At 62.3% G+C, this 111280-nt stretch carries 108 protein-coding genes and 2 pseudogenes (1 of these 110 cut by a window edge); 57 read left to right on the top strand and 53 right to left on the bottom strand.

Annotated features, from left to right (window positions below; genetic code table 11):
• Positions 1 to 248 carry the end of a response regulator gene (locus ACEW8Q_RS18605; RefSeq protein WP_373505551.1) on the top strand. It extends 547 nt beyond the left edge of the window, so only the last 248 of its 795 coding nucleotides appear in the window; its start codon lies off the left edge, out of view; it ends in the stop codon at positions 246 to 248.
• 53 nt (positions 249 to 301) lie between these two features.
• Positions 302 to 1315: a diacylglycerol kinase family protein gene (locus ACEW8Q_RS18600; protein WP_373505550.1), complete on the top strand. Its 1014-nt coding sequence runs from the start codon at positions 302 to 304 to the stop codon at positions 1313 to 1315.
• A 266-nt stretch (positions 1316 to 1581) separates the two neighbouring features.
• On the opposite strand, the gene ACEW8Q_RS18595 is transcribed toward ACEW8Q_RS18600, so the two are convergent.
• Positions 1582 to 2166, bottom strand: a complete 585-nt coding sequence (locus tag ACEW8Q_RS18595) for a hypothetical protein (protein WP_373505549.1) — start codon at positions 2164 to 2166, stop codon at positions 1582 to 1584.
• Between ACEW8Q_RS18595 and otnI the strand changes: the two genes are divergently transcribed.
• Both otnI and ACEW8Q_RS18585 read left to right on the top strand, forming a co-directional pair.
• Positions 2129 to 2899, top strand: a complete 771-nt coding sequence (gene otnI, locus ACEW8Q_RS18590) for a 2-oxo-tetronate isomerase (protein WP_373505548.1) — start codon at positions 2129 to 2131, stop codon at positions 2897 to 2899. The genes ACEW8Q_RS18595 and otnI overlap by 38 nt on opposite strands.
• Before the next feature lie 51 nt (positions 2900 to 2950).
• A complete protein-coding gene (locus tag ACEW8Q_RS18585; RefSeq protein ID WP_373505547.1) occupies positions 2951 to 3733 on the top strand; it encodes an Fpg/Nei family DNA glycosylase in 783 nt (260 codons plus the stop codon).
• Here ACEW8Q_RS18585 and ACEW8Q_RS18580 read toward each other — a convergent pair.
• Together ACEW8Q_RS18580 and folE are read right to left on the bottom strand one after the other, a co-directional pair.
• Positions 3730 to 4158, bottom strand: a complete 429-nt coding sequence (locus ACEW8Q_RS18580; RefSeq protein ID WP_373505546.1) for a BLUF domain-containing protein — start codon at positions 4156 to 4158, stop codon at positions 3730 to 3732. The two genes, ACEW8Q_RS18585 and ACEW8Q_RS18580, sit on opposite strands and share 4 nt — an antisense overlap.
• 7 nt (positions 4159 to 4165) lie before the next feature.
• Positions 4166 to 4879: a GTP cyclohydrolase I gene (gene folE, locus ACEW8Q_RS18575; RefSeq protein ID WP_373505545.1), complete on the bottom strand. Its 714-nt coding sequence runs from the start codon at positions 4877 to 4879 to the stop codon at positions 4166 to 4168.
• Between the two features lie 248 nt (positions 4880 to 5127).
• Here folE and ACEW8Q_RS18570 point away from each other — a divergent pair, with 248 nt between their 5' ends.
• The 6 genes from ACEW8Q_RS18570 (at position 5128) to ACEW8Q_RS18545 (ending at position 11279) form a co-directional block, all read left to right on the top strand.
• Positions 5128 to 5946 carry an SDR family NAD(P)-dependent oxidoreductase gene (locus tag ACEW8Q_RS18570; protein ID WP_373505544.1) on the top strand — a complete coding sequence of 273 codons (819 nt, stop codon included), beginning with the start codon at positions 5128 to 5130 and terminating at the stop codon, positions 5944 to 5946.
• A 38-nt stretch (positions 5947 to 5984) separates the two neighbouring features.
• Positions 5985 to 7328, top strand: a complete 1344-nt coding sequence (locus tag ACEW8Q_RS18565; RefSeq protein WP_373505543.1) for an ABC transporter substrate-binding protein — start codon at positions 5985 to 5987, stop codon at positions 7326 to 7328.
• A 69-nt stretch (positions 7329 to 7397) separates the two neighbouring features.
• Positions 7398 to 8270: a carbohydrate ABC transporter permease gene (locus tag ACEW8Q_RS18560; RefSeq protein WP_373505542.1), complete on the top strand. Its 873-nt coding sequence runs from the start codon at positions 7398 to 7400 to the stop codon at positions 8268 to 8270.
• Positions 8267 to 9097, top strand: coding sequence for a carbohydrate ABC transporter permease (locus tag ACEW8Q_RS18555; protein ID WP_373505541.1), 831 nt, complete (start codon positions 8267 to 8269; stop codon positions 9095 to 9097). The genes ACEW8Q_RS18560 and ACEW8Q_RS18555 overlap by 4 nt, the downstream gene beginning before the upstream one ends.
• Positions 9094 to 10095: a hypothetical protein gene (locus tag ACEW8Q_RS18550; RefSeq protein ID WP_373505540.1), complete on the top strand. Its 1002-nt coding sequence runs from the start codon at positions 9094 to 9096 to the stop codon at positions 10093 to 10095. The genes ACEW8Q_RS18555 and ACEW8Q_RS18550 overlap by 4 nt, the downstream gene beginning before the upstream one ends.
• Before the next feature lie 8 nt (positions 10096 to 10103).
• Complete coding sequence (locus ACEW8Q_RS18545) at positions 10104 to 11279, top strand: mandelate racemase/muconate lactonizing enzyme family protein (RefSeq protein ID WP_373505539.1); 1176 nt, start codon at positions 10104 to 10106, stop codon at positions 11277 to 11279.
• Between the two features lie 18 nt (positions 11280 to 11297).
• On the opposite strand, the gene ACEW8Q_RS18540 is transcribed toward ACEW8Q_RS18545, so the two are convergent.
• From ACEW8Q_RS18540 to ACEW8Q_RS18525, 4 genes are all read right to left on the bottom strand, one after another.
• Complete coding sequence (locus ACEW8Q_RS18540) at positions 11298 to 12353, bottom strand: lipocalin-like domain-containing protein (RefSeq protein WP_373505538.1); 1056 nt, start codon at positions 12351 to 12353, stop codon at positions 11298 to 11300.
• A complete protein-coding gene (locus ACEW8Q_RS18535) occupies positions 12343 to 14754 on the bottom strand; it encodes an ABC transporter permease (protein WP_373505537.1) in 2412 nt (803 codons plus the stop codon). The genes ACEW8Q_RS18540 and ACEW8Q_RS18535 overlap by 11 nt, the downstream gene beginning before the upstream one ends.
• On the bottom strand, positions 14754 to 15410 hold the full coding sequence (locus ACEW8Q_RS18530; RefSeq protein WP_373505536.1) for an ABC transporter ATP-binding protein: 657 nt from the start codon (positions 15408 to 15410) through the stop codon (positions 14754 to 14756). The genes ACEW8Q_RS18535 and ACEW8Q_RS18530 overlap by 1 nt, the downstream gene beginning before the upstream one ends.
• A 72-nt stretch (positions 15411 to 15482) precedes the next feature.
• Positions 15483 to 16250 (bottom strand): glutamine amidotransferase, encoded by a 768-nt coding sequence (locus tag ACEW8Q_RS18525; protein ID WP_373505535.1) that lies wholly within the window; start codon positions 16248 to 16250, stop codon positions 15483 to 15485.
• 145 nt (positions 16251 to 16395) lie between these two features.
• Between ACEW8Q_RS18525 and ACEW8Q_RS18520 the strand changes: the two genes are divergently transcribed.
• Together ACEW8Q_RS18520 and ACEW8Q_RS18515 are read left to right on the top strand one after the other, a co-directional pair.
• Positions 16396 to 16920: a 2,4'-dihydroxyacetophenone dioxygenase family protein gene (locus tag ACEW8Q_RS18520; RefSeq protein WP_373505534.1), complete on the top strand. Its 525-nt coding sequence runs from the start codon at positions 16396 to 16398 to the stop codon at positions 16918 to 16920.
• 12 nt (positions 16921 to 16932) lie between these two features.
• Positions 16933 to 17668: pseudogene (locus tag ACEW8Q_RS18515) on the top strand (SDR family NAD(P)-dependent oxidoreductase).
• Between the two features lie 2 nt (positions 17669 to 17670).
• Here ACEW8Q_RS18515 and ACEW8Q_RS18510 read toward each other — a convergent pair.
• From ACEW8Q_RS18510 to ACEW8Q_RS18495, 4 genes are all read right to left on the bottom strand, one after another.
• Positions 17671 to 18759, bottom strand: coding sequence for an ABC transporter ATP-binding protein (locus ACEW8Q_RS18510; RefSeq protein WP_373505533.1), 1089 nt, complete (start codon positions 18757 to 18759; stop codon positions 17671 to 17673).
• A gap of 74 nt (positions 18760 to 18833) precedes the next feature.
• Positions 18834 to 19976 (bottom strand): extracellular solute-binding protein, encoded by a 1143-nt coding sequence (locus tag ACEW8Q_RS18505; protein WP_373505532.1) that lies wholly within the window; start codon positions 19974 to 19976, stop codon positions 18834 to 18836.
• Between the two features lie 22 nt (positions 19977 to 19998).
• Complete coding sequence (locus tag ACEW8Q_RS18500; protein ID WP_373505531.1) at positions 19999 to 20808, bottom strand: ABC transporter permease; 810 nt, start codon at positions 20806 to 20808, stop codon at positions 19999 to 20001.
• A gap of 13 nt (positions 20809 to 20821) precedes the next feature.
• The gene (locus ACEW8Q_RS18495; RefSeq protein WP_373505530.1) at positions 20822 to 21703 is read right to left on the bottom strand and encodes an ABC transporter permease; all 882 of its coding nucleotides are present in this window, start codon (positions 21701 to 21703) and stop codon (positions 20822 to 20824) included.
• A gap of 189 nt (positions 21704 to 21892) precedes the next feature.
• Between ACEW8Q_RS18495 and dapF the strand changes: the two genes are divergently transcribed.
• Positions 21893 to 22768: a diaminopimelate epimerase gene (dapF, locus tag ACEW8Q_RS18490; RefSeq protein WP_373505529.1), complete on the top strand. Its 876-nt coding sequence runs from the start codon at positions 21893 to 21895 to the stop codon at positions 22766 to 22768.
• A gap of 16 nt (positions 22769 to 22784) precedes the next feature.
• Here dapF and ACEW8Q_RS18485 read toward each other — a convergent pair whose 3' ends face one another.
• The 3 genes from ACEW8Q_RS18485 to ACEW8Q_RS18475 all read right to left on the bottom strand — a co-directional run bounded on the left by ACEW8Q_RS18485 (position 22785) and on the right by ACEW8Q_RS18475 (position 25620).
• Positions 22785 to 23741, bottom strand: a complete 957-nt coding sequence (locus tag ACEW8Q_RS18485) for a sugar-binding transcriptional regulator (protein WP_373505528.1) — start codon at positions 23739 to 23741, stop codon at positions 22785 to 22787.
• Between the two features lie 47 nt (positions 23742 to 23788).
• Complete coding sequence (locus tag ACEW8Q_RS18480) at positions 23789 to 24502, bottom strand: HAD family hydrolase (RefSeq protein ID WP_373505527.1); 714 nt, start codon at positions 24500 to 24502, stop codon at positions 23789 to 23791.
• A 254-nt stretch (positions 24503 to 24756) separates the two neighbouring features.
• Positions 24757 to 25620: an endonuclease/exonuclease/phosphatase family protein gene (locus ACEW8Q_RS18475; RefSeq protein WP_373505526.1), complete on the bottom strand. Its 864-nt coding sequence runs from the start codon at positions 25618 to 25620 to the stop codon at positions 24757 to 24759.
• Positions 25621 to 25749: 129 nt separating this feature from the next.
• On the opposite strand from ACEW8Q_RS18475, the gene ACEW8Q_RS18470 reads away from it, so the two are divergent.
• Positions 25750 to 27315, top strand: a complete 1566-nt coding sequence (locus tag ACEW8Q_RS18470; protein WP_373505525.1) for a phospholipase D family protein — start codon at positions 25750 to 25752, stop codon at positions 27313 to 27315.
• 89 nt (positions 27316 to 27404) lie between these two features.
• On the opposite strand, the gene ACEW8Q_RS18465 is transcribed toward ACEW8Q_RS18470, so the two are convergent.
• Positions 27405 to 27875 carry a MarR family winged helix-turn-helix transcriptional regulator gene (locus ACEW8Q_RS18465; RefSeq protein ID WP_373505524.1) on the bottom strand — a complete coding sequence of 157 codons (471 nt, stop codon included), beginning with the start codon at positions 27873 to 27875 and terminating at the stop codon, positions 27405 to 27407.
• Between the two features lie 26 nt (positions 27876 to 27901).
• On the bottom strand, positions 27902 to 28675 hold the full coding sequence (locus ACEW8Q_RS18460) for a ferredoxin--NADP reductase (protein ID WP_373505523.1): 774 nt from the start codon (positions 28673 to 28675) through the stop codon (positions 27902 to 27904).
• A 136-nt stretch (positions 28676 to 28811) separates the two neighbouring features.
• On the opposite strand from ACEW8Q_RS18460, the gene ACEW8Q_RS18455 reads away from it, so the two are divergent.
• Positions 28812 to 30233, top strand: a complete 1422-nt coding sequence (locus ACEW8Q_RS18455; RefSeq protein WP_373505522.1) for a 6-hydroxynicotinate reductase — start codon at positions 28812 to 28814, stop codon at positions 30231 to 30233.
• A 5-nt stretch (positions 30234 to 30238) separates the two neighbouring features.
• Here ACEW8Q_RS18455 and ACEW8Q_RS18450 read toward each other — a convergent pair whose 3' ends face one another.
• The 6 genes from ACEW8Q_RS18450 to ACEW8Q_RS18425 form a co-directional block, all read right to left on the bottom strand.
• Positions 30239 to 30817, bottom strand: coding sequence for a glucose-6-phosphate isomerase family protein (locus ACEW8Q_RS18450; RefSeq protein ID WP_373505521.1), 579 nt, complete (start codon positions 30815 to 30817; stop codon positions 30239 to 30241).
• Positions 30818 to 30820: 3 nt separating this feature from the next.
• Positions 30821 to 31774, bottom strand: a complete 954-nt coding sequence (locus ACEW8Q_RS18445) for a shikimate dehydrogenase (RefSeq protein WP_373505520.1) — start codon at positions 31772 to 31774, stop codon at positions 30821 to 30823.
• 235 nt (positions 31775 to 32009) lie between these two features.
• Positions 32010 to 33272: an ABC transporter substrate-binding protein gene (locus ACEW8Q_RS18440; protein ID WP_373505519.1), complete on the bottom strand. Its 1263-nt coding sequence runs from the start codon at positions 33270 to 33272 to the stop codon at positions 32010 to 32012.
• Positions 33273 to 33326: 54 nt separating this feature from the next.
• The gene (locus tag ACEW8Q_RS18435; RefSeq protein ID WP_373505518.1) at positions 33327 to 34409 is read right to left on the bottom strand and encodes an aldo/keto reductase; all 1083 of its coding nucleotides are present in this window, start codon (positions 34407 to 34409) and stop codon (positions 33327 to 33329) included.
• A 2-nt stretch (positions 34410 to 34411) separates the two neighbouring features.
• Positions 34412 to 34759, bottom strand: a complete 348-nt coding sequence (locus ACEW8Q_RS18430) for a TIGR04076 family protein (protein ID WP_373505517.1) — start codon at positions 34757 to 34759, stop codon at positions 34412 to 34414.
• Entirely contained in the window at positions 34752 to 35501 is a 750-nt protein-coding gene (locus ACEW8Q_RS18425; RefSeq protein ID WP_373505516.1) for a GntR family transcriptional regulator, read from the bottom strand. The genes ACEW8Q_RS18430 and ACEW8Q_RS18425 overlap by 8 nt, the downstream gene beginning before the upstream one ends.
• Positions 35502 to 35593: 92 nt before the next feature.
• Here ACEW8Q_RS18425 and ACEW8Q_RS18420 point away from each other — a divergent pair, with 92 nt between their 5' ends.
• The 8 genes from ACEW8Q_RS18420 (at position 35594) to ACEW8Q_RS18385 (ending at position 43233) form a co-directional block, all read left to right on the top strand.
• The gene (locus ACEW8Q_RS18420; protein WP_373505515.1) at positions 35594 to 36397 is read left to right on the top strand and encodes an ABC transporter ATP-binding protein; all 804 of its coding nucleotides are present in this window, start codon (positions 35594 to 35596) and stop codon (positions 36395 to 36397) included.
• Positions 36397 to 37149, top strand: a complete 753-nt coding sequence (locus tag ACEW8Q_RS18415; RefSeq protein ID WP_373505559.1) for an ABC transporter ATP-binding protein — start codon at positions 36397 to 36399, stop codon at positions 37147 to 37149. Before ACEW8Q_RS18420 ends, ACEW8Q_RS18415 begins: the two co-directional genes overlap by 1 nt.
• A complete protein-coding gene (locus ACEW8Q_RS18410; RefSeq protein WP_373505514.1) occupies positions 37146 to 38057 on the top strand; it encodes a branched-chain amino acid ABC transporter permease in 912 nt (303 codons plus the stop codon). Before ACEW8Q_RS18415 ends, ACEW8Q_RS18410 begins: the two co-directional genes overlap by 4 nt.
• Positions 38054 to 39028 carry a branched-chain amino acid ABC transporter permease gene (locus tag ACEW8Q_RS18405; RefSeq protein WP_373505513.1) on the top strand — a complete coding sequence of 325 codons (975 nt, stop codon included), beginning with the start codon at positions 38054 to 38056 and terminating at the stop codon, positions 39026 to 39028. Before ACEW8Q_RS18410 ends, ACEW8Q_RS18405 begins: the two co-directional genes overlap by 4 nt.
• Before the next feature lie 7 nt (positions 39029 to 39035).
• The gene (locus tag ACEW8Q_RS18400; RefSeq protein WP_373505512.1) at positions 39036 to 40508 is read left to right on the top strand and encodes an aldo/keto reductase; all 1473 of its coding nucleotides are present in this window, start codon (positions 39036 to 39038) and stop codon (positions 40506 to 40508) included.
• A gap of 53 nt (positions 40509 to 40561) precedes the next feature.
• Positions 40562 to 41455, top strand: a complete 894-nt coding sequence (locus ACEW8Q_RS18395) for an SMP-30/gluconolactonase/LRE family protein (protein ID WP_373505511.1) — start codon at positions 40562 to 40564, stop codon at positions 41453 to 41455.
• A complete protein-coding gene (locus ACEW8Q_RS18390; RefSeq protein ID WP_373505510.1) occupies positions 41452 to 41841 on the top strand; it encodes a carboxymuconolactone decarboxylase family protein in 390 nt (129 codons plus the stop codon). The genes ACEW8Q_RS18395 and ACEW8Q_RS18390 overlap by 4 nt, the downstream gene beginning before the upstream one ends.
• 138 nt (positions 41842 to 41979) lie before the next feature.
• A complete protein-coding gene (locus ACEW8Q_RS18385) occupies positions 41980 to 43233 on the top strand; it encodes an aminotransferase class V-fold PLP-dependent enzyme (protein WP_373505509.1) in 1254 nt (417 codons plus the stop codon).
• Positions 43234 to 43238: 5 nt separating this feature from the next.
• Here the strand turns inward: ACEW8Q_RS18385 and ACEW8Q_RS18380 are convergent, their stop codons facing one another.
• A complete protein-coding gene (locus ACEW8Q_RS18380) occupies positions 43239 to 44273 on the bottom strand; it encodes a zinc-dependent alcohol dehydrogenase (RefSeq protein WP_373505508.1) in 1035 nt (344 codons plus the stop codon).
• An 84-nt stretch (positions 44274 to 44357) separates the two neighbouring features.
• Here ACEW8Q_RS18380 and ACEW8Q_RS18375 point away from each other — a divergent pair, with 84 nt between their 5' ends.
• The 5 genes from ACEW8Q_RS18375 (at position 44358) to ACEW8Q_RS18355 (ending at position 49245) form a co-directional block, all read left to right on the top strand.
• Positions 44358 to 45224: a LuxR C-terminal-related transcriptional regulator gene (locus ACEW8Q_RS18375; RefSeq protein WP_373505507.1), complete on the top strand. Its 867-nt coding sequence runs from the start codon at positions 44358 to 44360 to the stop codon at positions 45222 to 45224.
• Entirely contained in the window at positions 45221 to 46402 is a 1182-nt protein-coding gene (locus ACEW8Q_RS18370; protein ID WP_373505506.1) for a PotD/PotF family extracellular solute-binding protein, read from the top strand. Before ACEW8Q_RS18375 ends, ACEW8Q_RS18370 begins: the two co-directional genes overlap by 4 nt.
• Before the next feature lie 61 nt (positions 46403 to 46463).
• On the top strand, positions 46464 to 47567 hold the full coding sequence (locus tag ACEW8Q_RS18365) for an ABC transporter ATP-binding protein (protein WP_373505505.1): 1104 nt from the start codon (positions 46464 to 46466) through the stop codon (positions 47565 to 47567).
• On the top strand, positions 47567 to 48439 hold the full coding sequence (locus tag ACEW8Q_RS18360; RefSeq protein WP_373505504.1) for an ABC transporter permease: 873 nt from the start codon (positions 47567 to 47569) through the stop codon (positions 48437 to 48439). Before ACEW8Q_RS18365 ends, ACEW8Q_RS18360 begins: the two co-directional genes overlap by 1 nt.
• Positions 48436 to 49245 (top strand): ABC transporter permease, encoded by an 810-nt coding sequence (locus ACEW8Q_RS18355; RefSeq protein WP_373505503.1) that lies wholly within the window; start codon positions 48436 to 48438, stop codon positions 49243 to 49245. Before ACEW8Q_RS18360 ends, ACEW8Q_RS18355 begins: the two co-directional genes overlap by 4 nt.
• Here the strand turns inward: ACEW8Q_RS18355 and ACEW8Q_RS18350 are convergent.
• Genes ACEW8Q_RS18350 through ACEW8Q_RS18340 form a run of 3 tightly spaced genes read right to left on the bottom strand, consistent with a single transcriptional unit; the run spans position 49242 to position 51574 of the window.
• Entirely contained in the window at positions 49242 to 49967 is a 726-nt protein-coding gene (locus tag ACEW8Q_RS18350; RefSeq protein WP_373505502.1) for an SDR family NAD(P)-dependent oxidoreductase, read from the bottom strand. The genes ACEW8Q_RS18355 and ACEW8Q_RS18350 overlap by 4 nt on opposite strands.
• Positions 49960 to 51342 carry a long-chain fatty acid--CoA ligase gene (locus ACEW8Q_RS18345; RefSeq protein ID WP_373505501.1) on the bottom strand — a complete coding sequence of 461 codons (1383 nt, stop codon included), beginning with the start codon at positions 51340 to 51342 and terminating at the stop codon, positions 49960 to 49962. The genes ACEW8Q_RS18350 and ACEW8Q_RS18345 overlap by 8 nt, the downstream gene beginning before the upstream one ends.
• Positions 51323 to 51574, bottom strand: a complete 252-nt coding sequence (locus ACEW8Q_RS18340; RefSeq protein WP_373505500.1) for an acyl carrier protein — start codon at positions 51572 to 51574, stop codon at positions 51323 to 51325. The genes ACEW8Q_RS18345 and ACEW8Q_RS18340 overlap by 20 nt, the downstream gene beginning before the upstream one ends.
• Positions 51575 to 51657: 83 nt before the next feature.
• Here ACEW8Q_RS18340 and ACEW8Q_RS18335 point away from each other — a divergent pair, with 83 nt between their 5' ends.
• Both ACEW8Q_RS18335 and ACEW8Q_RS18330 read left to right on the top strand, forming a co-directional pair.
• Positions 51658 to 52533 (top strand): acyl-CoA acyltransferase, encoded by an 876-nt coding sequence (locus ACEW8Q_RS18335; protein ID WP_373505499.1) that lies wholly within the window; start codon positions 51658 to 51660, stop codon positions 52531 to 52533.
• Position 52534: 1 nt separating this feature from the next.
• The gene (locus ACEW8Q_RS18330) at positions 52535 to 54214 is read left to right on the top strand and encodes a thiamine pyrophosphate-binding protein (protein WP_373505498.1); all 1680 of its coding nucleotides are present in this window, start codon (positions 52535 to 52537) and stop codon (positions 54212 to 54214) included.
• 8 nt (positions 54215 to 54222) lie between these two features.
• Here ACEW8Q_RS18330 and ACEW8Q_RS18325 read toward each other — a convergent pair whose 3' ends face one another.
• Both ACEW8Q_RS18325 and ACEW8Q_RS18320 read right to left on the bottom strand, forming a co-directional pair.
• Positions 54223 to 55101 (bottom strand): branched-chain amino acid aminotransferase, encoded by an 879-nt coding sequence (locus ACEW8Q_RS18325; protein WP_373505497.1) that lies wholly within the window; start codon positions 55099 to 55101, stop codon positions 54223 to 54225.
• 11 nt (positions 55102 to 55112) lie between these two features.
• Positions 55113 to 55577: a cupin domain-containing protein gene (locus tag ACEW8Q_RS18320; RefSeq protein WP_373505496.1), complete on the bottom strand. Its 465-nt coding sequence runs from the start codon at positions 55575 to 55577 to the stop codon at positions 55113 to 55115.
• 106 nt (positions 55578 to 55683) lie between these two features.
• Between ACEW8Q_RS18320 and ACEW8Q_RS18315 the strand changes: the two genes are divergently transcribed.
• Positions 55684 to 56607 carry an alpha/beta hydrolase gene (locus tag ACEW8Q_RS18315; protein WP_373505495.1) on the top strand — a complete coding sequence of 308 codons (924 nt, stop codon included), beginning with the start codon at positions 55684 to 55686 and terminating at the stop codon, positions 56605 to 56607.
• A gap of 6 nt (positions 56608 to 56613) precedes the next feature.
• Here the strand turns inward: ACEW8Q_RS18315 and ACEW8Q_RS18310 are convergent, their stop codons facing one another.
• Positions 56614 to 58407, bottom strand: a complete 1794-nt coding sequence (locus ACEW8Q_RS18310) for a long-chain-acyl-CoA synthetase (RefSeq protein WP_373505494.1) — start codon at positions 58405 to 58407, stop codon at positions 56614 to 56616.
• A gap of 216 nt (positions 58408 to 58623) precedes the next feature.
• Here ACEW8Q_RS18310 and ACEW8Q_RS18305 point away from each other — a divergent pair, with 216 nt between their 5' ends.
• Both ACEW8Q_RS18305 and ACEW8Q_RS18300 read left to right on the top strand, forming a co-directional pair.
• On the top strand, positions 58624 to 59928 hold the full coding sequence (locus ACEW8Q_RS18305; RefSeq protein ID WP_373505493.1) for an O-acetylhomoserine aminocarboxypropyltransferase/cysteine synthase family protein: 1305 nt from the start codon (positions 58624 to 58626) through the stop codon (positions 59926 to 59928).
• A gap of 18 nt (positions 59929 to 59946) precedes the next feature.
• Complete coding sequence (locus ACEW8Q_RS18300) at positions 59947 to 60939, top strand: homoserine O-succinyltransferase (RefSeq protein WP_373505492.1); 993 nt, start codon at positions 59947 to 59949, stop codon at positions 60937 to 60939.
• Positions 60940 to 61010: 71 nt separating this feature from the next.
• Here the strand turns inward: ACEW8Q_RS18300 and ACEW8Q_RS18295 are convergent, their stop codons facing one another.
• A complete protein-coding gene (locus tag ACEW8Q_RS18295; RefSeq protein ID WP_373505491.1) occupies positions 61011 to 61325 on the bottom strand; it encodes an acyl carrier protein in 315 nt (104 codons plus the stop codon).
• A 219-nt stretch (positions 61326 to 61544) separates the two neighbouring features.
• On the opposite strand from ACEW8Q_RS18295, the gene ACEW8Q_RS18290 reads away from it, so the two are divergent.
• Genes ACEW8Q_RS18290 through ACEW8Q_RS18280 form a run of 3 tightly spaced genes read left to right on the top strand, consistent with a single transcriptional unit; the run spans position 61545 to position 65111 of the window.
• Positions 61545 to 62753 (top strand): acyl-CoA dehydrogenase family protein, encoded by a 1209-nt coding sequence (locus ACEW8Q_RS18290; RefSeq protein WP_373505558.1) that lies wholly within the window; start codon positions 61545 to 61547, stop codon positions 62751 to 62753.
• 32 nt (positions 62754 to 62785) lie between these two features.
• Entirely contained in the window at positions 62786 to 63715 is a 930-nt protein-coding gene (locus tag ACEW8Q_RS18285) for an amino acid--[acyl-carrier-protein] ligase (RefSeq protein ID WP_373505557.1), read from the top strand.
• Positions 63716 to 63773: 58 nt separating this feature from the next.
• A complete protein-coding gene (locus ACEW8Q_RS18280) occupies positions 63774 to 65111 on the top strand; it encodes a lipopolysaccharide biosynthesis protein (protein WP_373505490.1) in 1338 nt (445 codons plus the stop codon).
• Here ACEW8Q_RS18280 and ACEW8Q_RS18275 read toward each other — a convergent pair.
• The gene (locus tag ACEW8Q_RS18275; protein WP_373505489.1) at positions 65097 to 66323 is read right to left on the bottom strand and encodes an MFS transporter; all 1227 of its coding nucleotides are present in this window, start codon (positions 66321 to 66323) and stop codon (positions 65097 to 65099) included. The genes ACEW8Q_RS18280 and ACEW8Q_RS18275 overlap by 15 nt on opposite strands.
• A gap of 625 nt (positions 66324 to 66948) precedes the next feature.
• Here ACEW8Q_RS18275 and ACEW8Q_RS18270 point away from each other — a divergent pair.
• Genes ACEW8Q_RS18270 through ACEW8Q_RS18255 form a run of 4 tightly spaced genes read left to right on the top strand, consistent with a single transcriptional unit; the run spans position 66949 to position 70332 of the window.
• Complete coding sequence (locus ACEW8Q_RS18270) at positions 66949 to 68244, top strand: DUF3300 domain-containing protein (RefSeq protein WP_373505556.1); 1296 nt, start codon at positions 66949 to 66951, stop codon at positions 68242 to 68244.
• A 34-nt stretch (positions 68245 to 68278) separates the two neighbouring features.
• Complete coding sequence (locus ACEW8Q_RS18265) at positions 68279 to 69220, top strand: DUF2950 family protein (RefSeq protein WP_373505555.1); 942 nt, start codon at positions 68279 to 68281, stop codon at positions 69218 to 69220.
• Complete coding sequence (locus ACEW8Q_RS18260; RefSeq protein WP_373505488.1) at positions 69207 to 69839, top strand: L,D-transpeptidase; 633 nt, start codon at positions 69207 to 69209, stop codon at positions 69837 to 69839. Before ACEW8Q_RS18265 ends, ACEW8Q_RS18260 begins: the two co-directional genes overlap by 14 nt.
• Before the next feature lie 58 nt (positions 69840 to 69897).
• Positions 69898 to 70332 (top strand): hypothetical protein, encoded by a 435-nt coding sequence (locus ACEW8Q_RS18255; RefSeq protein WP_373505487.1) that lies wholly within the window; start codon positions 69898 to 69900, stop codon positions 70330 to 70332.
• Positions 70333 to 70381: 49 nt separating this feature from the next.
• Here the strand turns inward: ACEW8Q_RS18255 and ACEW8Q_RS18250 are convergent, their stop codons facing one another.
• The 8 genes and pseudogenes from ACEW8Q_RS18250 to ACEW8Q_RS18215 form a co-directional block, all read right to left on the bottom strand.
• Positions 70382 to 71551, bottom strand: a complete 1170-nt coding sequence (locus tag ACEW8Q_RS18250; protein ID WP_373505486.1) for a patatin-like phospholipase family protein — start codon at positions 71549 to 71551, stop codon at positions 70382 to 70384.
• Positions 71552 to 71598: 47 nt separating this feature from the next.
• A pseudogene (locus tag ACEW8Q_RS18245) lies at positions 71599 to 72360 on the bottom strand (transporter).
• A gap of 79 nt (positions 72361 to 72439) precedes the next feature.
• The gene (locus ACEW8Q_RS18240; RefSeq protein ID WP_373505485.1) at positions 72440 to 73210 is read right to left on the bottom strand and encodes a hypothetical protein; all 771 of its coding nucleotides are present in this window, start codon (positions 73208 to 73210) and stop codon (positions 72440 to 72442) included.
• Between the two features lie 106 nt (positions 73211 to 73316).
• Positions 73317 to 73646: a hypothetical protein gene (locus tag ACEW8Q_RS18235; RefSeq protein WP_373505484.1), complete on the bottom strand. Its 330-nt coding sequence runs from the start codon at positions 73644 to 73646 to the stop codon at positions 73317 to 73319.
• Positions 73643 to 74392, bottom strand: a complete 750-nt coding sequence (locus ACEW8Q_RS18230; protein ID WP_373505483.1) for a DUF2092 domain-containing protein — start codon at positions 74390 to 74392, stop codon at positions 73643 to 73645. The genes ACEW8Q_RS18235 and ACEW8Q_RS18230 overlap by 4 nt, the downstream gene beginning before the upstream one ends.
• 293 nt (positions 74393 to 74685) lie before the next feature.
• Positions 74686 to 76176 carry a tripartite tricarboxylate transporter permease gene (locus ACEW8Q_RS18225; RefSeq protein ID WP_373505482.1) on the bottom strand — a complete coding sequence of 497 codons (1491 nt, stop codon included), beginning with the start codon at positions 76174 to 76176 and terminating at the stop codon, positions 74686 to 74688.
• A complete protein-coding gene (locus ACEW8Q_RS18220; RefSeq protein WP_373505481.1) occupies positions 76177 to 76656 on the bottom strand; it encodes a tripartite tricarboxylate transporter TctB family protein in 480 nt (159 codons plus the stop codon).
• A 9-nt stretch (positions 76657 to 76665) separates the two neighbouring features.
• Positions 76666 to 77634 carry a Bug family tripartite tricarboxylate transporter substrate binding protein gene (locus ACEW8Q_RS18215; protein ID WP_373505480.1) on the bottom strand — a complete coding sequence of 323 codons (969 nt, stop codon included), beginning with the start codon at positions 77632 to 77634 and terminating at the stop codon, positions 76666 to 76668.
• Positions 77635 to 77760: 126 nt separating this feature from the next.
• Between ACEW8Q_RS18215 and ACEW8Q_RS18210 the strand changes: the two genes are divergently transcribed.
• Genes ACEW8Q_RS18210 through ACEW8Q_RS18195 form a run of 4 tightly spaced genes read left to right on the top strand, consistent with a single transcriptional unit; the run spans position 77761 to position 80887 of the window.
• Positions 77761 to 78435, top strand: coding sequence for a response regulator transcription factor (locus ACEW8Q_RS18210; RefSeq protein WP_373505479.1), 675 nt, complete (start codon positions 77761 to 77763; stop codon positions 78433 to 78435).
• The gene (locus ACEW8Q_RS18205) at positions 78432 to 79250 is read left to right on the top strand and encodes a sensor histidine kinase N-terminal domain-containing protein (protein ID WP_373505478.1); all 819 of its coding nucleotides are present in this window, start codon (positions 78432 to 78434) and stop codon (positions 79248 to 79250) included. The genes ACEW8Q_RS18210 and ACEW8Q_RS18205 overlap by 4 nt, the downstream gene beginning before the upstream one ends.
• 24 nt (positions 79251 to 79274) lie before the next feature.
• Positions 79275 to 79817, top strand: a complete 543-nt coding sequence (locus tag ACEW8Q_RS18200; protein ID WP_373505477.1) for a sensor histidine kinase — start codon at positions 79275 to 79277, stop codon at positions 79815 to 79817.
• Positions 79814 to 80887 carry an ABC transporter substrate-binding protein gene (locus ACEW8Q_RS18195; protein WP_373505476.1) on the top strand — a complete coding sequence of 358 codons (1074 nt, stop codon included), beginning with the start codon at positions 79814 to 79816 and terminating at the stop codon, positions 80885 to 80887. The genes ACEW8Q_RS18200 and ACEW8Q_RS18195 overlap by 4 nt, the downstream gene beginning before the upstream one ends.
• 15 nt (positions 80888 to 80902) lie before the next feature.
• Here the strand turns inward: ACEW8Q_RS18195 and ACEW8Q_RS18190 are convergent, their stop codons facing one another.
• The 13 genes from ACEW8Q_RS18190 to ACEW8Q_RS18130 form a co-directional block, all read right to left on the bottom strand.
• Positions 80903 to 81733 carry a phosphoenolpyruvate hydrolase family protein gene (locus ACEW8Q_RS18190; RefSeq protein WP_373505475.1) on the bottom strand — a complete coding sequence of 277 codons (831 nt, stop codon included), beginning with the start codon at positions 81731 to 81733 and terminating at the stop codon, positions 80903 to 80905.
• Between the two features lie 67 nt (positions 81734 to 81800).
• Positions 81801 to 82535 carry a hypothetical protein gene (locus tag ACEW8Q_RS18185; RefSeq protein ID WP_373505474.1) on the bottom strand — a complete coding sequence of 245 codons (735 nt, stop codon included), beginning with the start codon at positions 82533 to 82535 and terminating at the stop codon, positions 81801 to 81803.
• Between the two features lie 116 nt (positions 82536 to 82651).
• On the bottom strand, positions 82652 to 83803 hold the full coding sequence (locus ACEW8Q_RS18180; RefSeq protein ID WP_373505473.1) for a class I SAM-dependent RNA methyltransferase: 1152 nt from the start codon (positions 83801 to 83803) through the stop codon (positions 82652 to 82654).
• 60 nt (positions 83804 to 83863) lie between these two features.
• Entirely contained in the window at positions 83864 to 85333 is a 1470-nt protein-coding gene (locus ACEW8Q_RS18175) for a mannitol dehydrogenase family protein (RefSeq protein ID WP_373505472.1), read from the bottom strand.
• 107 nt (positions 85334 to 85440) lie between these two features.
• Entirely contained in the window at positions 85441 to 87045 is a 1605-nt protein-coding gene (locus ACEW8Q_RS18170) for a GMC family oxidoreductase (protein WP_373505471.1), read from the bottom strand.
• Positions 87042 to 88046 (bottom strand): ABC transporter ATP-binding protein, encoded by a 1005-nt coding sequence (locus tag ACEW8Q_RS18165; RefSeq protein ID WP_373505470.1) that lies wholly within the window; start codon positions 88044 to 88046, stop codon positions 87042 to 87044. Before ACEW8Q_RS18165 ends, ACEW8Q_RS18170 begins: the two co-directional genes overlap by 4 nt.
• A gap of 1 nt (position 88047) precedes the next feature.
• A complete protein-coding gene (locus ACEW8Q_RS18160) occupies positions 88048 to 88878 on the bottom strand; it encodes a carbohydrate ABC transporter permease (RefSeq protein ID WP_373505469.1) in 831 nt (276 codons plus the stop codon).
• 4 nt (positions 88879 to 88882) lie between these two features.
• Positions 88883 to 89791: a carbohydrate ABC transporter permease gene (locus tag ACEW8Q_RS18155; RefSeq protein WP_373505468.1), complete on the bottom strand. Its 909-nt coding sequence runs from the start codon at positions 89789 to 89791 to the stop codon at positions 88883 to 88885.
• Between the two features lie 96 nt (positions 89792 to 89887).
• Entirely contained in the window at positions 89888 to 91189 is a 1302-nt protein-coding gene (locus ACEW8Q_RS18150; protein ID WP_373505467.1) for a sugar ABC transporter substrate-binding protein, read from the bottom strand.
• Between the two features lie 301 nt (positions 91190 to 91490).
• Complete coding sequence (locus tag ACEW8Q_RS18145; protein WP_373505466.1) at positions 91491 to 93821, bottom strand: Tex family protein; 2331 nt, start codon at positions 93819 to 93821, stop codon at positions 91491 to 91493.
• A 193-nt stretch (positions 93822 to 94014) separates the two neighbouring features.
• Positions 94015 to 94944: a calcium-binding protein gene (locus ACEW8Q_RS18140; RefSeq protein ID WP_373505465.1), complete on the bottom strand. Its 930-nt coding sequence runs from the start codon at positions 94942 to 94944 to the stop codon at positions 94015 to 94017.
• Positions 94945 to 94957: 13 nt separating this feature from the next.
• On the bottom strand, positions 94958 to 96220 hold the full coding sequence (locus ACEW8Q_RS18135; protein WP_373505464.1) for a calcium-binding protein: 1263 nt from the start codon (positions 96218 to 96220) through the stop codon (positions 94958 to 94960).
• A 229-nt stretch (positions 96221 to 96449) separates the two neighbouring features.
• A complete protein-coding gene (locus ACEW8Q_RS18130; protein WP_373505463.1) occupies positions 96450 to 97367 on the bottom strand; it encodes a LysR substrate-binding domain-containing protein in 918 nt (305 codons plus the stop codon).
• A 184-nt stretch (positions 97368 to 97551) separates the two neighbouring features.
• On the opposite strand from ACEW8Q_RS18130, the gene katG reads away from it, so the two are divergent.
• A complete protein-coding gene (katG, locus tag ACEW8Q_RS18125) occupies positions 97552 to 99762 on the top strand; it encodes a catalase/peroxidase HPI (protein WP_373505462.1) in 2211 nt (736 codons plus the stop codon).
• A 104-nt stretch (positions 99763 to 99866) separates the two neighbouring features.
• Here the strand turns inward: katG and ACEW8Q_RS18120 are convergent, their stop codons facing one another.
• Positions 99867 to 100190 (bottom strand): hypothetical protein, encoded by a 324-nt coding sequence (locus tag ACEW8Q_RS18120; protein WP_373505461.1) that lies wholly within the window; start codon positions 100188 to 100190, stop codon positions 99867 to 99869.
• Between the two features lie 328 nt (positions 100191 to 100518).
• On the opposite strand from ACEW8Q_RS18120, the gene ACEW8Q_RS18115 reads away from it, so the two are divergent.
• From ACEW8Q_RS18115 to ACEW8Q_RS18060, 12 genes are all read left to right on the top strand, one after another.
• On the top strand, positions 100519 to 101523 hold the full coding sequence (locus ACEW8Q_RS18115; RefSeq protein ID WP_373505460.1) for a sugar ABC transporter substrate-binding protein: 1005 nt from the start codon (positions 100519 to 100521) through the stop codon (positions 101521 to 101523).
• Between the two features lie 79 nt (positions 101524 to 101602).
• Positions 101603 to 102628 (top strand): ABC transporter permease, encoded by a 1026-nt coding sequence (locus ACEW8Q_RS18110; protein WP_373505459.1) that lies wholly within the window; start codon positions 101603 to 101605, stop codon positions 102626 to 102628.
• Positions 102625 to 104193 carry a sugar ABC transporter ATP-binding protein gene (locus tag ACEW8Q_RS18105; protein ID WP_373505458.1) on the top strand — a complete coding sequence of 523 codons (1569 nt, stop codon included), beginning with the start codon at positions 102625 to 102627 and terminating at the stop codon, positions 104191 to 104193. Before ACEW8Q_RS18110 ends, ACEW8Q_RS18105 begins: the two co-directional genes overlap by 4 nt.
• Positions 104190 to 105170, top strand: coding sequence for an ABC transporter permease (locus ACEW8Q_RS18100; RefSeq protein ID WP_373505457.1), 981 nt, complete (start codon positions 104190 to 104192; stop codon positions 105168 to 105170). The genes ACEW8Q_RS18105 and ACEW8Q_RS18100 overlap by 4 nt, the downstream gene beginning before the upstream one ends.
• A gap of 45 nt (positions 105171 to 105215) precedes the next feature.
• Positions 105216 to 105983 carry an SDR family NAD(P)-dependent oxidoreductase gene (locus ACEW8Q_RS18095; RefSeq protein WP_373505456.1) on the top strand — a complete coding sequence of 256 codons (768 nt, stop codon included), beginning with the start codon at positions 105216 to 105218 and terminating at the stop codon, positions 105981 to 105983.
• Positions 105984 to 106001: 18 nt separating this feature from the next.
• Complete coding sequence (locus ACEW8Q_RS18090; RefSeq protein WP_373505455.1) at positions 106002 to 107045, top strand: Gfo/Idh/MocA family protein; 1044 nt, start codon at positions 106002 to 106004, stop codon at positions 107043 to 107045.
• A 39-nt stretch (positions 107046 to 107084) separates the two neighbouring features.
• Positions 107085 to 107780 (top strand): RraA family protein, encoded by a 696-nt coding sequence (locus ACEW8Q_RS18085; protein WP_373505454.1) that lies wholly within the window; start codon positions 107085 to 107087, stop codon positions 107778 to 107780.
• Positions 107781 to 107804: 24 nt separating this feature from the next.
• On the top strand, positions 107805 to 108830 hold the full coding sequence (locus tag ACEW8Q_RS18080; protein ID WP_373505453.1) for an NAD(P)-dependent oxidoreductase: 1026 nt from the start codon (positions 107805 to 107807) through the stop codon (positions 108828 to 108830).
• Positions 108831 to 108924: 94 nt separating this feature from the next.
• Entirely contained in the window at positions 108925 to 109650 is a 726-nt protein-coding gene (locus tag ACEW8Q_RS18075) for a GntR family transcriptional regulator (protein WP_373505452.1), read from the top strand.
• Entirely contained in the window at positions 109650 to 110105 is a 456-nt protein-coding gene (locus ACEW8Q_RS18070; RefSeq protein ID WP_373505451.1) for an ADP-ribosylglycohydrolase family protein, read from the top strand. The genes ACEW8Q_RS18075 and ACEW8Q_RS18070 overlap by 1 nt, the downstream gene beginning before the upstream one ends.
• Positions 110068 to 110670: an ADP-ribosylglycohydrolase family protein gene (locus ACEW8Q_RS18065; protein ID WP_373505450.1), complete on the top strand. Its 603-nt coding sequence runs from the start codon at positions 110068 to 110070 to the stop codon at positions 110668 to 110670. The genes ACEW8Q_RS18070 and ACEW8Q_RS18065 overlap by 38 nt, the downstream gene beginning before the upstream one ends.
• Positions 110667 to 111280 (top strand): PfkB family carbohydrate kinase (locus ACEW8Q_RS18060; protein WP_373505449.1); only part of this gene is annotated, 614 nt, incomplete at its 3' end. The genes ACEW8Q_RS18065 and ACEW8Q_RS18060, both read left to right, overlap by 4 nt.

Raw genomic sequence — 111280 nt, 5'->3', positions numbered from 1 at the left:
AGCCGCCGCAGCTGGTCCTTTCCGACATCCAGTTGGCCGATGGAAGCTCCGGAATCGATGCCGTCAACGAGATCCTCCGCAGCTTCGATGTGCCTGTGATCTTCATCACCGCATTCCCCGAGAGGCTGCTGACCGGCGAACGCCCCGAGCCTGCTTTCCTCATCACCAAGCCATTTTCTCCCGACATGGTGAGGGCTCTGATCGCTCAGGCCCTGTTCTTCGATCTCCGCTCCAAGAAGGCCGCCTGACATCGCCTTTTGACTGCGAAGACCCGGTGGTTCCCGGCGGTCAGAGATGTTGAATGCCGGAAGCTTCATTGCGACATGATGAGGCGAGTTTCACCTTGGAACAGCAGATGGAGAAGGACGTGGACAGGATCGCGGCTGCCGGCGGCGAGGCGGCCATACTGATCAACAGCAAGTCCGGCACCGTCCGCAGCATGGGTGCGGAGGCAGCGGCCAGACTGGTCGAGAGCGAGATCGCAGACTGGCCGGGCGCCTGCGAGGTTCGCCTGATCGAAGGCTCGGAATTGGCCGATGCCGTCGCCGCGATCGTTGCGGGCGGCAAGGTCAGCCGGATCATCGTCGGCGGCGGCGACGGAACCGTGGCGAGCGTTGCCGGGCAACTTGCCGGAACCGGCATCGCGCTCGGCATTCTGCCCATGGGCACGATGAACCTGATGGCAAGGGCCCTGGGGATCGCCCCTGAACTCTCCGTAGCGCTCAGTCAGCTGAAAGATGCCAGCGCCCAGAACATCGACGCGGCGCGCGCTGGCGACAGACTGTTCCTGCATCATGTTTCATTCGGCATTCAACCGCGCATGGTGAGAATCCGCGAGAGATTGGGTTACAGTTCGCGATACACCAAGATGCTTTCCAGTGCCCGGGCCATGATCTCGGTGCTGTTCAAGAGCCAGTCACTCCGCTTCAAGATGAACCTCGATGGCCGGAGCCATGATCTCAAGGCACCAGCACTCATCGTCAGCAACAATATCTATGAGGACTCGGTCTGGCTGAAGCAGACACGCCTCGATGAAGGCCTTCTCGGCCTTTATGCCGTCAAGCCGATGTCGAAATTGGCGCTGCTGCGGCTGGCTCTCGACCTGCTCCGCGGGCGTTGGCGCGGCAATCTCAACATCGAGGAAAGCAAGGGGCGCCTCCTGATCATCGAGAAGCGCCGGAGACTTGGCGGCAAGAGCCGCGGCATTCTCGCCACCATCGATGGTGAACTTGTACTCTTTCAATCTCCCCTGGAGATCAGCATCCAACCGCACGTCCTGAAGGTCCTGGTGCCGGCGCAACACATTGAACCATAGAATCCGGAACTTCGTTGCCGGCCAAACGTTGTTGCAGGTCATTTCGCAAGATCGGAGACGTTTCTCATGGCAGACAATACCGACTCACGCTCTCGTACCAACGTACCGCGCACATTGTCATCAACTGCAGGATGGATTCTGGCCGCTGTTGCCGCCATCATCGCAATCGGTGGACTGTGGTACTACAATTCACGCCCAGGGGCTCCCTTGCCCACGGCAACCAACAACGTTGTGGTTGAGCCGCCTGCGGTGACCGCACCTGCAGATCAAGCACCTCCCCCCACCCCGTCTCCCCCGGCAACAACACCAGAACCAGCTCCTGCGACGGGTTCTGCTCCGGCGACAGGGTCTGCACCAGCTACAGGAACCGCGCCCTCAACCGGATCGGACTCGACAGCACCAGCCAACGGATCGAGCGGCGCTGCGCCCGCGAATCCGTAAGCTGGCAACTCAGCCCAGGCGCGGCGGAAGTTGCGCCTGGTGGTATGGGCGGCGTTGCATGCGGCTGCCTGAAACATCTGGGCGACCATACAATCGGTATAGCGCGAAAAGAGATTGTCTATCGCGCGCGACGCCACCCTTGCCGCATCGAGAGCCAAGACCGGCAAGGTCAGAATGCCGCCCCCCGCGACCTCACGCTCCACCGGCATCGCTTCCACCGCACCGCTTTCCTCAGTCAGCACAAGAAAGGACTTGAGAGTGCGCCGGGACGGGAAACAGATTATCTGCACCAGCTGGCCGGCGTTTAAGCCATTTCCTCTTTCACCCGGCTGGCGGTAGTCTGAGAGGCGAAACCGCCAACGAGGACCTACGATGCCGAAATTTGCCGCCAACCTGTCGATGATGTTCAACGATTGGGAATTCCTTGACCGGTTCGCGGCTGCGGCCGATGCCGGCTTCACGGCGGTAGAGTTCCTGTTTCCCTATGCCTATCCTGCAGACGCCATCGCCGCGCGCCTTGAGCGCCACGGCCTGGTTCAGGCTCTTTTCAACCTGCCTCCGGGAAACTGGGATGGAGGCGAGCGCGGGCTGGCAGCGCTTCCCAGCCGCAAGGATGATTTCAGCGCCTCGCTCGCGACAGCACTGCCCTATGCGGCGGCGACCGGCGTCAAGCGGCTGCACATGATGAGCGGACACGCAAGCCGGAGCGACGCTGCTGCCGTCTCTTCATACAAGGAGGCCATCCGGCTTGCCTGCGATGCCGCCGCGCCGCTGGGAATCGACATCCTGATCGAACCCATCAACGGGCGCGACATGGCGGGCTATTTCCTCAACGATTTCGGCTTCGCAGCCAATCTCATTGCCGAACTCGGCCTGCCGAACCTGAAACTGCAATATGACATCTATCATCGCCAGATCCTGCATGGCGACGTGATGAAGAGTCTCGAGGCGCTGATGCCGATCATCGGCCATGTGCAGACGGCCTCGGTGCCGAAGCGCAACGAACCCGGCACCGGGGAGCTCGACGATGCCCGCATCTTCCGGCATCTCGATGCGCTCGGTTATGAAGGCTATGTGGGATGCGAATACAGGCCTGCCGGCAAGACGCTCGATGGTCTGACATGGATGAAGGGCACAGCCTAGAGATCCGGCTCCGGGCCGCCTGCGTTGACGGCAGGCAAGAGGATTGCCGCAATGCCGGAAGGACATACCATTCACCGCGCCGCACTCGACCAGCGCCCGATGCTGGCCGATCAGAGGCTCAAGATCCTTTCACCGCAAGGGCGCTTCGCCGAAGGCGCCGCACGGATCGACGGCCAGACATGTACCGGCATCGAAGCGTTCGGAAAGCATCTGGTCTATCGTTTCGAGGGAGGTGACGCACTGCATGTCCACCTTGGGCTCTTTGGCATGTTCCGCGCGGCGAAGCTTCCCGCGCGCGCGCCCAAGGGGGCCGTCCGCGTGCGCATGATCAGCAGGACGCATGTGGTGGACATCAATGGGCCAAACACCTGCGAAGTGCTCGACGGCGCCGGGCTCGCCGCCCTCACCGGCCGGATCGGCCCCGACGTGTTGCGCAAGGATGCCGACCCGGACAAGGCCTGGACGCGGATCAGCCGCAGCCGCAGTTCTATCGGCCTGCTGCTCATGGACCAATCGGTAATCGCAGGGATCGGCAATATCTACCGCAGCGAAATCCTGTGGCGGCAAGGCATCGATCCGGAACTGCCGGGCAACCGCATTCCCCCCGAAGCATTTGATCGGATCTGGACCGATGCCGTTCACCTGCTGGGCATCGGCGTCAATGCCAATACGATCATCACTGTGGATGGCGTCAAGAAATCGAAAAGCCGCTACGGCGAGCGGGTCAATATCTTCGCCAAGGAGATCTGCCCGGCTTGTGCGTCAGCCATCAAGGCCTTCGAAATCGGCGGGCGCCGCGCCTTCGCCTGCGGCCGTTGTCAGACGTCAGCCTAGCCGACGCGGGTCGAGATCGCGGCGTTCTCCACCAGCTCGTCCAGAAGCGCCATGGTGGCATGGCCCGAGGCGACGAAAGGATTGAGCACGGCGCGCTCGTGATACTTCAGCAGCAGGCCGGGGTTGATCCGGTAGAGATCGACATGGCCCATGGTCCAGTTGCAGAACTTGCGTTCGCGGATTTCCTCGAAAACGAGAAGGCGGACATTGGCATGGCGGTCGTCGCGGACGATCGAATTGTAAAGCTCGCACACCTCGTCGCGACCGCCTTCGAGCACCTGAATGAACACGTCGGCGCTGTAGCAGAGAATGCCGGTAATGCCGTTGGCCGGATTGCGGGAGCGCGACTTCTCGAGGATGTCCTCGATCATCGCGGGCGAGAGTGCCGTTGCGGCACGGCTTGCATAGACACAGCGGACGAGCATTTCGACTTCAATCCTTGAGATTCACAAGCGAGAGGAATTCGCGCCTGAGCGATGCATTCTTGAGGAAGGATCCGCGCATGACGCTGTTGATCATCTTGGTGGCGGTGTCCTTCACGCCGCGCCAGTGCATGCAGAAGTGATCGGCCTCCATCACCACGGCAAGACCGTCTGGCGCCACCTTGTTCATCAGAAGATCCGCCACCTGGGTGATCGCCTCCTCCTGAATCTGCGGGCGCGACATGATCCACTCCGCAAGCCGGGAATACTTGGACAGTCCGATGAGATTGGAGTGCTCGTTCGGCAACAGGCCGATCCACAGGCGGCCCATGATGGGGCAGAAATGATGGCTGCAAGCACTCCTCACCGTGATCGGCCCGACGATCATCAGTTCGTTGAGGTACTCGGCGTTGGGAAACTCGGTGACCGGAGGCTGGGCGACATAGCGGCCGCGGAATACCTCGTTGAGGTACATCTTCGCAACGCGGCGGGCCGTGTCCTGGGTGTTATGGTCGTGCTCGATGTCGATGACGAGGCTTTCCAGCACGCCCTTCATCTTGCTCGCGACCTCTTCGAGAAGCGCTTCCATCTCGCCCGGCTCGAGGTAGGCAGCGATGTTGTCATTCGCATGAAAGCGCTTGTTCGCCTTTTCAATGCGCGCGCGGATGCGGGCCGACACAGGAAGGGCATCGCCGTCTTGCGTGGTTGCAGGTGTCTTGTCCATGGCCGTCCGTTCCGTCTGTCGAGTGGTCGTGATTAGCAGCAACGCGAGGTGCCGGCAATCAACTGGCACTGCGCCCTGTTACGCAAGTACACATGATACGGACCAGATGCAGCGGAGGCCCCGACCATCAAGTTCGATCGCGCCGTCATGCCGATATGCTTCCAGGCAGCAGCACACTCCTGTTCCTGGATGGTCTGGCACGCTTGACGCTGATTTGAACGAACCTATAGTGGTATCTGTTATATCAGTTGAGCATTGGTTGCATCGATCTCGACACGGGGGCGGAAGCGATGGGTATACTGGACGGCAAAGTCTGCCTCGTGACCGGTGCGGGCCAGGGTCTTGGCCGAGCCATCGCGCTTGAAATGTCAAAGGAGGGTGCCACCACCGTTCTCCTCGAACGCAATCCTGAAACGCTTCATGCCGTTGCCGCCGAAATTGCCGAGGAGGGTGGAAAAGTCTCGTCATTTGCGCTCGATGTCACGGACTATGAAGCATATGCCAACGCGGTCCGCGACATCATGGTCCGCCATGGGCGAATTGACGTTCTCGTCAACAATGCCGCGATCAACCCTGCAACGCGCAGCATCCTCGATGATACGCTGGAAGACTGGCGGCGCACCATCGGCATCAATCTCGAAGCTGTCTACATGGGGTCGAAACTCGTCGCGCCTCACATGGTGAAGCAGCGGAGCGGGCGAATCATCCACATCGCTTCGATCCAGGGTTTTGCATCGAGCGGCCTGTGCGGGTCTTACAACGCGGCCAAGGGCGCCATCATCGCCTACACAAAGTCGATGGCGGTGGAATTGGCGCCTCACAACATCCTCGTCAATTCCGTGGCACCGGGCTTCATGGTCACGCCGATGTCATTCGTGAACGGCGTCGACGAGACGACAACGCCGGAATTCGTCAAGTGGTACATCGACAAGCGCAAGATCCCGCTTGGACGCAGCGGCATGCCGGAGGACGTTTCGGGCAGCGTGGTGTTCCTCGCCTCGGACTATTGCCGTTACATGACCGGGCAATTGCTGGTTGTCGACGGCGGATTGATGAGCACGTTCTAACAAGAAAATACGGAAACAACAGGAAGGCAGACTGAACCATGAGCAACAAGACAATATCACGGCTCTCGCGCCGCGACTTCGTTCTCACCTCCGCCATGCTGGCGGGCGGAACGGCGCTTGGCGGTTTCGGAGGGAGCGCCCGCGCGCAGGCCAAGGAACTCGACATGTGGTGGTGGGGCGAGCAGGAATTGCCTGGCCTGCAGAAGTATCTCGATGCCTCGATCGCGGGTTACAAGGACGCGACGGTGAAGCCGATGCTGCAGGACACGGCTGTCGTGATCTCGCAGTTCCAGACTGCTGCCGCTGCCGGCAATGCGCCCGACGTCCAGTATCTCTGGAATGGCATCTATCACATGGAGAGCGTGTGGCTGGGCTATCTCAAGGGCCTCAAAGGCCTCATCAAGCCTGACATTCTCGCGGCGTCGAACCCCACGCAGCTCAGCCATTTCGGCGGCGACATCTATCGCACCGGCTGGTATCCGCTTCCGATGTTCTGGTGCTACAACAAGACCCTGTTCGAGAAGGCAGGGCTTGACCCCGAAGCACCTCCCAAGACATGGGACGAATTGCTGGCAGCCTGCGAAAAGCTCAAGACCGCCGGCATCGAGCCCCTGGGCGGCGGCATCCAGGATGGCTATTGGAGCGAATGGTACATCAGCCACTCGCTTCCCCAGCAGCTCGACACGCTGGGTGAAGCTGTCGAACTGTTCATCGGCGACAAGGACTTCAAGGACCCGAAATATCACCAGCATTGGGTGAAGCTCGAAGAACTGAAGACGCGCGGCTTCCTCAACAAGGACATGTCGTCGCTCGAACTCTATCCCGGCATCGATCTGGTCGTTGCGGGCAAGGTGGCGATCGGCCAGACTATCGGCACAAGGCTTCCTGCCGACAGCAAGGCGACAGGCGGCAAGATCGGCTACATGACCATGCCGGTGTTTGGCACCGGCAAGCTCGCGGGTGCTCCGATCGTGGACGTGCAGGGCCTCGGCATTTCGAGCAATGCCGAAGACCCGGCGGCGGCGGCGGCCTTCCTTGAATACCTGCAGTCTCCGGACCGGCTGAAGGCCTTCTGGGATGCGACCGGCTGGCTTCCCTCCAACACGACCTTCGATGCCAGCGTCATTCAAGACGCCTCGGTGCGGGGCCTGTGGGAGAACTGGGGCTTGAAGCCTAACATCTCGAACGTCACCAACCTCATGCCCGGCCAGTTCTATGAGCGCGCAGCCATTCCCACGGGACAGCAGATCGTGGCGGGATCGATGACAGGCGAGCAGGCGGGGGAACTTGCGGCCAACACTGCGAAGGAGTGGCGCGAATTCAACCCCGACATGGTCGAGAACTATCGCAAGTGGGTGACGGACCTGTCGTCGCCGACATGATGATCCGGGCCGGAGCGGGGAACAGCCCCTGCTCCGGCCCTTCTTCAATCTGATTGCGCCCGGAGGCACATGACGCCGACATCACGGCTGATGCCCTATCTTTATGTTGCGCCGCTGGTGGCCCTTCTGGCCTTCGTCTTCGGCTATCCCCTCGTCCGCATCTTCGAATTCAGCTTCAAGATGGTGCGCGGTATCGACGGGCCGTGGATCGGCTTGCGCAACTACAGGCTCATTCTCTCACAGTCCGTGTTCTGGGAATCGGTCCTGCACAACCTGCAGCTCCTGCTCGCGATCCCCGTGATGGTGGCGATCTCGCTCATCGTCTCGGTGCTGCTCTACGAGCGTGTGGCGGGCTGGAAGATCTACCGCATCATCGTTTTCGTGCCCTTCGTGCTGGCCATTCCCATCATCGCGGTGGTGATGAAGCGCATGTTCCAGTTTTCTGGCCCCGTGAACGAGGTCCTGCGCTGGCTCAGCCTCGACTTCCTGGCGCTCGACTGGATCGGATCGTCGGACGTGGCGCTCTGGACTGTGATGATCCTCATCATCTGGCGCGAGTCTGCGCTGGGGATCATCCTGTTTCTAGCAAGGCTGCTCAGCCTCGACGAAGCGATCATCGAATCCGCGCGGCTCGAAGGCGCCAACTGGTGGCAGCGGCTGTGGCACATCATCCTGCCGCAGATGCGGGGCGTCATCGAATTCTATGTGGTGGTCAGCATCATCACCATGCTCGCCTCGGTCTTTGCCTATGTCTATGTCATGGGCGGCGGACGCGGCGGGCCGGGCACATCCACCGAAGTGGTGGAGCTCTATATCTTCAACGCGTTGATCCGTGCCAGCCTGCCGGGCATCGCGTCCGCTGCATCGGTCATGCTGTTCCTCGTCACCGGCGTTCTCATCTTCCTGCTGTTCAAGGTGCGCCAGCGCTCGGAGGATGCATGAGCACGATCCTCTACCGGCCCGGAGACGTGTGGCGCCATGCCGTGCTACTTTTCTCCGCCTTCCTTGCTCTCGTCCCGACGCTTTACATGATCGTCACGGCACTGAAATCGGACGAGGAATACGCCATAGACAAGCTGGGCCTGCCCGACACGGTGGTTCTGGAGAATTTCCGCTCGGTGCTGGTCGACAGCCCGTTCCTCGGCTGGATGGTGAACAGCGGCATTCTGGTGGCGGGTGCGGTGTTGCTATCTACAACCGTCTCGGTACTGGCGGCCTATGCGATCGCCTGCATGGAGTTCAAGGGGCGCGATACCCTGCTCGCGGTCACCACCTCGCTCATGGCGGTGCCGCCGGTCGTGATGATCGTGCCACTCTTCGTGCTTTACACGAAGCTGGGTTTCGTCAGCACCTATCATGGCGCCATCATCATCTATGCGGGATTGATCACGCCCTTCTCGGTCTATCTCCTCACCACGTTTTTCCGAAACGTGCCGCGCGAACTGTTCGAGGCGGCGCGGATGGATGGTGCCGGCCCCTTCATGATCCTGCTTCAGGTGGTGCTTCCGCTTTCGGTCCCTGCCCTACTCACGCTCGTGGTCGTCAATTCGCTCTTTGTTTGGAACGACCTGCTCATCGCCATCATCTTCCTGCAGAGCGATGCAAAGCGGACACTCATGGCGGGCATCAGCGTATTCCAGGGCCGCTACAACAATCAGGTGCCGCTCACCATGGCGGGCATGGTCATCGCCAGCGCGCCGATGTTCCTTCTCTATGTCCTGTTCCAGAAGCACTTCATTCGCGGGCTGATGTCGGGCGCGGTCAAGTGAGTCTCGTTTCCCTCACCAGTTCCGATCTCGAAGTGACGGTGAATCCGGAAGTGGGCGGCACCATCATTCAGGTGAGGCATCGCGGGCTGGGGCTATCCGTGCTCGGCACGGTGCCGTGGAACACGATCGATGCGCCCATCGCCAGCCTCGCCGCGTGCGACGAGCCCAAATGGTTGACGCGTTACACCGGCGGCTGGCCCTTGCTGTTTCCCAATGGCGGCGATGCCTGCACGGTCGATGGCGTGTTCCATGGCTTTCATGGCGAGGCCTCCATTTCGCCCTGGGAGGTGGAGCAGGACGGGGAGAGGCTTCGGCTGTCGCGGCGGTTCAAGACGGTTGCAGCGCGCATGGTTCGCGAGATCAGCTTGTCCGGGCAAACGCTCATCATGCGCGAGCGCCTGACCTATGATGGTGACGGACCCGTTGATGTGATGTGGGGGCATCACCCCACGTTCGGCAGCGATCTGCTATCAGGCGAATTCGAGATCACAACGGGCGCGCGGCGCGCCACGGTTGAAGCGACATATGATCCGCCCGCCAATCCCTTGCGTGCTGGCGCGCAAGGTTCATGGCCGGAACTGCCGGGCAAGTCGGGAACTGTCGATATGAGCAAACCCTCTTCGCCTTGGGCTTCGCTTACTTATCTCGATCGCTTCGACCGCTATTGGGCGGCTATCCGCCGTCTCGACAATGCGGTCGCCGCCATTCTCAGCTGGGACGGTGACCGCTTTCCCTTTGCGTGGCTGTGGTACGAGCTGGAAGCCAACATTGATGAACCATGGAAGGGCCGCACGCGGCTCATCGGCATCGAACCCAACACCACGCCGTCGGGCCTTGGCCTGGCGGATGCATTGCGGCGCGGTTTGCCCGTGCTGCGGCTCTCACCTTACACGGAGTATGAATCCGAACTCCGCCTTCACGTCTTCAAGCCCCAAGGTCCGATCTTGCAATTGCCGGCAGGCCTTGGCATCAGCAACAGCACAATTCCTCAGCAGTGAGTTCAGCCATGAGCATCGAAGCCGTCGACTTCTTCTATCTCTCCATGCCGCAGGTCGAGGACATCGGCGATGGCAGCCAGGATGCGCTGGTCGTGCGCGTGGTCGCAGATGGCGTCGAAGGCTGGGGCGAATGCGAGGCTTCGCCGCTGGTGTCCGTCGCCGCTTATATCACACCCATGTCGCATGGCGCCTGCAAGCCACTGCGGGACGTGGTGCTGGGCAAGAGGCTTGAGGATGCGACCGACATTGCGGCTCTCGCTGCCGCCGTCGAGATGGAATGCATGGACCTGTTGCAGGCTGCGCACACGTTCTCTGGCATCGAGATGGCCTTGTGGGATGTGCTGGGCAAGAAGCGCAACGCACCCGTCTATGAATTGCTCGGCTACACGGCGGCCTATCCGAAACTCCCCTATGCCTCCCAGCTCTTTGGCGACACGCCGACGGAGACTCTCGCCGGATGCCGCAAGGCGCGCGAGCGCGGCTTCCGTGCGGTGAAATGCGGCTGGGGGCCGTTCGGCCGCGGTTCGCTCAATGACGACCGCGAGCATTTGCAGGCGGCACGCGAGGGGATCGGCGCGGACGGCACGTTGCTGGTCGACGCCGGGCAGATCTTCCGCGAGGATGTCGAGGCGGCGGCACGGCGCATTCCGCTGCTCGAAGAGGTCAACACTGTGTGGTTCGAGGAGCCGTTCCTCGGCGGCGCCTATGGCGCCTATGCAGCGCTCAGTGCGCGCAGCGGGAACGTGAAGCTGGCGGGCGGCGAGGCCTCACACAACTTTCACATGGCCCAGCAGTTGATCGACTACGGCAAGGTTGGCTATGTGCAGATCGATTGCGGCCGCATCGGCGGCATCGGTCCCGCAAAGCGCGCGGCGGATTATGCGGTGGAGCGTGGCGTCACCTATGTGAACCACACGTTCACGTCGCACCTCGCGCTCTGCGCATCGCTCCAGCCCTTTGCGGGCCTCAAGGATCATGTGATCTGCGAGTTCCCCTTCGCGCCCAAATCGGTGGCGTGGGACATGAGCGAAACACACCTCATGCCCGATGCCAATGGCGAAGTGAAAATCCCAGCGGCACCTGGCCTCGGCGTCACCATGAGCGCCGCCGGGATGCGGAAGTATCTCGTGGAGATGGAGATCAGCGTGAAGGGCAAGACGCTCTACCGCACGCCGAAGCTTTAACAGGGACGACAGACGGCGCTACTCGTAGCCGGTCATCTCGACATAGCCACGCCCGGCATGAGTGCCCTCGATGCGGACGGGTCCTTCCCAATAGGACACTTGCGTGTCCATCCATGAATTGGGGTTGAGGGCCCGCGTGGACACGTCGAGCTTCTTGTCCGGCAGTTTCACCTGCCAGCGCACCGGCAAGCTGCGGCCGGCCACCTCCGCGAATTCGAGCGGCGTCACCTGCAGCGCTCCCGGCGCTTGTGGCTCGGCGCGGCCATCGGCGTTGATCCAGGTGGCGGAGGTGAAGCCGCCTGCACTGTCTCTCAGCCGGAAGCCCATCAGTTTTTCCCCGCTGTCGAAGTGGAAGGAAAACCAGTCCCAGCCGGTCTGGTCGGCGCCCAGGGGCTGTGAAGACCATTCATGGTCGAACCATGCCTTGCCGGTTACTGCGACGTCGCCTTCGAGCAGTTTCAAGGTGCCAGCGACCTCGTAGAAAGGCTGCGAATAATAATAGCTGGCTTGCCCCTCAGCAGACTTGACCGAATAGCCCCGGTCTCCCTGAAGAACGAGCGGGCCCATGGCGTCAAGCTTCAGGGTGAAGCTGAAATCCTGACCCGAAGCACCAAGGTCAATCGAAGACAAGGAGTCCGCACTCGCTACGGCGCGTGAGGTCATGTGCCAGTCGTCGATCGTCGCTGCGAAGGGCTGCTCAACGACGCCCGCCTGCCCGATGCCGCCACGCGACAGCCGCTCTGCGGAGCGGTGCTTTTCTGCCGAGGTCAGCGCGGCATGTCCCATCCAGAGCTGCGGGCTCTGCCAGCCTTGTCCCTCGCTGGGTGCGAGTGCCGATCGGAACAGCGTCCATTGCACGCCATAATCCGTACCATCTGCGGCTTCGAGATTGGCGGTCAGGTACCACCACTCGATGCGGAAGTCAGGGTGCGCGCCATGATCACGCGGGAAGACAAGTTCCGTTCCGGCCTGGGGCACTGAAAATCCCTCGGCATCCTCGCCCATTCCGGCGAAGCCCTGCGCAAGCGCTGGCGTCGAGAGTGCGAGAAACAGCAGAAGCGCCTCAGCTTTCATTGGCAAAGACCTTAAGCAATTGCGCCGGAGGAATGCGCGCCAGCCGCAGCGCCGGGACAGCCGCGGCAACGCCCGCCGCCAGAAGCGCGAAGATCGCGAGCCTCACCCAGTCGAGTGGAAACAGGTGAAGCGGCAAGCGCCATCCGAAGGCCTCGACATTCACCACTGCCAGCAGCATCCAGGACAAGCCGATACCGACGGGAATGGCGACAATCATGGTGAGAGCCGCCAGTGCAATGCTCCTGAGAAGCTCCAGACCTGCAAGGTGCCGGCGTGTGAGGCCCATGGCCCAGACCGGAGCGAGTTGCGGCAATCGCATGCCGGACAATGTGAGAAGGCTGGCGAAGATGGCCAGCGCCGCCACGCCGAGAGTGAGCACATTCAGCGCTGCAGTCACCGCAAAGGTTCGGTCAAAGATCCGCAGCGAGAATGACTTGACAGACGCCTGGTCGATGACGTTCTCGAGTGGAAGCGCGAAAGCAGTACGAAGGTCATCGGCAAGTCTGGCAGCTTTCGCAGGATCGATGCGAACCGCATAACGCAGCCGGTTCGCATCGGGGAAGTTTTTCACCAGCAGATCATTCGAGACAATGACCTGCCCCTTGGGGTTTCCATAGTCGGAGAAAATTCCGGCAACCGGCAGCGACAGACCATTGGACAGAGCTACGGGGTCTCCAAGGCCAAGTCCCGACCGCCGCGCGAGTTGCTCGTTGAGCAACACCGCCTCACTCGCGGCGATCCTGTCCCAAACGTCAGGCACTTGCGCCAACATGGGCCAGTTATCGCGATAGGTAGCGTGGTCGACGATGCCAAAGACCTGAACCGGTTGTCCTTCGACGCGTGTTTCGGCATTCCAGATTGGCAACACCGCATCGCTTCTCGGCACGAGCCAGTCCCGCATGGCTTGCGCCTCATCCTGGTTTCTGGCCGTGACATAGAGTTCGGATGCGAGCCGCTGATCGAGCCAGCCTGTGAAGGTCAGCCGGAAGCTTGAAACCATCGTGCCCACGCCTGCATTGGCCGAGAGTGCCAACAGGAGCGCCATCAAAGCAAGCGACAGGCCCGGAAGCTGCTGTCGCGTGTCAGCCCAGAACCACTGGGCCAGCACGCTCCGCGCAGTCCGGGAGCCAAGTTTCAACAAACTTGACAGCAGTGGCGGAAGGAGAAGCGCTGAACCGAGCAGAAGGGCCGCCAGCGCAGCAAAGCCAGCAACGAGCCCCGAGCCAACTTGCGTCAGGGCGCCGGTCACAACCATGAGCGCAATGCCACTCAACGCCTGAAGCCGCATGGCCCTTTCGGATGCCAGTCCCCAGGCGCGGGGGCGCGCGGGCGCCAGCAGTGGCATGTTCCACAACCGCCACAATCCGCCTGCCGCCGAAACCATCGTACCCGCCACGGCAATTGCAATACCGGCAAGCCAGACCGATGGCCTGATGGTCAGCGTTCCTGGCACTTCCGCGCCATAGAGTCCGCGAAGGCTCGCGGCGACATCGGGCAGCAATGCCCATGCCACGCCATAGCCAAGTGCAACGCCTGCGAGGCCGGAGAACAGGGCAAAAGCCATGAGTTCGGCCGCCAGAAGAATGACGAGACTGCGAAGCGGCAGCCCCAGTGCCCTCAGTGTACGGAACACCGCGCGGCGCTGCTCGAAGGCGAGGCCGATGGCCGAATGCACGATGAAGATGCCGACAGCGAAGGCGAGAAAGCCGAAGGCGGTGAGATTGAGATGGAAACTGTCGGTCAGCCGCGACAGATCGCTTTCAACGGCGGGCTGGCGGCGAATGAGGCCGGGGGCTGTCTCCTCCAACGGCTTTGCCGAAGCGGGCTGCGTAGGCCAGAGCAAAAGGCGCGACACTTGCCCCTCGACCTCGAGCAAGGACTGCGCGATGCCGATGTCGGTCATCGCGGTTCCCGGCGGCAGAGTGTCCACCACGGCCACCGGCGGCAGGGCGGCGCCTTCCAGCCTCTGCGCGGTTTCCGGCGAGGTGACGAGAATGCCGGGCGGCGTGATGAAATTCTTCAGGCCAATGCCGGCGCCCATCACATCCACCTGACGGGCCTGCGGCGGAAGCGTCAGGGGATCGATGCCGATGATGCGGATGCGCTCGCCTCCAATGCGCTTCTCGCCCTCGATGATGGGAGAAACGAGCCAGCCGGCGCGGCGGAGATCGACATAGATCTGCTGGCTGAAACGGCTGCCATCGGACTGCACCAGACTTTCGAGACGGTCCTGCCCCACCACGGCAGCGGCGCGGGCATAGCTTGCGCGGGCTTCCCCATTGATCGCCTGCACGGCGGACCACAGGGCGGTGGCAAGCGCCAGCCCCAGAAGCAGCATGATGAGCTGGAGCGGCTTTCGCCGCCAATGAGATAGGAGGACGATGAAACTTTCGCGTATCATCAGGCTAACTTGCCGCCGGTCAGATGGAATCGCCTGCCGAAGCGCGCCGCGAGCCGGGCCGAGTGCGTGACCATCAGGAGAGCCGCACCCGTCTCCGCCTGAAGGCCCAGCATCAAGTCAAGGACCGCGTCGCCCGTCGCCTCGTCGAGATTGCCGGTCGGTTCGTCGGCCAGGATTATCTTCGGCCGCGCCGCCAATGTCCGGCCGATTGCCACCCGTTGCTGCTGCCCGCCTGAAAGCTGCTCAGGGTAGCGCTTGAGAAGTTGGGAGAGCCCAAGCCGTTCGGCCAGCATGGCTGCCCACCTTTCATCATGGCGCCCGGCGAGCCGCGCCTGAAAGGCCAGGTTCGCCGCCACGTCGAGCGACGGAATCAGATTGAACTGCTGGAACACCAGACCGACCGTGCCGCGGCGGAGTTCAGCCAGTTGCTGATCGTCCATCCCGGCGATGTCACGGCCGTCAAGGTGAACCGTGCCACTGTCCGCCGTATCGAGCCCGCCCACGATGTGGAGAAGCGTGCTCTTGCCGCTGCCGGATTCGCCCGTGAGCGCGGCATTCTCGCCGGCATCCAGCGACAGGCTGACGCCGCGCAGAACCTGGATCGGCCCTTCGCTCGTGGTGTAGGACTTGCTGACGTCTTTAAGGGCAAGAAGCATTCCGGCAGCCGCGTTCCAATCCATATCGCCTGGCAGATATACGCAGGACTTCAGCCGTTGTATCGGCTGCGCTCAGCGTCCTGCCGTCATCCAGCCCAGCATCTGGAGCCACAGGCGGCGATAACCGTTCCATGCGCAGAACTCGGGCGAGAGCCAATGCGGGCCGATGTCGGAGGTCCATGCGACGGTGCGCCCATTGCCATAGGTACCAGCCACCAGCAGAGGGTGGCCGCCCTGATCGGCAGGAAGTGTCGCTATGATGTCAGCGTCCGGCTTGGGCTTCACTTCATTGACGCCCAGCACAAAGGGCCAGGGTCCCTCGATCCCCGACACGATGGGGTGCTGGGGCAGCTTCACCTCGGCAATTGCACCCTCCGGCATCTCCACGCGGTCGTCATAGGGAAGGCATTCGACGGGGAGCACCTCTTCCACGGCCGTCGCGCGCCAACGCGCCCGTCCATCGATGCCCTGGAAGCTCAGGTAGCCGCCGATCATGGCGAGGCTGCCGCCCTGCCCCACCCATTCGCGCATCAGCTTCAGGCGGTTGGGAAAGGTCTTCGACCGCAGCCAGACATCAGGGTGAAGTAGGATCGAGTTGGCGCCGATGTCGGAGAGCAGAACCGCGTCATAGGCGGAAAGCGCCTCCTTCGCGGCGGGAAACTTCTCGGGTGCCTCATGGCCCGTCATGTAGGTGAGGTCGAAGGGGCTGTCCTTCAGCGCGGCCACCAGAGGCTCGGCGCCGAGATGGAATGTCACGCTGTTGAAATGGTCGAAGCCCTTGTAGTGGGTGGCGGATGAAATCCAGCTTTCACCGACTAGCAGCACTTTCTTTTTTGACATGGTCCGTCACCTTGTTTCGTTCGCGCGGCGGAATCTAGCAGTCCACGGCCCGTAGGCCAGAGGAAAGTCGGAAGCGGCCCTGTGTCACTGGCATCCCGCGTGCCGTGAAGCTATCGTGCCTTCTGATATATGATGGAGACAGACGATGCCCGCGGCCCCCGACGACCACGCGAGAATGCCCTTCCAGCTTCCCTTTCCGAAAGATGCGCTGAGCGAGATCGTTGTACCGGATGCCGTTCCGCAGGATGACAGGCTCTGGGTGCCGCAAGCCGAAAATGTCTGGTTCCGTCCGCTCTGCCTCAACCGCAGCCAGGGCTACTGGATGAACCTCCTCAAGGTGCGGAAGGCCGGCGTGCTGTCCCGTCATCGGCATCCGCAGTCGGTTCATGGGCTCGTCCTCAAGGGGCGCTGGCACTATCTCGAGCATGACTGGGTTGCGACCGAAGGCAGCTATGTGTTCGAGCCGCCAGGTGAAACCCACACGCTCGTGGTGCCGGAGGATGTCGAGGAGATGATCACTTTCTTCCAGGTGAACGGCATCATGTACTATGTCGACCCTTGGGGAAAAAATCTCGGCTTCGAGGACGTGTTCACCAAGATAGACATGTGCCGCGCGCATTTCGAGAAGGTCGGTCTTGGAGCCGATTTCGTCGACCAATTCATCCGCTGACGGAGCATCTTGATGGGTTTCTGGCCGAAGGAGTGTTTTGCGGGGCGGCAAGTCCTTGTCACCGGCGGAACCTCCGGCATAGGTGCCGCCATCGCCAGGGCCTTTCTCCTGGAGGGTGCATCGGTGCTTGTGACGGGCGCAACGGAGGCAGAGGTCACGCAAGCCCGCGATGCCCTGCCCGGTCAAATGGCGAAAGTGCTCGACGTCCGCGATGGCGCGGCCGTGACGTCGCTCGTCGGCTCCTTCGCATCACTCCATCATGTGGTGAACTGTGCCGGCGTCATCCGGCGGGGCATGGAGCATGATCCGGACGCATTCGCCGATGTCATCGACATCAACCTGACGGGAACCATGCGCGTGTGCGCGGCGGCGCGCCCCCCTGCTGAAGGAGCATGGAGGCACCATCGTCAACACGGCCTCGATGCTGAGCTTCTTTGGCGGCGGGCTTGTGCCCGGCTACTCGGCCTCCAAGGGCGGCGTCGCACAGCTCACCAAGTCTCTCGCCATTGCCTATGCGGAGGACGGAATTCGCGTGAATGCCATTGCGCCCGGATGGATCGCCACGCCGCTGACCAAGGCATTGCGGGAGAATGAGGAGCGGAGTGCGGCCATCCTGTCGCGCACGCCGCTGAAACGCTGGGGCACGCCGGAAGACCTCGCGGGCGGCGTGCTCTACCTGTCGTCCCCCATCGCCAGTTTCGTCACCGGCACGGTGCTCGCCATCGATGGCGGATACCTGGTTACCTGAATTCAGTGCAAGCGCCGGCCAGTCTCGTCAAGGAGCAGCACGTCGGCGGGCATGATCGACACGGACACGGCCTCGCCTTCGCGCCAGACGCGGTCATCGATGGTCGAGATCGCCTGCAGCCTCACACCACCGGCATCGAGGAAATAGGCCGCCGTACCACCGAGATAGGACGCCGAGACGATCTTGCCGGGGATGGCGTTGCTTCCTGTGCCGGCGGCACCAATAGTAACCTTCTGTGCACGGACGACTGCCGTAACACCCTTGTCCGCTTTCGCGGTTTCAGGGGCAGCGGCCTTCAACTGCGCGCCGTTGTCCAGCCGCAGCGTGGCCTGACCGTCTTCGATGGCGGTGATGCGCCCCGGCAACAGGTTCGACTGGCCGAGGAAACTTGCGACGAAACGCGACTCGGGGCGGCGGTATACTTCTTCGGGCGAGCCCATCTGCTCGATTTCGCCCTTGTTCATGACCACGATGCGGTCGGACATGGCGAGCGCTTCTTCCTGATCGTGCGTGACGAAGATGGTAGTGATGCCGACTTCACGCTGGATGATCTTGAGTTCGGTCCGCATCTCCTCGCGCAAGTTCGCGTCAAGCGCGGAGAGCGGTTCATCGAGGAGAAGCACATCGGGCTCGATCACGATGGCGCGGGCGAGCGCGATGCGCTGCTGCTGGCCGCCCGACATTTCAGAAGGGAGCTTCTTCTCCACGCCCGGCAACCGCACCATGTCGAGCGCGCGCTTCACCTTCTGCGCGATCTGGGATTTCTCGACATTGCGGTATTTCAGTCCAAAGGCGATGTTGTCAAAGACCGATTTGTGCGGAAACAGGGCATAGTTCTGGAAGACCAGCCCGATATTGCGCTTGTGAATGGGAATGTTGTCGATGCGCCGTCCAGCGACGTCGATCTCGCCGCCGGTCGGCTGCACAAGGCCTGCGATCGATCGGAGGATCGTCGTCTTGCCGCAGCCTGAAGGCCCGAGAAGCGTGACGAACTCACCTTTCCGGATCGAGAGGCTCACGTCCTTCACCGCGATGAAACTGCCATAGGCGAGCGTCACGTTGCGAAGGTCGACGGCGGAAGCTGCGGTCATATTCTGGCTCTTCTTGTGAAGGAACTCCCCGTCCGGGTGACGGACGGGGAGCAATTGATGCGAGGCTTCCGGGATCAGCCGCCCTTGGAGATGCGGTCGAACTGCTTCGTCCACTCGTCGAGGCTGGCAGACCAGTAATCCGGATTGGCGAATGTCAGCGACTTCATTTCGCCTGTCGGATCGAACGCCGGCATCTTCATGATCTTCTCGGTGAGCTTCACCTTCTTCGGATCGAGCGACGGCGGATAGTTCTGGCCCTCGGCGACTGCGATGGCCGTCTCGGGCGCCAGCATGAAGTTCACCAGCTCCTCGCATTCCTGCATGGGAGAGCCCTTGAGGATCAGCATGTCCTCCATCCAGGCGTAGGAGCCCGGCGGATCCATGTAGGCGATGGGATGGCCTTGCGCCTGCAGCGCCGCGATGCGGCCAGACCAGGCATCGGTCACGACGATTTCTTCCTTGGCGAGGAGGTCCATCAGTTCGGCGCCTGACGACCAGTATTTCTTCACCAGGTCGCGGTTCTCGCGAACCTTGGCCCAGACGGCTTCGATGTCCTTGATGTCGTTCGGGTTCTGGCCCGTGGCCAAGGCCGCATACCAGACGCGGGTCATCATGTCGCCATAGCCGCCGATCTTGCCCTGGTACTTGGGGTCGAACAGCAGCTTGGCGCCCTTTTCCTTGGCTTCCGCCTCGGAGATGACCTTGGTGTTGTAGGCGATGCCGGTCGTGCCGTAGTCGTAGGGAACGCACGACAGCTTCGGCGTCATCTTGCGGAAAGGCTCGATCATCGCCGGCATGACGTATTGCATGTTGGGGATGTTGGCTTCGTTGATTTCGCTGGTGAAGCCACCATCGACGTAGCGCTTGTAATATTCGACGCCCGAGGAATGGATGATCTGGAAGTCACCAGGATTGGCGGTCTTTACCTTGGTGAGGATTTCGCTCTCATCGCCGAAGGTGCCCTGGACGACCTTGATGCTGGTCTTGGCCGTGTAGGGCTGGAAGGCATACTTGTCGATTGCCTCCTGAACGACGCCGCCCCAGCCATCGAAGCGGACTTCGGAGACGGCGGCGAGAGCCTGCGGCGCCCAGCGCATGCCGATGCCTGCGGTGGCGGCTGCTGCGGCCGTGAGGCCGAGGAAGCTGCGGCGGTCGAGCCCGCCGTTCATGTAGCGCTCTGTGAGGCGCTCCAAGCGTTTGGTTGTCGTGATTTTCATTTCGGTTTCTCCCTGTAGTGGTTCAACGCCCGCTGCGTGCGAGATAGCGGGCAAGCCCGCCACCGAGCACCGGCAGCCCCACGGTTACGACGATCATCAAGGTGCCCAGGGCGTTGATCTCCGGGCTGATGGAGATTTTCAACATCGACAGGATCTGGGTCGGCATGGTCTCGACGCCCGATGGGCGCCAGAACATGCTGGCCGTGATGTTGTCGAAGGAAATGGTGAAGACCAGCAGCAAGCTGGCGACGATGGCCGGCATCAGCAGCGGCAGCGTGATCTCGCGGAAGGTCTGGAAGCGGTTGGCGCCAAGCGACATCGCCGCCTCTTCATAGACCCGCTTGATGCCGATGAGGCGGGCCTGCACGACGAGGACGACATAGGGCAGCGCCAGCATGATGTGGCCGAGCACCAGAAGCCAAAGGGTGCGGGGCTGGTGCGCCCAGCGCATGAGCAGAAGAAGGCCAACACCCAGCACGGTTTCAGGGACAAGGGCAGGCGCCACGAGGATGGTGTTGACCCATTCCTTGCCGGGAAAGTCGTAGCGCACCAAAGCGAGCGCCGCCATGATGCCCAGCACCGAGCAGACGACGGCCGTGATGAGGGCCACCCACACCGAGGTCTGGAAGGCGCTCAGCACCGCCTGGTTTTCCATGAGCTTGTGATACCAGCGGAAGCTGAAGCCCGTCATCGGGAATCCGCCGAACTGCGAGTCATTGAAGGACAGCACGACGACGACCATGATCGGCGCGAACATGAAGATATAGACCAGCACGGTGAGCGCCTGAATGGCGCGCCAGCCAAGGCCCCGGTTCTCGGTTGCCGGATTCATGCGCCTTCCCCGTTCATGCACCAAGTCCCTTGAAGATGCGCGACAGGCCCATGTAGCGGCTGTAGATGGCGGCGACCGCCCCCAGCATGACCAGCAGCACGAGCGAGAGCGTCGCGCCCATCGGCCAGTTGAGCTGCCCCATGATCGTGTCGAAGATGATGTTGCCGAACAGCGCGTCACGCGTGGAACCCAGAATCTCGGGCGTCACGTAGCTGCCCGCCGCGAGCACGAAGCAGAGCAGAAGTCCCGCCATGAGGCCCGGAAGCGACAAGGGCAGAACGACCTCATAGAATGCTTGCCACGCCGTACAGCCGAGCGTGCGGGCCGCCGAGATGAGATTGCGGTCGATGCCCTCGATCGACACATAGACATTGAGGATCATGTAGGGCAGCAGGAAGTGGATCATGCCCATGATCACCGCGCCCTCGGTATAGAGCATGCGCAGGGGCTCGCTGATGAGGCCCGTCTTCAGCAGCAGCACGTTGACGACACCCTGCTCGCCCAGAATGTGAATCCACGAGAATGTCCGGATGGTGAAGCTGATCCAGAACGGTACGATGAGCAGCAGGAGCAGCAGCCATTTGTGCTTCGTGTGCGACATGGCGATGAAATAGGCGGGCGGATAACCCATTGCGGCGCAGAGGATGGCCGTGATCGCCGCAACGCGCACCGTTTTCCACAGGAACATATGGTAGAAACTGTCCGTGAAAAACTCACGCCAGTTGGCGCTGGTGTAGACTTCCTTCTCCACCCCCGCCGTGACGAACTCGTAGAACGAGAAGACCGTCATGATCGCGATAGGCAGGATCATCAGCACAAAGAGCGTGATGAGCGTAGGTCCCAGCAACAGCCAGGGCCTTCTGCGGTCGGCGGCTGTCAGGGTGGAATCACTCATGGGCAAGCACACCGGCTAGCCGGACAAGTCCTTGAATGGCTGGAACTCTTACGAAACACGCGCAGCTCACACTCATTTCTGTCCATGCTCTTTGGTTTCGCCGGACGTGTCAACCTTCCCCGGCGCAATCCAGCACGTACAGTTTGGCGAGGCATTGACATCGCTGTCCGCCGGTTCTCACCTGTGAGAATGCCGCTTACCGACTTTCTTTCGCTTCCACCGCCCGGAGCCACATCTTTCAAGCGCCCCTTCATCAAGATGCAGGGCTTGCGCAATCACTTCGTGTTCATCGACCAGCGCAATTCATCGCAACCGATCACTCCGGCTGAAGTCGTGAGGATCTGCGACGTGCATGAGGGCGTGGGTGCTGAACAGGTCATCACCATCGAGGCGCCATCCGAAGCGGCCAGGGCTCAGGGAGCTTATGCGTTCATGGGGATATTCAACATTGATGGAACGGAAGCGGAGGCCTGCGGCAATGCCACGCGCTGCATGGCGTACCTGCTGTTCGATGAATCCGGCCGCGATCACCTGCTGATCGATTCGCGCGGCGGATTGCTCAGTTGCGAAAAGGCAGGACCGATGGAGGTCAGCGTGACGCTGGGGCCGATCAGCATGGACTGGCGGACCATTCCCCTGTCACGCGCGGAGGACACGGCGCACCTGCCCCTGCAGAGCGGCGCATTGCGTGACGGGCTGGCACTTCACATCGGAAACCCCCATGCGGTGTTCTTCGTGACCGACCATGGCGCGATCGACATTCCGGCCCTTGCCCCTGCCATCGCGCGAGACCCACTGTTTGCAGAGAGCGCCAATGTGGGCGTGGCGCAGGTGATCGACACGCATACTCTGAAGCTTGCCGTGTGGGAGCGGCCGGGCATGCTGACGGAGGCTTGCGGCACGGGCGCCTGCGTTGCGGCCTATGCCGGCAGGCTCAGGGGTTACCTGAAAGGCGATACCATCACGGTGAATCTTCCCGCCGGACCGCTGAACATCCGATTGCTGGAGGACGGGCGCGCCATCATGACGGGGCCAGTTGAATTCTGCTGCGCAGGCTACGTCTAGCCCAAGTCTCCACGTTTTAGATGTCGAGCAGAAACTCCGCCATCACTTCGTTGGTGATGAGCCCGTTGATGAGCTTGCCTCGCATGGCGCCCCTAACAGCGCGGAAACGAGGACGCGCCATGGCAATTCCGATCACCTTGCGGACCGCAGGCTGCTCGACCGGCACGCTCAGCACGCGATCATTGGTGAGGCCTTCGATCAGGCGGCCCTCGGCATCGAAGGCCCAGCCGGTGATCTCCCCCACCGCTCCCGCCCTCACCAGCGAGCGGATTTCATCCTGTCGCACGAAGCCGTCGCGCAGCAGCGCTGCGTTCTCGTCCACCGTGCCGATGCCGACGAATGTCACATCGGCCTGCTTCGCAAGTTCAAGCACGTTGCGGAGCGTCTTCTGGTCGAGCAGCAGGTTCTTTTCATGAACGGTTGTCGCGATCACCGGAAGCGGCATCGGATAATGCGGCGCCTTCACCCGATCACCGATGCGGCTCACCACGTCGAAGAGCGAGGCGGACCCGTCGGGCGCGATGTTGCCGACCAAGGAGACCATCTTGTGCTGCGGGCAATCCATGGGGCTCACCTGTTCCGCCATGGCGCGCAGCATGCGGCCCGTACCCATGGCGCAGATCACCGGGTGTTGCGACACGAGATAGCGCTCGAGTTCGGCTGCTGCCGCCTCCGCCACGCCCACCGTCTCGGAGGCGGAGGCCGGGTCGGCGGGCACCACCTCGCACATCAGCAATCCATATGTGTCCCGCAGCCGGTTGGAGAGTTCGATGCAACGGCCGATCGGATGATCGAGCCTCACCTTGATCAGCCTCTCGCTGACCGCGAGCGACACCAGGCGCTGGGCGGTCTGCCTCGACACGCCTAGCTTGCGGGCAATCTCGTCCTGGGTGTTTCCCGCAATATAGTAGAGCCAGCCTGCGCGCGCTGCGTCGTCCAGCCTGTCGCTATCTGTTTCCGATTTCCGTGCCATGAGACCTGCGCCCTTCGAATGTTCACACCTAAGGCGACTGCCTGCCTTCAGCAAAGACCAATTTCGGTGAATGCGCCTCGGAGATCATCCATATCAGCGATGACGCGATCAGGCACAACGCCATCGGGAAGGCTGTAGCCCGACTTCACGTGAGCACCGCCTGCGAAATGCCACGCCGGCATGGCCGCCGCTTTCGCCGCCCTGATTCCCATTTCGCTGTCTTCGATGACGATGCAGCGCGCCGCATCCTCGCCCATTTGGCGCGCGGCGTGATACAGCAAGTCAGGCGCAGGTTTTCCGTTGGGCACTTCCGATGCCGTGAAGCAGCGCCCTTCGAAGTAGGGCTGCAATCCCGTCACGGCCAGCGACACCGCGAGGCGCTGGGGGCTGGAACTCGTGGCGAGACAGAACGGCGCCGTCATGGAACGAAGCACAGCCTCGACACCTTGCATGGGCCTCAGATCGGTTTCCAGTTTCGCCAGGAGACGCTTGCGGTATCGCATCTCGAAATCCTCCGGCAGCGGTCTGCCGAAACGCTGCGCGGCGCGAAGCGATGCGGACGCGAAGCTGCGGCCCAGGAAGTCGCTTCGGAAAATCTCCGGCGTGATTTGAAAACCGGCCTCTTCCATCATGCCCGTCAGAACGCCGGCACTCAGCATCTCGCTGTCGACGAGCACGCCGTCGCAGTCGAAGATCACAAGGCCCACGGGCCTTGATGCCGCGGTGAGACCAGCATTCTGGCCGATATGGGATTCGATCATGGCTATGCTTCAATCTTGAGCCATTGATTAAGCAAGCGGCATGCGGATTTGTCCAGTGGCCTTGCTGTGGCCCTTCTCCAGCCCAGCGCCGGAACCAAGGCGGCGCGGATACGTTCGAAACAGGCGAGCGCCATGTGTCAACCAGACGCGATGGTATGGAGAATGCAGCGGTTTTTCTGGTTTCCCGCTGCAGCCGACGAATTGGCAGACGAGCTTCTGTCCCATCCGTGGCGCACGCCTTGCCTGCGCACGTGTCAGCCCAGGGCGGTGTGCCCCGGTTGCTGAATCTCCTGTTGCATTACATTGCCCGCCGTAACGCCGATGACGGCCTTGACGGGCAAATGGTCCGACGCGACGCGTGAGCGGTGCGTCTCGACGGCGGACATTTCGTAGACCGTCACATGCTTGTTGGTGAGCACCCGGTCGAGGGGCCACAGGGGAAAGCGCGACGGGAAGCTCGCAATCGCCATGTCCACGTCGGTGAGATGCGGATCGAAAAGGCGAAGCGACGAACGCTCGCCCATCCGCCATTCATTTGTATCGCCCAGCAGGATGATGGCACGGTCATCGACGGGATGGGCGGCGGCAAGGATCGCTTCAGCCTGCCGTGCGCGCGAGGCATGCAGCAGCCCCAGATGGGCGCCTATGATGCGCAAGGGAACGCCGCGCACGTCGAAATCGACGAGCACCGCACCGCGAGGCTCAAACCCGGGGAGAGTCATCTTGTTGACGCCTGTCACGGCACCATCGCGATAGAGAATCACGTTGCCGTGCCAGCCGTGGCTGAGCTTGCGCGAGCCTTCGTCGAGAACCGAGCGGTAGCCGCCCTTGCTGTAGAGTTCCTTGAGGTCGAGAAGCCCCTTGCGGCTGCCGAAGCGCTGGTCGGCTTCCTGCAGGGCCACGATATCCGCGTCGAGTTCCAGCACGACATCGAGGATCCGGCCCGGATCGAAGACGCCATCGGTGCCGACACATTTGTGAACATTGTAGGACGCAACGGAAATGGTCAGGGACGGCTCGTGGCCATCATGCGTGGGCCGCTTCTGGCCGATGGGAGGCGCATTGCGGATTGCCTTGCGGGTGAGGTTCCGCCGCAAGGCGGGAACGATATGTTTCATTGTGCATTTATCCCCGTCCGCCCGGACATTGCTCCAGCCGGATGACACATGCTTTTGGAATGCACAAGGTGCATAGTCCGGGGCACAGGTTCAAGAGTGTATTTTGCCGCCAATGCTCCAGGCTCCGTAATGTTCACCTCGCCGTATTATTGGGCACTGATCGCAGCCCTTGCCGCAATCGCTTTACCGGTGGTGGCCTTCGCCATCTACATCTTTGGCAGCGTAGCACAGAGAAAGCGTGGAGAGGAATCGCAAGCTCTCACCCCCAAATCGGATGAAACGGCTCTCGACCGTTCGTTCTCCGGCCTTGTCGAACGTTACCCCGGCCAAAGTGGCCTGAAGCTTATGCCGGGCAACCTGCAGGCCTTTAAGGCGCGCATGGAGACGGCACGCCGGGCGGGCCGCAGCCTCGACATCCAGTACTACTATTGGAAGAACGACCTCACGGGGCGACTCCTGCTCAATGAAATCATCGCCGCAGCCGAGCGGGGCGTAAGGGTGCGGCTGCTGCTCGACGACATCAATTCGTTCGGCTTCGATTCGACCTATCTGGCGCTCGACAGCCATCCCAACATCGAGGTCCGCCTCTTCAATCCCAGCCGCAGCCGCGACGATTCGTTCCGGCGGGGGCTGGAACTGATCGTGAAATATTTCACCGCCACCCGGCGAATGCACAACAAATGCTGGATTGCCGATGGCCGCGTGTTGATCGCCGGCGGGCGCAATATCGGGGACGCCTACTTCGATGCCTCCGAGGACGCCAATTTCCAGGACATCGATGTTCTTGCCATCGGCGACTGCGTCGCGGAGGGAGCACGGGTCTTCGACCGCTACTGGAACAGCGAGCCTGCGCTTCCAATTCGATTACTGCACAAGTTCAGGCGGGCCAGGCTCACCCGCATGGTCAGCAAGCTCGCCGCGTTCTGCGCCACGGACCGGGCCCTAACCCTGCTCGAACTAGCAGAAGGACATACGGCACAAGCCTCGAACCTTGATGCTGTCGATGGTTTCCACTGGTCGGCCGACGTCAAGCTGGTGGCCGATCCGCCCGAGAAGGCTTCGGGCGAGGCCCAGCCGGAGTGGCTGGGTGAGCGGATCAACGCGTTGTTTTCCTCGGCCCAGCGAAGCCTGAGGATCATCTCGCCCTATTTCATCCCCGGCGAGGCAGGCGCGAAGACGCTGATCGCCGCAGCGGAACGTGGCACTGACCTTCGCGTGCTCACCAATTCGCTTGCGGCAACCGACGTGATTGCCGTCCACGGCGCCTACGCGCGATACCGGCGCATGCTGCTCGGCCACGGCATCTCCATTCACGAACTGAAGCCGGAGCCGGGGCGGCGCCGGGCCTCGCTGTTCGGCTCACGCACGGCGAGCCTTCACACCAAGGCTTTCCTAGCCGATGACGAGACCTGCTTCGTCGGCTCGTTCAACCTCGATCCGCGGTCGCGTTCGATCAACACGGAAATGGGGCTGCTGTTCAAATGCCCAAGGCTTGCCCGCCAGCTGAATGCAATCTTCGATGCCCAGACGGCGTCCGAGTTCAGCTTTCATGTCGCTGTGCGGGACGGCAATCTGGTATGGACCAACACTCACAACGGCGTCGCGGGCAGTTTCCGGTCGGAGCCCTTCGCACCGCTTCGGCGCAGGTTTCCCGCTTGGCTGATTGCGTGGCTGCCGATCGAATCGCAACTGTAGACGACTTGCGCAATAACGGGGCTGGCGTTACGTCAGGGGTGGCTGCTTTCCTGCCTCATGCCGTGGCAGATCGGGCATTCCAACGCGCTTCAGGAGATGCGGCGCAGCAGGCCGACCAGAATGCCCTGCTCGGATAGGGTGAGCGGTTTCAGGGTTTCCTCGGTGATCGCCGCCGCGGCAGAAAGGCCGGCGCGCAGGGCATCGCATCCCGCCGGGGTGAGTTCGACGAGCGTGCGGCGGCCATCGGTCTTATCTGGCCGGGTCGAGACGAAACCGCGGCGGATCAGGCGGTCCACGACGCCCTTGATGGTCGCGGCGTCCATGGCGGTTTCCCGGCCCAGGAGATTCTGGGACACGCACTTGAGTTCGGCGAGCTTGACGAGAGCGGCCCATTGCGTGGGCGTCAGGTCCTCGTCCATGCGCCCGGCGAAGATTCCGGCATGGCGCTGGCCGGCGCGGCGCAGGTAGAAGCCGATCTGGTCTTCGAGGCGATACGAACCAAGGTCAGCCTGCGGAAGCGTTTCAGCGACTGACTTCGGTATGGGCGCCGGTTCGCTCATGCTGACTATCCTTTCCGGCAGCGGCCTCAGCGCTCGACGAAGGCCTTCTCGATCACGTAGCTGCCAGGCTCGTTGCTGTTGCCTTCTTTGAGGGACATTCCCTTGAGCAATGTGGTGATGTCGGACAGGAAGGCCGGGCTGCCGCAGATCATCACGCGATCCTGCGTTGCATCGATGGGCGCCAGACCAAGGTCAGACGCCATCTGGCCGGTGCCGAACAGGTGGGTGATGCGGCCGCGATGGCGGAAATCTTCGCGGGTCACGGTCGGGTAGTAGAGCAGCTTGGCGCGGATCTCTTCACCCAGAAGTTCATCGTTCGGAAGCTTGTTCTCGATCTCGTCGGCATAGGCGAGTTCAGCCGCGGTGCGGCAACCGTGCACGAGAACGATCTTGTCGAACCGCTCGTAGACGGCCGGGTCCTTCGCCAGGCTCATGAAGGGGGCAAGGCCCGTTCCGGTGCCAAGCATGTAGAGGTTGCGGCCGGGGAGAAGGTTGTCGACCAGCAGGGTGCCGGTCGGCTTCTTGCCAACGAGGATCTTGTCGCCCACTTTGAGGTGCTGGAGCTTGGAAGTCAGCGGCCCGTCCGCAACCTTGATCGAGAGGAATTCGAGTTCATCGGCATAGTTCGGGCTGACGAGGCTGTAGGCCCGCAGCAGCGGCTTGCCGTTGACGGCGAGGCCGATCATGGTGAACTGACCGTTTTCATAGCGGAATGACGGAGACCGCGTGGTCGTGAAGCTGAAAAGACGGTCGGTCCAGTGACGGACGCTCAGCACTTCTTCTTCGAACAACGCACTCATGACAGCTCCGGCAGGGTCACAGGTTTTGTTTGTGTACGTTCAAAAAATATGGAATAGCTCGGGTATTGTCAACGCCAGATGACGCAAGTGCTACCGGGAGCCGCAGGGGACGCCCTCCTCCCACTGGAGCCGCTCCATGGACGACCAACCCTCGAAGATCCGCTGCGATGCCTGTCCCGTTCTGTGTTTCATCCGCGAGGGCATGCTGGGCGCCTGCGACCGCTACGCCAACCACGGCGGCGTGCTGACGCGAGTCGACCCCCATGTGCTGCTGGACCGCACTCTTTCAGCAGGTGGTGAAGTGGTCCCGTTCCTGCCCATGTCTCGTGATTGGGACGGGCGCGTGGTGCGCGAGCCCCAGACCTTCGTGACCGCGATTGGCGCCGGAACGACCTACCCCGACTATAAGCCCGCGCCCTTCATCGTCGCCTCTGAGATTGATGGCGTCGACATGGTGACGGTCGTGACCGAGGGCATCTTCAGCTATTGCGGGTTGAAGGTGAAGATCGATACCGACCGGCACCTCGGCCATGAATGCGCGCCCGTGCGGGTGGACGGCGAGCAGATTGGCCATGTGACCACCGCCGAATATGGCTCTCAGATGCTGTCGCTCGGCGGGGTGCGGCACCTCACCGGCGGATCGAAAAAGGAGGGCCGCGTCACCTGCGAGAGCCTGCTGGCGCTTTCCAACTGCAAGCCTGTGGAGGTGACCGTCGATGGCGGCGCCACCATCGTGATCGAGGCCGGCAAGGCTCCCATCATCAACGGCCATGCGGAAGAGCGGATGCGGGTGGGCTGCGGTTCGGCCACCATCGGCATGTTCGCCCAACAATGGATGGGACTTGTCGATGAAGTCGTCGTGGTGGACGATCACATCACCGGGGTTCTCTCCGAGCATCAGGCGGGAAAATTCCTCGGCGTGAGGGACACCGGCATCAAGATGAAGGGTCATCGCTCGACGCCGGGCCGCTACTTCAAGGTGGCCCAGCCTGGCACCGGCTGGGGCGGCACCGATCTCAGCGATCCGCTCACCATCCTGAAGCCGTTCGACCCGAAAGAGGCCTGGCCCGGCCTGCGGATGCTGATGGTGTCCACCACGGGCGAACACTTCGCCTATTATGAGCTCGATGATGGGCTGGTGCCTGTCGAAAAGGACCTTCCTCCGGATCTCCAGCTCTCGGTCGAACGCATCCGGGAGAATTGCGAGCCGGCCTTGTCGACCGTGCTGTTCATGGCGGGTGCTGGCGGCTCGCTGCGGGCGGGTGTGACTGAAAATCCGGTCCGCCTCACGCGCTCGGTGAAGGATGCCGTCACGCGCGTCACCGCTGGCGGAGCGCCCTGCTATGTGTGGCCGGGCGGCGGCATAACCTACATGGTGGACGTGACCACGCTGCCCGAGAACGCCTTCGGCTCGGTACCGACCCCGGCCCTCGTCGCTCCCATCGAGTTCACCATGCCGAAGGCTGATTACGAGGCGCTTGGCGGCCACATGGACCAGGTGCGGTCACTCGATGACGTGTTGCGCAGCGGGGCAAAGAAGCGGGTCGCCGTCAACTGATCCCGTCACGACATCCAGCGCGGATTGTCGACGACTTCGGGCTTGCCATCACGCTCGACGACAATCTTGCGGAACCCCTTCGTCTCGATGGTGCCATAGTCATGCCCCGCATGGGCGGGGAAGGCAAAGAAGGTGACCAGTTGCTCCGTCGAAGAGACGTTGATCGACCGGTGCGCGTAGCGCGGAGGCACGTATACGGCGAAGCCGGGCTTCAGTTCGCGCACCTCGACATCGCCCTCGGGGTTTTCCATCATCAGCATGCCGTGGCCGCGCAGGCAGAAGTACACTTCGGTCGTGTCGATCACCGTGTGGAAGTGGCCCTTGGTCATGTGATACTCGGAACCGACCTTGCCGGGATAGACGATGCTGGTGCCATAGGCGACTTCCTTCTCGCTGTGCGGCACGCCCATGTCGAAATACTCGTAGACCAGCCGGTCATCCCGCGCCAGGTCGCGCTCGAAGGCGGATTGGTCCGCATACATGCCCTTCATGGCGGAGAGTGTACGGCGGATCGCCGGCCGCGATTGCGACAGCCCGTCGATGAGGCTGAAATCGGTGACGATGGACTTGAGGGGCGTGTTCATGGGTCAACTCCTTGAGGCGTCGCGGGCGATCTGGCTCAGCCGGTCGAAACCGGGGCCATGGGCAGGAATGTCGATATCGAAGACTTCGGCGATGACACGCGTCCAGCCATGGATGAAATAGACCCAGCCGTCCTCGACCGTCATCGACCGGGCGACACTCTGGGCCTTGGCCTGTTTCAGGAAAACGAGGTCGCCGCGATAGTTGAATTCCCAGGCGATGGACCGCTCCGGGAACCGGACATCATCCGACAGTGGCGAACCGGGGCCGTCCTTGCCGAGCCCGGTGGCATTGACGATCATCGACCCGGGCGGGAGGGACGCAACGGCGCGGTCCGCCTCCGCCGTGCATGCTGGCAGCACATAGTCAGCGGGAATGGCAAAGCCCAGCCTGGCATGGATGCCGCGCATCTCCTCCAGGCGATGCGCCGCGCGGTCGGTGATGACGATGCGCCTTGGCGCATCCAGTCCCGCCTTCGCCCGATTGTGGAGATAGAGGGTCAGCGCCAGAGAGGAGCCCCCGGCGCCGAGCACAAGCAGCTCTGCCACCGTCCCGCGCCAGTAACCATCCGCGACGATGGCCTCGAGCGCATGGCCCACGGTGATCGGGTCCTTGGCGTGGCCGCGCAAGGCGGTCCCGCGCTTCGAGATGCTGCTGATCTCGCCCAGCGTTTCCGCATGGGGGTCGAGCCAGTCGAAGAGGTCCCGGCTTGCCTTCAGCAGGTTCATCTTGTGCGTGGTGACGAGCGCGCCCTTCGAGTTCGGGTCCGCCTTGATGAAGGTTACGGCATCGCGGTAGCGGCGAGGTTCGTCGCCGGGCACGAAGTCGATCCCCCTGATGACGGCGTCGATGCCGAGCTCCCTTGCCCAGGCGGGGAACACCTTCATGATGGAAGATTGCCCTGTCGTCACGCCGATGAAATACATCGTCGGGACCGGGGCTGGTGGATAGGCCGTCATGCGTCATCCGTCCAAGCATTCGGGAGGGCTTGTTCATATCGTCACCCTCGGGCTTCCGCCAGTGTTCCGGCAGGCAGAAAGTGGTGGAAGGGGCATGCGGCTCACGCGAAGCCTACCTCCCGGCAGCGTCATCACACAGGCCAGGATCCAGTGCGACTGAGAGTAAGTGAAACAGAAGCCCACCATCATTTCGGATGGAGGGCTTCACAGTTTCGTTTGAAACGGCTCGGCGCCGTTACTTGAGCGATGCCTTGACCTTGCTTACGTCGTCCGCGCTCATTTCGCCCATGGTCGTCACTTCACCGTCCTTGATCCTCCACAGGCGGAAGGGACCGGTGATGTCGCCATATTGGTCAAAAGCAATAGGGCCGATCACGCCTTCATACTTGATGGGCTTGCCATCCTTGATGAGGGCCAGCGCCTTGGCAAACTCTTCCTTGCCGGCGTGGATCGGCTCTCCAGCCGGATCGGTAACCATGGGGATCGCCGCCTTGATCGCCGCCGCATCGCCCTTGCCTGCTTTTGCAGTGGCGAGGGCCACGATGGCGCCAGCGTCATAAGAGCGGTCCGCAGCGGGTGCATCCGGCTTGATGCCGCCTGAGAAGGCCTCGTAGTTTGCATAGAAGTACTTGGTGGAGGCCGTCTCAGACGTGCCTGACGAGGTGCCGTAGGCCTCGTTCAGGTATTGCGCGCCGACGCTCTTGATGAAGTCGGCCGAGTTCATGCCGTCATTCAGCAGGAACTTCTGCGGGCCACCGCCGGAAATCCATGCGCGGGCCACCGTGGCGCCGTCAACGGGATAGCTCACAAGATAAAGCGCTTCCGGATCACCCTGCATGGCGGCGCTGGCTTCCGTAGCGTAGCTCGACTGCTTCTCGTTGTAGGGCGTGACCGAGGTGATGGTGCCGCCGAGCTTTTCAAAAGCGTCCTTGAACTCACGAACCATGTTCACGCCGAAATCGTTGTTCACGTGAACGATGGCGATCTTCTTCAGGCCGCTGTCGAGCGCGTATTTCGCGGCCGCTGTGCCTTGCAGCGCGTCCGACGTGATGGTGCGGAAGAACACGCCGTTGGTCTTGCCTTCGCGGCCGAGTGCCGTGAGCGTGGGCGAAGACGATGCTGGCGAGACCTGCACGACGCCCGCGGGCGCGGTGACGGAGGTCAGCATCGGGATCGACATCGGCGAGATGATGCCGCCGATGATGACGGGAACCTTCTTGATGTTGACGAGCTGCGTTGCCTGATCGACGGCGACATTTCCCTGCGTCTGGCTGTCGCGCGTGTCGGTGATGAGCTTGCAGCCGCCGACGCCGCCCGCATCGTTGAAATCGCGGAACGCCATCTCGACGGACTTGGCGCCTGCCTGGCCATATTCACCGGCGGGGCCTGTCAATTCGAGCACCACGCCAATGGTGATATCGCAATCAGCCGCGAGCGCCGGGCCTGTGTAGGCCGCAAGAACGCCGAGGACAGAGGCGGTAAATAGCAGTTTCTTCATGTTGACTTCCTTCCTGTTCACACCGGCTCTTGCCGGACCACTTTGCTTTGACGTCTAGTTGTGCCGCGCCGTCTCCAGCGGCGCCTTGCCTTTTCCCTCATCGTTGAGATTGTATTTCATGATGGAGCCGTGCCGCCCGGTGGTGTCGCGTTCGAGCGTGTAGACATCGCCTTCAAGTTGGTGCGAGCGGGCGAGCACCGCGTCGATCATCGCCATGTCATCAGCGCCAAGCGGAAGCGAGGCGATCCGCAGGTTCGATGCCAGATGAGAGCGGTTTCGCGCGCCAACGATGACGGCAGACACTCCGGGCCGCGCCAGAATGGCGGCGCTGGCCACGGTCGCAATATCCGTCTCATGTTTTCTGGCGATTGCCGAGAGTGCGGCGAGCATTTCCTGGAACAGATCCCAGCCGCCAAACTCATCGATCACGAGCTTGTATTTTACCAGCGAACGATTTTCGAACGGCGGAATGGGCTCGGGCACGCCAAGCCATCTCTCTCCAAGGAAGCCGCCCGCAACCGTGCCGTAGCAGAAGATCGCCACGTTCCTGTCCCTGGCGGCGGCCAGCAGCGTCTTTTCCGGACGCCGGTCGAGCAGCGAGTATTGCACCTGCATCGAGGACATGGGCACGCCGCTCCCGATGATCGCCAGCATGTGGGCGGTGTCGAAATTGGTGCCGCCGATGCGCTCGATCTTGCCTGCTTTCTGCAGGTCCCGGAGCCAGCCCGCGGTTTCCAGCCAGCGCGGAACATCATAGTTCCACCAGTGGAACTGAACGAGGTCGAGCCGTTCCATGCGCAGGCGCTGGAGCGAACGGTCGATGACGCCTTCGACATAGGTCTTGTCGATGCGCGGCAGCATATGGAGGTCCGGCACGAACTTGGTGTGGACTCGGATGCGCGAAAGCGCCTCCGCACCGCGCTCGTTCCGGTAACGCGCGCGGAAGGCTCCGATGAGATCCTCGACTCCGGTATAGATGTCGGCACAATCGAATGTGGTGATCCCTGCGTCGGCGAAGGCGATCATGTCGCTCACCGGATCATCGCTCACCGTGGCGCTGTGGCTGCCGGACAGCTGCCAGCCGCCGCGGATGACGCGGGAGATTTCATAGCCGGGCTGAAGTTCGATCCTTTGCACGGTCAATCCTTGGCTAGCGGTACAGCGGTGGTCTGGGCATGGCTGAAGCGGCGGAGTCCGGTGCGCGTGATGCGAAGCCTGGTCGAGCAATTGGGATCGGGACAGGCCACCTCTGCATCCGTCGTCATCCAGTCGTTCCTGTGCGTGGGGCGCTGCTTGGCCGGCAGCAGCGGCAGCACCGCGGCGAGCGAATAAATCGAGAACCCCTGGCCGGGCGGAAAATGAATCATCTCGCCTCGCATTTCGAAATAGTCGCCGGGCCTGGCACCGCAATAGATGGCGCCGCCCTCGGGCGCCGTCACCTCGACGCGAAGATCATAAAGTTCAAATCCGTCATCGGGCTCAGCCATGAGACAAGGTCCTTTGCTCCGCTTCTTCGGCATCGAGGCGGTTGCGGATGAGGCTGAAGGCCCGCGTGATATCTCTCGTGAGAGCCGCTAGGGCGCCCTCGCGGTCGCCGCGTTCCAACGCTTCTATGAGTTGCCAATGGTGGTGCGTGCCTGCAGGGTCGGTCTTCTCATCATGCAGGAAGGCGGCCGCATGAACATACGGACCGGACTGCAGCCAGAGGCTCTCGATCACCCGACCAAGCACTTCCGAATGCGCGGCACGATAGATGTGATCATGGAAGGCATGGTTCAGTTCGGTTGCCGCGCGGATGCTGTCCTCATTGCGGCCATGGAACGCCTGTTCGCATTCGGTGGTGAGCGCGCGAAGACGATCGAAATCCGCCTTGCCGAGATTTGGCATGGCGAGCGCCGTCATCTGGCCTTCGATGATGCATCGCGCGCGGGCGAGGTCTTCGAGCCGTTCGCGGGTGATGACCGGCACGCGGACCGAGCGGTTCGGCAGAGCTTCAAGTGCGTGTTCGGAGACCAGCCGCCCCAGCGCCTCGCGCACCGGCATGGTGCTGGTCTGCAACCGCTCCGCCAGATCCTGAATGCGCAGCATCTGGCCTGTGGTGAATATGCCATGGATGAGGGAACGCCGCAGCTCGGCATAGACCCGGTCGTGAAGCGTTTCCCGCGCAACGGGATTGAGACTGCCGCGCCCCATGGCGGCCAGACCCGTATGTCCCTCTGCATCACTCATAAGAGGCGATCTTCACTTGTGTTTCATCTGAAGGCAGGCTTCAATGGCAACATCTTTGATCAAACATCACAGAGAAGCAAGATAGAAGTCGAATGAGCGGGTTGGGCCCACGCGAAGCCAGCCGATCGGATGCGGCGCCCCCGGTGACCGCAAATGGACTCGTCATGGCCTTCGGCGGCATAAAGGCAGTCAACGGCATGTCGCTCACGTTGCGACGCGGTGAATTGCTGGGTCTCATCGGGCCCAACGGCGCGGGCAAGACGACGCTGTTCAATGTCATTGCTGGCGCGCTCAAGCCCACCGCAGGAACGGTTTGCATCTCGGGCATCGATGTTTCGGGGCATGGGCCGGAGACACGCATTTCCCACGGCCTTGGGCGGACGTTCCAGATCCCCAAGCCCTTCGCGCAGATGACGGTGCTGGAAAATGTCCTGACCGGTGCCCAGAATCAGGCCGGAGAGCGGCTGTTCTCCAATTTTCTGCGGCCTGGACTGGTGGCTGCGCAGGAAAAGGCGTCGATCGAGAAAGCGCGTGCGCTTCTTGATTTCGTGACGCTGTCAGCACTCGAGAACGAACCGGCAAGGGTTCTTTCGGGCGGGCAGCGGAAGCTTCTGGAGCTGGCACGCATCCTCATGGCGGACCCGACCGTCATCCTCCTCGACGAGCCTGCGGCGGGCGTCAATCCCGCCCTCCTCGAATTCATCATCACGCGCATCGTGGAGCTGAACCAGCAGGGCAAGTCGATCCTTGTCATCGAGCATAACATGGACATGGTGACGAGGCTGTGCAGCCGCGTCGTCGTCATGGCGGCGGGAAGCCTGCTCACCGAAGGAACGCCTGATGAAGTGACGCGCAATCCGGCGGTGATCGAGGCCTATCTCGGAGACCAGCCGTGATGGGACCAGCCGTGACGGGACCAGCCCTCGCCACCCAAGGCCTCGTCGCAGGATATGAGCGTGACCTGCCGATCGTGCGGGGCATCGACCTTGCGGTTCAACCCGGCGAACTGGTCGTTGTGCTGGGACCCAATGGCGCCGGCAAGTCGACATTCGTGAAGGCCATCGCGGGGGTCGTTCCCATGCACGAGGGCCGGGTGTTTCTCGGCGGCGCCGACATCACATCCGTTCCGGCGCATGAGAAGCTTGGGCGCGGCCTCGCCTTCGTGCCGCAGACGGAGAACATCTTCGCCACGCTCACCATCGCCGAAAACCTGCAACTGGCGGCCGACATCCTGCCCCGACCAGCAAGGGCCGAACGCATCCGCGCCATGTATGCGATGTTTCCCGACCTCGCATCGCGTCCCGGCCTCCGCGCGGGCCAGCTTTCAGGCGGCCAGCGGCAGATGCTGGCCGTGGCGCGGGCGCTTGCCGTTGGCCCTTCCGTGCTGATCCTTGACGAGCCCTCGGCAGGGCTCTCGCCCAGGATCGCGGGCGAGGTCTTCGCCACGCTGCGCGCCATCAACAAGACAGGGGTCACCATCATTCTTGTCGAGCAGAACGTGAAGGCTGCATTGTCCATCGCCCATCGCGGCATCATTCTGGTCGAAGGCAGGATCAGGCACGAGGGAGAGGCGGCGAAACTCGCAGGCGACCCGCTTCTTGGAGAACTCTTCCTGGGCGGTCACAAGACCGCACGCGTGGCATCATGATTGTCCAGACACTCGTTGACGGCCTCATCGCAGGCACGATGATCGGACTGGGAGCCATCGGGATCACCCTCACCTACTCAATCCTGCGCTTTGCCAATTTCGCACATGGCGAACTCATCAGCTGGGGCGCCTATGCCGCCCTCGTGGCGAGCACGGCTCTGGGCACCATCGCGGCTCCCCTCAGCCAGCCCATCGAGCCGTTCTCCTTCGGCTGGTCGCTGCCGCTCGCGCTCCTCATCGCCATGCTTGCCACGGGGCTTCTTGCACTGTTCGTCGATACATTGCTGTTCGGGCGTTTGCGGGCCAGGGGCGGCGCTGTCATCATTCTGGTCATGGCGGGTTTTGGCGCGGCGCTCACCATGCGGAGCCTGCTCGAATTCCTCTTCACCACGAAGCCCGCCTATTTCACCGATACGCTTCAAATCGCCATGAAGCTGGGGCTCGGCGCGCGCGCCACGCCGGACCAGATTCTGTCGCTCGCCGTCGGCGCGGCAGTGGTGATGGGTGTCCATGTCCTGCTCACGCGCACTGCCATGGGCCGGGCCATGCGGGCGGTGAGCGAGAACCCGCAGCTGGCGAGCATCGCGGGGATCGATGTCCGCCGCGTCATCCGCTTCGTCTGGCTTCTGGGTGCAGCGCTCGCCTGCCTTGCGGGCGTGATGGCGGGCCTCATCGTTCAGATCAGACCGCACATGGGCCACGACCTGCTGCTGCCGCTGTTCGCCGCCGCCATCCTCGGGGGCATCGGCAGCGTGCCCGGCGCCATGATTGCAGGGCTGATCGTTGGATTGGCGGAAGCACTTTCGGTGCAATTCATCGGCGCCGAATGGCGGGCGGCAACCGCCTTCGCCATTCTCGTCGCCGTGCTGCTGCTCAGGCCGCAGGGCCTGTTCGGGAGGCCGGCATGAGCATCGAACTCGTGTCCTACATCGCCTTCTTCCTCACAGTGGCGCTGACCTATGGCATCATGTGCCTCGGCCTCAATGTGCAATGGGGGCAGACGGGGCTTTTCAACGTAGGCGTCGCCGGGTTTGTCGCCATCGGCGCCTATGTCTCGGCCATAATGACGACGCCCGATGATCCCAATCGCTTCGGCGGGTTCGACCTGCCGATCATCGCAGGCTGGATCGGGGGCGCGCTGGCCGCGGCTATCGTCTCGTTCCTCGTCGGCCTTCTCACGGTCCGGCTGCGGGCCGACTATCTGGCCATCGCGACGTTCGGCGTCGCCGTCGTCGTCCAGCTCTGTGCGCTCAATATCGAGAGCGTGACGGGCGGTCCCTTCGGCATGGGGTTCATTCCGAGGCCCTTTGCTTCACTCGCAGGCAATGCGTTGGTCTTCGGCCTTCTCAATCTCGGGGTCACGGCTTTGACCGTGCTTGGCGTTTATCTCGCACTCGAGCGCCTGCTCAGAAGCCCGTGGGGCCGCGTCCTGCGCGCCATTCGCGAGGACGAGCAGGCCGCGCTGGCGCTTGGCAAGAATGCCTTTCACTTCCGGTTGCAGGCCTTTGCCATCGGCGGTGGCATCATGGGGCTGGCAGGAGCCGTGCAGGCGCACTTCATCGGTTTCATCGCGCCTGAAAACTATGTACCGATGCTGACCTTCCAGGTCTGGGCCATGCTTATCGTCGGAGGCTCGGGTAACAACCTCGGCGCCATTCTCGGCGCGGTGCTGGTCTGGGCCATATGGGCTGCGTCCGCCGCCGGAATCTCGGCTTTTGTGCCGCCGGAGCAGCAAGCGCGTGCGGCGGCGCTGCAGATCGTTCTGATCGGGCTCGCCATCTGCATGATGCTGCTGGTCAGGCCGCGCGGACTGCTCGGCGAGGTCCGGACCGTGTCCCGGCACATCACCTCGCGCGACAAGACATCTTCATCATCATGAGGCGCATATGACAACCGCGACACCTCCCCGCATCACACTTTCCTCCGGCCTCGACATCAGCCGCCTTGTCTGCGGACTGTGGCAGGTGGCCGACATGGAAAAGGGCGGAACCACGCTTGACCCAGAAACGGCGGCGGACAGTCTCGAAAGCTATGCGCGCCAGGGCTTTGATACGTTCGACATGGCCGACCACTATGGCAGCGCCGAGATCATCACCGGCCAATTGCTGAAGCGCTTCGCTAACGAAACCACACGTCCTGTCGCCTTCACCAAGTGGTGCCCTGAGCCCGGCCCGATGACGGCGGAGATCGTGCGGAAGGGCGTGCAGGACCGGCTCGACCGGCTGGGTGTTTCGCGTGTCGATCTCCTGCAGTTTCACTGGTGGTCATTCGAGCACCCCGCCTGGCTCGATGCGCTGCATGAGATGAAGGCCTTGCAACAAGAAGGATTGATCGGCGCCATCGGCGTCACCAATTTCGACGCAGCGCATCTGGCGCTGGCTCTTGCCGACGGCATACCCATCGCCACCAATCAGGTGTCGTTCTCCCTCGTCGACCGCCGTGCCGCGGGCGATCTCTCGGCCTTGTGCCGCGCGAAGAACGTGAAGCTCCTTGCCTACGGAACACTCTGCGGCGGCTTCATCTCGGAACGCTGGCTGGGCAAGCCGGAGCCGGACATGATCGCCGACTGGAGCAAGTCGAAGTACAAGCGCTTCATCGACGTGGCCGGTGGTTGGGCTCCGTTTCAGAAACTGCTCGCCGCGGCAAATAACATCGCCGTCAAGCATGGCGTTTCGATCTCGAATGTCGCGACGGCCTGGGTGTTAAGTCATGACAGCGTGGCGGCGACGATCATCGGCGCGCGGCTGGGCGAGAGCGAGCATCGCGATGACAATCTCAAGGCCTTCAGCTTCTCTCTCGATGCCGAGGACCATGCGCTGCTCAACGCGCGTTTCGCGGGCATGGAGCCTGTGCCCGGCGACTGCGGCGACGAATACCGCAAGCCGCCCTTTCTCACCGCGTCTGGCGATCTCTCCCATCATCTCGATGCCATACCATCGGCCTACGAGTCCTATCCGCTCACCCATCGGCAGGGCATCCGCATTTCGACGGGGAGCGTGTGGGAACCGCTTGCGGGCTACAGCCGCGCGGTGAGGGTGCGCGACATGATCATGGTATCGGGCACCACGGCGACGCATTCGTCCAGCCGCTGCGTCGCTCCAGGCGATGCTGGCGCTCAGGCGACCTATATCCTCGACAAGATCGCGGCCTCGATTACGGCAGCAGGCGGCAGGATCGAGGACGTGGTGAGGACGCGCGTCTATCTCAAGGACGTGTCTCAGTGGGAGCCGGTCTCACGCGCCCATGGCCGTGTCTTCGGCGAGATACTACCTGCCAACACGCTTCTCGCGGCGGGAGCGCTGGTGGGTGACTATGAGGTCGAGATCGACGCCGATGCCATCGTGGACGAGGCGCGTTGACGGCTGCACTGCCGCTGCTAGTCTGAAACCTGTCAATCAGATGGAATTGCATCATGGCCATGCCGGACTGGAAGATCGTCACGCAGACCCGTGACAGGCTCGGCGAAACGCCCATGTGGCATGAAGGCGAGCAGGCCATCTACTGGATCGACTGGTATGGGCCGACCGTTCACCGCATGAAGCCCGGTGGAACGGTGGAGAGTTGGAAGATTCCCGATACGAGCATCGTGGGTTCCTTCGTCTTTGCCTCTGGCGGACGGCTGATGCTGGCGGTGGACAAGGGGCTGGTGCTGTTCGATCCCGGAAACGGATCATGCGAAGCTTTCACCGACCCCAATCAGGGGCGCGCCGCCATTGTCTTCAACGACAGCAAGGTTGACCGCTCAGGCCGCCTCTGGGTGGGCACCTGCGATCTTGCCGAAACCGAGCCGCGCGGCATTTTCTACTGTGTGAATGGCGATGGAAGTTACAGCGTGGCTGACAGCGGTTTTGCCGTGTGCAACGGGCCGGCCTTCTCGCCTGATGGGCGCGTGCTCTATTTCAGCGACTCGATGGGAAAGCGTGTGCTGGCGTACGACATTGTGCCCGGCCACCCGAAGCTCCTCAATCGGCGCATCTTTGCCACGATGGGGCCGGACGACGGCGTTCCGGACGGTCTCACCGTCGATGCGGAAGGCTGTCTGTGGTGCGCGCATTATGGCGCAGGCCGCCTCACGCGGTTCGCGCCGGACGGCACCGTGAAGGAGGTGCTCGAAGTTCCCTGCCCCGTCGTCACGGCCATGTGTTTCGGCGGACATGACATGACGACGCTTTACGTCACCACGGGCTGGAGCCCCGGCGTGCAACGCGCCGAGGACGAGACTGGTCCCGGCGGCGCGCTCTTCGCGCTGGAGACCGGCATCAAGGGATTGGCGGAACCGCAATTCAGCCCGAGGGTAGCGGCATGACGGACTTCAATGAAGAGCTGTTCGAGTTGGGCCTGAAAAAGCGCCGTGAAACTTTGGGTGCAGAATACGTCGACAAGAACCTGAAGGCGGCGGACGGTTTCACGCGGCCGTTTCAGGAAGCGATGACGGCGTGGTGCTGGGGCTTCGGCTGGGGCGACGAGACGATCGACGCCAAGACGCGCTCGATGATGAACCTCGCCATGCTGGGTGCTCTCGGCAAGATGCATGAGTGGGAAATCCACTGCAACGGTGCAATCAACAACGGCGTATCGGCGGATGAAATCCGCGCCATCATCCATGCGGTCGGCATCTATTGCGGCGTGCCGCAGGCACTCGAATGTTTCCGCGTGGCGCGGAAGGTTCTGACTGAACGCGGGCTGGTATAGAGGGCAGAACTCCTCGGCCTTTTCCGGTCTCATGTCGGGACTTGCCAAGCCCGTCCGCGCGGTGCATGTGGCGATTCACGGCCCCTTACACGAGTGGCCCCACATACCTGAAACCGACCATTTGCAAGAGTGCATGCCATGCTGACGACTGTGCCCGGACTGATGGACGCGATCCGCGACCGCTTCGCCCATGTCGATACGTGTCCCTTTGCGGGCCCGCGCATCTTCTTCGAGAATGCGGGCGGCGCGCTGACGCTGAAATCCGTGGCTGCCACCTCGGGGCTCTATGCGGCACTGCCCGACAACCAGGGCCGGGAAAATCCGGCCTCGAAGGCGCTGATGGCCATCATCGACAACGGCAAGGCCGACATGCGCACCTTCTTCAACGCCCATGAGGGCCAGGTCTTCGTCGGCGAGAGCGGCACCGAAGTGCTGTTCCGGCTGGTGCGCACCGCCGCGCTCGGAGCGCCGGACGGTGGGATCATGCTGTCAACCACGCTGGAACACCCGGCCTCGCGGAGCGCCATGTCGCGCTGGGCCGACGTGACGGGCCGCAAGCACATTCTGGTGCCGCATCACGATGCGACCGGCACCGTCGGCGTTGAAGCCTACCTGCCTCACATCACGCCCGAGACACGCGTGGCGACCATCATCCACACGTCGCCCGTCACCGGCATGGCCGTCGACGTGGGCGCCATTGCCGCCGCCATCCGCAACATTGCGCCCGGCTGCTTCATCATCGTCGATGGCATCCAGCATGCCAGCCACGGGCATGTCGACATCGCCTCATATGGGATCGATGGCTACGCGGTGTCGCCCTACAAGGTATTCTCCCGCCATGGCTATGGCGTGGGCTGGGCATCCGACAGGCTCACCGCCTGCACCAAGGAAACCGTCATCGGCGGTGCCGCAACCAATTGGGAAATGGGCACGCGCGACGCGGGAAGCTATGCGACGTTTTCCGATGTGGTCGATTACCTCGTCTGGCTCGGCGGGCATTTCAGTTCGAGCGGTGACCGCCGCACGCGCCTCGAGGCCGCAGCCAAGGCCATTCATGAGCATGAGCATCACCTTGGCGAGGCCATGGTTTGCGGCACGGGCAACTTGCGCGGGCTTGCCGAGATACCGGGGCTCAGCATCATCGGCGGGGAAGACAATTCCCGCCGCGAGGGCGTTCTTTCGCTGAGCGTTGCAGGCCGCGACTCCGCCGATCTGGTGGCCTTCCTCAACAGCCGCGGCATCCGCACCCACACCCGCAAGGCCGACCATTACAGCGGCAACGTTCTGGACCCGCTGGGGCTGCCCTCCTGCGTGCGCGTCTCCTTCAGCCACTACAACACCGAGCATGAAGTGGCGCAGTTCCTCGCCGCGATGAACGAGGCCGTGGCCTAGCCCATTCAGGCCAGTTTCAGCACGGCGCGACCGACGATCCGGCCCTTGCGCATCTCATCGAACACGCCGTTGATTTCGTCGAGTCCAACCGTGCGGATCGTGGCCTTCACGAGGCCTCGCGCGGCGAAATCGATCGCCTCGTTCAGGTCCTGCCGCGTTCCGACATTCGATCCGCGTACGGAGAGTTCCCAATTGGTAATGGCGGAGATGGTCGTTCTGATTTCGTCGGACTTGCCGCCGGGAAGACCGATGTAGACAACCGTGCCCGCTGGCCGCAGCATCAGGATCGCCTGCTCGAAGGCCTTGGTGGCGACCGCGGTGACGACCGCGGCATGGCTGCCGCCGATCTTCTCCTGGATGGCGGCGGGTGCGTCCGTCTCCGCACCGTTCACCACTACCTCCGCGCCGAGGGATTTGGCCAGTTCCAGCTTGTCGTTCGAGACATCGACCGCCGCCACGCGCAGGCCCATGGCCTTCGCGTACTGGATGGCGATATGCCCCAGACCACCGACACCCACAATGGTCACCCATTGGCCCGGGCGTGCGCCGGTGCGCTTTAGGCCCCGATATGTGGTGACGCCTGCGCAGAGGATGGGAGCAAGCGCGTAAGGATCGGCGTCATCAGGCAGGCGTCCGACGAAGGCCGCGGGCGCCACCATGTATTCGGCATAACCACCCGGCTTCGAGTAGCCCGTGGCTTCCGCCGACTTGCAGATCGTCTCCATGCCAGCGAGGCAGAACTCGCAGGTGCCGCAGGCCGAATACATCCACGGCACGCCGACGTGGTCTCCAATACTGAAGCCCGTGACCCCTGAGCCGAGCTTCGCCACGCGGCCCGCCACTTCATGGCCCGGAATGAGCGGAATGACAGGCGGCGGCGTCCAGTCACCATCGACCGCATGCAGGTCGCTGTGGCAGATGCCGCAGGCCGTGACCTTGATGAGGAGATCGCCGGGACCGGGTTCGGGAACTGGCACCTGCTCAATCTTCAGCGGGGTCTTGAGTGCGTGGAGCACGGCGGCTTTCATCATGGCGGTCATCGGTTTGCTCTCCTTGAGACAGTGCGAATGATAGGGCCTCCTGCGCGATTGCCGCCATACCCCCAAAGCGATAAGCTCTGTTGCATGACCAAACGGCATCTGCTTCTGGAGCAATGGAGCAAGGGACTGGCCGAACTGGGTGGCGCCCTGGGGCAGCCGCAGTTCGCCGGCGTTCTGCTGGATGCCGTGCGGCGTCTGGTGGATTTCGATTTCGTCATGGCCTTCGCATATCGCGGCAAGGGCCAGCCCGTCATCCTCGGCGATACGCTGGACCGTGCCCGCCATCGCGTCATTGCGACGGACTATGCGGCCGGGCCCTTCCTGCTCGATCCGTTCTACCAGCTTGTCAGCGATGGCCGCCGCGGCGGCTGCTATCGCCTGCATGATGTGGCACCCGACCATTTCCGGCGCAGCGAATACTTCCGCGAGCATTACAGCCGCACAGGGATCGGCGAGGAAGTGGGCTTCGTCTTTCCGATGGAGGACGGCTATGTCGGCGTCACGTCGCTGGCGCGGTGGACGCAGTCACCGCCGCTCACGCGCGCCGACCTTGAAATCCTGCAGGCGACCGAGCCGGCCGTAGGCGCTTTTTCGCGGCAGCACTGGCGGAACACGGCAACAGTCGCCGCCGAAGTGAAGGCCGGACCCTCAATCGCACATATCGGGTTCCGGGTGCTGTCGGTCCGCGAGCGCGAGATCGTGACCATGATCCTGCAGGGGCATTCGACGCAATCGGTGGCGCTGCAACTCGACATCAGCCCCGGCACGGTCAAGATCCATCGCAAGAACATCTACAGGAAACTGAAAATATCCACACAGGGAGAGCTCTTCGCGGCCTTCCTCGGCGGTTTCGCCGTGCAAGCCCCGGCCTATTCCCACGGGGGTATTCCGACACAGGCCGATATCACGCAATCTCCACTCAATCTGAAAAAGACCGGAGGAACTCCATGACGAAGACCTGGTACAGCGATCTCCCGAAATTCTACCAGAACCAGATCAGGGCGATGGGCCTTGACGAGGCGGGCCTTTCACGCCGCAACCTGCTGAAAGGCGCTGCCGGAGCCGCGGGCGTTGCCATGCTCGGCGGTCACTCGCGCCAGGCTGCCGCGGCAACGCAACTCACCTACATGTGCTGGGAAGGCTATAACGATCCGCGCATCGTCGATCCCTTCAACAAGGCGAACGACACGGAGGTGAGCTTCGATCTCATCGTCGACAGCCCCGGCGGTTTCGCCAAGCTGCAGGCGGGCGCATCGCGCGAAGTCGATATCGTATCGAGCGATATGCCGTGGATTACCCGCATGGGACCGGCGGGCCTCGCCATGGAACTCAATCCCGACGATTTTGCCGAGGTCTACGCAACGTTCTACGACCAGTTCAAGCCGCCGTTCGAGCCGTTGCTGACCGATGGCAAGACCATTGGCGTGGCGACGCGCTGGGGCTGGGTCGGCCCCTGCATCAACACCGACATCACCAAGCCCGAAGCCTGGAAGACCTATGATCCGGTGTTCGATGCCGCCAACAAGGACAAGATCTGCGTCATGGACTGGGGCGACTGGCCCATCCTGCCGATGGCGCTCCATGCTGGAATTGACCCCTACGCGGAACTGGACCAGGCTGCGCTGGAAGAGGTCCGCAAGGTTCTGCGCGCCATGTTCAAGAATACGCGCACGCTGGTGGGCGACCTGACGCAAGCCCAGAAGGGCCTGCTCGACGGCTCGCTCTTGGGCTGCATCGGTGCTGGCTCCTACCTCACCTCGGCCATGCGCAAGCAGGGCCACAAGAACATCATGGCCATCGTGCCCGACCAGAAGAACGGCTTGAAGCAGGGCATCATCTGGGTCGAGGCGACGGCCATCCTGAAGGACACCGACCAACCTGAGCTGGCACAGAAGCTTCTGAAGCATGTCGTGTCGAAGGATGCCGGGCATATCCTGTCGCTGCAGGACGCGACCTGCAACGTCGTCACCAACAAGGCGGTCGAAGAACTCTATACGCCGGAGGAAAAGGACATCCTGCAGGTCGACTATATGTGGCATGCCTGGGACAATTCCCAAATGCACCGCATCGCCCCCAACATCGACGAGATGCTGGCAATCTGGCAGGAAGAACTCGCAGCTGCGCAGTAACAGTCTCGCCGGAGCGGCGAAACCGCCGCTCCGGCTTTTTCTATTTTGACAACAAGGGCCGATGACCAGCGCTCCGATCCTCGACATCCACGACATTCACAAGGACTATGGAACCTATCAGGCGCTGAAGGGGGTTACCTTGAGTGTCCGGCAGGGTGAATTCATCGCGCTCGTCGGTCCCTCGGGCTGCGGGAAGACCACGCTGCTGAAGCAGGTCGCCGGCTTCGAGGACGCAACGTCCGGCACGATCCGCATCGAGGGCAAGGACATGGCGGGCATCCCCGCGGCCCTCCGCCCCACCAGCATGGTGTTCCAGAAGCTGGCGCTCTTCCCGCACATGACGGTGGCGCAGAACATCGGCTTTCCGCTGAAGCTGCGGAAGGTGCCGACCGCCGAGATTTCCAGCCGCGTCAACGAGATGATCCAGTTGATGGAGCTGAAGCCGATCTATCTCGACCGCTTTCCACGCGCACTGTCAGGCGGCGAACAGCAGCGCGTGGCACTGGCGCGCTCGATGATTTCCTCGCCGAAGCTTCTGCTTCTGGACGAGCCGCTTTCGGCTCTCGACGTGAAGCTCAAGAAGGTGTTGCAGGCCGAACTGAAACGGCTGCACAGGTCCGTCGGCGTCACCTTCGTCCATGTCACGCATGACCTTGAAGAGGCCATGATGCTGGCCGATCGCATCTGCGTGATGCGCGCGGGCCGCATTCTTCAGCTGGGCGAACCGTCCGACATCTACTATCGCCCCGCTGACGCCTTCGTCGCAGGTTTCATTGGTGAAACCAACCTGCTGCCCATCGAAGTCACAGGCCGCAACGCAACGGGCATCGTCTATCGGAGCGGTGAGATTTCTGACACAACTGGCCAGGTGGAAAACCCGCTTGTAGCCGAAGACGTGAGCCAGGGGCCTGCCATGATGATGGTGCGGCCTGAACTGTTCCGGCGTCTGCGTGATGGCGAGACGGCCGATTGCGAGATTGCAGCCACCGTCACCGAAGTGTTCACCAAGGGCGGCACGGTCCAATATCGTGCGCGGAGCGACGGCGGGCACGATCTTGCAATCGAAATCCAGGGCACATCGCAATTGCCCATGCAGCTTGGCGAGCATGTGCGGCTGGGTTGGCCGAAGAAGGACATCTGGGTGCTCCGACCGGGAGAGGCCTGATGACGACCAGCATTGACAAGAGCTGGCGCGATCCTGAACTGCTGGTCAAGGCGCTGCCAACTGTCGTGTTGCAGACGACCTGCTTCCTCGCACCGCTAGTGATGACGTTCATTCTCACCTTCCAGCGCACGCGGGATTTCCAGTTGCGCTGGACCTGGGACCTGGCGACGTGGACAGACGTGTTCACCAAGCCGCATTTCTGGACCATCCTCGGCCACACCCTGTTCATGGGTGCTGCCTGCGTGGCAATCTGCATGGTGCTGGCCTTTCCCATCGCCTATGGGCTGGCGACACGGTTCAAGTCGCGCGAGAACGAGATCAAGATCCTCATCACCTTCGCCTTCATCACCGACGCCACCCTCAAGACCTTCGGCTGGGTGCTGTTCCTCGACAAGAACGGTGCCGCAAACTATCTGCTTGGCTACCTGGGCTTTCCGCCGGAGACCATTGCGTTCCTCTTTACCGACTGGGCGACGATGCTGGGCATGGTCTACAATCTCCTGCCCTTCGCAATCTTCACGCTCTATCTCTCGATCGACAACATCGACCGTTCGCTGATCCTCGCTGCCTATGACGCGGGCGCCAGCAAGTTGCGCGCCCACTGGGAGGTAACACTTCCCCTGTGCAAGCCGGGCATATGGGCAGGAAGCGTGCTGATCTTCCTTCTGGGCGTCGGCGTGTTCCTCGAGCCCAAGGTCTTGGGCGGCGGCAAGTCGCCCATGTCGGCGGAACTGATCCGGCAGACATTCGAGACGCGCGTCAACTGGCCCCTGGGTGCCGCGCTCACCCTCGTGCTGATGACGGTCGCGGTCTTCATCGTGCTGCTCTTCACCCGGATGCTGGGCATGCGGAAGGCGGGGTTCTCGTCATGAACCATCGCACGGAATCGCTGCTCGTCGATATCATGCTCTATGGCGTGATGGGGCTTGCGTTGCTGTTCTTCTACGTGCCCATCTTCACGCTCATCGCATTCTCGTTTCAGGAAGGCCGCTACCTGACCCTTCCCTTCGAAGGATTTTCGCTGAAATGGTACGGCGACCTGTTCCGCAATTCCAACGCCCTCAACGCGCTGCGGAACTCAACGATCATCGCGCTGGTGGCGACGGTTGCAGCGACGGCGATTGGAACTTTTGCCGCGATCGTGGCCGTACGCTACCGCTTCAAGGGCAAGTCGGCGTTCCAAGCCATTGCCGGCGCTCCGCTGGCCTTCCCGCAACTGCTACTCGGCATCGTTCTGCTGTTGTGGTTCTCGGTGCTGGGCAAATGGTTTGGCTTCAACACGGGGCTCGTCACGGCGATGATCGGCCACGTCGTCTACATCGCGCCCTTCGCCATGGTGATCGTCGCGGTGCAGGTGTGGAACTTTGATCCGCTGCTGGAAGATGCCGCTCGTGATTGCGGCGCATCGAACTGGCAGGTGTACCGCTTTGTCACCATTCCCCTGCTCTGGCCCGGAATCTTCTCCGCGGCGATCTTCGCCTTCCTGCTCAGCTGGGGCAATTTCTACATCACATACAGCCTTGCAGGTTCCACGCGCACGGTGCCGACCTTCATCTTCAGCGGAATCGCCGTTGGCTCCTCGCCACTTTATCCCGCGATTGCGACAGTGGTGTTCGTTCCCGGCCTTCTTCTGGTCATGGTGGCTGCGGCCGTCCGGCGGAGGCAGGCTGCGGCTTAGGCTGTGTTGCCGGCGTCGACGGTAATCACCGTGCCTGTAATGTTGCGGCCGCCATCGCCCATGAGGAATTCGACAGTGCGGGCAACGTCCTCTGCTTCAGCCAGGCGCTGCAAGGCGCTGCGCCGCGCGATCTGCTGGCGTTTCTCATCGCCCAGATTCTCCGTCATCGCCGTCTCGATGAAGCCGGGCGCGATGGCGTTCACCGTGATGCCCGCACGTCCCACCTCGCGCGCCAATGATCGCGTGAAGCCGGTCATGGAAGCTTTGGTGGCAGCATAGACTGAGAGTGCGTAATAGCCCGTCGTGGCAATGATCGAGGACATGTTGATGATGCGGCCCTCGCCCTGCGCCAGCATGGAGCGCATCACCTGGCGGGTGAGCGCAATGGGGGAAAGCGTGTTGATGCGAATGAGCTGCTCGATCTGCTCAAGCGGCATGACCGCGAGCAATCCTTCGGTCCCGATCCCGGCGTTATTGACCAGCCCATAGAACCCGCCGTGCTGCTTCTTCAGCGCCTTGACGAAATCCGGCATGGCGTGGACATCGCCAAGGTCAAAGGATGCAAAGTGGATGGCGCCCCCGGGTGCCGCCGTTATGGCAGCGGCAAGTTCAGGCGTTTCCTTGCGGGCGACGGCAATGGCGCGATAGCCCGAAGCAGCAAGCCGCTGGCATACCGCAAGGCCCAGGCCCCGGCTTCCGCCTGTCACGATGACGTTACGCATGTTGCCGTGATACCTTGCCGCCCGCCGTCATCTCGATCGAGGATACGATGTTGACGAGTGCTGGAACCTTGTGAGTTGGAAGACTGGCGGCGCAAAGCTCGATGATGTTGCGCTTCACCTGATCGGCGTCATGCGTACCGTCCGCCAGCACCACATCGGCCACCACGATATTGCCGATGATGGGGCTCTTGCGCGGCTTCACCTTCGCCTGGCGCACGGCGGCGTGACGGTTGATGACGGTCTCGATCTCCTCGGGATGAACCTTGAGCCCGCCGACGTTGATGACACCGCTGCGGCGGCCGCGGAAATGGCAACGGCCATCGATCACCTCGACCATGTCGCCGGTATCCACCCAGCCATCAGCTCCGACCAACGGCAGGTCGGGGCGCCCGGCATAGGCCGAGGCCATGCGGCCCGAGCGAATCTGCAGGCAGCCGTCCTGTATCCGCATCTCCACGCCATTGCGCGGCGCGTCGAGATAGCTTGCGGGGAAGCCTTCAAGTCCATCGTTGACATCAAACCCGACGCCAGCCTCGGTCGATGCATAGGCATGTCCGATGGAGGCAGCCGGAAAGGCCGCGCGAAGGCCATCGAGGATTGGCTGATCCGCAATCTCGCCCGACAGCCTGACGTACGACGGATTGAAACCGATTGCTGCCTTGGTCATCATCACACGGCGCCAATGGCTGGGCGTGCCGGACACGTGGGTGACGTCCGCCTGCGAGAGCCGTTCGAGATGATCGGCGACGGGTTCGCCCGGACGCGAGAGGACGAGGTTGCCGCCGCAGAACATGGCGCGCAGGAAAATCTGAAGGCCGCCATAGCGGCGAATGTCATAGAAGGTCGCCCAGCGCGGCCGGCTCACGGCGTCCGGCAGAAGCGGAATGGCGCCGGTCAACCCGCCAAGCGTGTGGATCGCGAGCTTGGGATCTCCGGTCGTGCCGGACGTGAGCATCAACCATTCGGTTGCAAGCGAGGTGTCAGGCGGCATCACGGGAACTGCAACATCCACTTGGAACACCACCGTCTCGGGACCGAGCGCTTCGAAGGCCTCTGGCGCCGTGCAGACGATGGCGTCGATCTCTGCATCGCGAACGATGGCGGGCAGTTGCTGCGACTTCACATCGGGTGGCAGCAGAACGATGCGGCGCGCTAGGCCGTCGAGCTCGATCAGCGCAAGGGCTGCCTCGAATTGCGTATCGACCGCCAGCAGTACGGACCGGCCAGCGAGGCTATCCCGCGTTCCGCCAAGACGGCTGGTTTCAAGCGCCTCGCGTAGGGGAATCGTTCTCACGCCGTCCGAGAGGTAGCTCTCCGTTGGCGTACCGGCGAGAACAAGCGCCCGGCGAAGCGTCTCAGGCCGCGAGCTTGACATTGTCATAGACGCTGATGAACTCGCCCAGCGTGACCGGGAATTCGATGTCGTCCGACATCGTGAACGGATCGTAACCGACCTTGTCCTCGAGCCGTGCGACCAGAATGGCGAAGCACAGGGAATCGAGCCCGGATTCAAGCAGTTCGAGGTCATCCGTCAGTGGACGGAGCGTCTTGTTCTGGTCCTTGGCGACCTGCTCAATCTCAGAGATGATTGTTAACCGTGCAGACATCGACATCACTCCTTGTAAACATACATCAGTTATAAACAATTCGACCAAATTAGCGAAAACGGATTGATGTCAGGGTTAAGCAGATGAAGCCTGTAACAGCGAAGGAGCGTGTTCGCTGCCGTCCCATAGGACCGGCCGATCTGGGTGCCGTGGCAACGCTTCTTTGCGAGGGGTTCGCGGGCCGTTCGCGCGCGAGCATCGAGACAGGCCTTGAGCGGCTTACGGCGCGCGACGTTCCAGAGGGATTACAGCGCTATGGTTACTGTCTTGATACCGGATCGCGCCTCGTCGGCGTCATTCTCCTCATCGCCTCGGAGCGCCAGACCGATGGTGGCACCGCCTTCTTCTGCAATGTCGCGAGCTGGTACGTGCTGCAGGATTTCCGTGCCTATGCGCAGCTTCTGGTATCGATGGCACTGAAGAACAAGCAATTGACCTACACCAATGTCTCGCCAGCGCCCCACACCTGGGAGATCGTGGAGAGGCAGGGCTACACCCGTTACTGCAATGGGCTCTTCCTTGCGGCAGCGATTCTGAAGCGACCTGCGCCCGGTGTCGTCATCGAGTCCTTTGGCGCGCCTGATCACGAAGGCATGGCGGATTTCGCCATGTTGCTACGGCACCAGCAGATGGGATGCGAGGTCGTTGTCGCCCGCTCCGGCAATGCGGTCAAAGGCTATGTGTTCCGGCGCTATCGAATCCGGGCGGGCCGTCTTCCGCTTCCCGCCATGTTCGCCATTCATGCGCCTGACCGTGACGAGTTGGTCCGCATCGCAGGAAATCTCGGCCGTCACTTCATGGGCAAGGCCGCACCCTTCCTCGTGATGGATGCGGACGGCCCGGTTGAGGGACTTCGCGGCATCTATACGGAACGGCGCGGGCGAAAATACTTCAAGGGTCCCTGCCGCCCCGCGCTGAGCGATCTGGCCGATACGGAATACGCAGTGTTTGGAGTCTGAAATGTCGAAATTTCGCACGGCCGCCCAGGTCCTCGTGGACCAGCTTGCCATTCATGGCGTCGAGCATGTGTTCTGTGTTCCGGGTGAAAGTTTTCTTCCCGTTCTCGATGCGTTGCATGATTCACCCATCCAGATGACGGTGTGCCGTCAGGAAGGGGGTGCTGCCATGATGGCGGATGCCGTTGGCAAGGCCACCGGCAGGCCCGGCATCTGCTTCGTCACGCGCGGGCCGGGCGCCACGAATGCTTCTGCCGGAATTCATATCGCGCAACAGGACTCGACACCGCTCATCATGTTTGTCGGGCAAGTCGACCGGAAGATGAAAGAGCGCGGCGCCTTTCAGGAACTCGACTACCGCGCCGTGTTCGGCAGCATGACCAAGTGGACGGCCGAAATTGACGACCCGGCGCGGATGGCGGAATTCGTGTCACGGGCTTTCCATCAGGCAACTGCGGGACGGCCGGGACCGGTTGTCATCGCCCTGCCGGAGGACATGCTGAGCGAAATGGTCGAGGTTGAGGATGCCCCGCCAGCGAAGGACGTTGAAATCGCGCCCGGCGGGGAAGATCTCGCACAGCTCTCGTCCATGCTCGCCGCTGCCGAGCGTCCGCTGCTCATCGTCGGCGGTACACGCTGGGATGAAGACGCCTGTTCACACATCACACGGTTTGCGGAGCGCCACCAGCTTCCGGTGATCACCAGCTACCGCCGCCTGCCGCTGTTCGATCCGTTGCACCCGAACTATGCAGGTGACCTTGGCATTGGCCCCAACCCCAAGCTGATCAGCCGTATCAGGAACGCGGACCTGCTCATTATTGCAGGCGGGCGGCTCGGCGAGATCGCGTCGCAGGGCTATAGCCTCCTCGACATTCCCAGCCCTGCCTCGAAGCTTGTTCATATCTATCCTGATGCAATGGAGATCGGCCGTGTCTATGCGCCGGCGCTATCCATCAACGCCTCGCCGCGAAGGTTTGCTCCGGCATTAGCAGGACTCGATGCACCGTCCAGCGTGAAGTGGGCAGGCTCGGCGGACGAAGCCCATGCCGAGTATCTGGCTTGGACCGACAAGGAGACGCCGCAGCCGGGAGACGTCAACCTCGGCACCATCATGGTGTGGCTTCGCGAAAATCTTGGCCCCGATACCATCCTGTGCAACGGCGCTGGAAATTACGCATCCTGGATTCACCGCTTCTACCGCTTCCGGAAGTTCGCGAGCCACATCGCGCCAACCTCCGCGTCGATGGGCTATGGCATGCCCTCCGCCGTCGCGATGCAGCGGCTGTATCCCGATCGCACGGTGATCTCGGTCAATGGCGACGGCGACTTCCTGATGAACGGACAGGAGTTCGCCATTGCGGTTCAGTATCAACTGCCCATCGTCGTGCTGGTTTGCGACAATGGAATCTATGGCACCATCCGCATGCACCAGGAACGCGAATATCCAGGGCGCCGCATTGCGACCGACCTGCGGAATCCTGATTTTGCCGGCTATGCGCGGGTGTTCGGCGGATTTGGCGTGACGGTCGATCGGACAGAGGACTTCCCCGCCGCCTTCGAGGCCGCGCGAGCTTCAAGGCTTCCGTCAATCGTCCACATCAAGATCAGCCCGGAGGCAATTCTGCCGGGCACGACACTGAGCAAGATCAGCGAACAGGCCCGGCAGAGGCAACAATCGAAGTAGTTGGTTTCTCAGGCGGCGTGGGCGAAATCCCAATAGAGTTCACGCGCCTTGCGATAGAAGGGACCGGGCTGCAGGTTGCGCTCGTCGATACGGGTCACCGGCATCACCTTCGAGAAATTGCCTGACGAGAAGATTTCGTCGGCGGCCTGGAAGTCGGCATAGGTAAGCGCCATCTCGTTCACCTGCACACCTGCGGTGCGCAGCAGCGAAATCACACGTTGGCGGGTGATGCCGGACAGGAAGGTGCCGTTCGCAGCGGGCGTAAACACCTCCCCACCCTTAGCCATGAAGATGTTGGCGTTGGCGAGCTCGGTGATATTGCCCAGCAGGTCTGGAACGAGGCAATTGCCGAAGCCGCGCGAGGCGGCTTCAGCGAGCGCGCGTGCGTTGTTGGGATAGAGGCAGCCTGCTTTCGCGTCGACCGGGGCCATGTCGCGGCCCGGCCTGCGGAAGGGTGACAGCGTGATCGCCAGATTGCCCGGTTGCGGCATCGGCGCTTCATAGATGCAGAGACACCAGTTGGTGCTCTCGGCATCGTGCTTCACGCCGCCGCCCGCCGCGCCATTCTCCGCCCAGTACATGGGACGGATGTAAAGCGCCTCGTCCTTGTCGAAGCGCGAGATGCCCTCGCGGGCGAGATCGAGCCATTCGTCAGGGGTCATCAGCGGCAGAAGGCCGAAGGCGTCAGCCGAACGGTTGATGCGCTGCATGTGCAGATCGAGATCGGGGCTCACGCCCTCGAAGGTGCGGGCACCGTCGAAAATCGTGGAGCCCAGCCAGGCACCATGCGTGCGCGCGCCCATGATGGGCACATTGCCCTCTCTCCATTCACCTTCGAAGAATGTCCAGGTTGCGGAGAAGCTCGGACGTCTCACCGGTTGCGGCATATTTTCGGTCCTCAGTTCGCGCCCATCAGCGAGCCTTCACCCTTCGGCGGCGAGATCTTGTGCTTGATGGCGCGGGCGGTCTTGATCAGCGCGCCGACGGGTGCGGGAAGGATCTTGCGGCAGAAGGCGACCTTGCGGATATACTCATGCACCGTCCACACAGCATGGGAGCCCGCGGGGAAGAAGATCACGTCGCCGGGGCCAAGGGTGCGGGCCGGGCCATGGCCGTCCTCGATCGTCACGCTGCCTTCGATGAAGTAAACCGTCTCGTCGAAATCATAATGCCAGTTGAACTTGCCCTCGCTGCAATCCCATACGATGGTGCACGCGGTCTGGTCCTCGCTGCGTGACAGGATGGCATTGCGGGCGACGGGCCGTCCCTCGATGATCCAGTCGGCACGGATCGGCGAGGGATTGAGTTCCACATTGGCCTTCGAGAAGATCACGGGCTTCGTCGTCACTGTCTTCGTCGTCATGTGCGAGTTCTCCTGGTTCGATGACATGCTGGTGCGAAAGATGCATGTGCCGTACCAGACCCAAACAACCCGTTAGCCGACACGCTTACAAAACGAGACATAGTGAATGCCGCTTGATCCACGCGCCAAACGCCTCATCGACATGCTCGCCATGTCAGCCCCTGCGAGCCCGATCACCACCGCTGCTCGCCGTGAGGGATTTGCGAAACTGATGGCGATGGGCGCCAAGTCTCCGGCGATTGCACGGAGCGAGGATATTCACATTCCCGGTCCGGGTGGTCCGTTGCGACTCAGGTTGTACGATCCTGTCTCTGACCGGCAGGTCCCTGCGCCAGCACTGGTGTTTTACCATGGCGGGGGCCTTGTGGCCGGCAGCATCGAGACCCATGACGCGATCTGCCGGACGCTCGCCATCGCCATGAATGCAATGGTCGTGTCGGTCGATTACCGCCTCGCTCCCGAGGCCCGCTTTCCCGCAGCGCTGGAGGATGCGGCCTTCGCGGTGAACTGGCTCGGCGAGCATGGAACTGGTTTGAACATCGACACGGCCCGGATTGCCATTGGCGGTGAATCGGCTGGAGCGTTGCTATCGGCACTCATCGCGGAAGGCGTGAGGCCGTTGACCGCCAAAATCCGCGCGCAGCTTCTATTGTGCCCCGTGATCGATCTCGGCGGCGACTTCCCATCGCGACGCGAGTTCGCGCAGGGCTTCATGATCGACATAGCAACCGTCGACCATGACATTGCGGATTGTCTCGGACCGGGACAGACCGTTAGCGCCTTGCCATCGCCGCTCCGTGATGGATCGCCGGGTGGAGTGCCTCCCACGATCATCGTTGCAGCAGAGTGTGACCCATTCCGGGACGAGGCAGCGGCCTATGCGGCTCATATCGGGAATGCGGGTGTGCCGGTTCGGCACGTTTGCCATTCCGGCATGGTGCATTCCTTCTACGGGCTCAGCGCGCTGCTGCCGCAAGCGGCCCCTGCATTGCGAGAGGCCGGAGAGGCGCTTGCGGCCCTTCTGGACTAGCAGGCATCAGAGCCGGAGTTCTCCAGCGTTGATCCGTCCATGGAGTGTTGCGTCGACTAACGTGTAGCCCTCCTCCAATCGCACATAGATCACATCGCCCGATGCCGCCGGATCAAATCCATCCCGAACCAGCTCTTGCTTCTTGTGCTTGAAGGTTTCGGTGAGAGTCATGACCGGCCCGACACGCAGGAAAAGCGGGACGGCATAGGCCGGAAGCTCACGCGATACATGGCGGAGAAGCGTTGCCGGATCGAACCCGTTCTCGACCTGAAGAAATGCCATGCCCGCCTTGCCATCGGCACCCGGCACCGGCACGCCGTAGACCGCCACGTCAGCGACACCAAGAGCGGTGCTCAGCACGTTGGCAACTTCCAGCGTCGACACGTTCTCGCCCTTCCAGCGGAACGTATCGCCGACACGATCGACGAAGAAATAGTAGCCGGCTGAATCAACACGCATCAGGTCGCCGGTGCGGAACCACATGTCGCCTTCCTTGAAGACGTTGCGGAGAACCTTGCGCTCGGATTCATGCTGATCGGTGTATCCCTCGAACTGCCCCGAGCCGTCCGTCCCGCCAATGCGGCCGATGGCTTCGCCGGGCTCGCCATGCGCGGCCGCGATGCAGAAGCCGTTCTCGTCGCGCTGCGGCTTGCCGGTTTCGGAGTCGAACCTAACGATGGATGTGGGAAAGCGATGACGCAGGAAGGGTGGCACGCGGCCGATGGCCCCGGGCTTCCCTTCGGCATTGAAGAGCGAGAAGCTTCCCTCTGTCGCGGCATAGAATTCAAGGATCTGCGGAATGCCGAAACGCTGCTGGAACGGCGTCCATACATCGGCGCGCAGCCCGTTTCCGCAGGCCACCCGAATGGAATGGCCGGTTTCTTCAGGCGTCACCCCGGCATTCAGGAGATAGCGGCAAAGTTCGCCGATGTACTGGAACTGGGTGCAGTTCCAGCGGCGGATATCTGGCCAGAACCGTCGGGCGGAAAACTTCTCCGCGATCACGGTGGAGCCGCCCGCGACGAGCGTTGCCGCGACCGCGACGATGCCCCCGACACTGTGATAGAGCGGCAGGCAATCATACATGCGGTCTGCCTCGGTGTTGCCGAGCATGCCCTTGAACCACAGCGCCCAGTTGAGAATGCGCCGATGACTGACATGGGCCGCCTTCGGCAGGCCCGTTGTCCCTGAGGTATAGATCAGCAACGCGCGGTCGTTGACTGTGACAGAGGCTTCGCTGCAGACGGGCGATGGAGCCCGCGACAGGTTCGTATCGATGCGCCGCACGGCCATGTCAGAGGCGCCGTGGCACCACAGGTCAAGCGATTGGCCGGACAGGGCCAGACTCGCCGTCACCGCCCGCATGAAGCCCGATTCCACGATTGCACACTTCGGCATCGCGACCTTGAGGCAATGCGCCAGCGAGGCGCCTGAGAGATTGACGTTGATGAGCGCCGTGACGATGCCGAGCTTCGACAGGCCCATCCAGATCGCCACATATTCCGGGCGGTTCGACATGATGAGCGCCACGCAATCACCCTTCCCGAGACCCGCGCCCCTCGCCCAGGCGGCATAGGCGTCAATGCGGGTGGAAAGCTCAGCAAAGGAGAAGGACTCGATATCAGAGAGAAGGGCCGGAGCCGCGCCGTGTGTTGCCGCCCGCTCTTCGATGATGTGGCAGAGCAACCGGTGGGGATGGGACTGGATCGACGCGGTGGCAGAGAGCGCATCGATCCACGCCACGGAGGCCGGACGCGCCGTTGCCTGTGCCGTTCCGGTCAGTCTCTCTGGGGCATTCATGTGAAATCCGTTCGTCATGTCGCGTTTCGGTGCTGGCCTAGCGAAGTTGATGCCAGCCGGGTGCGTGCGTGACACCGGCTATCGCCTGCAAGGATTTTCTGCTCGTTAACGTTAAACCGCGAGTTCTCTGCATCCGGCCGATTTCAAGCGCCGCGATAGCATCACCTTTGCATGGATAGTTGCATAGAACGTCCGGAAACGAAGCGAGGCGGAACAATGCGTGCGGAAACACTTGCCATTCATGCGGGCTATACGCCTGAGGAAACCACCAAGGCCGTGGCCGTGCCGATCTATCAGACTGTCGCCTATACGTTTGACAGTGCGGACCATGGCGCAGCCCTCTTCAATCTCGAGGCCGAAGGCTATCGCTACAGCCGCATCGCCAACCCCACGGTGGACGTCCTCGAAAAGCGCATCGCCGCCCTTGAAGGCGGCGTCGGCGCCATCGCGCTGGCGAGCGGCCAGGCGGCCCTCCACTATGCACTTTCCAATGTGGCAGATTGCGGCGGCAATATCGTTTCCGTACCGCAGCTCTACGGAACGACCCACACGCTCTTCACGCACATCCTGAGCAAGCAGGGCATCACCCCGCGATTTGCCGACAGCGACAGCGCCGCCGACATCGAAAAGCTGATCGACAGCGAGACGCGCGCCGTATTCTGCGAGAGCATCGGCAATCCGGCCGGCAATATCTGCGACATCGAAGCGTTGGCCGAGGCCACCCATCGCCATGGCGTGCCCCTGATCGTCGACAATACAGTTGCGACCCCCATCCTGCTCCGGCCTATCGAGCATGGCGCGGATATCGTGGTGCATTCGCTCACCAAGTTCCTCGGCGGTCATGGCACGACGATGGGCGGGGCCATCGTCGACAGCGGCCGCTTCCCGTGGAAGCAGAACGCCGCACGCTTTCCCCAGTTCAACGAGCCCGATCCATCCTATCACGGCATGGTCTATGCCGACCGCTTCGGGCCGAAGGCCTATATCGAGCGCTGCCGCAGTGTATATCAGCGCAACACCGGTGCTGTGCTCCCCGCCATGAGCGCTTTCATGATTATGCAGGGCATGGAAACCGTGGCGCTGCGCATGGAGCGCCATGTGGAGAATGCCCGCAAGGTGGCTGAATTCCTCAGCAGCGATCCGCGCGTGGCCTGGGTCAACCATGCCGGCCTGCCGGGCAATCCCTACAATGCCCTGGCACGGAAATATCTTGGCGGCCACGGCTCTTCACTCTTCACCTTCGGTGTTGTTGGCGGACTGGAAGCTGGCAAGCGCTTCTATGACGCACTCAAACTGATCACGCGGCTCGTCAACATCGGCGATGCCAAGTCGCTTGCCTGCCATCCCGCCTCGACCACGCACCGGCAGATGTCGGCCGAGAACCAGAAGAAGGCCGGGGTCCGCCCCGAAATGATCCGCCTTTCGATCGGGATCGAGCACATCGAAGACATCATCGCCGATCTCGACCAGGCTCTCGCTGCCGCCGTGGGACAGCAACGCCAGCCACTCGCAGCCGAATGACAGCAAGGGAGACGCAACATGAATGCCTTTCTCGACAGCTCAGTCACATCACGCGGCACCCGCACCATAGGGCGTGAGCCCGCGCACCGGAACCGAAGCGAAGGCGTCCGCCAGCGCCTGAGCGTTGCCATCGTCAACAACATGCCGGATTCCGCACTCGTTGCGACCGAGCGCCAGTTCTCGCAACTGGTGAACGACGCAGCAGGCGGCACAGCCGATATCAAGCTCTTCCATATCCCCGGCGTGCCCCGCGGCGAGCAGGCCAGCGGGATCCTGGCCCAGCGCTACTTGCCATTCACGCACCTGTTCGAAAGTCATGTCGACGCACTCATCGTGACGGGCAACGAACCGCGCGCCGCGCGCCTCGACGAAGAGCCCTACTGGAACGACCTGACACAGCTTGTCGACTGGGCGAAGGAGAGCGACTGCCCCAGTCTGTGGTCGTGCCTGGCCGCCCATGGTGCCGTTCTTCACCTCGACGGAATTGAGCGCCGGCGCCTGCCGCAGAAGAAATCGGGCGTGCTAGCCGCAGCCGTCAATCAACCACGGCGGCATGGGCTCCCAGACGCGCTCTCGGTGTGCCATTCGCGGATGAACGAACTTCGCAAGGACGAGTTGACCGCTCACGGCTACGGCATCGTCTCGGAAGCGCCGGGCGGAAACGTCGATATCTTCACAAAGACCTATCGCGCGCCCTTCCTGTTCCTGCAGGGCCACCCCGAATATGATTCCGACTCGCTGATGCGGGAGTACCGCCGCGACGTCGGCCGCTACCTCAATGGCCTGCGTGACACCTATCCAGAAATCCCGGAGAACTATTTCGACAACGCAACCGTGATCGCCATGGAAAACTATCGCACGCTGGCGGAGCGCACGCGGGATATCAGGTTGTTCGAGAGCTTCCCGGCCATCGTTCTCCGCAATGGCCTGGCCGACCGGCTGGCGCAATCTGCAAGTCAGATCTTCAGGAGCTGGGCCGCCACGATCGCGGAGTTGCGCCTGTCTGCCTGACCTTGTTGCCTGGCGAAAGCAATCGGGGCGGCCCAAGGGCCGCCCCGTTTCATATTGACTGCAGTCCCGGATCAGGACGCCTGAGTCAGGTGCTCCACCATGCGCGTGATCGCGCGGGCATCCATGAAATTCTCGGGCGTGATCATCTCCTGCGGGATCATCAGGTCGAAGGCGGCTTCGATTCCCAGCATGACATTCACCATCTCGACTGACGTGAAGCCTGCGTCTGCAAGGCCCGTATCCACATCATAGGACAAGCCATTCGATTGAAGCGGCCGGATGTCGCGGAGCACTGACATGACAGCGGACGGGATATCCGTCACCGCGGAAAAGTGCCCGGCCGAATGATTGAAGGACGTGGCAAGTGCCGGCTGCATGCTGCTCATTGAAGACCTCTCTCTGACGCTGCCTCAATCATAATATGCCGCGACAATTTTCGGCGCATTTCACCTGTTCATCGTGAAGATTCATCATGTATGGCCACAAGGCCGACCATTAACGCGTTGTTTACCACCATGACGGGCGGGCACGGTTTGGTGACGGCAAAGGCATGTGCATTGCAGGATCGTTCACCAGAATACGGGAGAGAGTGAACCATGAATGACATGATTGCCGGAGACACCGGCTTTGCAGCATCCGAAACCTCCGCACGCGCAAGCGCCCTGAAGACCAGGGCGGATGCAGCGGCGGCCGTCGCATTGAAGCATGCCGCGGATGTCGATGCCTCGGGCCGCTATCCTGCCGAAGCCATGGCGATGCTGAAAGAGCAACGCCTGATGGGCATCATGGTTCCTGCCGAACTCGGCGGTGAAGGCGCCACGATGTCGGACGCCGCAGAGGTTTGCTACACGCTGGGCCGGGCCTGCGCCTCGACGGGGATGATCTATGCCATGCATCTTGTGAAAGTCGCCTGCATCGTCAACCACGGCATGGGCGTCGACTGGCAGGAAAGCGTGCTGAAGCGTTTGCTTTCCGAGCAGCTGCTGTTTGCCTCATCCACCACCGAGGGCATGGGCGGCGGAAACGTGCGCTCCAGTGCCGCGCCCATCATGCAGGAAGCCGACGGCTCGATCTCTCTCACCCGCAATGCATCCGTCATCTCCTATGGCGAATATGCCGATGGCCTCGTCACCACCGCCAGGCGCTCGGAAGGGGCGGATGCCTCCGACCAGGTTCTCGCTGTCTTCATGAAGGAAGACTACGAGATGTCGCTGACGGGCGGGTGGAACACGCTCGGCATGCGCGGCACCTGCAGCACGGGCTTCATGCTCAAGGCCCGAGGCCTTCCCGAGCAGGTTCTTCCCGTGGCCTATGACCGCATTCACAGCCAGACCATGACGCCCGCAGCCCATCTCCTGTGGTCGAGCGTATGGGCCGGCATCGCATCCGCCGCCTTGCAGAAGGCCCAGCTCTTCGTGCGCAAGGCCATGCGGGGTTCCAACGGGCAGACGCCGCCCGCCGCCTCGCGCTTGGGCGAAGCCCACACCAAGATGCGCCTGCTCCGCGGCACGCTTGCCTCCGCGCTTGCACGATACGAAAGGGGCCACGAGGACCAGCGCGCCTGGGGTTCGATCGACTATCAGACAGCACTTGCCATGACGAAGGTGGATGTCTCGGAACTCGCTGTCGACACCGTGATGGCCTGCTACCGCACCTGTGGTCTCGCCGGCTACCGCAACGATGGCGATGTCAGCATCGGCCGCCACCTGCGCGACATTCTCTCCTCGCCCATCATGATTAACAATGACCGCATCACCGCCAGTATGGCCGGCGCCATGATGATGAGCGGCATCCCCAACACCATCCAGAACTGACACAGCTGACGTCCGGAGTCCCAATCATGAACATGCCTTTCCAGCCGCCGCGCCATCCTGCAACGATCAACACCGTCGAGATCGACGGCATGGCCCGCACGCTGTTCCGCCCCATGGGCGCGGACGGTGTCTATGCCCGCACCGCGGCCTACGAAACGGTGATCGAAAAGCTTGCGCAGCTCATCTCGTCCTATCGCGATCCGGAAGCCGAGATCCTGCGCTTTCCGCCGGTGATGAGCCGTCACCAGCTCGAGAAGTCGGGCTACCTCAAGAGCTTTCCCAACCTGCTGGGCTGCGTCTGCGCGCTGCATGGCAGCGAGGCCGAGATCAACGGCGCCGTGGCCCGCCACGATGCTGGCGGCGACTGGACAACATCCTTGACGCCTGCCGACCTCGTGCTGTCGCCTGCTGCCTGCTATCCGGTCTATCCGATCGCCGCAGAGCGCGGACCTGTACCCGAAGCTGGATATGTGTTCGACATCGCTGCGGACGTATTCCGCCATGAACCGTCGAAGGAAATCGACCGGTTCCAGTCCTTCCGCATGCGCGAGTATGTCTGCATCGGTTCTCCCGACCAGGTGGCCTCGTTCCGCAACCGCTGGATGGAGCGCGCCACAACCATCGCAGACCTTCTCGAAGTGCCCTACCAGATGGAACAGGCGAGCGACCCGTTCTTTGGCCGCATGGGCCAGATGAAGGCCGTGGCCCAGCTCCAGGCCGCGCTCAAGTTCGAGTTGCTCATCCCCGTTCGCTCCAACGAGAAGCAGACCGCCTGCATGAGCTTCAACTATCATAAAGAACATTTCGGCACTGTGTGGGACATGAAGCTGGCCTCGGGCGAACTGGCCCATTCGGGTTGCGTGGCCTTCGGCATGGACCGTCTCGCTGTAGCGCTCTTTGCGGTGCACGGACTCGACACGGCCAAATGGCCTGACGGCGTTCGCAACGCGCTGTCGCTCTGATTTGTTCTGGCGGGACCTGAAAGGGCCCCGCTTCCTTGTGAATGTCTGGATTGCCTGCATGCCTGCCGTCGATAAGTTGAAGAAACTCGCCACCGGCTCGGCCGCCATCATGGCGTCCCGCCTCGCAGGTGCTGGCGTGGGATTCCTGACCCAGTTCCTGATGGTCAAGCTCATGGGCGCCCATGACCTCGGCGTCTTCTATGCGGCAAGCAGCCTTGCCGCCGTGCTCGGCGTGATCGTGGCGCAAGGCTATCCGCAGATCGCGGCGCGTTTCGTCGGGCGCTACCGCAACAAGCAGGACCAGGCTCTCACCGGCTACTTCACCGGGCACGCGATGCGCGAGGGGCTGCTGGCGGCCATCGCTGCCGCCGCCGGCCTCACGATCTGGTCGCTTGCATGGCCGGGCATCGATGCGGTGGACCGGATGGCCTATGCCATTGCCGGCTGGATGCTGGTGTCCATCGTCGCCCTCAACATCATGACGAACATTGCCGGCGGCATGCGCAGCTTTGCCTTGTGCTACATGCCGGAGGGCCTCGTCCGGCCCATCATCTTCTTCATCGTCATCTGCGCGGCCGGTATCGGCGGATTCGGCCTCACGGCCGTTTCGGCGATGGCCATATTTGCCCTCATCACCACCGGTATTGCCTGCGCGGTGTCGGTCCTGCTCCGCCGCAAGATGCCAGTCATGCGATGGCGCGCGGCATCGCAGGCTGGCGTGGCATGGCGCTGGCGCCGCGAGGCCTGGCAACTCGTGCTGATGGCTGTCTTCACCAACTTTTTCGCCGATGTCGGCATTCTGGTTGCTGTGCCATTTCTCTCGAAACCCGAACTCGCGATCTTCGGGCTCTGCCTGAAACTGGCGCTGCTCGTCGGGTATTTCGTCCAGATCGGCCAGCAGATGGTGGTGCCCGACATGGCGGACGCACGCCACTCCGGAGATACCGACAGGCTGCAAAGCGCCGCGTGGCGTTCGATCGTCGTGCCATCCCTCATCTCGCTGATCTCGATTGCCGTCATCTATGTCTTCGGAGCGGAATTGCTGGCCTTCTTCGGACCCGAGTTCGCAGCGGGCCGGACGACACTGCTTATTCTTCTGACGGCCCAGTTGTTCCGCGCGCTCGCCGGACCCGGCGTCCACCTCCTCACGCTGAGCGGCATCCAGCGCATCAACATGGGCGTTGCCGTTACATCGCTCGGCGTGCTGTTCGCCGCGAGCGCGCTCCTCACGCCATGGCTCGGCATCGAGGGTGCGGCCATTGCGGTGCTGATCGTCTATGCCTACTGGACCGGTGTCAGCGCACTGGCGCTCCGGCATCTCAAGGAGCCCGCGGTCGACATCGTCTGGCTCACCCTGCGCCGCTTCCGCGCGGCAGAACCGTCAACCCAGATCTGACCGCAGCCGTTTCGGCATCGTCAGGAGACCGGCGAGCAAGGCCGAGCCAACCACCAGGAGCGGCAGCCATCGGCTGGCCGACGCACTGGACAATGCGCCGAAGAACAATGGCCCCAGCGCCGCCGCAAGCCGGTTGACCAGTGCCGCAAAGCCGAACATCTCGCCAGCCTGCTCTTCCCTGATGGAATTCGCCACGATGGCGCGCGCCACCGCGTTGGTCGGGCCGATGACGGCGCCAAGACAAAGCGCTACCGCGAGCCCGGCCCACCAACCCGTGCCAAGAACCAGCGTCAAGATCACGACCAGCCATACCGGTATCAGGAATAGCAGCAGCATCAGCGAATTTATCCGGAGCGTCAGAACACCCGCCAGCAGCGTGGACGGGATGGCGATGAGGCTGAACATGGCGCTCAGAAATGCGACTTCGTGAATTGCCAGACCGAAATAGCCGGCCAGTATGAGTGGCGTGAAAACGGCAATGGCGCCCGCGGCGCCAGTTACCAGACTGACCCCGATAATGAGGCGGGGCACCTCCCCCCCCGCTTTCCATGCGCTCATGGTGGCGCTCACCCGCGCGAATGACCGGGCCAGCAGGCTGCCGCTGCCAGGGTCAAGGGCAGGCTGCCTGACATGCCTCATGCCATAGATCGCCACACCCCCGATGAGGCCATAATAGAGCCCGACGACGACAAAGGTGAGCGAATAGGTCGACGCAGTGCTGGCGCCTTCGTTCGACCCGAAGAAGGAATGGCTGAGGACGTAGCAAATCAGTCCACCGATGTAGCCGAGGCCCCAGCCAAGCCCGGACAGCAGGCCGGACCTCTCCGGTGTCGCGATGGATTTCAGCAGGGCATCGTAAAGGCCTGCCGCAACCAGATAGGCGACATAGGAGAGCACGAAGAGCAGGGCTATGAGCGGCAGGCTGGTGGTGGCAGCCAGCGAGATGGTTGCAAGGCTGCATCCGCCCGTTGCAATGGCGAGGCAGCACAATCTCTTGCCTGAAATGTCGGCCGCCGCGCCGGCGGCTGGCGCGATGATCCCCGCCATCGTGCTGGCTGCAGCCAGAAGCGCACCCCATAGAAGGTCACTCCATGGGGCGTTCCCGGTCACGTAGGTCTTGAAGTAGAGCGGGAATGCCACGGCGGTGATCAACAGCACGTAGCCCGAACTGGCGATGTCGTAGAGAACCCACGATGCAGAGAGCCGCCTCATGTGCTGCAACCCGCTTCGACGGCACAACCAACGGACCGGGCCTGCGGGCACAACAGCCGGAAGGTTCGCCTCGCCGGTGTGCCATCCTGCCGCCGCGCCGACATTCTTCGTCGAGCCGTTAACCGCTCGTGCAGGTGGCATGGCATCTGCTCGTGTTTCATGTTAACTTTTGCTTCATCAGAGGATCATGGGGTGTCCGGCGCCAATTTCTGAACAGATTGTGCATCTATGGACAATCTCCTGAGCCGAAACTGATCTACTGTCTTGAGAAACAGATATCGCAATGCCGATTGTTGCGTGACGATGGGAGACTCGAACATTCCCCCACTTGAGTTGGGTGATACGAAGAACGTATGGGCCCACGGCATTTTCTTGCGTCTTCCTGTCCCCATTACCTTACGGATTCCGCTGGTTCGAGTCATGAGTCATTCGGCCTTGAGTCAGGTTACCATGTTGGTCATCCGGCAGCGAGCGATGTAGCGGGTCATTAATACACCCTATAGTTGAATACAAGCGTCCGAAATTCGAAAGCGAGGAGCCCGCAAACGTGACCAAGATCAAGCTGACCATTGCCAGTGCACTCTCTGGCCTGTTGCTGGCGGGAGCAAGCATCCTGAGCCCGGCCATGTCTCAAAGCACCGAACCCGCCACCGCGGTTGCAGCCACGGCCGAACAGGCACCTGAGCCACTTTCCGACGAGGAGATGGAAATCCTTGTCGCGCGTATCGCACTCTATCCCGACGAGCTCGTCGCCGTGATCACGGCCTCGTCGCTCTATCCGCTTCAGATCATCGAAGCCCAGCGCTTCCTCGATGACAGCAAGACCAAGAAGGACCTGAAGCCCAAGTCGACCTGGGATGGCAGCGTCGTGTCCCTGCTGAACTACCCCGAAATCGTCGCGATGATGAGCGACGACCTCGACTGGACCCAGTTGCTCGGCGAGGTGATCGTCAACCAGCAGGACGACGTGCTGACGGCCATCCAGCAGTTGCGCGAGCGCGCCGTGGCGCAAGGCGTGATCAAGTCGGACGACAAGATGAAGATCGTCGAAGAAAACGACAACATCGTCATCCAGCCGGCCAGCAAGGAAGTGATCTACGTGCCGCAGTACGAGCCGGAGATGCTCTACGAACCGACTTACGTTGCGCAGCCCGTCAGCTACTATCCCGATCCCTATCCCTATTACTATGATCCGATCGCGCCCTTCTTCGCCGGCGCGGTTACCGGCATCATCTGGGCCGGCATCGTCGATTGGGATGACGGCTTCTGGGGCGGCAACTGGGGCAACAACTGGGGCGGCGGCGACATCGACATCGACTGCAACAATTGCTTCAACGACCGTGACTTCAACGGCCGTATCAACATGAACGACGTCGACTGGAAGAATGTCGACCGCAGCAAGATCAAGTTCGACAAGACGCAGTTGAACAAGATCGACCGCACCAACATCAAGAACTCGATCAAGACCAACGACCGCAACAAGATCAAGAACCAGGCCGGCAACATCAAGGGCAATCGCCCGACCACCCTGCCGGGCAAGGGCAATGCGCCAACGAAGGACATTCGCAAGGATACGCTGGACGGCCTGAAGAACAAGCCGACGACCCGCCCGGCAGGCAAGCCCGGGCAAGGGGTTGGCGACAAGGTGGCGAAGCCCGGACAAGGCGCGGCAAGCAAGCGTCCGGACAAGATCGACCGTCCGGTCGGCAAGCCGAAGCCGGCGGCGAAGGCTGACAAGCGGCCCAACAAGGTTTCGCCGGTTGGCGAGATGGGTCCGGGCAAGACCACCAAAAAGGCGTCGAACCGTGGTGCCAAGTCGATGGGCGGCGGCATGAAGAAGCAGCCGTTGCCCAAGGCGAGGAGCGGTGGCGGCGGTGGTGGCGGCCACGCGGTGAAGCGCGGTGGCGGCGGCAGGCGCTGACGGCAGCAGTGAGACAGAGGACAAGATCATGACCATTCAAAAGACATTCTCGCTGGCGCTCGTGGGTGCCGCCCTGCTGTTCGGCTCGGTATCCATGCCGGCGATCAGCCTCGCTGCCGAACCCGGCGTCGAGGAATATGTCGGCGAGGTGCCGACGGCCTTCGCCAACCCGGAAGACGCCATGGCCGCGCTCAAGGCAGGGCTGGACGCCACCGATGTCGACGAGCTGGCCAAGCTCCTCGGCCTCGAACCCGCAAAGCTGAAATCGGCCGAAGGGCTTGCCGACCGGCTTGCCGAAATCAAGGACGGCGCTTCCGAACTGATCACGATCGAGAGCGATGGCGACACGCGGATCATCAGCATCGGCCGGGAGGTCTGGCCCTTCCCCTTCCCGGTGGTGAAGGGCGATGACGGCAAGTGGTCGTTCGATACCTATGCCGGCCTCGAGGAAATCGTGAACCGCCGCGTCGGCGAGAACGAGCTTCAGGCCATCGCCACCGCCCGCCTCTATGTCGAAGCCCAGCGGGACTACGCCGCCGAGGACCGCGACGAGGACGGCGTTCTCGAGTTTGCACAGAAGCTCATCAGCAGCGAGGGCACCATGGACGGCCTCTACTGGCCGATCGAGCAAGGCGACGGAACCAGCCCTCTCGGGCCTAACCTCGATGAGGCGGCGCTTGACAAGGCCGCGCAGGGCAAGGGGTACTTCGGCTACAAGTACCGGATCCTGCAAGAGCAGGGCGACAATGTCGCCGGTGGAAAATACAATTTTGTCATCAATGGCAACATGATTGCAGGTTTCGGCCTGATCGCCTACCCTGCGAACTACCCTTTTTCGGGAGTGAGCACTTTCGTGGTCAATCATGCGGGAATCGTCTACGAGAAGGATCTTGGCGATGACACCGCTGCCGTCGCCGACAAGATTGTATCGTTCGACCCTGACAATACGTGGGAAGTCGTGAATGAAGAACCCTGATTCCTATCCGTTTTCGCCGGTCCGCCGCTCCCTTCTTCTGGGGGCGGCGTCTGCCGTTCTGGCGGCCCCCTTCGCCGGCACGGCACTTGCCGATGCATCGGATGATCCTTATCCGCTGCCAAAATTCAACTACAGCAAGCTGCCGGAGGCGTTCCGGCCGGCGGTTGTGAACTACACGGGCCGGCAGTGGCCAGGGACCGTGATCGTCGATACGCCGAAGCGCCAGCTCTACCTCATTCTCGAGGGCGGCAAGGCCATGCGCTGGGGATGTGCCGTCGGCAAGGACGGTTTCCGCTGGGCAGGGCTTGCCGACATCGGGCGCAAGGTGATGTGGCCGCGCTGGACACCGCCGAAGGAAATGATCGCACGCAACCCCGATATGGCAAAATGGGCAAACGGCATGCCGGGTGGACCGCAAAATCCATTGGGCGCGAGGGCGCTCTACCTGTTCCAGAACGGCAATGACACATTGTTTCGCATTCACGGGACGACCGACCCCATGTCGATCGGCAAGAATGCCTCGTCCGGCTGCATTCGCATGGTGAATCAGGATGCCGTCGAACTTTACCGTCGCGTGCCGGTCGGATCACGCGTCGTGGTGCTTGCAGAGGGCGTCTGACAGGCGACGGACGGGGGCGGGACGGCAGGGCCCGCGCAGTGCTTCAAGGGGATATGGGATGGCGACTGGGCAGAGACTGATTTCGTGGTGGGCGGTTGCGCTCGTTGCAACCGTCATTTCCGGGTGTTCGTCCGGCAGCACGCCGGCACCCGATCTTCCGTCAACAGATCCGGTGGTCACGGCGCCGATCGCGCCCTTGCCCACCGGGCCGATGACCGCGGCCGACATCACCAAGGCCCTGAGCGAGCGCAAGTTCAGCTACAGCAGCGCTAGCCGCAAGGGCACGGTCACCTACTACAACGATGGAACATTCGCTTACCAGGAAACCGGCAAGGGCGAAGGCACGGGGCTCTGGCAGGCCTCCAATGGCAAGCTCTGCGAAGCCCGCAATCCGACCAGTTTCCTGCCCAAGGGAACGCCTTCCGTGTGCAGTCCGATCACATCCGATGGAAGCCGGATGACCGTCGGCTCCACACAGCTCATCCCGCTCTGAGGCGGCTCCAGACGCGCCGGGCCTGCCAGGCCCGGAGTCCCGACAACCGTCACGGCGGCTGTGTCTTCCAGGGAATGCCATTTCTTCCCATAGCGTAGCCGACTTCGAACAGTTTGTTCATGTAACCCGGATCGAACGGCTTTGGCTCCGTCAGGGTGAAGGTCTCCGGGATCCAGATCACCTTGAAGGCCATGCCATCACGCTGGGCGTTGGAATACATGCGGTAGAGGTCGCCGATGCCCTGGGTCTTGATCAGTGAACTGATCGATTTTCCCACGATCGCGGCCAGCCTGGGCTTCACCACGCTGTATTGCGGCGTCACCCTGCCGTTACGCAGGACATAGAGCGTCCTGTTGCGCTTGACGCCCGAGGACTTGTCTACATCCTTCACCGAGAAGTTCGACGGGAACAGGAAGGCCTGGTTGCTGGTGCCGCCATCGACGTGCATTTCATCGAAGGTCTCGCCATCCGCCACGACCTTGATGTTCACTGGCGGAAACACGCCCGGGATCGAAGCCGACGCGACGAGCAGGTCCTGAATGAGCCTCTTGCGCGACGGCATCTGGCTCGACGCGATGGCGCCGATGTCCCAGACGACAGGGCGTTCGGCATCGAGGTTCGTGGTGCCGACCAGGAGCCTGCGCCCGCGTGCATGCTCGCGGGCGATTTCGACCAGCATCTGATCGGTGACGTAGCGCGCGACCAGCTGGCGGAGCGGCGTGTTGTCAGCGACGGACTCCGAACCGATGATGCCGAAGACGCTTTTCTTCTGGTAGATGTCCTCGCCGGAGACTTCCGTATATGCGGCCTTCAGACTTTGGTCATAGGGAGGCCCCAGAAATGCGAAGGGCGCAATCAGCGATCCGGTGCTGATGCCGGTGACGACCGTGAATTCGGGCCGTGTGCCCGTGGACGTCCAGCCGGACAGCACGCCAGCACCGAACGCGCCGTCGCTGCCGCCGCCCGATACCGCGAGGAAACTGCGGTTGAGACTGGTGTTGCCCGAAGCCTTCTGCTGGGCAGCGATGAGTGCCACGGTCACGGGATTGATCCCGTCGGGATCATCGCCCCAGTACCTGATCTTCGAGTACCCCGGAACGGTCGTGCTCGACAGCAACGTTTCCGGCACCGGCGAGCGCAAGGACTCGACCGTGGGGCCGGCACATGCGGCGAGGCCAAGACTGGCCATCGCCACGAGAACAAGACTGCGAATGTTCAATTCAACACGACCAGATCATCAAGTGCAGATCAGGAGGGTATACCCCACTACTTGGGAAACAGGAAGGTGACGGCAAGCCGCGCACCCCATCCCTCGGGACCTGCATTGCCGGGGGACACGGCCCAGTATCGAACCCCGGCCGTAAAGCTGACCGGCTGCTTGTCGAAATGCACCAGCTTGCCCACCATCGCGTTAACAGGAACCGACCACTGGTGATTTTCCCAGTCATAAGTGGATTCGGTATTCAGCGTGAAAGTCCACGCATCCTTTGTCGTGTTGGAAATGAAGGGTTGAAGGAATGTGGCATTGATATCCGGGTCGTTCCCGTTTCCCGCCACCGACCATATCTGGTTGACCAGCGCGCCGATGGTCCAGCCATCGCCTTGCCAGAGCGCCACCGCAGTCGGGCCGATGCCCCACTTCTCGGGCCCGAGGAGCTCGTCGGTGCTGGTGGGCAAGTAGAGCACCGGCCCCACACCCCAGGTCAGGCCGTTCACGGTTTTGGCCGGTGAGAAGAACAGGCTCTGGACAGTATTGCCGAGGCCGAGTTGCCCGTGTGCCCCCGGGAAAATCTCGTCCTACGAGATCACCGGCACGATGGTGCGGGAAATCAGGTTCCAGTCATCGTTCAGCGAGAAAGGGATGACTGGCTGCACGTTCATCAGATACTGCTCGCCATCCTCAGCAGGTCCGATCCCAGAATTGTAGTTTCCCTGGAAGGGCACACTGATGAGAGTCGCAAGCGGATTTGACAATTGCTTGGCCAGTTCCTGGGAATCATCTTCCGCCATCGCCGGCCCAGCGGCCATCAGGGCTGAGAACACAGCGACCGCGCAGAATTGAATCTTCATGGCAGAAACCTCAAGAACGTCTGTCAGCAGTCAGTCGTCAGAACTGGAAGGCGCCGCCAAACACCGGTCCCTGTTGAACCATGTCATAGGTGAAGCCATCGTTACTGTAGTCGACGCTGACGGCGCGATAGCCTGCAAACATCGAGAAACTATCATTGAACTTGTAGCCGCCGCCGCCGAACACGTCCCACATGAGGTCGGACGATACACCGAAACCGCCGATCATTCCCCAGCCGGCAATATAGAACTCGGGCGTGAGATCAGCCTTGAACTTGGCGCCGACGAGCGGATCGACCCATGTCGCGCCATCGCCGAAGTTGCGGCCATCGAGCAATCCGCCATTCACATCGAGATCCAGATCGGCAGACCAGAGACGGGCGCCGGCGACGGCATCGATACGAGCCGTATCCGTTTCGAAGATGCTGTATCCGCCGACAACCGTTCCCATGAACAGTGTCGAGGACACGTCGATATCGTTGGCAATGATGCCCTTCGGCGTATTCACTTCCGATCCCAGAACGGTATAGGCGACATCCATGCCGATGCTGAATGGTCCATTGCGCGCCTCGCTGACGGCCATGATCGAAAACTCGAGATTTTCCAGAATATCGGAGAAGCTCATGTCGACATCCTGCACGGGGAGACCGAAGGCGCCGGCCTTGCCGTTCAGGCCGGAGGCCCAGAGATAGGGTGCGACGGTGAAGGTCCAGTCGCTCGTATCGGTAGGCGCAATATCGGCGGCATGAACGGTTGCCGAGAAGGCCAGCATGCTGCCCAGCGCCACGGATGAAAGGAATGTGCGGCCCATCTGCTTATCCCCTGAGAGAGTCTTGTCTTTCGTATAAGCGGGAGTTGAAACGTCCCTTCCCGCCTTTGCCTGGTCTGACTGCTATCCGCGAGCGCCGCGCGGAAAATCAGTCGAATGTCACCTGAATGTAGACGTTACCAGACTTCTGGTAGTAGAGGCTACCGCAACGATAGGCATTGTAGCCATAGTAAGGACCATAGACGCAGCCCGCCGGGAGCACGGCCACGCTGTAGGCCGTCCGCCGGATCACGCGGCGCGTGGTGCGGCGGGCGACTCCTGCGCCGCTCACGGGTGTCAGCGGCCTGCCAACGCGCGCCTCGGCATCGGACGCCAGCTTGAAAAATCCGATGCTGACCTGCTGACCGGCAAGTTCGATTTCGCCGGCGCCGAACAGCAAGGCGAGGCCCGCGATGGCCAGCTTGACTGAAGACCTCATTGTGCGTCTCCTTCTTCTGCCAGGGTTGGAATCTCATCAAGTGCCGGAAGATCGCCGATCTCGACCTGCTTCGCATCGCCCGTCTTGAGCTGGAAGTCGTCGGACGCGACATCCGCGCCGTCCTTCCAACTGGTGACGGTTACGGAATAGGATGGCGCAAGGGCCGTCATCTTGCTGGTGATGGTGAATTTGCAGGGGCGCGGCTTTTCGCCCTGCGATATCCACAGTTCCCAGTCGGTATCCCGCGTACGGAAAGCCAGGTGATCGCACTGCTGACCACTGATCACGCCCGTGCCGAGATCCTTTGCATCCGTGACATTCGACATCATCATGTCGAATGGATTGGACGACAGAAGATCGGCCGCCGGCGCCTCGATCCCGTATTCGAGACGAAGCGCGTCGATGAGTTCGTCGACGCTGCCCTCGAGTGGCACCTTCGTGTAAACGTTCAAGCCCTTGCCCAGCAGCCCCACGGTCTTGCCGTCGAATGCAAGCTCGACGTCGGAATAGCCCCCGGTGCGGGTGACACGCAACTTGTCAGGCCGGGCAAGCGTGAGCGAACCCGACGCCGCAAAGCCAACCTTCTGAAGTTCGGCCGTCACTATTTCCAGATTGGAATCATAAGTGAAGAAAATGGCTTGTTGCGACACGAGGTTGTCCGCCATCGCCTTGAACAGTTCCCTGGCGCTGTTCGGTTCTTCCGCCTGCGCGGGAACAAACATCGCCAGCCCAATGGCGCCAGCCATGACTGCGGTCGCAATGGATCGCCGCAGACTAACCCGTGTAATCCTGTTCATTTTCCACCCCCCGCAAAATCGATCCAGTCCTGCCAGACACTGTCTCGCCCAGCACCAAAGCTACGCGGGCCATCCAGTTTCCTTTTGGCAGAATCAGCAAGCAACATTGTCTGACAATAGTCAATTGCAGGAGGGGCAGTTTGCTTTTTCCCGACAGCCTGATCACCCGTAGGGCCGACAGGATCTGGCCAGCCGCCAAGTGTCATGGGCCTGTTCCGGCCGGGACAAAAAGCCTCAACCCGTCAGACGTTGCGCCGGCGAACCATGCGAATCAGGGGCGGCAGCACCACGACCAGGGTTGCAAGCAACAGCAGGACCGCGGAGATGGGATGCGTCACGAACACGCTCGGATCGCCCTGGCTAATCGACAGCGCGCGGCGGAACTGCGCCTCCGCAATCGGTCCGAGGATCAGCCCGATGATACAGGGCGCGACCGGAAAATCGTGCCGCCGCATCAGGAAGCCGATGATGCCGACGATGAACAGCAAGACGAGATCGAAGGGGGAATTGCTGAGGCTGTAGACGCCGAGTGTGGAGAACACCAGGATGCCGCCGTAAAGCAGGGGCTGCGGAATGCTGAGCAGCTTTACCCAGAGGCCGACGAGCGGCAGGTTCAACACCAGCAGCATGACGTTGCCGATGTAGAGGCTGGCGATCAGCCCCCAGACCAGCGTCGAGGAGCCGGAGAACAGCAGAGGGCCGGGCTGGAGATTGTATTGCTCGAAGGCCGCCAGAAGGATGGCCGCCGTGGCTGACGTGGGCAATCCCAACGCGAGCAGTGGCACGAGAACGCCCGCGACCGCCGCATTGTTGGCGGCCTCGGGGCCGGCGACACCTTCAATGGCACCTTGGCCGAATTCTTCCGGTTTCTTCGCCAGTTTCTTTTCAAGGAAGTAGGACAGGAAGGTTGGGATTTCGGTGCCGCCTGCCGGCAAGGCGCCGAAAGGGAATCCGAGAGCGGTGCCGCGCAGCCAGGGCTTCCATGAGCGCCGCCAGTCTTCCGCCGTCATGAAGAGCGAGCCCTTGATGGGCAGGATGACGGCCTCGCGCAGATGCCGCTGTGATGCCATGAACAACGCTTCACCTACGGCGAAGAGGCCGACGGCCACCACGACGATATCGATGCCGCGCAGCAGGCTGGGATAACCGAAGTACAGCCGCGGCTGCCCCGTCAGGATGTCGGTTCCGACGAGCCCGAAGGCCAAGCCGAGGAAGAGGCTCGACACGCCACGGCTCAAGGAGGCACCCAGCAGCACCGAGACGGTGGTGAAGGCCAGAACCATGAGCGCGAAGTACTCGGCAGGCCCGAAGAGCAGCGCCATCTTCACGAACACGGGTGCGAGGAACGTGAGCATCAGTGTGCCGAGCGTACCCGCGACGAAGGAACCGATGGCGGCGGTCGAGAGTGCCGCAGCGCCCCTGCCCTTTCTTGCCATCAGGTTTCCCTCGACGGCTGTCATGATCGAGCCCGACTCGCCCGGCGTGTTGAGCAGGATCGAGGTCGTGGAACTGCCATACATGGCGCCATAGTAGAGGCCGGCAAACATGATGAAGGCACCGGTCGGATCGAGATTGCGCGTAACCGGCAGCAGCAGCGCAATGGTGAGTGCCGGGCCAATGCCGGGCAGGATGCCGATCAGGGTTCCCAGCGTGACGCCGACGAGCGACCACATGATGTTGATGGGCGTGAGGGCGGTGGCGAAACCGTCCATGAGGGCCAGCAGCGAATCCATCTAGAGCAGCCCTTTCAGAATGCCGGGTGGCAGTTGCAGCCCAAGCCCGTATCCAAACCCGATATAGGCCGCGAGGCTGAGGGCCAGGCCGATGAGGACGTCGCGAAGATAACTGCGGCTGCCGAAGGCGAATGCCACCGCCGTGAAAAGCATGGCCCCTGCGGGAACGAACCCCAGCGGCTTCAGAAGATTGAGATGGGCGATGAGCGCCACCGCGATGATGGCAACGCTTCTCCACTCGGTCGGGTGTTGTTCCGCCTCTTCGTCGGTTTTCACGCCGCGCCAGGCTTGCCATGCCACGGCGAGGCCTGACATGAACAGACCAATGGCAATGACAGCAGGAAAAACCTGCGGACCGACGCGGGCATAGCTCGGCGGCACCTGCATGTGCGCGGCGTCGAGACCGATGACACCTGCGAGAGTTATGAGCCCGAGGCCGATCGCGAGACCGGCCCCGGAAATCTTTCGTGCGGAGTTCATGACTGCCGCTTACTGGATGAGGCCGATGCCCTTCAGCACGTCGGTCGTCAGCGCGTTCTCAGCCGCGATGAGCTTGCCGAAATCGTCGCCCGCGAGATAGAGGTCGGTCCAGTTCTTGTCGGCCAGAACCTTCTTCCAGCCTTCGCTCTTGACCGTCTGGTCGACGGCGTCGAGCAGCGCCTTCTTCGAGGCATCGTCCAACTCCGGCGGGGCCATGACGGCGCGCCAGTTGGCGAGTTCGACGGCCACACCCTGTTCCTTCAGCGTCGGGATGTCGATTCCGGGCTGACGTTCAGCCGAGGAAATTCCGAGCGCCCTGAGTTCACCCGACTTGATCTGGCCCGACCATTCGCTGTAGCCCGAGATGCCAGCCACGACGTGGCCGCCCATGATGGCCGCAAGGGCTTCACCGCCGCCCGAGAAGGGAACATAGTTGAGCTTCGCCACGTCGGCGCCCGCTGCCTTGGCGACAAGTCCCGCCAGGATGTGATCCGTGCCGCCGGCAGAACCGCCGCCAATGGCGACCGCGCCGGGATCGGCCTTCAGCTTGGCCACGAGGTCGGCCATGGTCTTCAGCTCGGATGCCGCGGGAACCACGATCACTTCATATTCGCCGGTGAGGCGGGCGATGGGGGTGGCCATGTCGAGCGTGACGGGGGACTTGTTGGTGAGGATGGCGCCCATCATGACGAGGCCATTGACCATGAGGACGTTGCCCTTGCCCTTTTCCTGATCGACGAGCTGGGCGAGGCCGACGGTGCCGCCGGCTCCCGGAACGTTCTCAACCGTGACGCCCTTGGCGCCATTGGCAGTCATGACATCGGCCAGCGAACGGGCGGTCTGGTCCCAGCCGCCGCCGGGCTTAGCGGGCGCGATGATACGAAGATCATCCACGGCATAGGCGGGTGCGGCGAAGCTGAAGGCGCCGAGGACGGCCCCAAGGGCCATAGCGCTGACGAGACGGCGATACCTGTTCATTTGAAACTCCCATTGGTTGAACATGATCTTGTCCGGCCGTCTTGACGCGGCCTTGCTCTGCCATCGGCAGGTGTTGCTGCTGGTCTTAGGCTTGCAACCTGTCATCAGCCTGTCATTCTGGCCGCCATGCGCATTCTGGTCGTGGAAGACACTGTCGATGTAGGGGAAGCGATCGTGGCGTCGCTGGACCGGCTCGGCCATGCCGTAGACTGGCAGCGGACGGGGCCGGATGCCGAGGCCGCCCTCAGGGTCCAGTCCTATGACCTGGTGGTGCTCGACGTGATGCTGCCCGGCAAGGACGGTTTCGCGGTTCTGGAGGGTTTGCGCGCCGCCGGGATCGCGGCACCCGTTCTGGTGCTCACTGCGCGTTCGGAAATCGACGACAGGGTGACGGCGCTTGATCGTGGGGCAGACGACTATCTGGTGAAGCCTTTCGACTTCCGCGAACTCGAAGCCCGCGTGCGTGCCCTGTTGCGGCGGCCCGGCGGATCGGCGCTGCCCCGGGTTGAATTGGGAGATGTGGTGCTTGACCAAGTGTCCCGCAGTGTGAGTGTCGGCGGACGAACCGTAAGCCTGACCCGCCGCGAGATTGCGCTTTTGGACATCCTGATGAGCCGTCCGCAAAAGGTCTTCACCAAGGCCGAGCTTCTCGACCAGCTCTTCGGCTTTGACCAGGACCCCGGCGAGAACGCCGTCGAACTCTATGTTGCGAGACTGCGCCGCAAGCTGCAGCCTGCGCGCATGGAAATCCGGACATTGCGGGGACTGGGCTATCAGGCCGTGACAACCGATACGCCATGACACGCCAGCCTCCATCGCTGTTCTGGCGCCTCATGGCCGCCATCTCGCTGGTGCTCATGGCGGGCGCCGCGGCACTTGCCTATGCGGCCTACAACTATGCCCACACCGCTGCCGACGACGCCTATGACAAGCTTTTGCTGGGCGCTGCTTCACAAATCAGCGAGACGGTGCGGCTGGCCGATGGCGAAATGACCACCGACATTCCCGTCTCGGCCTTCGAGACCTTGTCGGTGTCGCACCAGGAGCGCGTGTTCTATCGTGTGTCTGGTCCAGGAGGCAGCCTGGTGACAGGCTATCCGGATCTGGATGTTCCCCGAGTTCACTACCGGCCGGGCCCAGAACCGCAGCTGTGGAACTCTACTTACAAGGACTTTCCCATCAGGGCTGCCGCCGTCTGGCATTATGTATCCGAGCCCGGTCTTGCAGGGTGGGTGACCGTGGTGGTGGCGCAGACCCGCGATGCGCGCGAGGCTCTCGCCCGCGACCTCACCATCCGCGCGATGCTGCTGCTCGGCATTATGAGCGTCATCGCGCTTGCCGGCAGCGCCGTGGCGATCCGCTATGCCTTGCGGCCGCTGCATCGCATCGAAGATGCGCTGGGCGCGCGCGATCCCAACGATCTCACACCTCTGGACATGCAGGTTCCCGCCGAGATCGAGGAACTCGTCCAGGCCATCAACCGCTTCATGGAGCGGCTGTCAAAACGCATGGACAGCCTGCAGGGCATGATCGCGGACGCCGCGCACCAGCTACGCACGCCGATCACCGCGCTGTCCGCACAAGTCGACCTGTTGCATCACGAGACGGTGCCGTAGCGCCGCAAAGGGCAGATCGAGCGTGTGGCAGCGCGCACCGCACAGATCGGAAGACTGGTCAGCCAGTTGCTGAGCCATGCCATGGTAAGCCACCGCGCCCAGAGCATGACGGCTGAACGCGTGGACCTGCGCGACGTGCTGGCGCTGGCCCTGTCCGATGCCGTTCCGGCCGCCATGCCGCGCGACATCGCGGTCGAGACCGATGCAGGCGAGGTTCCCGTGCTCGTCAGCGGCGATGCGCTGAACCTGCGCGAGGCGGTTCGCAATATCATCGAGAATGCCGTGCATCACGGTGCACGCACGCGGATCGTTGCCAGCGTCCGGCGGGATGGCGAGGAGAGCTCGATCGAGATTGCCGATGACGGTCCCGGCATTCCGCCGTCGCAATGGGCGGATGCGGTGCGCAGGTTCTATCGCGTCACGCAGGATGGCCCGGGGTCCGGGCTGGGGCTTGCCATCGCATCGGATGTGGTGCGGGGGCATGGCGGAACGCTGTCCTTCGCCATGCGTGGCGACGGCCTCTTCAGTGTACGGATCACATTTCCCGGGTCATCGGTGAAGCCATGAAGAGAATCATCATCCTTGCGGCGGCGACCCTTCTTCTCATGCATGGCAGCGTGCTTGCGGGCACCGCATACGACTTCCCGGCGGTAGGTCAGGCGAGCACCACTCTGAGGGTGGAGGGCTCGGGCGATATCGAAGCGATCGCGCCGCTCATCCGCGATTTCCAGGCGATGCAGCCAGGACTGTCCATCACCTATGTCGACAGCCTCACCAACGAACTCTATTCAACGCTCGAGCTCCAGTGCAACAAGGGCGAGATCACCGCCGACCTCGTGTTCTCCTCGTCCGCCGACCACATGGTGAAGCTCGCCAATGACGGTTGCGCACAGCCGCATCAATCGAACGAGACGCGGCGCCTTCCGGATCATGCGGTCTGGCATGACGAAGTATTCGGCTTCACCTTCGAGCCCGCCGTCATCGTCTACAACCGCGACCTCGTGCCCCCGGCCGACGTGCCGTCATCGCGCGACCAGCTGGTCGAATTGCTGCGGCGCCGCGCGGCGGAATACATGGGCCGCGTCGGCACCTATGACATCGCGCGCTCGGGGATCGGCTATCTCTTCGCCTTCTTCGACGCCCAGCAGTCGAGCGCCTTCGGGCGGCTGCTCGAAGGGCTGGGCCGCGCGCAGGCGAGGCTTTACTGCTGCACCGGGGAACTGCTCGACGACATCGCATCGGGCAAGATACTCATCGGCTACAATCTGCTCGGCTCCTATGCCTACGGCCGTCTCAAGGCAGGCGCGCCCATCGGGATCGTCCTGCCGCGCGATTATACGCTGGTGCTGACTCGCGCCGCCTTCGTGCCAAAGCACGCGGCAAATCCACAGGCCGGAAAGCGCTTTCTCGACTACCTGGTTTCGGTGCGCGGCCAGCATGTGGCCGCACAATCGGCCTTCTTCTTCGCCTATGGCCAACCGCTACCCGATGGCGTGGAGGCCATGGACCCCGACGTACAGTCCGGCATCTACCGCCCGATCGGGATTGGCCCGTCGCTTCTGGCCGTCACCGACAGCCAGAAGCGCAATCGGCTTCTCGACGAGTGGCGGGATGTATTCCCGGCAGCGGGAGAGTGATGTCCGCCCGGCGGTTCAGAAGCTGATGGCCTTGAACGTCTTCGTCTGCTCCACCAGCGCCACCTCGGTCGGCAGGCGCTCCATCGATGAGGCGCCATAGAAGCCGTGGCAGTTGCGGGTGTTCTTGAGGATGAACTCGGCATCCGCAGGCATCGACACCGGCCCGCCATGAACGATCACGATGGCGTCCTTGTTCACCTTCAGCGCGGCTGCGGCCCATTCATCGACCAGAGCCGGGCACTGTTCGAGCTTGAGCGACGTCTTCGAGCCGATGGAGCCGCCGGTGGTCAGGCCCAGATGGCAGACGATGATGTCGGCGCCGGCACGCGCCATGGCCTCGGCCTCGCCGGCGTTGAAGACGTAAGGCGTGGTCAGCATGTCCTTGGAGTTGGCAAGCTTGATGAGATCGACTTCCTGGCCATAGGAATGGCCGGTTTCTTCAAGATTGGCGCGGAATGTGCCGTCGATGAGCCCCACGGTCGGAAAGTTCTGGATGCCCGAGAAGCCCACGGCTTTCAGGTCGTCGAGGAACTTGTCGAAGATGCAGAAGGGATCGGTGCCGTTCACGCCTGCGAGTACGGGCGTGTGCTTCGTGACGGGAAGCACCTCTCGCGCCATCTCCATGACGATGTCGTTGGCATTGCCATAGGCGAGGATGCCGGAAAGGGATCCGCGTCCCGCCATGCGGTAACGGCCTGAATTGTAGATGACGATGAGATCGATGCCGCCCGCTTCTTCGCACTTGGCTGACAGGCCCGTGCCCGCTCCTCCGCCCACGATGGGAATGCGGCGGCGCTTCATGTCCTGAAACTTCTCCATCAGGGTCTTGCGTTCAAAGCGCGGCACGGGGTCTCTCCTTCAAAATGACAGGCCCGCTCTATAGCAGCTTCACTACAGGAACCAACGGGTCGCTTCAGCCGCCTGCGGTCAGGGCTGCCTGCTTGCCGGTGCAGACCGGCGGCAGCGGCGCGCTGCCGAACCACAGCTCGAAGGTGTTGGGCCGCACGTTCTTCGCACCCGACCAGCGGCCGGCGAGATTGACCACGTCGATCTCGAAACCCATGCCCCTGAGCCAGCCTGCGATCCGCTCGGCCTTCCCGACATCCTCGTCCTTCATGGCCCGGATCTCGTTCACCTTGCCGTCCCATTTCGCGAGCGCGATCGAGGGTACGGTGATGAGGGCGCCGTCATTGTCCTTGAGCGATGCAAGAAGCTTCGAGAAGCAAGCCCGCTGCTGTTCGTTCTGCACGCTGACGAACACGCGCGAGGGCAAGCGACCGACCGCCTCGGTAAAGACCTGCTCCACGCTGTCGTTCACCTGGGCGGCCTTCACCAGGGCGCGCTCCATGGCGCCGAGCAACTGCGGGTCCGCCGCGTTGTTCGCATATTCGAGCTGCGCCGCCACGAATTCCACCGGTACCTTGTCGTTCTTCAAGAGGTACTCGAACATGGCGACGCCGTATTTCTGGCGCTCCGGCTTGTCGTCGCTCACAAGGTCGATCATGGTCTTGAGGTCGTTCACGTTCTGCTGCCAGCGCGTGTAATAGAGGCCGGTGCCCGCGATGGTGAGCGGGATCATGATGGATGCGGTGGTCTGGATCGCAAAATCGCGGAAACCGCGGCGGCGTTCCTTCGAATCGGACGACATGGTGGGTCCCCAGGCTGCAAAGTCCCGGTCTCACCAGCGGAATGCAGCAAAACCGTGACGCGCAGGATGCCGTAGCTGCCCGGTCTGCCCGGACTTGTCCAGATGCTAGATCTGGTTCACGAGTTGACAGGTGCCGCAGTCATGTCGACTGCCCCAGCCAGGGGCCCGGTCTGGAACAGCAGGACCTTGAGGCCGCCATGCGACACGGGGCGGGCGGGCGGCGCGAATGGCAGGCCCGTCGAGCGGGCGAGCGCCACCTCCGTCGTGATCAGCCCGACGCGCCAGCCCGAAAAGCGGGATTTGAGCGTATGACCCAGCGCGCCATAGAGCGCGTGAAGCTCTGTCTTGTCGCCGATCCTGTCGCCGAAGGGTGGATTGACGATGACGAGTCCGGGTGGTCCTTCGGGCGGGACCAGATCGCTGATTGCCTGCTGCTTGAATTCAGTGAAACCTGAAACACCCGCGCGCTTGGCATTGGCGCGGCTCATGCGGATAGCGCCCGCATCCCGGTCGCTTCCGTAGAATCGCAGGCCGGGTGTCACGGCCTGCCCAGCATCGCGCATCCGCTGCCAGGCCTCGGCATCGAAGTTCGCGAGCTGCTCGAAGGCGAAGTGCCGCGAGCGGCCCGGATTGAGTCCCGCCGCAATCTCAGCCGCCTCGATCACGAAAGTGCCTGAGCCGCACATCGGATCGACGACGGGTTCGGTTCCCTTGTAGCCGCATTGCCGCAGAAAGAGCGCGGCCAGGGTTTCTCGCATCGGCGCCTTGCCGATCGCCTCCTTGTGGCCGCGCTTGTGAAGGGAGCCGCCGGAGCTATCGATGCTGATCGTACAAAGATCATCCTCGATCCGCGCCTTGATGCAGACATCGGCATCAGCCGAAACAGGAGCGCCCAGTTCCTCGCGGATTGCCGTTTCGATCCGCTGGGCTGCGGCGTCCGAATGATAAATGCGGGATTTCCGGCATGATGCCTCGACACGGAATGGCACGTCGGCACGGAGCGTGTCGCGCCACGGGAACTTTCGCGCCCGCTTGTCGAGTTGGGCGAGATGAAGCACGCGGAACTGTCCGATGCGGGCGAGCACGTGGCCCGCCCCCCGGAGTTCAAGATTGGCCCGCCACACCTCCGCCCATGTGCCGCGGACTTCAACACCACCCGCCACGATCTTCGGCTTGGCAAAGCGCCGCGCGCGGGATTCCTCGCACAGCACGGCCTCCAGCCCCGGAGGAGCCATCAGGAAAATCTCGAAATCGGGTGTGGACGTCATGCACGCCCGCTTAACCGGAATTCCTTCCGGCATCGACAAGTTTCTCCGTGTGGCTCCCTGCTAGACCGACAGGAAGTCCGACATGGCGCGCGCGGTGCCTTTCGACCAGATGTCCGACAGGCTGCGCGAGAAGGCCGAGCGGAAAACCGGCGACTGCGCGACGTCTCCATAGACGTCATCCATCGAAAGCCAGGCCAGCGGATCGGTTGCGGCCTTGCCGGCGAGGACCTTCAGGCGGTCCCAGTTCGGGTCACCCGCCGTGATGTCCTTGCCACTCTCCGACTTTCCGAAACAGTGCCTGCACCAGAGGGCAGACTCGAAGGCCAATGCGTCGATGCTGCCGCCCGCCTTCAGCCGGTCGCGCACCACAGGCACGATGAACTTTGGCTGGCGGTTCGATCCGTCGAAGGCAAGCCGCGGGATCGTGTCGCCGATCTTCGGGTTGGAAAAGCGGCGGCGGATCAGTTCATAGTATTCCGCAAGCACGACACCCGGCACGGGCGGCACCGTCGCCATGATCTCCTCGCGCTCGATCTTCGCGAAGAAGGCGCCGACCAAGGGATGGTTCATGGCATCGTGCACGAAGTGAACGTCGAGCAGGCTGCCCGGATAGGCTATCGCTGCATGCCCGCCGTTGAGGATGCGGATCTTCATGAACTCATAGGGCGTCACATCCGGCACGAACTGCACGCCGACATCTTGCAACGCTGGCCGGCCGTTGCAGAAATTGTCCTCCAGCACCCACTGGATGAATTCCTCGCAATAGACCGGCCAGTTGTCCTCGATGCCGAAATCATCCGAGAGGAGCTTCCGCTCACGGTCGGTCGTCGCGGGCGTGATGCGGTCAACCATGCCGTTCGGGAATGCGGCGTTGTCCTCGATCCAGTGGGCAAGACCAGGATCATAAAGACGCGCCACGCCCGCAACAGCGTTCCGCGCCACCGCGCCATTGTGAGGAATGTTATCGCAGGACATGACGGTGAATGGCTTTATCCCCGCTTCGCGGCGCCGCTTGAGGCCCAGCGCCACAAGCCCGAAGACGGTCGAGGGATCGTCAGGGTTCTTGCCGTCCTGCGCGATCTCGGGGAAGTCCGGATTGAAGCTGCCCGTGGATGGATCGATGAAATAGCCGCCCTCGGTGACGGTGATCGAAACGATTCGGATCGCCGGATCGGCGAGCCTTGCAACGATCGCCGCCTTGTCTTCCGGCGGAACGAAATCGATCATGGCAGCGGTCACGCGGGCCTTGCTCGTATGAGCCTCCTGTTCGACCACTGTCGACAGGAAGTCCTGTGCGCGAAGGGCGTCGTGCATCTGCCGGTCGGCCGCCCTCACGCCCGTGCCCACGATGGCCCAGTCATGATCCATTTCTGCATTGAAGAGCTGGTCGAGATAGACCGCCTGATGCGCGCGGTGGAAATTGCCCACACCGAAATGCAGGATGCCGGCCTTGAGCGAGGAGGCCTCGTAGTTTGGGACCGCGATGTCGGGGCGGAGCAGCGGGAGATTGGCGCGTGATAGTCTCGTCATGTCAGCTCATCCAGTTTCCGCCGTCGACGTTAAGGGTCTTGGTCATGATGTAGTCGCTCCCGGTGCTGACCTTCCTGCCTTTCAACCGCATCTGCGAATATCCCCGTTCACAGGAAGGTCATGGCCTTGTCGGCCAGGGCCATGGTGGGAGCGTTGGTGTTGCCGGAGGGCACGAAGGGCATGGCGGACGCATCAATCACCCTCAAGCCGTCGATGCCGCGGACCTTGAGCTTCGCGTCAAGCACGGCCATTGCATCGCCATCCGGCCCCATGCGGCAGGTGCCAACGGGGTGCCAGTTGGTTTTCACCGTGCGGCGGCAATGCCCGGCGAGCTGCTCATCGCTGGTGGCGTCCTTGCCGGGCAGCATTTCATGCGTGATCCGCGAGAACAGAGGTTTTGCACGCAAGATGTCACGCGCATAGCGCAGCCCCGCGATCTCAAGCCGGAGATCGTCGGGTTCAGCGAGATAGTTGTTGTCGACCACCGGCTTGTCGAAGGGATTGGCAGACCTGAGCCGCACGGTGCCGCGCGACTTCGGCCTCAGTAGGCAGGCATTGAGCGTCACGCCATCTTGCGGCGTCACACCCTTCACATCGCCATCGAGATAGACCGCGGGCACGCAGTACATCTTTATCGTGGGCCGTTCGCCGCCCTCAGGATCAAGATAGGCGCAGGCCTCGACGCCGACACTCGCCACCGGACCCGAACCGAACAGAAGGTACTGGATGCCATTTCGAATTGCCTTCAGGCCGCGGTCTTCGCCGAAATAGCCGAAGTGCCCATTGGTGGCCGCAACCACGGGAACTTCGTGATGGTCCTGCAGGTTCTCGCCCACACCCGGAAGATCATGAAGAACCCTCACGCCTGCGGCCGCGAGATGCGCCGCGGGCCCGATGCCCGACTGCATCAGGATCTTCGGCGTGTTGTAGCTGCCTGCCGCCATGAGGACTTCGCCGTCGCAGCGCGCGACCTTCTCGGTGCCCGCCTTGATGTAGGCTACTCCCACGCAGCGGCCATTCTCGATGACAAGCCGCGAGACCGTGCAGTCCGTCTCGATCGTCAGCTTCGGATTGCCCATGACCTGCGACAGGAAGGCGTCGATGCCGTTCCAGCGCCTGTTGCGCCACGTCGTGTATTGCATGGTGCCGACGCCACGCTGGCGCGCGCCATTGAAATCAGCATTCAGGGGAATGCCCATGCCTTGAACGGCGAGGATATAATCCTCCGTGATCTGACAGATGGCACCAGTGGTCGAGACGTGCAGCGGCCCGTCAACGCCGTGCCACTCGTCATGGAACTGATGGTTATATTCGAGCCCCCGGAAATGCGGCAGCATGTCCCTGAAGGCCCAGCCGCTGCTGCCACCGAGAAACCGGTCCCAGTTGTCATAGTCTTCGTGCTGGCCGCGCGTATAGACCATGGCATTGACGGCCGAGCCGCCGCCAAGAATGGCGGCCTGGCCCACGGCGGGCGTGCGTCCGTTCAGGTGCTTCTGCGGCACCGGCTGGTGCATTTCCACGATGGGACTGCCGCGAATGCCTTTCATCCAGCCTGCCGGCATGGGAAGGAAGTATGCGGAAAGGCCTGACGCCTTCGCGGGTCCGCGCTCCAAAAGCAGCACGCGGGCTCCCTTGTCCTTCACGAGACGCCATGCCGACACGCAAGCAGCCGAGCCGCCACCGACGAGGATATAGTCGAAACCGGCTGTCACGCGCGGATGACCTTGCCTGCCTCGTCGAAGCGATGAATGCGCGCCTCCTGCGGCGTGATGCCGATGCGGTCGCCGGGCTTGCCCCGGAAGTCACCCGGAGCCCTCACCACGAGCTTCTCGTTGCCGTCTCTTTCAACATGAAGAAACGTATCGGCGCCGAGATGTTCGGTCAGAACGATCCGGCAAGGCCAGCCGGCGCCCTCGGCCACGATGTCGATGTGTTCGGGGCGGATGCCGATGGTCCTGGCGCCGCGCTTCGAGGCCTCTTCTCCGCCAATGAAATTCATTTTTGGCGAACCGATGAAGCCGGCGACGAACAGCGAATCCGGCTTGTGGTAGAGATCGAGGGGGGAGCCCACCTGCTCGATGTTGCCCCGGTTCAGGACGACGATCCGGTCGGCCATGGTCATGGCTTCCACCTGATCGTGGGTCACATAGATCATCGTGGCGCCCAGCTCCTGGTGAAGCTGCATGATCTCGACACGCATGTTCACGCGCAAGGCGGCATCGAGGTTCGACAATGGTTCATCGAAAAGGAAGCCCTTGGGCTGGCGCACGATGGCGCGGCCAATGGCAACGCGCTGGCGCTGGCCGCCCGAAAGCTGGCGCGGCTTGCGGTCGAGGTATTCCGTCAGGTTCAGCGTGGCCGCCGCCTTCGTCACCTTGGAGTCGATCTCGTCCTTTGGCATGCCCGCCATCTTGAGGCCGAAAGCGATGTTGTTCCTCACGCTCATGTGCGGATAAAGCGCATAGGACTGGAACACCATCGACAACCCGCGCTTGGCGGGCGGCACGTTCGAGACATTTTCGCCATCGATCAGGATTTCGCCGGAGGTCAGGTCTTCGAGACCCGCGATCAGCCGCAGCAGCGTGGACTTGCCGCAGCCCGAGGGCCCCACGAAGACGACGAATTCGCCGTGGCCGATGTCGAGGTTGGCGCCGGGAATGATGACGGCATCGCCGAAGGCCTTGCGGACATTCCTGAGAGAAATCGTGCCCATTTTACTTCACTGCTCCGAATGTGAGACCGCGGACGAGCTGCTTCTGTGCGAACCAGCCTAGCACCAGGATCGGCGCGATGGCCATGGTGGAGGCCGCCGAGAGCTTGGCCCAGAACAGGCCCTCGGGGCTCGAATAGGATGCGATGAACTGGGTGAGCGGCGCGGCATCCTTGGTGGTGAGGCTCAAGGTCCAGAACGCCTCGTTCCAGGCCAGGATGATGTTCAGCAGCACCGTGGATGCGATGCCGGGCACCGCCATGGGGGCGAGCACATAGATCAGCTCCTTGCCCACCGATGCGCCATCCATGCGCGAGGCCTCGAGGATCTCGGCCGGGATTTCCTTGAAGTAGGTATAGAGCATCCAGATGATGATCGGCAGGTTCAGCAGCATCAGCACCGTGATGATGCCGCCCCTCGTATCGAGAAGGCCCAGGTCGCGGAAGATGAGGTAGAGCGGGATCAGTGCGCCGACCGGTGGCATCATCTTGGTGGAGAGCATCCACATCAGGATGTCCTTGGTATACTTGCCGGGCGCGAAGGCCATGGCCCAGGCCGCCGGAATGGCGACCACCAGCGCGAAGAGCGTGGAGCCCAGCGCCAGATAGACCGAGTTCATCGCGAACTTGAAGTAGTTCGAGCGCTCCTGCACGACGGCATAGTTCTCGGTCGTCCAGTCGAAGAACAGGAACTGCGGCGGGATCGCTGCGGCGTCGCCCTCGCTCTTGAAGCTTGTCAGGAAGGTCCAGAGAATCGGGAAGAAGATGATGAAGGCAATGCTCCAGGCGAGTGCCGTGAAGAAAACCCTGCGGCGTGTCGATACTGCGCGTGCCATGGTGTCATCCCTCCAGGTTCTTGCCGATCATGCGCATCAGGAAGAAGGCCACGATGTTGGCGAGCACGACGGCCACGATGCCGCCTGCCGAAGCACCACCGATGTCGTTCGACAGCAGGCCGTACTGATAGACGAGGAACGGCAGGTTGCCTGCACGGCCGCCCGAGCCCGAGACATAGATCTCGGCGAAGATATTGAGCAGGAAGATCGTCTCGATCAGGATCACGACCGTGATGGGCCGCGCCAGATGCGGCAGGACCATGTACCAGAAGAAGGAGAGCGGCGGCGTGCCGTCCATCTGGGCTGCCTCCTTCTGTTCCTCGTCGAACGATTGAAGCGCCGTGAGGATGATGAGCGTGGCAAAGGGCAGCCATTGCCAGGACACCATGATGACGATGGCCGTCATCGGGTAATGCGCGAACCAGTCGATGGCGCCGAGCCCCAGCGACTTGGTGATCCAAGCCAGGAAACCCTGCACCGGGTGCATCATCATGTTCTTCCACACCAGCGCGCTGACCGTGGGCATGACGAAGAAGGGCGCGATCACCATGAGGCGGACAAAGTTCCGGCCGTAGATCGCCTGGTCCAGTAGAAGTGCCAGAAGCGTGCCACCGGCGACGCTGATGGCGATGACCCAGCCGACCAGCATCAGTGAATTGCGCATGGCCTTGAAGAAGGCCGGATCGGTCAGGAAGTAATAGTAGTTCGTGGTGCCGGCAAAGCAGCGGTTCGCCTCATCGAGAAGCTGGCCGGGCGTCATGAGCGAACAGGCCGGATTGGGGTCGAGCAGGTTGTAGCGGAGGAAGGAGAACCAGATGGTCATGCTCAAGGGCACGATCATCCAGAGAAAGAGCGCAATCACCGAAGGTGCGACAGCAATCCTGCCAATTGCGCGTGTCTGCTGCGTTGCCATGACAATGCCCCGACAAATGCGTTGATGAAAGCGTGAGGGGAAATGGCTGCCCGGGATTTGAAGCCGGGCAGCCCAAGTTGCCGCTGGGAGGTTCGGTTACTTGATGTAACCCGCTTTTGTCATTTCGCGTATCGCCACGTCCTGTGCTTCCGCGAGCGCTTCGTCAGCCGTCTTTTCGCCGGCAAGAGCCGCCGAGAAGATCTGGCCGACCGTCGTCGCCAGGCCCGCGAACTCGGGGATGGCCACGAACTGCACGCCGACATAGGGCACCGGCTTGACGGTGGGCTTGGTCGGGTCAGCCGAGTTGATCGAGTCGAGCGTCATCTTGGCAAACGGGACCTTCTGGTACTCGGGGTTCGCATAAAGCGAGGTGCGCGTGCCCGGGGGAACGTTGGCCCAGCCTTCCTTCGAGGCGACGAGTTCGGTGTAGGCCTTGGAGGTGGCCCAGCCGATGAACTTCTGCGCGGCTTCTTCCTTCTGCGTGCCGGCGGGGATCGCGAGCGACCACGCCCACAGCCAGTTACCCCGCTTGCCGAGGCCATTGTCGGGGGCGAGCGCGAAACCCACCTTGTCGGCGACCTGCGAGTCCTTCGGGTTGGTCACGAAGGATGCCGCCACCGTGGCGTCGATCCACATGCCGCACTTGCCCGAGTTGAACAGTGAGAGGTTCTCGTTGAAACCGTTGGAGGAGGCTCCGGGCGGGCCCGATTCCTTCATCAGGTCGAGATAGAAGTTCAGCGTGTCCTTCCACTCCGGCTGGTCGAACTGGGGCTTCCAGTTCTCGTCGAACCAGCGGGCGCCGAAGGAGTTGGAGGTGGCCGTCAGGAAGGCCATGTTCTCGCCCCAGCCGGCCTTGCCGCGCAGGCACACGCCGTAGATTTCCTTGTCCTTGTCGGTGATCTTGGCGGCGATCTCCTTGACGTCCTTCCAGGTCGGCGCGTCCGGCATCTTCATGCCTGTCGCCTCGACCAGATCCGTGCGGTACATCACCATCGAGCTTTCGCCATAGAAGGGCGAGGCCATCAGCTTGCCGTCGACGGTGAGGCCGCCCGACATGGCGGGCAGCAGGTCCGCCGGATCGTCGACCATGGTCAGCGGCACGAGCCAGCCCTTCTTGCCCCAGATCGGAACTTCGTAGGTGCCGATGGTGAGCACGTCGAACTGGCCGCCCTTGGCGGCGATGTCGGTCGTGACCTTCTCGCGGAGCACGTTTTCTTCGAGCGTCACCCACTCGAGCTTGATGTCCGGGTTCTTGGAGGTGAAGTCCTCCGTCAGACCCTGCATGCGGATCATGTCGCCGTTGTTCACGGTGGCGATTGTCAGGGTGGTTTCAGCGAAGGCGGTGGTTGCGAGCGCCGCGAACGCCACGGCGCCGATCACGCCGGAAAGTAGCTTCATGTGGATCCTCCCATAGGACGTTGAGCAATTATTTGCCCATGATGAGAGCATATACTCGCTCTTTCTGGCCGGTCAAGACAGAATACATGCTGCACTGCCGCAACGTTTGTGCGATGCAATATCGTTCTTACGTGCATCCCCATCGTTCGGAATGAGCCATCGAGCGATCAATCATGCCCATACTGTGAGCAAAAGCTCATTCAATTTCGCGCAAAGGCATATGAAGGGGCGCTGGCTCAACCGGCCCAGGTGGCGCGGCAGCGCGTCCGATGGTGAATTTTCGGGAGTTCGCGGCCTACCGTCAGGAGTTCGGAGTGGTCTTGCGGTTCAGCGCGTCCAGTAGCGCCGCGCCCAGAGCGCCCGTCTGCGGCTTCCCCGCCGGCTTCGCGGGCTTGAACTTGCCGGCCGGCTTCGCGTCCCTGCCCGCACCGCCCATGGATGCAGCGCGCGCCTCGCGTGCCGATTCACCGCCATCCTTCCGCATCGTGAGGCTGATGCGATTGCGCGGCAGGTCGACTTCGACGACGCGGACGCGGACGATGTCGCCCGTCTTCACCACCTCGTGCGGGTCCTTGATGAAGCGGTCGGCGAGTTGGCTCACATGCACGAGCCCGTCCTGGTGCACGCCAATGTCAACGAAGGCCCCGAAGGCGGCGACGTTGGTGACGGTACCTTCCAGCACCATGCCGGGCTTCAGGTCCTTCAGACCTTCCACACCATCGGCGAAGGTCGCGGTCTTGAAACTCGGGCGCGGATCGCGGCCCGGCTTTTCGAACTCCGCCAGAATGTCCTGGATGGTGGGAAGCCCGAAGGCATCGTCGACGAAGTCCTGCGGCTTGAGGCTGCGCAGGGTGCTGGTGTCACCCATCAGGCTGCGGACATCGCGGCCGCAAGCCTGAACGATCTTGCGCGCCACGCCATAGGCCTCCGGGTGAACAGCGGAGGCATCGAGCGGCTCGTCGCCATCGCGAATGCGCAGGAAGCCCGCCGATTGCTCGAAGGCGCGTGGGCCCAGGCGGAAGACCTTGAGCAGGTCCTGTCGCGAGCGGAAGGCGCCATTGGCATGGCGGTGCTCGACGATGGCCTCGGCCAAGCCTGTGCCGAGGCCCGAGACATGGGCCAGAAGCGGGGCCGACGCGGTGTTGAGATCGACACCGACCGCGTTCACGGCATCCTCGACGACGGCTTCGAGCGAGCGCGCCAGATTGTACTGGTCGACATCGTGCTGATACTGGCCGACGCCGATCGACTTCGGTTCGATCTTGACGAGTTCGGCCAGCGGGTCCTGAAGGCGGCGGGCAATGGAGACGGCACCGCGCAGCGAGACATCGAGATCGGGGAATTCGCGCGCCGCCAGTTCCGAGGCGGAATAGACCGAGGCGCCTGCCTCGGACACCACAACCTTGGTCGGCGCTTTCGCATCCTTGGGCAGAAGCGCCAGCGTATCGGCCACCAATCGCTCGGTCTCGCGGCTGGCCGTTCCGTTGCCGATGGCAATGAGTTCGACATTGTGCCGGGCGATGAGCCGCAGCAGCGCGGACTGCGCACCGCGCAGGTCGTTCTTCGGCTGGAAGGGATAGATCGTCTCTGTCTCCAGCAGCCGGCCGGTCGAATCGACCACCGCCGCCTTGACGCCGGTGCGGATTCCGGGATCGAGGCCAAGAGTCGGGCGCGAGCCCGCGGGCGCCGCCAGAAGAAGGCTCTTGAGGTTGCGGGCGAAAACCGCGATCGCCTCGTCATGGGCCCGCGACCGGAGATCGCCCAGCAGGTCGATCATCATGGTGATCGAGAGCTTCACACGCCATGTCCAGTCGGCAGCGGCCCGCAGCCAGCGATCACCAGCGCCCTGCCCGTGGATAACGATGTGGCGGCAGATGATCTCGGCGGCCCGCGCGCTGCCTACTTCAGGCTCAGGCGCGATGTCGAGTGTCACGATCTCTTCCTTCGAGGCGCGCAGCATGGCCAGTGCGCGATGCGAGGCGACCTTGGCCCATGGCTCGCGGTGGTCGAAGTAGTCCGAGAACTTGGCGCCCTTCTCTTCCTGTCCCGCGATGACCTTGGAACTCAGCACCGCCTCGTTCTTCATGTTGGTTCGCAACTCGCCAAGAAGAGCCGCGTTCTCGGCCAGCCCTTCCATCAGGATGTCGCGGGCGCCATTCAGTGCGTCCTTGATCGCCGGGACGGCCTCGGTGACGAATGCCGCTGCCAGTGCCTCGGGCTCGGCGGCACGGTCCGCCATGATCTGCGTGAGCAGCGGTTCAAGGCCGTTCTCGCGCGCGATCATCGCCTTGGTGCGGCGCTTCGGCTTGTAGGGAAGATAGATGTCTTCAAGCTCGGACTTCGTTCCGGCCCTGGTGATGGATATCGCAAGTTCGTCGGTGAGCTTGCCCTGCGACCTGATCGAATCGACGATGGCCGCGCGGCGGGATTCGAGTTCGCGCAGATAGGTCAGGCGTTCGGCGAGCTTCCGCAATTGCGTGTCGTCGAGCCCACCGGTGACTTCCTTGCGATAGCGCGCGATGAAGGGAACGGTGGCACCTTCGTCCAGAAGCGCCACGGCCGCAGTGACTTGCCGCGATTCCGCGCCGATCTCTTCCGCGATTGTCCGTGCGATCTGTGCTGAAGTGTCCAAGCCTGCCTCCGTCGTCTGCGCCGGAGGGCTTCTTAGTCGCGATCACTCCGCCGAGGCAGAAGATTTGAATCGCAGCCGGAAATTTCCTGTGGACGACTCAACGCCCTGCCTGACGGCGGGCAACATGACTGGATGACCGGAGATAGCTCGCGAATGACACGACAGGATTGAAGTGCCTGAATCCCGCTAGAGACTAGGCGATTTCGAAATCCTGGAAGGACAGGGCAACTCCAGCTTTAAGCTTGGCCAGAAGCACTGCCGCGTTACTACCCGTGCCATCGGGATCATACAGCAAGCGGCCAGACGGCGCGTCATAGATCAGCCGATCATCCGCTTCGGCCGCCGCAGTGCCTTGCACAAACTGAAATTCGTTAAGAGACGCTGCCTGAATGAAAGACAAGACGATCCTATCCGTTCCAGGCTTGAAGTCAGCAAGAGTGTCGGCGCTTGATGCCGTGGGCACAACATCAAAGACAAATGCGTCATTGCCGATGCCTCCAATGAGAACGTCTCTGCCTCCCCGGCCATAAAGCGTGTCATTGCCGCGTCCGCCTTCCAATCTGTTAACCACGAAGTTTCCGATCAGATCGTCGTGCCCTCTCGAACCTACGATGTTCTCAAATCCATACAATTCATCGCCCGCCGCACTGTTGAATCCGGTCTCAAGTGCTGTTGTCAATGGATCAATGGAGACTCTAACGCCAAATAGCTCGGAGCCATAGTATGCCGTGTCAATTCCATCGCCGCCATCCATGATGTCGGCGCCCCAGCCGCCTTCGATGATGTTGTTGCCGTCGTTGCCACCGATCTCATTGTCGCCATCGTTGCCGCGTGCAATGAGATTGTCGCTGCCAAAGAGGAACAAGTCTTCCACATGACCGGAAACTTGGTTATCGTCTAGGCTGAGACTGTAAGAGACGTAGGAAAAAACCTTATCCAGCTGTTTTACATCGAGGCCGCCTCCTGTGCTGTCCAATTCATGTACGAAATCCGAGACATGGTCTACCAAATAGATATCCCTTCCGCCTCCGCCAAACAACTCGTCTAAACCCATTCCTCCATTCAGAATGTCGTTGCCGTTCCCGCCGTTGATGATGTCGTTGCCGCCCAATCCATTCAGCACATTGTCTGATAGATCATTGCCGTTGATTATGTTTCGGACGTCGTTGCCGACGCCGTAGATCTCCGTACCGGCTTGCCTGGCCCTCGAATACCAGGTTCTCTACGAACTGCATCAGTTCCAGGCTGTAGATCTGCAACGACGTCGTGATGGTGTCTGCTTCGCCTTCGACGTCCTCTTCGAACACCTCGTCTGCTACATCATCGACATGGTACCAGTCCTCACCCTGCCCGCCGACCATGTAGTCGGCGCCTTCGCCGCCTGTCAGCCAGTCGACTCCATCTCCACCAAACAGTTCGTCGTCCATCTTTCCGCCGAAAACTGTATCAGTGCCGTCACCGCCTTGCAGTTGGTCCGAGCCAGCGCCGCCATCGAGGACATCGTCACCATCGCTGCCATCGAGATAGTCACTCTTTCCGCCTCCAATCAGGATGTCGTTGCCCGATTGACCGAGAAGATCATCCTCGCCGTTGGAACCGATCACCAGATCGTTGCCGGAATCACCATCGAGGGAATTGTTTCCGCCCGTCGCAATGAGGATGTCGTTACCCGAACGCCCCCACAGGCGGCCGCCTGCCGTTACGCCGACAAGTATGTCATCGAAGTCGCTGCCGTAAATCGTCTCGCAATTGGTCACCACGTCTCGTGAACCAAAGCCATCAAGAGCGACCTGGGCGTCGAAGCTGCCCTGGGCCATGATCCTGGATGAGAAGGGCGCGAGAATGTCAGGCGCCACCCCCTCCAGACTACCCAATATCCCGGCAGCGGAAAGTGTTGCAGTTGAAATATTGACGATGCTTCCGGCATTGGGGTGCTCGCAATTGTAGATGTCAATGCCAGTTCCGCCGTTCAGCTTGTCGATGCCTCCACCGCCCGACAGCATGTCATCGCCGCCGCCACCATTGATGATGTCCGGTCCCGACCGGTCCTCGATGTTCCAGTCGAAAAATGCTTCGCCAAAGATTCGATCATCCTGGCTTCCGCCAAGGAAGGTATCCTTTCCACCACCGAGAATCGCCGGGATGAGGCCAATCGACTTGGCATTGCCGAGGTCCGTGACAGTGATCACATTCGTGACGACGATCGACAGGACAGTTACGATCTTGTCGCCATTGCTGTTGGTCGTCGTCTTGATGTTGTGGCGCAGTTCCTGGCCGAACTGGTTGAATCCACGAATGACCGTGTTGCTCGATGATGTGATCGACGCGAACAGCAGCAGCCGGCCGTCAGCTGGGGCGGCGGATTCAGGAAGTTCGCCCGTGATGGTGAAAATTGGCATGCTCGCTCCCAGCTGCAGATATGATGAGTCGGACGGCCGGCATTCGCCGGAAAATCGGCATGCCGATCCCAAGATTGGCTCATGCGCGCAAAGATTGCAATGCCCGCGCCGCCGCCGTGTACCCTTGTCTTTCGTACGCGGCTCCCTCGGCCTTCATCAGACGCGGAAACCGGCACCGACGTCCATACGGCCACAAGATGCGCACCCACGCGGGGCGGACTGCGCTGCCTCAGGCGACGATGCTGCGCTGCTCGCGCAGGCTGGCGGCGGATTGGCGGACCACCTCGGAAATCTGGAGGAGCTGGTTGCTCAAGGGGCTGGTGCTGCGCCAGATCATGCCGATGGTCCGCGAGGGCTTCGGCGAACTGAATCGCGCAATCGACACCAAGGCGGAGCGAGTTTCGACCGGCACCGCCATTTCGGGAATCAGGGTGACGCCGATTCCGGCGCTCACCATCTGGACAAGAGTCGAGAGCGAACTGCCTTCCAGCAGCTCCCTCGGCAGCGTGGATTGCATGTTGCAGAAGGAGAGGGCCTGATCGCGGAAGCAATGGCCTTCCTCCAGAAGCAGCAACCGCATCTCGCGCAGCGCCTCGCCATTCGGCACCGGCTTTCCCTCATCCTCGCCGGGGCGCACCAGCACAAAATCTTCCGCAAACAGCGCGACCTCGGCAAGGGATGGTTCCGACACGGGCAGCGCCACGATCGCCGTATCGAGCCGCCCCTCGGCCAGTTCCTGGATCAGCCGGGCCGTCAGTGTCTCGCGGACGTGAATGTCGAGACCCGCATAATGCCGTGTGAGATTGCCGATGATCGTCGGCAGAAGATAGGGCGCCACCGTCGGGATCACGCCAATCCTGAGCCTACCCGCCAGCTGGTTCTGCGAGGCGCGCGCGAGGTCCGCCAGCTCGTCGACCGACCGGAGGATGCCGCGAACACGCAAAGCGAATTCTTCCCCGAAGCCGGTGAGCCGGACCTGCCGTGGGCCCCGTTCAAACAGGGTAGCGCCCAGCGATTCCTCGAGGTCCTTGATCTGCAGCGACAGGGCGGGCTGGGAAATCGAGGAGGCGCCGGCGGCGCGCCCGAAATGGCCGTGCCGCGCCAGGGCCTCGAAATAGCGGAGCTGCCTGATCGTGAGATTGTTCATAAGATAATCTTATCTCTACAATCAGAAAATTCAACTATTACTAATCGACAGGTTGCGATAAACTATTTCCCACTGAGCTTAGACTAGCCTCCATCCTGAACCAGGCATACCGGCCTCGGGTCAGTTACGCATGCTGGCGACCTCGCGGCTCAAACGGCTCAAGCCCAATGATCGGAGATGATACATGGACCGCAAGGACACTGGAACGGCAGGCAAGTGCCCCGTCGTGCACGGAGCTCCCAAGCACGCAACCTTTGGAGGCAGGTCGAATCGCGACTGGTGGCCAGACCAGCTGAACCTCAAGATTCTGGCCCAGCACTCGGCCCTCTCCAATCCCATGGGCGAAGCCTTCAACTACGCGGAAGAGTTCAAGTCGGTCGATCTCGGGGCGGTGAAGAAGGACATCTTCGCCCTGATGACCAATTCGCAGGAGTGGTGGCCGGCCGACTTCGGCCACTATGGGCCGTTCTTCGTCCGCATGGCCTGGCACAGTGCCGGCACCTATCGCACGGGCGACGGCCGTGGGGGCGCAGGCAACGGCACGCAGCGCTTTGCCCCGCTCAACAGCTGGCCCGACAACGGCAATCTTGACAAGGCCCGCAGGCTGCTGTGGCCGGTGAAGCAGAAGTACGGCAACAAGCTGTCCTGGGCCGACCTCATGATCCTCGCCGGCAACTGCGCGCTCGAATCGATGGGCTTCAAGACCTTCGGCTTCGGCGGCGGACGCGCGGATGTCTGGGAACCGGAAGAGGACATCTACTGGGGTGCAGAAGGCAAGTGGCTCGAGGACCAGCGCTACAGCGGCGACCGTGATCTCGAGAATCCTCTCGCCGCGGTGCAGATGGGCCTGATCTATGTGAACCCGGAAGGCCCGAACGGCAAGCCTGACCCGGTGGCCGCGGCCCGCGACATCCGCGAGACCTTCGCGCGCATGGCGATGGACGATGAAGAGACCGTGGCCCTCATTGCCGGCGGGCACACGTTCGGCAAGACCCACGGTGCGGGGCCCGCTTCGCATGTCGGCCCGGAACCCGAGGCCGCCCCGATCGAAGCTCAAGGCCTCGGCTGGCTGTCGAGCTACGGCAGCGGCAAGGGCGGCGACGCGATCACCAGCGGAATCGAAGTCACCTGGACCACGACGCCGACCCGGTGGAGCAGCAACTTCCTGTGGAACCTCTTCGGCTATGAATGGGAGCTGACCAAAAGCCCGGCCGGCGCCCACCAGTGGACGCCGAAGCATGGCATGGGTGCCGCCACGGTGCCCGATGCACATGATCCGGCCAAGCGCCACGCGCCGTCCATGCTGACGACGGACCTCGCGCTCCGCTTCGACCCCGCCTACGAGAAGATCGCGCGGCGCTTCCTCGAGAACCCGGACCAGTTCGCCGATGCCTTCGCGCGCGCCTGGTTCAAGCTCACCCACCGCGACATGGGCCCGAAGGTGCGCTACCTCGGACCGGAAGTCCCCGCCGAAAACCTGATCTGGCAGGACCCGATCCCGGCCGTCGATCATCCGCTGGTCGATACGAACGACATTGCGGCGCTCAAGGCGAAGATCCTCGCGTCGGGTCTTTCGATCTCGCAGCTGGTCTCGACAGCCTGGGCCTCGGCCTCGACCTTCCGCGGCTCCGACAAGCGCGGCGGCGCCAATGGCGCCCGCATCCGCCTTGCCCCGCAGAAGGACTGGGACGTCAACCAGCCGGCCGAACTGGCGAAAGTGCTGGACGTTCTCGGAGCCATCCAGACGGCGTTCAACGCATCGCAGTCCGGGGGCAAGAAGGTGTCGATCGCCGACCAGATCGTGCTGGGCGGCTGTGCCGCCATCGAGCAGGCTGCGAAGAACGCCGGTCACAGTGTGGAAGTTCCCTTCACGCCCGGCCGCACCGATGCCTCTCAGGAACAGACCGACGCCGAATCCTTCGGCGTGCTCGAACCGACCGCCGATGGCTTCCGCAACTACCTCAAGACGCATTACTCTCTCTCGGCCGAGGAACTGCTGGTCGACCGGGCGCAGCTGCTGACGCTGACAGCGCCCGAGATGACGGTGCTGGTGGGCGGCCTCCGCGTGCTGAACGCCAACGCCGGGCAGTCGAGCCACGGCGTGTTCACGACACGTCGCGAAACGCTGACGAACGACTTCTTCGTCAACCTGCTCGACATGGGCACGGCATGGAAGTCTGCTTCCGAAGGCGAGGACGTGTTCGAAGGCCGCGACCGCGCGACGGGCGATCTCAAATGGACAGCGACTCGCGTCGATCTGGTCTTCGGGTCGAACTCGCAGCTGCGCGCCATCGCGGAGGTCTATGCCCAGAACGACTCGAAGGAGCGTTTCGTGCGCGACTTCGTGGCGGCGTGGAACAAGGTGATGAACGCCGACCGCTTCGACCTCGCGTGACAACGACCCGCGGCGGCCGATAACAAAGACTGGGCGGCGTTTCCAATCAGCGGAAACGCCGCCCTAATTCTTCAAGTGACGTCCGGGGCGTATGCCCACTCAGCCTAGTTGCTGGTTCCCGGGCAGATTTCGATCGACGGGATCGTGGTGACAGCCCCATTGGCATAGTGGCAGTACCGGTACTCGCCATTGACCCTCTCAGACACCAAGCCGCCGGACTCCGTGTTCTTCTGGATGTCCTGCTGTCCGCCCAGTCCCCTGTTCGTGACAGGGCACTGATTGCTCGAACCGACGGTCAGCGCACCGCCATCGGAATAATAGCAATAGCGGTAATAGCCATCGACCTTCTCGCTCTGCAGCTGGCCGTCGGCAAATGCTGCGGTGGACGAGATCAGGATGCTCACGACCAGTAGTGCGACTTTCTTCACTTTGGCTCTCCACAAGAAACTGACAGGCTTGGCACGGCTTCAGCTGTCCCTGTTCCGGACAGCACAGGGACGATGCCACCTCTCTCCTGTACCATGCGCCCTGAGGCGGATGAAGTGCCACGCCTGTCATTACGTTTGCAAGTGGCGCCCATGGTGTATGAAATCCGGCATGGCAGCGACTCCCAATGAATTTCGGCAGTGCAGCATGGATATCGCTTTGCACTCTGACAAATCCTGCCTGCTACCCACTTGCCAAGACCCCTGAACTGTCACAACATCACAACGTAAGCTGGTTATCATATGATACCAGTGTCTGGGAGGACTGAAAATGAAGCTTACAAGACGTGACTTTACGGTCGGCGCTCTGCTGGCTGCGGGAACGATGGGGCTTCCCATCATGGTCAAGGCAGAAGGCACCAAGACCGTCGCCCTGCTTTTCGACAGCCTCGTGTCGCCGTTCTGGGTGTCCGGCATCGAGATCATGCGCGAGAAGGCCAAGGCAAATGGCTGGGAGACGCTCGAGAACATATCCGACTTCGACGACAACAAGCAGTTCGAGCAGGTCAAGGCCATGATCGGCCGAAAGGTCGATGGCATCCTGATCATCCAGACCGACTCGAAGGCCGTGATCCCGGCCATCCGCGCGGCCAATGAAGCCGGTATCCCGATGGTTCACTTCAACCGGCCGCCCGCCGAAAGTGACGCCTACTCCGTGGCGATCCAGGCTGACAACCGCAAGATCATGGCCGACACCGTCCAGTTCCTCGTCGACGAGGCCAAGAAGATGGGCGGCAAGTACAAGGCCTGCCTGCTGATCGGCGACCTCGGCGACGTCAATGCCATCCAGCGCCGCGACGGCTTCTTCGACGTCGTCGACAAGAACGCCGACATCATCGAAGTGGTGGCGCGCGTCTCGACCGAGTGGAATGCCGACAAGGCCTTCGCCGGCCTCACCAATGCGCTTCAGGCCAACCCGGACATCAACTTCCTCGTTACCTCGTCGGACTTCATGCACCCGCAGATCGAGCAGGTGCTGCAGACCGCCGACAAGTGGCACAAGCGCGGCGAGCCGGGCCATGTGCTCTTCGCCGGCTTCGACGGCGACGAAGGCGCCTATGCCCGCCTCAAGGACGGCTATCTCGATGCCTGCGGCGTCCAGAACCTGTTCCTCGAAGTCGACATGGCCTTCCAGGCCTTCAAGGACATGTGGGACGGCAAGAAGCCGGAAAAACTCCTGCTCGATCCGGGCTTCGTCATCACGCAGGCCAATCTCGCCGAGAAGCAGGACGAGATGTGGGGCTACACAGTCTGGAAGAAGCAGAACGGCGGCTGATCCTTCGAAACTGGCACCGCCGCGGCCGATGGCCGTGGCGGTGACTGCCGTCCCGCATCCCCCCGCGAGCACCCGATCAATGACCTCTACCGACGCCACGATCGCATCGAGACCGCGCGCGCAGCCTGCGTGGAAGCGCCTGCTTCTCTCCGAGTATCTGGTCCTCGTCCTCACCGTTCTCTATTTCGCGGTAATGTGGACGATCGTTCCCGAAATCGCGGCGGCTGATACGCTGCTCGACATCCTGAGCGCGATGATGCCGCTTCTGGTCGTGGCCATCGGCCAGACCTTCGTGCTGATCGTCGCCGGGATCGATCTTTCGGCACCTTCGATCATCGCCATGGCCAGTGTCGTCGGTGCCTCCGTGATGACGGGCGATGCTGGCTATGCAAATGGAACCGGCTTCGAAATCATTGCCGGCATTCTCGCCTTCATCGCAGTCGGGACCGTCATCGGCACGTTCAACGGCGTCTGCACCACAAGATTCAGCATGCCGGCGTTCATCGTGACCCTGACGACGATGATGTTCTTTTCGGGCGCTGCCATCTGGTACACAACGGTCCATACCGATGCGAGCAGCATCGGCAATCTGCCGCGCGGCTTCATCGAGATTGGCCAGGGCCGCGTGATGGGACTGCCCGTCTCGCTCGCCGTCGTCATCGTGGTCGCGGGTATTGCGCACTTCATTCTCAGCCGCACGGTTTACGGCCGTTGGCTCTACGCGGTGGGTCTCAACCCGAAAGCAGCGGCGGTTTCGGGCGTGCCGGTTCGCAAGGTCATCTTCTGGGCCTTCGTCATCTCCGGCGTCTGCGCGGCGATCTCGTCCATCCTCTATACAGGACGGCTTGAAACCGGAACGCCGGTGCTGGGCCAGCGCATTCTTCTCGATGTCGTTGGCGCGGCCGTCATCGGCGGCGTCAGCCTGTTCGGCGGCAAGGGCAAGATCCTGTGGACGATCTTCGGCGTGCTGTTCCTCACCGTCATCGACAAGAGCCTTCAGCTCATGGGCCTTCCCATCGCATCGGTGTTCGCCATCAAGGGCAGCATCATCCTCGCCGCCGCGATCATCGACGCGCAGCGTCACCGCCTGCTGGTGCGCGGATGACGGCTCCCCTCGCCTCTCCCGCCGCATCACCCTCCCTTGAGCGTCCGCTTCTCGAGATCGAAGGCCTGTGCAAGAGCTTCTTCGGCGTCGAGGTGCTGCACAAGGTCGGCTTCTCGCTGCGGGCGGGCCGTGTGCTGGGCCTCGTCGGTGAGAATGGTTCAGGCAAGTCCACGACGATGAACATCATCGGCGGCGTTCACCAGATGGACGCCGGCCGCATCACCTTCGATGGCGCCGACTATCGCCCCAAGGGACCGCGCGATGCGGCGCGGCAGGGCATCGCCTTCATCCATCAGGAACTGAACCTGTTCCGCAACCTGAGCATCGCCGAGAACCTGTTTATCACGGAATTCCCCAAGCTGGTGCCGGGACTGCCCTTCATCGACCGCGCCGCCGCGCGCAAGAAGGCAGCGGAATTGCTGGCCGCCGTCGACCTCGACTACTCGCCCACGACGCTGGTCAACAAGCTCTCGCAGGGCGAGCGCCAGCTTGTCGAGATCGCCAAGGCGCTCGGCGCCAAGGCCAAGGTCATCATCTTCGACGAGCCGACGACATCGCTCACCACACGCGAGACCGACCGGCTGTTCGACATCATCAACAAGCTGCGCGCACAGGGCATCGCGATCATCTACATCAGCCATATTCTCGATGACGTGATGCGGCTCTGCGACGACATCGTGGTGCTGCGCGACGGCAACGTGGTGGGCAGCGCGCTGAAATCCGACATGACCATCGAGCGCATGATCTCGCTGATGGTGGGCCGCAATATCGACCAGCTGTTCCCGCCGCGCGATTATTCTGCCGCGAAGGGTGCGCCGGTTCTTGAAGTGACTGGCATCACCCAGCGCGGCACCGTGAAGGACATCTCGTTCTCGCTCAGGGCGGGCGAGGTGCTGGGCATCTCGGGCCTCATGGGCGCAGGCCGTTCCGAGCTGGCGCGCATCCTTTTCGGCATCGATCCGTTCAGCGGTGGCCAGATCAAGCTCGGCGGCGTTCCGCTTGCCGCACCGACGCCCACCGTCTGCATGGACCATGGCATGGCCTTCCTGACCGAAGACCGCCGCGCCGAAGGCCTGATGATGGAAGCGCCCATCGACAACAACATCGCCTTGTCTTCGCTGCAGAACTACGCAGGCGGGCTGGGCGGAATGATCGACCGCGCACGTCTCGATGCCGATGTGAACAAGATGAGCACGTCGGTTCAGATCAGCGCCAAGGACATCGCCCGCACATTGGTCAAGAACCTCTCGGGCGGCAACCAGCAGAAGGTCGTCATCGGCAAATGGCTGCTGCGCGAACCGAAGGTCTTCATCCTTGACGAGCCGACGCGCGGCATCGATGTCGGCGCCAAGAACGAAGTCTACAAGATCATCAATTCCCTGGCGGCCGGAGGTGCGGGCATCCTCATGATCTCGTCCGAAATCGAAGAACTTGCCGGCATGTGCGACCGCATCATGGTGATGGCGCATGGCGAAATCCGCGCCACGTTCGAGCGTGGCAGCTTCGACCGCGAGGAACTGCTGCGCGCCGCCATGTGGGATGGAATCCGGAGTGCCGCGACATGAACGGGTTCCGTGGCAAGTTCACGCTTCTTGTTCTCCAGAATGCCCCGCTCATCCTGTTCGCGGTGCTCGTCGTCGTTTTCGGCTTCCTGTCGGACCGGTTCCTGACGCCGGTCAACTTCGTCAACATCGTGAACCAGGCGAGTCACATCGCGATCATCGCCATCGGCATGACCTTCGTGCTGCTGATCGCGGGAATCGATCTGTCGGTCGGCGCCAACATGTACTTGAGCGCAGCCGTGCTCGGCGTTTTCCTCGTGGGCATGCCTCCCGCCGTGGCCTTCCCCGTCGTCGCGGTTCTGGGTCTGGCTTTCGGCGCGGTCAATGCCTTCATGATCACGCAGTTGCGTGTCGCGGCGTTCATCACCACGCTCGCCACGCTGTTCATCGGCCGTGGCATCGCGCTCTACTTCTCCGGCAACAAGATGGTGCCGTTCAGCAAGAGCGTGCTCGCTTTTGGCCGCAGCACCTATCTGGGCGTCCCCTCGGCCATCTGGGTCTTCGCAATCGTCCTGATCATTGCGCTGATCGTGCTGAAAATGACGACCTTCGGGCGGCAGGTCTATGCGATCGGTGCCGATCCCGATGCGGCGGCCAAGGCCGGCATCAACGTGAAGCGCGTCGTGTTTGCCGTCTATTGCATCTGCGGCGTCTGCGCGGCTGTGGGTGGGCTGGTATCGGGGAGCCAGGTTGCGGTGGCCTCCTCGACCTTCGGCTTCCAGAAGGAGTTTCCGGTGATTGCCGCTGCCGTGTTGGGCGGAACAAGTCTCTTCGGCGGGCGTGGCGGCGTGCTAGGCACGGTGTTCGGCGCGGTGCTGATCCAGACCGTCGAGAACGGCCTCGTGATGACCAATGCCAACCCCTATATCTATCCGCTTGTCATCAGCGTCATCATCTTCATCGCGGTCTTCACCGACAGTTCGCGGACGACCGTGCTTGAACGGCTGGAGCGGCGGAAGATCAGGGTCGAGCCTGATTGAGTTTTCCGCTGGTTCCCAAGAATTGTATCCAGAGGCTGAATTGACATGACCGGGCCATTTGATCTGACAGGACGTGTTGCGCTGGTCACCGGCGGCAATGGCGGCATCGGCCTGGGCATCGCGAAGGGCCTCGCCGCCGCAGGTGCCAGCGTTGCCATTGCCGGGCGCAACGCGGAGAAGACCGCCGCAGCAATCGCCGAGTTGAAGGCGATGGGCGGGCGGGCGATTGCGGTCGCGGCCGACATCGCGGATGAAACATCGGCCGGGCAGATGGTCCAGACCGTTGCCGATCAACTCGGTCGCCTCGACATCCTCGTGGCCAATGCCGGCATCAACATCCGGAAGCCGCCGGAAGACTATTCGCTGGCGGAATGGCACACCATTCTCGACACCAACCTGACGGGCACCTTCCTCTGCGCGAAAGCGGTGCTTCCGGCCTTCAAGGCGGCGGGTGGCGGCAAGATCATCACCATCGGCTCGATGGCCTCGATCTTCGGCGGCGGCATCATCGGGCCTTATGCGGCGAGCAAGGGCGGCGTGGTGCAGCTCACGAAATCGCTGGCTGTCTCCTGGGCGCAGCACAATGTGCAGGTGAACGCCATTCTTCCCGGCTTCATCGATACACCGCTCACTCGCGGCGGACGCCAGTCGGCTCCTGAAATGTTCGCGAAAGTGGTGGACCGGACGCCCGCCGGGCGTTGGGGCGTCCCTGAAGATCTCGCCGGGCTTGCCGTCTTCCTCGCCAGCCGCGCATCGGACTTCATCACCGGCACGGCCATTCCCGCGGATGGCGGGTATTCGATTCATCTCTAACCTTTTCGGGACAAGACCATGACTGATACAGTTGCCTCACCCATCCGCGTCGGTCTGATCGGATGTGGTTTCTATGCCCAGAACCACCTTAACTCGTGGCGTGACCTTGCCTCCGAGGGCGCGCAGCTGGTGGCGGTCTGTGACCGCGACGAGGCCAAGGCCCGTGCTGCCGGTGAGAAATTCGGCGCGCAATGGTTCACCGATGCAACGCTGATGCTTGATTCCGTGAAACTCGATCTCGTGGACATCACGACACGCATGGACACGCACCGCGAACTCGCCGCACTGACGGCCGCGCACAAGATCCCCACCGTGGTGCAGAAGCCCTTCGCGCCCGAATGGGACGAATGCGTCGCCATCGTGGAAAATGCCAGGAAGCATGGAGCATGGCTGGCGGTGCATGAGAATTTCCGCTTTGCCACCGCCATGATGCGCGTGTCCCAGGTGATCGCTGCCGGGACAATCGGAGAGCCGACCTGGGCTCGCATCAACTTCCGCACGGGTTATGACGTCTACAAGGGACAGCCCTATTTCTACAACGAGGAGCGTCTCGCCATTCTCGATGTCGGAACGCATGTGCTCGATCTCGCGCGTGTGTTCCTGGGCGAGGTGGAGCGCGTGTCCTGCGAGACGCAGCGCCGCAATCCAAAAGTCCGCGCCGAGGATACGGCCACGATGATGCTCCGCCACACGTCGGGAGCGGTTTCGGTCATTGAATGCACCTACGCGGCAAAGCGCTCCGACGACGCATTTCCCGAAACGCTTCTGGAAATCGAAGGCACGGAGGGCTCGATCATCATCAAGAAGGGTGAGGTGATGGCCGTCACCACGCAAGGCCTGTCTTTCGAGGAGCGCGTCGGCACGCCGCTTCTGTCGTGGACCACAAGGCCCTGGCATGTATCGCAGGAGGCCGCGCGTAACACCTGCAAGCACATGCTCGACGCGCTTCGTGCCGGCGTGCCCGCCGACACGTCGGGTGACGATAATCTCAAGACCTACGCTCTGGTCGAAGCCGCCTATGAATCAGCGCGCACCCATGCCGCGGTTCGTCCCAAGGCTTGACGGCAAGTACATTTACACACTCCACAGGACGAACCCGCCATGGACCAGTTTCCCTTCACCGCCGCCGACCTCGAAGTCCTGAAGCAATGGGACACGCCGACGATCTGCAACGGTCTCGAACTGATTGTGCCCGAGCGGCGTGCGGTTGGTTTCACGGTGGAGCCGATGGTGGCGGTGGACCGCAGGTTCCCGCCCATCGTCGGGCTCGCCAGAACCGGCCTCGTGCGCGCCAAGGAACCGCCGCGCGGGCCTATCCCGGCGCGCGAGGACTGGTATGATTATGTCTCGCCTTCGGGACTGCCCACCATTGCCGTGATCCAGGACATCGATGACCGGCCCGGTTTCGGCGCCTTCTGGGGCGAAGTCCAGACGACGATCCACAAGGCGCTGGGCGTATCGGGATGCGTGACTAATGGCTCGTTCCGAGATGTCGACATGCTGGCGCCGGGCTTCCAGATCATCGGCGGCCGCATCGGGCCGAGCCATGCCCACATCCACATGGTGCAGATGAACTGCGACGCCAACATCTTCGGGATGCTGGTACGCCATGACGATGTGATCCATGCCGACTTCCACGGCGCAGTCGTCATTCCGGCCGATGCGGTCAGGAAGTTGCCTGCCGCGATCGACCTTGTGTCGCGCCGCGAGAAGGTCATCCTGGACATGGCGAAGACGCAAGGCTTCAACAGCCGGATGCTGAGAGACGCCTTGAAGCGTTCGGGCGAAATCCATTAGTCTTGCCAACAGGAGGTCGCTCCGATGGACCACCCGGCAATCAGGATCGGCCTGACGGCGGACCTCTTCGACTCAACCGGACGCCCGCTGTTTGGAACCTCTCCGCTGGATCTGTTTGCCGAAGCCGGTCTCGGCTGGGAGAAGTTGCCGCCCGGCGGGCCAGGCATTTCGCCGGATGTGCTGGCAGAGTTCGATGCCCTCTTCATCGGCGGCGCGCGCGTCACCGAGGAGGCGCTGGCGCAGGACAAGGGCCGCCTCCGGGTGCTGGCCCGGAACGGCGTGGGCTTCGATGCGATCGACATTGATGCGGCGTCGCGGCGCGGCATTCTGGTGACCAACACGCCCGTCGCGGTCCGCCATTCGGTCGCGACGACGGCACTCGCCTTCATCCTGGCCCTCAGCTTGCGCCTACCCTTGAAGTCGCGGCTGCTGCGCGAGGGGCGCTGGTCAGAGCGCGGCGACTTTCCCGGTGTCGGGCTTCCCGGACGCTCGATCGGCATCGTCGGCTTCGGCGGCATCGGACAGGAGCTCGCCCGCCTCATGCAACCCTTCGGCCTGAAGACCTTCGCTGCCGATCCCTTCACCGCCGATGAGATCTGCCAGCGGCATGGCGTCGAACGCGTGGACCTGGACAGGCTTCTGACCGAGGCCGACTTCATCGTCATCGCCTGCCTGCTGGATGCCACCACGCGGCATCTGATCAACGCAGAACGCCTGGCCCTGATGAAGCCGACGTCGTTCCTGGTAAACATCGCGCGCGGTCCTATCATTGACGAGCACGCGCTCATTGAGGCGCTTCAGTCGGGCGCGATCGCGGGCGCTGGCCTCGACGTGGTCGAGAAGGAACCGCCCGACCCGGACAATCCGCTCTTCTTCATGGACAACGTGATCACCACACCGCATTCGCTGTGCTGGACGGACACCTTCATGGACGGCGTCGCGCGGACCGCGATCACCAGCATCATCGATGTGGTCAGCGGCAGGCTGCCGGAGTTCATCGTCAATCGCAGCGCCACTGCGCACGCGCGCGTGCGGCAATGGCTGAGGTGAAAGGCAAGCCCGGCAGGCCGATGCCGTGACCTGAAGATGTCGACAGAACGCAAGTAAACAGGTATGGACAGGTGTGAAGTTCGGAGGATGTCCGTTGCGCGCGAACCCAAGGTCACCGGCCATTGCCGCTGCCAAGCCCGACCGGGTTGCCAGCGCGCTTGAGCGCGATATCCGCTCCGGCAAGCTCAGCTACGGCGCGCGGCTGGAAAGCGAGAACGCACTCGTCCGCCGCTTCGAAGTCAGCCGCACGACAGTCCGCAAGGGGCTTGAAACGCTTGCGGGCAAGGGCCTGATCACCACGCGGACGGGGATCGGCTCCTTCGTCACCTTCGACGGGCAGACCATCGACAATGCCTTGGGCTGGACGAGGGCACTGGCCAACCAGAAGGATGTAGTCGAGACCCGCGTGCTGCGGCTGGAGCGCGTGAGGGACAAGTCGCTTGCCTCCCTCCTGATGACGGCGAGCGCCGATTTCATCGCCATCGACCGCACGCGATCGCTCAAGGGCAAGGGCCGCGTCGTTTCCATTGAACGCAGCCGCGTGCCGGTTCGCGCCGAACTGGAGCATGTTCTCAAGACCGGGCTGACGCGCAACTCGCTCTCCGCCACCTTCAAGGAGGCCGGATTGATCGCGGCGGCGGGCGAGGAATGGGCGGAGATCGAGTGCCTTTCCAAGGCGGATGCCGCAATTGCCGGGGTCAAGGCGGGAACGCCGTTTCTGCGCACCCGGCGGCTGGTGCGCGATGCCAGGGGCGGCCCGCTCGAACATGTGGTGAGCCTGCTCGATCCCCGCCACTTCGCCTTGCACCTGGCGTTCTGATGGTGGACGCGCGCATGAGGGACAGGGCATTGGGCGCGTTGGCGGGCGTCGCGCTGGGCGATGCCATGGGCATGCCGACACAGACCCTCACCCGCGAGCAGATCAAGGCGATCTATGGCACCGTCACCGACCTCGTCGATGCGTCTCCGGACCATCCGGTCAGCGCGGGACTGAAGGCCGGAACCATCACCGACGACACCGAGCAAAGCCTGTTGCTGGCCCACCACCTGATCGACCGCCACGGTGCGTTCGATGAGGAGACATGGGCGCGCACGCTGCTCGAGTGGGAACGCGACACCCATGCGCGCGGCGTCAACGATCTCCTCGGCCCCTCGACCAAGCGCGCCATCGAAGCCCTGCTGCGCGGCGTTCCGGCGGCGGAGACGGGGCGCTTCGGCACCACCAATGGCGCCGGCCATGCGGATCGTTCCGGTCGGCATCACAACGCCGCCTGAGCCACTCTCCCGCCTTGTCGACGCGGTGGAGGAAACCTGCCGCCTCACCCACAACACCGCTGAAGCCATCGGCAGCGCGTCAGCCGTCGCCGCTATCGTGAGTGCGGGCCTCAATGGAGCGGATTTCGAATCGAGCCTTGGGCTTGCGCTGGCCGCCGCTGCGGAAGGCGAAACCCGGGGTACGCCCGCCACCGCTGGCTCGATCAGGGCTGAAATCGAGAAGGCCCTGACGCTCGCGCAAGGCCGACGCGGCCATGATGCCGCCATCGCACTTGCCGCGCAGATCGGAACCAGCGTCTCGGCGCTGCAATCCGTGCCGATGGCCTTCGCGGTGGTGCGGCTTGCCGCCGGCGATCCGTGGGACGCGGCCATGATGAGCGCCGTCATCGGGGATGACACCGATACCATCGGCGCCATCTCCTGCGGCATGGCTGGTGCCTGCGCCGGCATGTCGAAGCTCCCGCAGGACCAATGGGAGCGTGTCCGTTCCGTCAATCGCCTCGATCTCGATCCGGTTGTGGATGGGCTGCTTGCCATCCGCCGCACACGGGGGGCGATGCCATGAGTGGCGGACTGCTGCAGCTCTCAGGCGTCGTTATCGACCTCGTGCACCGCATCGACCATCTTCCGGCGTCCGGGGAAGAAGTGGAGGCGCGCGGCTTCTCGATCGAGGCGGGCGGCGGCTTCAATGCCATGGTGGCTGCGCGCCGCATGGGAGCGTCCGTCACCTATGGCGGCGTGCTGGGCACCGGGCTGCTAGCGGAAGTCGCCCTCCGCGCTCTGGTGGCGGAAGGACTTCCTGTCGCCGCAAGCACCCGCGCCGCCAAGGACCAGGGAAGCTGCGCCGTGCTTGTGGATGCAAATGGCGAACGCAGTTTCGTCTCTCATCATGGCGCCGAACGCAATGTCACCATGGCGCATCTCGAATTGCTCAACGCCTCGGCCTACGATTTCGCGTTGCTCACCGGCTATTCGCTCTACAAGCCCGAGAGTGCGGCGGCCTTCGTGCCCTGGCTCTCGGCACGTCCTGTTCCGCCACAGCTCTTCTTCGACCCCGGCCCCATCGTGGCCGACATCCCGGCGGCAGCGCTCGATCCGGTGATGGCGCGGTCCCGCTGGGTGAGTGCCAATGCAGGCGAAGCCAGCGTGCTGACGGGCGAGGCCGATCCGGCAAG

The organism is Aestuariivirga sp., from assembly GCF_041738905.1.
In the GTDB taxonomy this organism is placed as follows: domain Bacteria; phylum Pseudomonadota; class Alphaproteobacteria; order Rhizobiales; family Aestuariivirgaceae; genus Aestuariivirga.
The sequence above is the reverse complement of the archived record's forward strand: the minus strand, read 5'-3'. Positions and strand labels throughout refer to the sequence as shown.

What these genes read in the sequence shown, in the direction of transcription:
- ACEW8Q_RS18280 (WP_373505490.1), top strand. Translation starts at nt 63,774, where the DNA reads ATGCCTGCCGTCGATAAGTTGAAGAAACTCGCCACCGGCTCGGCCGCC.
- ACEW8Q_RS18215 (WP_373505480.1), bottom strand. Translation starts at nt 77,634, where the DNA reads ATGAACAGGTATCGCCGTCTCGTCAGCGCTATGGCCCTTGGGGCCGTC.
- ACEW8Q_RS18165 (WP_373505470.1), bottom strand. Translation starts at nt 88,046, where the DNA reads ATGGGCACGATTTCTCTCAGGAATGTCCGCAAGGCCTTCGGCGATGCC.
- ACEW8Q_RS18345 (WP_373505501.1), bottom strand. Translation starts at nt 51,342, where the DNA reads ATGTCAAGCTCGCGGCCTGAGACGCTTCGCCGGGCGCTTGTTCTCGCC.
- ACEW8Q_RS18275 (WP_373505489.1), bottom strand. Translation starts at nt 66,323, where the DNA reads ATGAGGCGGCTCTCTGCATCGTGGGTTCTCTACGACATCGCCAGTTCG.
- ACEW8Q_RS18080 (WP_373505453.1), top strand. Translation starts at nt 107,805, where the DNA reads ATGGACCACCCGGCAATCAGGATCGGCCTGACGGCGGACCTCTTCGAC.
- ACEW8Q_RS18580 (WP_373505546.1), bottom strand. Translation starts at nt 4,158, where the DNA reads ATGCTCGTCCGCTGTGTCTATGCAAGCCGTGCCGCAACGGCACTCTCG.
- ACEW8Q_RS18555 (WP_373505541.1), top strand. Translation starts at nt 8,267, where the DNA reads ATGAGCACGATCCTCTACCGGCCCGGAGACGTGTGGCGCCATGCCGTG.
- ACEW8Q_RS18375 (WP_373505507.1), top strand. Translation starts at nt 44,358, where the DNA reads ATGACCAAACGGCATCTGCTTCTGGAGCAATGGAGCAAGGGACTGGCC.
- ACEW8Q_RS18445 (WP_373505520.1), bottom strand. Translation starts at nt 31,774, where the DNA reads ATGACGGCCTATCCACCAGCCCCGGTCCCGACGATGTATTTCATCGGC.
- ACEW8Q_RS18565 (WP_373505543.1), top strand. Translation starts at nt 5,985, where the DNA reads ATGAGCAACAAGACAATATCACGGCTCTCGCGCCGCGACTTCGTTCTC.
- ACEW8Q_RS18160 (WP_373505469.1), bottom strand. Translation starts at nt 88,878, where the DNA reads ATGGCACGCGCAGTATCGACACGCCGCAGGGTTTTCTTCACGGCACTC.
- ACEW8Q_RS18480 (WP_373505527.1), bottom strand. Translation starts at nt 24,502, where the DNA reads ATGATCGAATCCCATATCGGCCAGAATGCTGGTCTCACCGCGGCATCA.
- ACEW8Q_RS18390 (WP_373505510.1), top strand. Translation starts at nt 41,452, where the DNA reads ATGACGGACTTCAATGAAGAGCTGTTCGAGTTGGGCCTGAAAAAGCGC.
- ACEW8Q_RS18510 (WP_373505533.1), bottom strand. Translation starts at nt 18,759, where the DNA reads ATGACCGCAGCTTCCGCCGTCGACCTTCGCAACGTGACGCTCGCCTAT.
- ACEW8Q_RS18100 (WP_373505457.1), top strand. Translation starts at nt 104,190, where the DNA reads ATGAACGGGTTCCGTGGCAAGTTCACGCTTCTTGTTCTCCAGAATGCC.
- ACEW8Q_RS18440 (WP_373505519.1), bottom strand. Translation starts at nt 33,272, where the DNA reads ATGAAGAAACTGCTATTTACCGCCTCTGTCCTCGGCGTTCTTGCGGCC.
- ACEW8Q_RS18585 (WP_373505547.1), top strand. Translation starts at nt 2,951, where the DNA reads ATGCCGGAAGGACATACCATTCACCGCGCCGCACTCGACCAGCGCCCG.
- ACEW8Q_RS18430 (WP_373505517.1), bottom strand. Translation starts at nt 34,759, where the DNA reads ATGGCTGAGCCCGATGACGGATTTGAACTTTATGATCTTCGCGTCGAG.
- ACEW8Q_RS18255 (WP_373505487.1), top strand. Translation starts at nt 69,898, where the DNA reads ATGGCGACTGGGCAGAGACTGATTTCGTGGTGGGCGGTTGCGCTCGTT.
- ACEW8Q_RS18225 (WP_373505482.1), bottom strand. Translation starts at nt 76,176, where the DNA reads ATGGATTCGCTGCTGGCCCTCATGGACGGTTTCGCCACCGCCCTCACG.
- ACEW8Q_RS18130 (WP_373505463.1), bottom strand. Translation starts at nt 97,367, where the DNA reads ATGAACAATCTCACGATCAGGCAGCTCCGCTATTTCGAGGCCCTGGCG.
- ACEW8Q_RS18220 (WP_373505481.1), bottom strand. Translation starts at nt 76,656, where the DNA reads ATGAACTCCGCACGAAAGATTTCCGGGGCCGGTCTCGCGATCGGCCTC.
- ACEW8Q_RS18240 (WP_373505485.1), bottom strand. Translation starts at nt 73,210, where the DNA reads ATGGGCCGCACATTCCTTTCATCCGTGGCGCTGGGCAGCATGCTGGCC.
- ACEW8Q_RS18270 (WP_373505556.1), top strand. Translation starts at nt 66,949, where the DNA reads ATGTCTCAAAGCACCGAACCCGCCACCGCGGTTGCAGCCACGGCCGAA.
- ACEW8Q_RS18260 (WP_373505488.1), top strand. Translation starts at nt 69,207, where the DNA reads ATGAAGAACCCTGATTCCTATCCGTTTTCGCCGGTCCGCCGCTCCCTT.
- ACEW8Q_RS18600 (WP_373505550.1), top strand. Translation starts at nt 302, where the DNA reads ATGCCGGAAGCTTCATTGCGACATGATGAGGCGAGTTTCACCTTGGAA.
- ACEW8Q_RS18180 (WP_373505473.1), bottom strand. Translation starts at nt 83,803, where the DNA reads ATGACGTCCACACCCGATTTCGAGATTTTCCTGATGGCTCCTCCGGGG.
- ACEW8Q_RS18085 (WP_373505454.1), top strand. Translation starts at nt 107,085, where the DNA reads ATGGACCAGTTTCCCTTCACCGCCGCCGACCTCGAAGTCCTGAAGCAA.
- ACEW8Q_RS18285 (WP_373505557.1), top strand. Translation starts at nt 62,786, where the DNA reads ATGCCTTTCCAGCCGCCGCGCCATCCTGCAACGATCAACACCGTCGAG.
- ACEW8Q_RS18365 (WP_373505505.1), top strand. Translation starts at nt 46,464, where the DNA reads ATGACCAGCGCTCCGATCCTCGACATCCACGACATTCACAAGGACTAT.
- ACEW8Q_RS18530 (WP_373505536.1), bottom strand. Translation starts at nt 15,410, where the DNA reads ATGCTTCTTGCCCTTAAAGACGTCAGCAAGTCCTACACCACGAGCGAA.
- ACEW8Q_RS18095 (WP_373505456.1), top strand. Translation starts at nt 105,216, where the DNA reads ATGACCGGGCCATTTGATCTGACAGGACGTGTTGCGCTGGTCACCGGC.
- ACEW8Q_RS18405 (WP_373505513.1), top strand. Translation starts at nt 38,054, where the DNA reads ATGAGCATCGAACTCGTGTCCTACATCGCCTTCTTCCTCACAGTGGCG.
- ACEW8Q_RS18410 (WP_373505514.1), top strand. Translation starts at nt 37,146, where the DNA reads ATGATTGTCCAGACACTCGTTGACGGCCTCATCGCAGGCACGATGATC.
- ACEW8Q_RS18185 (WP_373505474.1), bottom strand. Translation starts at nt 82,535, where the DNA reads ATGTCGTCCGATTCGAAGGAACGCCGCCGCGGTTTCCGCGATTTTGCG.
- ACEW8Q_RS18460 (WP_373505523.1), bottom strand. Translation starts at nt 28,675, where the DNA reads ATGAGTGCGTTGTTCGAAGAAGAAGTGCTGAGCGTCCGTCACTGGACC.
- ACEW8Q_RS18310 (WP_373505494.1), bottom strand. Translation starts at nt 58,407, where the DNA reads ATGAATGCCCCAGAGAGACTGACCGGAACGGCACAGGCAACGGCGCGT.
- ACEW8Q_RS18195 (WP_373505476.1), top strand. Translation starts at nt 79,814, where the DNA reads ATGAAGAGAATCATCATCCTTGCGGCGGCGACCCTTCTTCTCATGCAT.
- ACEW8Q_RS18325 (WP_373505497.1), bottom strand. Translation starts at nt 55,101, where the DNA reads ATGCCGCAACCGGTGAGACGTCCGAGCTTCTCCGCAACCTGGACATTC.
- ACEW8Q_RS18350 (WP_373505502.1), bottom strand. Translation starts at nt 49,967, where the DNA reads ATGCGTAACGTCATCGTGACAGGCGGAAGCCGGGGCCTGGGCCTTGCG.
- ACEW8Q_RS18545 (WP_373505539.1), top strand. Translation starts at nt 10,104, where the DNA reads ATGAGCATCGAAGCCGTCGACTTCTTCTATCTCTCCATGCCGCAGGTC.
- ACEW8Q_RS18210 (WP_373505479.1), top strand. Translation starts at nt 77,761, where the DNA reads ATGCGCATTCTGGTCGTGGAAGACACTGTCGATGTAGGGGAAGCGATC.
- ACEW8Q_RS18560 (WP_373505542.1), top strand. Translation starts at nt 7,398, where the DNA reads ATGACGCCGACATCACGGCTGATGCCCTATCTTTATGTTGCGCCGCTG.
- ACEW8Q_RS18315 (WP_373505495.1), top strand. Translation starts at nt 55,684, where the DNA reads ATGCCGCTTGATCCACGCGCCAAACGCCTCATCGACATGCTCGCCATG.
- ACEW8Q_RS18330 (WP_373505498.1), top strand. Translation starts at nt 52,535, where the DNA reads ATGTCGAAATTTCGCACGGCCGCCCAGGTCCTCGTGGACCAGCTTGCC.
- ACEW8Q_RS18415 (WP_373505559.1), top strand. Translation starts at nt 36,397, where the DNA reads ATGGGACCAGCCGTGACGGGACCAGCCCTCGCCACCCAAGGCCTCGTC.
- ACEW8Q_RS18230 (WP_373505483.1), bottom strand. Translation starts at nt 74,392, where the DNA reads ATGGCTGGCGCCATTGGGCTGGCGATGTTTGTTCCCGCGCAGGCGGAA.
- ACEW8Q_RS18175 (WP_373505472.1), bottom strand. Translation starts at nt 85,333, where the DNA reads ATGACGAGACTATCACGCGCCAATCTCCCGCTGCTCCGCCCCGACATC.
- ACEW8Q_RS18520 (WP_373505534.1), top strand. Translation starts at nt 16,396, where the DNA reads ATGCCCGCGGCCCCCGACGACCACGCGAGAATGCCCTTCCAGCTTCCC.
- ACEW8Q_RS18235 (WP_373505484.1), bottom strand. Translation starts at nt 73,646, where the DNA reads ATGAGGTCTTCAGTCAAGCTGGCCATCGCGGGCCTCGCCTTGCTGTTC.
- ACEW8Q_RS18065 (WP_373505450.1), top strand. Translation starts at nt 110,068, where the DNA reads ATGCGGATCGTTCCGGTCGGCATCACAACGCCGCCTGAGCCACTCTCC.
- ACEW8Q_RS18495 (WP_373505530.1), bottom strand. Translation starts at nt 21,703, where the DNA reads ATGAGTGATTCCACCCTGACAGCCGCCGACCGCAGAAGGCCCTGGCTG.
- ACEW8Q_RS18385 (WP_373505509.1), top strand. Translation starts at nt 41,980, where the DNA reads ATGCTGACGACTGTGCCCGGACTGATGGACGCGATCCGCGACCGCTTC.
- ACEW8Q_RS18070 (WP_373505451.1), top strand. Translation starts at nt 109,650, where the DNA reads ATGGTGGACGCGCGCATGAGGGACAGGGCATTGGGCGCGTTGGCGGGC.
- ACEW8Q_RS18290 (WP_373505558.1), top strand. Translation starts at nt 61,545, where the DNA reads ATGATTGCCGGAGACACCGGCTTTGCAGCATCCGAAACCTCCGCACGC.
- ACEW8Q_RS18425 (WP_373505516.1), bottom strand. Translation starts at nt 35,501, where the DNA reads ATGAGTGATGCAGAGGGACATACGGGTCTGGCCGCCATGGGGCGCGGC.
- ACEW8Q_RS18115 (WP_373505460.1), top strand. Translation starts at nt 100,519, where the DNA reads ATGAAGCTTACAAGACGTGACTTTACGGTCGGCGCTCTGCTGGCTGCG.
- ACEW8Q_RS18455 (WP_373505522.1), top strand. Translation starts at nt 28,812, where the DNA reads ATGGACGACCAACCCTCGAAGATCCGCTGCGATGCCTGTCCCGTTCTG.
- ACEW8Q_RS18450 (WP_373505521.1), bottom strand. Translation starts at nt 30,817, where the DNA reads ATGAACACGCCCCTCAAGTCCATCGTCACCGATTTCAGCCTCATCGAC.
- ACEW8Q_RS18540 (WP_373505538.1), bottom strand. Translation starts at nt 12,353, where the DNA reads ATGAAAGCTGAGGCGCTTCTGCTGTTTCTCGCACTCTCGACGCCAGCG.
- folE (WP_373505545.1), bottom strand. Translation starts at nt 4,879, where the DNA reads ATGGACAAGACACCTGCAACCACGCAAGACGGCGATGCCCTTCCTGTG.
- ACEW8Q_RS18395 (WP_373505511.1), top strand. Translation starts at nt 40,562, where the DNA reads ATGGCCATGCCGGACTGGAAGATCGTCACGCAGACCCGTGACAGGCTC.
- ACEW8Q_RS18400 (WP_373505512.1), top strand. Translation starts at nt 39,036, where the DNA reads ATGACAACCGCGACACCTCCCCGCATCACACTTTCCTCCGGCCTCGAC.
- ACEW8Q_RS18110 (WP_373505459.1), top strand. Translation starts at nt 101,603, where the DNA reads ATGACCTCTACCGACGCCACGATCGCATCGAGACCGCGCGCGCAGCCT.
- ACEW8Q_RS18525 (WP_373505535.1), bottom strand. Translation starts at nt 16,250, where the DNA reads ATGTCAAAAAAGAAAGTGCTGCTAGTCGGTGAAAGCTGGATTTCATCC.
- ACEW8Q_RS18500 (WP_373505531.1), bottom strand. Translation starts at nt 20,808, where the DNA reads ATGAATCCGGCAACCGAGAACCGGGGCCTTGGCTGGCGCGCCATTCAG.
- ACEW8Q_RS18470 (WP_373505525.1), top strand. Translation starts at nt 25,750, where the DNA reads ATGTTCACCTCGCCGTATTATTGGGCACTGATCGCAGCCCTTGCCGCA.
- ACEW8Q_RS18355 (WP_373505503.1), top strand. Translation starts at nt 48,436, where the DNA reads ATGAACCATCGCACGGAATCGCTGCTCGTCGATATCATGCTCTATGGC.
- ACEW8Q_RS18535 (WP_373505537.1), bottom strand. Translation starts at nt 14,754, where the DNA reads ATGATACGCGAAAGTTTCATCGTCCTCCTATCTCATTGGCGGCGAAAG.
- ACEW8Q_RS18340 (WP_373505500.1), bottom strand. Translation starts at nt 51,574, where the DNA reads ATGTCTGCACGGTTAACAATCATCTCTGAGATTGAGCAGGTCGCCAAG.
- ACEW8Q_RS18150 (WP_373505467.1), bottom strand. Translation starts at nt 91,189, where the DNA reads ATGAAGCTACTTTCCGGCGTGATCGGCGCCGTGGCGTTCGCGGCGCTC.
- dapF (WP_373505529.1), top strand. Translation starts at nt 21,893, where the DNA reads ATGCCGCTTACCGACTTTCTTTCGCTTCCACCGCCCGGAGCCACATCT.
- ACEW8Q_RS18300 (WP_373505492.1), top strand. Translation starts at nt 59,947, where the DNA reads ATGAATGCCTTTCTCGACAGCTCAGTCACATCACGCGGCACCCGCACC.
- ACEW8Q_RS18505 (WP_373505532.1), bottom strand. Translation starts at nt 19,976, where the DNA reads ATGAAAATCACGACAACCAAACGCTTGGAGCGCCTCACAGAGCGCTAC.
- ACEW8Q_RS18105 (WP_373505458.1), top strand. Translation starts at nt 102,625, where the DNA reads ATGACGGCTCCCCTCGCCTCTCCCGCCGCATCACCCTCCCTTGAGCGT.
- ACEW8Q_RS18485 (WP_373505528.1), bottom strand. Translation starts at nt 23,741, where the DNA reads ATGGCACGGAAATCGGAAACAGATAGCGACAGGCTGGACGACGCAGCG.
- ACEW8Q_RS18295 (WP_373505491.1), bottom strand. Translation starts at nt 61,325, where the DNA reads ATGAGCAGCATGCAGCCGGCACTTGCCACGTCCTTCAATCATTCGGCC.
- ACEW8Q_RS18420 (WP_373505515.1), top strand. Translation starts at nt 35,594, where the DNA reads ATGAGCGGGTTGGGCCCACGCGAAGCCAGCCGATCGGATGCGGCGCCC.
- ACEW8Q_RS18305 (WP_373505493.1), top strand. Translation starts at nt 58,624, where the DNA reads ATGCGTGCGGAAACACTTGCCATTCATGCGGGCTATACGCCTGAGGAA.
- ACEW8Q_RS18475 (WP_373505526.1), bottom strand. Translation starts at nt 25,620, where the DNA reads ATGAAACATATCGTTCCCGCCTTGCGGCGGAACCTCACCCGCAAGGCA.
- ACEW8Q_RS18155 (WP_373505468.1), bottom strand. Translation starts at nt 89,791, where the DNA reads ATGGCAACGCAGCAGACACGCGCAATTGGCAGGATTGCTGTCGCACCT.
- ACEW8Q_RS18320 (WP_373505496.1), bottom strand. Translation starts at nt 55,577, where the DNA reads ATGACGACGAAGACAGTGACGACGAAGCCCGTGATCTTCTCGAAGGCC.
- ACEW8Q_RS18370 (WP_373505506.1), top strand. Translation starts at nt 45,221, where the DNA reads ATGACGAAGACCTGGTACAGCGATCTCCCGAAATTCTACCAGAACCAG.
- ACEW8Q_RS18360 (WP_373505504.1), top strand. Translation starts at nt 47,567, where the DNA reads ATGACGACCAGCATTGACAAGAGCTGGCGCGATCCTGAACTGCTGGTC.
- ACEW8Q_RS18380 (WP_373505508.1), bottom strand. Translation starts at nt 44,273, where the DNA reads ATGACCGCCATGATGAAAGCCGCCGTGCTCCACGCACTCAAGACCCCG.
- ACEW8Q_RS18335 (WP_373505499.1), top strand. Translation starts at nt 51,658, where the DNA reads ATGAAGCCTGTAACAGCGAAGGAGCGTGTTCGCTGCCGTCCCATAGGA.
- ACEW8Q_RS18465 (WP_373505524.1), bottom strand. Translation starts at nt 27,875, where the DNA reads ATGAGCGAACCGGCGCCCATACCGAAGTCAGTCGCTGAAACGCTTCCG.
- ACEW8Q_RS18205 (WP_373505478.1), top strand. Translation starts at nt 78,432, where the DNA reads ATGACACGCCAGCCTCCATCGCTGTTCTGGCGCCTCATGGCCGCCATC.
- otnI (WP_373505548.1), top strand. Translation starts at nt 2,129, where the DNA reads ATGCCGAAATTTGCCGCCAACCTGTCGATGATGTTCAACGATTGGGAA.
- ACEW8Q_RS18090 (WP_373505455.1), top strand. Translation starts at nt 106,002, where the DNA reads ATGACTGATACAGTTGCCTCACCCATCCGCGTCGGTCTGATCGGATGT.
- katG (WP_373505462.1), top strand. Translation starts at nt 97,552, where the DNA reads ATGGACCGCAAGGACACTGGAACGGCAGGCAAGTGCCCCGTCGTGCAC.
- ACEW8Q_RS18135 (WP_373505464.1), bottom strand. Translation starts at nt 96,220, where the DNA reads ATGCCAATTTTCACCATCACGGGCGAACTTCCTGAATCCGCCGCCCCA.